The sequence below is a fragment of the Bradyrhizobium sp. Ken01 genome, from assembly GCF_055807355.1.
Genome location: NZ_JBVVPC010000003.1, coordinates 1 through 114,020, shown reverse-complemented (window position 1 = coordinate 114,020; position 114,020 = coordinate 1). Strand labels below are relative to the sequence as shown.

Sequence of the window (114,020 nt, the reverse complement as noted above, 5' to 3'; positions counted from 1 at the left end):
CCGCGTCGATGCATCCGACGCCCCGGCCGCGAAATATCGTGCGTTCCAGCTCGCGCGCGAGGCCGGTTATCGCGGCGACTTCATCGCTTTCGTTGAGCGAGGCGTCACAGTGCGGGCCGATCGCCGCACGATCCGCTATGGATCGACGTCGCCGGAGCTTGGGCTATGAGCGTCACCGCCGCCCTCGCCCGCGACGAGGCGATTGCAGACGCCTTGCGCGTTGCCACGGCAGTCATCGGCGACGACGTTGCGACGCCCCAGGCGCTTGCCATCATCGCCGCGATTAAACGCTTGCGCGCAGCCGACCCGATCAAGGTCGCGCAGCTCCGCGCCGTCAACTACCTCGCCCAGCTCCAGGCGACGGCGCAATCCATGTGGAACGGGCACTATGACGACGGCGCGACGGGACCGGCCCATGACGTCATTGCCGGGATCGACACGCCGATAGGCCGCTTTCGGTGCACGACATGGCGACGCCGCTGGACCAACGGCAAGATCGCATGGGCCAGCGAATACTATCTCAACGACCAGCCAATCACGATCGCCGAGATCGAGGCGGCCGGCTTGGCGCAACGGCCGACAACCCGGCAGAGGCGAAGGCAAGCAGAACTCGCCGATCCGAACCGCCGACCGGGCTCACGCAATCCGAGAACTGTCAAGTCAACAAACGGCTAGGCGAGTGGCTGTGGACGTCTGCAACTCTGAGGGTTCTCGCCGAGGGGTTGCGGTGATAAAGGGCAAATACCTTTGGGGTGGAACTGGGAATGCAACTAAAAACTTTGACCGGGCTCCGGGGCGTTGCCGCCCTGTGGGTCATGGCTTTTCACTACACTGTTGGGGCGGGATGGACTGGAACCGGCTTTTGGTTCGATCTAGTCGCGATCGGGAACGCAGGGGTGATCATCTTTTTCATCCTGTCCGGCTACATCATGAGCCACGTCTACAGCGGAACATTCGCGACGAGCCCGACCCCGAGCTATGCGCAGTTCATGTGGGCGAGGTTCGCCCGCGTGTACCCGTTGCATGTCGCCACGCTGATCGCGTTCGGCTTCATCGCCACGCACTACGAGCAAATGCGACCGACCGATGGGCCTTACACCTTTTTCCTCAACCTCGCCCTCGTCCAAGCCTGGGGCTTTGTGCCGGACCTATCTTGGAACGCCCCGGCCTGGACGATCAGCGCCGAATTTTTCTGCTACCTGCTGTTCCCATTCGTCGCCTTCGCACTGGTGCGCGCGCCTGTTGCGATCAACGCCGTCGTTCTCGCGGCCAGCATGTACTTTGTCGCGTCGCCGCCCTGGGACGCGGTCCTTCACCTCTTGGGCCTGACGCGGGAAAGCCCGTATGACTATGGCTTTTACCTCGTGCATTTCGGGTTCATGTTCTTGGCCGGCATGGCATTGAGGCGCGTTGTTCATGCCCTCCAGTCCATCGCCAAGCCTCATCAGATTGTCTTTGATGGGCTGTTTGTCGCCGGGCTCTGCGGCGTCCTCTGGTATGCACAGCCGCCGCTCTGGGATTGGCACATCGCAATCCCCACGGTGCTCGTCATCGCCGGCCTCTCTACCGATAAGGGCATTGGCCGGCTGCTGCTCGGAAACCCGGTCGTGTTCCTGCTAGGGGAAATCTCCTATGCGCTGTACCTCACGCATGGGATGTTTCACATGGCGTTCACGCGCGAGTTCCCAACCGCCTCGACGCCGACGATCGCCGCTTTCGCGCTGATGTTCTCCGTTGCCGTCTATTACCTGTTCGAGCGGCCGGCGCGCACCATGCTGCGAAAACTTTCCAGCCGGCGCGATATCACCAAGTCAGGTCAGCTTGACGCCGCTCAAGTTCTTCCTCGGTGAGCCTTCGATAGTAGATGCGATCACCGATCGCTCTAGCGCAAACGATATCGCCCCACGCGGACTTTGTGCCATCTGCGAACGTCACGCGTTGCCACGGCAAGAGAGATACCAGCTCATCATCCGAGGCAGCATTGTTCATTTCGGCCTTCTCCGCGCTGTAGAGAACTCCAACTCTAGCAACCCCCAACAAAATTGTAACTCCCCGCTTGACAGTCTTTTAAACACGTCCATAGTGTTGTGATATTCACAACGTCACAACAGGACGCAACGATGAGCGCAACGCCGACCGATCCGGCCGACTACGCTTTCCACCACTGGCGCAAATTCGAGAGCCAACAAGAGCACGCCGAGCGCGTCGAGGCGGCCGAGGCAACAGCCGGCCGCTACTTCGCCAGCGCGACTAAGCCGCAGCTCGCGGCCTTCAACGCTACCATGGAGTTCCTGCGGCCGTTCAGCGGCCCCGTCTGGGATCGCCGCCGCACCTTTGCGCGGGCCGTCTGGAACGACGCCACGGCCGGCGCTCGCGACCTGTTCAATATCACCGCCGACGAGATCATGCGCGACGGCGAGGTTTCCGAGGCGACGTCACTGGCATGGGACATCCTCGCCGATCAGGCCGAGCAGCAGCCGGCACCCTTCACCCCCGCCACCCACCAACTCCAGGCATCACTATGACCAAGTTCGTTATCGTCGAAGGCCGCGCCCTCAAGCAGGCAATGAAGCTCCTCACCGCCGTCATCGAGCGGCGGAACACCATTCCGATCCTCAACCATGCCAGGATCACCCACAGCGACGCGGGCCTGCGCATCAGCGGGACTGACCTCGACCTTGAGGCGAGCGTTGACCTGGACGTGATCGACGGCGCGGGCGGCGAATGGTCCGCCTGCATCAACGCGTCGGTCCTCGCCGGCATCGCCCGCGTCGCCGGCACGATGAACGTCCGGATCGAGCGCGCCGACAATGACCTCAAGGCGGCGATCACCCTTGGCGACGGCGCGGCATTCTACGAGATCGAGACCCTGTCCGAGACCGACTATCCCGAGATCGGCGGCGAGCGCGGCGACCTGATCGAGGCGTTCACCAACGGCATGTTCGCCGCGACGCTGGACAAGGTGAAATGGTGCATCTCGACCGAGGAGACCCGCTATTACCTCAACGGCGTTGCGTGGCACGTCACCGCGAAGGACCGCCGCTTTGTCGCAACGGACGGCCACCGCATGGCAATCTGCAAGTATGCCAGCGAAGGCGGCCCGGAAGGAACGCGGATCATCCCGCGCAAGACGGTGCGGATCGTCACCGAACACCTTGCCGGCAAGGACGTGAAGTTGTTCGCCGTCGAGCCCGGCAAGATCGACATCGTCGCGCCCGGCGTCACGCTCCGCGCCAAGCTGATCGACGGCACCTATCCCGACTATTCCCGCGTCCTGCCGAACCGCCACGATTTCACGTTCGACTTGAAGCGGGACGAGATCGTTGCCGCCATCGATCAGGCGACGGCAATCGGAGGCGACAGGACGACGGCGATCAAATTCAGCAACGCTGAAGGCCGCGCGATGATCGAGCGTCGTAGCGCTGACTTTGGAAGCGCCAAGGTCAAGACCTCGACCGCATGGCCGACCGGGAAAGATCAGCCGGCCGCGTTCGCCTTCAACAGCCGATATCTGCGCGAGGTAGCGAGCGCCTGCCAGGGCGCGATCACCCTGCGAATGGTCGATCAATCGTCGCCGTTCTCCATCCACGACGAGGACGCCACCATGACCCGCGTTCTGATGCCGATGCGGGCCTGATGCCGATCAGCCCCGAAAAAATGAGCCGCTATCCGGGCGGCTCGATCACGTCGAAGGTCTGGCGATGCTTCCGGGCCTTCATCCTCTTCCGCGCAGCGAACCGTTGCGAGGGAACGCCCGATCGTCCGTACTGCCGCGCCAGGAATGGCGCGGCTCACCCCGAGACCGGCAGCAGGGTTGTGCTGACGATCGCCCACATGGACCACGACGAGAGCCACGCCGATCCCGAGCGGTGCCGCGCTCTCTGCCAGCGCTGTCACAACCGATGGGACGCCGGCTATCGCCGCAGGAACCAAGCCGACACATGGCGCGGCAAGTATGCCGTCGCCGACCTTTTTGCGGAGCTATGCGAATGACCCCGTTTGCATCCGTCGCGCTGTTCCGCCGCAACGGCGGGATCGTATTCAAGGCCCCGCGCAAGGAGCCGAGCGACCACAAGACCCAGGCGCGGAAATCCGCGTCGCGCTTCTGGAGCGGCAACATCGCCGCCCCGGACATGCTCACCAAGATCATCCTGGTACAGCACGACGGGCGGACGGTGTACGTCGCCGAGCGCGCCATCGTAAACGGTCAAGATCGCCCTTGGGTGGAATACCGCCTTGACGCTGACGACGCGCTCAAGACCGCGCACGTCGCGGCCTGCCTGTCAGAGCTTGGAATTGATCCGGCATCAGTCCCGCCGCCGATGCCCGACGTCCTCGAAATCAACGGCGTGATCTACAGGCGAGAGATATGACCCCGGAACCCTGCCCGCTGACCGCGCGGGAACTTGAGATTGCGCGGCACCTATCGAATGGCGAAACCGCCGCGTCCATCTCAGGCAAGATCGGATGCACGACGCACTCGGTGAACATGCAGATCAAGATCGCCCGCCGCGTCGTCGGCGCGCGGAACAGCTCGCACCTCGCCGCCACGGCCCTGCGCAAGGGATGGATCGAATGAACACCGCTTTCCTGCTAATGGCGCAGTACAACGCCGCCGTGATCCCCCTGGAGGCAGTTTGCAAGGACTACTTCCAGCACTTGACCCCCAACGAGTTCGCGCGGAAAGCTACGAAAGGCGACCTCGACATGCCGGTGATCCGGATCGAGGGCAGCGCGAAGGCCACGCGCGGCGTCCATCTCGCCGACCTCGCCGCCTGGATCGACAAGCAGCGCGAGGCGGCCCGCAAGGAATGCGACCAGCTACAGGGGCGGCGATAATGAGCGAGATGGTCGAGCGTGTCGCAAGGTCAATCACCGAGGCATTCGAGCGCGAGGGCCGAGTGTTCGACCACGATCAGGCCAACACCCTCGCCCGCGCCGCTATCGAGACGATGCGAGAGCCGACCGAGGCGATGGATGACGCTGGCTTTAAGCATACGGGAAATCCAGAGACTGTCTGGCAGGCCATGATCGACGCCGCTCTTAGGCCGCCGTCATAAGCCATGGCCACCAACGTCAGCATCCGAAAGCACGAGGCAGTCAAGGACTGCGGAAGCTTTGAGGTCCGGTATTCTGACGGGCGAGCCTCGGTGTACTTCTATTGGGACGACATCCCGAGCCGGCGCTTGAGGCCAGATCAGGTGGACAGGAAAACGGCCCTCGAAGCAGCCAAGGCGTTCGCCAGAACCGAGCGGAAAAGGCTGGCATAACTAGCGCCGGGCACCTATCTCCCGGCCATGCTCAAATCGCCATTCCAGCCCTGCCTGCCGAAGCGCGGGAAGAATGTTCCCGATCGGCCGGAATGGATTCACGAGATCAAGCACGACGGCTATCGGCTCATCGTCCAACGCGAGGGCAAACGCGTCCGGCTGTTCACTCGAAACGGCCACGACTGGACCGATCGATATCCGCTCATCGTTCAGGCCGCCTTGCGAAACCGATCGACGTCGTTCGTCCTGGACGGCGAAGCCGTCCTTCTCCGGATCGATGGGGTGTCTGATTTCGACGGGCTGCATTCGCACCGGCATGACGACGAGGTTCAGCTATACGCCTTCGACATCCTCGTGAGCGACGGCGACGACTTGCGAGGGGTGCCCCTCAGCATGCGCAAGGCCAATCTCTCCAGGCTGCTCGCGCGGCGCGTGGAGGGCATCCACGTCGCGCCCTATGAGACGGGCGAGATCGGCCCGGACCTGTTTCGGCATGCCTGCCTGATGGGCCTAGAGGGCATGGTTTCCAAGCACGGGGAACGCGCCTATCGCCCCGGCCCGTGCGATCACTGGATCAAGGTGAAGAACCCGGCGCACCCGGCCATGACCCGCGTGCAGGATGCCCATAAACGCCGTTCGTGATTGGACCGACAAGCATTAGATGGGCCGGATCACAATTGTATCACATGGCTGGCGACGGTCCCCGTAACTGCCAGCAACGGCTTGGCTTTTTTCGTTAGTCAGTCCAATCCATCATGGGTGCCACGGAAAAGCGATAGTCTTGATATTTCAACAGCTTAGCTTACTCTTCAATGGGATGAATAGCGAACGTGTGCACTCCAAACTAGACGAAATTGCACACGTTTGTACCCGTTTTGACCTCTCAGTGCACACATAGTGCACACGAAAGTCGGAGTGCACACGCGTGGCGACCTTCACACAAATGGCATCTGGGAACTGGCGCGTCCAGGTCCGCCGGAAGACCCGCTATGTGGCCGAGACATTCCGACGGCGTAAGGACGGCGAAGAATGGGCGCTCGAGATGGAGCGCAATATCGACCGCAACGGATCGTCCAAGCCACGCGTGGCGCGGAACGTTCGCACGTTTGGCGATCTGATCGACCTGCACGATGAAGACATGCATGAAGTTGGAAAACCCCCTCGCCGGTCAAAAGCTGCTGTGATGGCGTCGCTCAAGACTGAGCTCGGCAGCGTGAAGCTTCCCGCGCTCGATCGAGAACGGCTGATCGAATTCGGAAGAAAGCGCGCCAAGGAAGGCGCTGGCCCTGCAACGTTGGCCATCGATTTGTCTTTCATCCGGACAATCATAACTCATGCCGCCGCGGTGCACGGTATCGAGGTTTAAGCCGAGGAAGCCCGCCTCGCACGCGTCGCGTTAAGTCACCTCAATTTGGTTGGAAAGAGCAAAGAGCGCGACCGACGGCCCACACAAGACGAACTCAACGAACTAATCGAATAAAGCAGATGTCGGCCAGGCTCACCCCCTCGCCGACCAGGGCTTGGCGCGCAGGCCGCAGGGCCCGGTCGATCCCGGCCATGTAGGTCGTGAAAGCTTCGTCGGCGCGAGCGTGGACATCCGCGGCAAGTTCGGAGCCTTGCATGGCGAGCAGGTAGATCTGCGCATCGCGGCCGAACACCAGACTGACATCCAGAAAGCTGTCAATCCGCGAGGCCTCGAATGGATCGTGGCCATATAGACCGCTCCGCTCCGCCTGGCGGGCGACCGCGCGCATGATGCTGTTGGACTCGAAAATGCCGACTTGTCCGTCCCCGCTGAAACCCGCGGGGACCGTCCCGAACGGCTGGGCCGCAAGGAAGGCGTCGGTCTTGTAGAGCTTGCGGCCCTTGAACCCGATGCGGCCCACCCGCTCCGCGGCTGAGCGTTCCTCTGCGGGCACTTCGCTCAGCGGGCGAGCGTCAAAATCCCAAAGCCAGTCCACGAGTTCTGCGCCCGCGGCGCCCCGCACCTCCAACGCGACGCCGCCGATGCGCGCGGCGATGACCGCCTTCCAAACACGAGGATTGGGCAAGTAGGAAAAGATCCGCACCTCGGCCATAGTGCTGTCTCCGTGGCGCGCCGCTAAGCCGGTAGCGCAGTTATTCGTGCATTGGGCCGTGGAGCTGGACATGCTTGAGCCCTTATTCGACATGTTGAGGGGGACCAGCATGCGCGGAACGCCTGCTCGACGAAGAGGGCCGAAGCGGCCAAGGTCTCATACGACCGTGAAAGGAACGCGATAGAGAGCATTTCTCTTTCCGTCGTCCGGCTGACTCTCGCCGGAACGGGAGGTCGCGCGGGAAACGATGCTTTGTTGTCCCGCCGCCGCCTCGAAGTCGCACATGAATTGCGTCCACGAATGGCCGGTAGGCTTTTCGACGGCGCAGGCCTTCCAGGAAAGCCCCTCATCCAGGCTGATCTTCACGCCGGCCACGCCGCCATCCGCCCACGCCCAACCTGATGCCCGAACGACGGCCTCCCGCTCGAGCGAAGTCCCGGGCACAGGCCACACGATCACCGATTGCGGAGCGATGTTCCAGACCGGGCGCGTCACGCCCTCGGCGACGACATCGTTGTACCAACGTGTCGTAAAGGGACCAGGAGCGCGCTCTTTGCGAAGCTCGATCCTCCGGAGCCATTTCACGCTGTTGGTCCCATAGAATCCCGGTACGACCAGCCGCAGCGGATGGCCGTGCTCCGGTAACAGAGGCTCGCCGTTCATTTCGTAGGCCAGGAGGACCTCGGCCCCCACGCGCGAGCGAGGGAGATCCTTCGTGTAGTGCCCGCAATCCGCGCCGCCGAACTCACCCGCGTCCGCACCGACGGACCAGACAAAGGTAGCCTCCGGGTCCGGTTCGACGCGTTGGAGGACATCGTCCAGACGCACGCCGCCCCATATCACGTTGCAAACACGCTGCGTCGGCTTGTCCGGAGCCAACGGGCTTCCCGCGCATTGGTGCACTGAGGCGACGGTTACCTTCGGCATCCGCTTGAGATCCCGCACGGTGACGCGCATTGGGCGGCCGATCATGCCGGCGATCTCGATCTCCCACGCATCACCGTCGCTCACCTCCAAGACGCCCAGGTGGCAGAGAACGATACAATCCTTCGTCGGCGTCGTCCGCTCGATCAGCTTGTGGGGCTCGGACGGGATCCGCGCGAAGAAGCCTTTGACCTTATATTCGAACGCTTCAGACATCCAATGTTTCCGTAGCAACTGCGCGATGGAGCCGACGCCGGCCGATGACCAACCGAGAAGGAGCGGTCGCATAGACGAGAAAACTAGAACTCGTTGAGGTAGGCGTTGTCCCGCTCGAAGATGCGCGATAGGTGACGGCTCACGGTCCGAACGCGCGCCAGGAACTGCAGGTCCTCGTGAACCGAGTGGAAGACATCCCGATAGACCTTCACCTGATCGGGAAGCACCGGGATCAGCCTGGGATCGGTCTTCGCAGAGAACAAGGGCAGCAAACCGATGCCGGCTCCCGCAGCGATGGCCTGCTGCTGCGCGTGCATGCTCGACGATCTGAAAACCACGTTGGTCGGATCCAGCACGTCGAGCAACCAGTGAACGGGCTGGATCGCGATCAGATCCTCCACGTAGTCCACGAAGGTATGGGCCGCCAGTTCGTCCCGGTCCCTCGGCGCGCCGCGCTGGGCGAGGTAGGCTTGACTGGCGTAGAGCGCTAGACGGAACGATCCGAGCTTCTTGACCTCGAGTTTCGCTCCCGCGGGATGCACGAAGCTGATAAAGATGTCCGCTTCGCGCTTGGTGAGGCTGATGATGTGCCGTTCGGTCACCAGTTCGACAGTAATGCCGGGACTTTGAACCGCGAGCTCGGCGAAGCGCTGAGCAAGAAAAAAGGCTCCGATACCCTCCATCGTCACGACACGGACCCGGCCCGCTGCAGTCGCACTGTCCGCTCCCATCGCCGGCTCGACGGCCGAGGCCTCCTGTTCGATGCGTTCGGCGATGTCGAACAGACGATGTCCCCGCTCCGTCAGCACGAAGCCGTCCCGGTTGCGATCGAAGAGCTTGACGGCAAGATCCTTTTCGAGCTCCGCGATCCGGCGGCTTACCGTCGTATGATCGACCTTCAACCGGCGGGCGACCGGCGCCAGCCGCCCCTGTCGGGCAAGTTCCAGAAAGAATACGAGATCATTCCAGTCGAACAATGCGGCCGCCCGTGCCTCGATCCACTCGAATAGGCGCCCCGACAAAATGCGGGCCAGCCGACGATATCGACATCCTAGCCTCCCGTCACCCGGCGGCCAACAGCGCCAAGGCAGCTTCGGAGACCGTCGTTTCGGCAATCTCCGCGTTCAAAATGCCTTCTTGAAGCGTTCTGCTGTCCTTCGCGAATGGCCTTAAACTCATGTCTTCTGCAGCGTCGCCAGATATTCCTCCGGCTTCGCGGAGTCGAACTCGCGACCGAAAATCCGCTCCTTGCCGAACACGATCGGCGGAGGCTCGACACCGTCCTCCTTGAGGATCCGCGCCGCGTCGATCGCCAGCATCACCTTCTCCGCGAGAGCCTTGTAGTCGATGTCCTCCTTGAGCATCTTCCATCGCTTCAACTGCGTCATCAGCCAGACGGCGGCCGAGTATTGCGGAAATGGCCGATAATCGACGCGCTTCGGATCCTCCTTGATCGCTCCCAACCCGTCCGCGTACCGCCCCGTGATGACCTGGTCGATGACGACTTCGGGCGCGTTCAGGTACTGCGGCTGCGACAGGACCTTCGCCATTCCAACCCGGTTTCGGTCGTCGGAGACGTGAAGGCTGGCCGCAACAATCGCCCGGTAGAAGGCCATGAAGGTGTTCGGGTTCTGCGTTATCCAGCTTTCCGCCGCCGATACCGCGCAGCACGGGTGCCCGTCCCATATTTCGCGCGAAATGAGGTGGATGAAGCCTGCCCCCTCGAACACGGCCCGCTGCCCGCCCGGCTCGCCGCCGAAGAAACCATCGATGCTGCCGACCCGCAGATTCGAAACGTATTCCGTGGGCGGCACCACTCGATATTTGACGTCGTTGTCGGGATCCAGTCCGTGGGCGGCGAGATAATTGCGCAACTGCAAGGCCTGATGGCTCTGGTCGAAGGGAATGGCAAACGTCATTCCTTTCCAATTCTTCGGATCGCGATTGTCCCGGTGTTTCATCGCGAGGACGAGCGAGTTGCCGTTCTGGTTCAGAATGGTCAGGATCTTGATGGATTGCTGGTTGCCACCGAGACCTGCCGTCATCGTCAATGGCACCGGCATGACCTGTTGCGAGACATCGAGCTCGCCGTTCAACATCTTGTCCCTGATCAGGGCGATGCCGGCGATCTTTTGCAGCGAGACCGCGAGACCCTCCTTGGCGTAGAAGCCGATCTGTTCGCCGTAGATCAGCGGCGCAGCGCACGTGATGGCCAGGAAGCCGACGTTGAGTTTGGTCTTTTCGAGCGGCTTCTTCTCCTGCGCGATGGCCTGCAGGGTCGACACCGGGAGGATGGTGCCCAGGGCCCCCAAAAGGGTCGCGGCCCCGACCGATTTCAGAAGCTGCCGTCGCAGAACCGGTTCCGGGAACAAGCCGTGCAGGAGCGCCTCCTCGATACCGTTCGCCACCGCCTGTTCAACCGTCGTCCGGGACGCTTGGGCCGGGGCACAGCAGAAGCAGCCCCGGAACCGGCTTAGTCGATCGCGAAATTCATTGCGCAATGCGGCCTCCTCTCGTTGTGACCTGTCGGATCGACGGATCAGCTTGCTGGCTGGATATCGGGGGATGTCTGGAGACGTTCACCCATCTCGATCGCGCCCATCTCGGTTGGCGTATCGACGAAGGTCGCCGGCATCAGACGCTTTCGGCTGACGGTCAGATCGAAGACGTCGAACCGGTTGTAGTAGCCGACCACGTCGTGGAACTGCTTGGGTTCGATGCAGCGGCGCAGATCGAACTCGGCGTATGCGATGCCCTCCTCGTCCTGCAGCGTGTCGCCCAGGGTTTCGCCAGTCGGATCGACGAAGAAGCTCACCGCGCGGGGCGTCGCGTCGATCACGTCTGCGACGGTTGAATCCCGTTCTATGAGGAAGTCGCGCAACGCCTTGTCCATGTAGCCGGCGGTGACGATGCCGAACGCCTTCGCCTCGAACGAGTGCGCGCTGGCACGGATGCGATTGGCGGCGACGTTGTTGAAGTTTCCTCCGCCTTTGGGCCGTCGGGTCGGCCACATGGGTGGCCAACTCGAAATGTGGACCTGCTCGGCCTGAGCCATCAGGGTGTACCTGGCGAGAGGGTTGGTGTTTTCCCCACAGATGAGGTTTCCGACGCGCCCGACCGGGGTATCGACGACCCGTAGACCTTCGCCGTCGCCGGCGGCCCATACGAGCTTTTCGTAGAAGGTCGGCACCAGCTTCCGGTGATGATTGAGCACGTTTCCGTCGGGGCCGATCATGATGTTGCTGTTCCAGATCAGCCCCACGCTGACCGGCGAGCTCTCGCTGATCCCGATCGAGACGGTGACTCCGAGCGTGCGTGCCTCGTTCCGGATGGCGGCAATCTCGGGACCGTTTGCGGCGACGGACTGCTCGGCCATGCGCACGAACAGATCGTGGTTGTCGATCGGCGCCCAGAGAGCGGCCCAGACAGGGAAAGCGGGAATGTAGGTTTCCGGGAACGCGATCAGTTGCGCTCCGGCCTTCGCGGCTTCGCGGATGATCGAAACGGCTTTCGCCGTAGTGGCCGCCCTATCGAGAAACACGGGAGCGGCGTGGACCGCGGCGACCTTGACCGGTGAAGACATGACTTTTTCTCATTTCAATTGGTATGTCGTGAATGTCAGGCGGACAGCTTCTCGCCATCGAAGTAGCTCGAGAGACCCGTCCCCGGCGTGCAGTTCACGTACTCGAAGACGTTCCCCTGCTTCGGAATGACGAACACCTCGTGCCACGTCCGCAACTGATTGGCCTTACCGTACTTGCGGTAGCGCGCGATCGCCGCCGAAAAGATCGCTTCGTGCGACGCGTGATGCTCGGCCCAGTTCTCCATGTGCTTGAGCGACAGGAAGTAGCCGAGCGCGTGCGTCTCGAGCACGGCTTGCCCGGCGACGTCGCAGGTCTGCTGAAAACGTAGCGAAGCGCACCCCGTGGCCGTGGGGCTCTCCTTGAGGAAATCCATACCGCGCAGAAGAGGAGCGCGCAGTTCGCGCATATAGTCGTCCGTCTGGGACGGATCGCAGCGCCCCCAGAAGGCCGCCGACCGGATGATGGCGAGATTTTCCGGGGTGACGATGCGCCAGCGAGCCCCCTTCGTCGCCCTCGCCTGCGGAGCCGGCAGATCGGGCATCGGCGACTCCAGCTTGTCGGCCGCAGCCAGCGGTATTCGGTCCCGCATCGCGCCGTAATAGCCGCAATAAGGCGTCGGATAGATCGCGACTTCCTTGGAGAGCATCAGCCCGGCGGGATAGTCCTGCCAGTAGATACTCTCCTGCCGGTCGACGGGAACGGTGATGCTTTCGCGGAAATAGCCGGTCGGCTCGGCCAGGCGCGCCTCGTCGCCCCACCAGGATTTCACATGGGGGTCGGCCAACCAGTCGTCGCGCTTCTGCCGGTCGACCCAATATGCGGCCACGATATGGGTGTACAGGCCGTTCTGATCGACGAACCACGCGTGATCGTGGACGGTCGGGCCGTTGCGCAGGACGAGGGCCGCTTCGATCCACCGGAAGAACGGCGATGCATGCACGTCCTCCGCCGACCTTCCCTGAACGCCATGGAAAGCGACGCAGATTTCGTCGCAGCCGTTCACGAACGCGGTCGACCAGCGCTGAACGACCGGTTCAAACCCCTTTGGCTTTCGCAGCGGATTGACCCGCTCGTAGATCTGGATGGTCATGTCCCTGCTCTCTCCCTTAATGGACGCCGAAATACGCTCTGTGCAGTTCTGGGTTCTGCATCAGCGTTTCGGCATCTCCCTCGGCCATTACCTGGCCTTGAACGAGTACGTAGCCGTAGTCCGCCACCCGTAGCGTCTGCCGGACGTTCTGCTCGACCAGCAGGATCGAAAGCCCAGCGGTCTTGAGCCTCTTCACGATCGCGAACACCTCCGACACGAACAGCGGCGAGAGACCGAGCGACGGCTCGTCGAAGACAACCAGTTCCGGATCCGTCATCAGGCCGCGAGCGATCGACAGCATCGAGCGCTCTCCGCCGGACAACGTTCCGGCGAGCTGCCTGGATCTTTCCTTGAGCCTCGGAAACGTCTCGAAGAGCTCCTCCATCCGGGCCGCGACGCGGGCATTGTCCCGAATGAGCAGGCCGCCCACCTTGAGATTTTCCGCCACCGTCATCTTCGGAAGGACGCGGTTGCCCTCCGGCACGGTCGCGATTCCGAGGGCGGCGATCCGATGCGTGGGCATGCGCACTATCGCGTCGCCTCCGAAGTAGATCTCGCCCTTCTGCGCCCGGTTGAGTCCAAGGATGGTCCGGATCAGTGTGCTCTTGCCGGCGCCGTTGGCCCCGAGGATGCACGTGACCTGGCCGGGCTTCGCCTCCACGGTCACGTTCCTCAGGACATCGGCCTTGTCGTAACCTGCCGTGACGCCAATGACCGATAGCTTGCGGGAGCTCTCGGAAGCGGTCCTCATGCGTCTTCTCCCAGATAGGCCGTCTGCACGTCACGGTCCGCCATCAGCGCGTCGAACGCCCCTTCGAATATCTTGCGGCCGAAATTCAGCACGACGCAGCGGTCGGATACCCTGCGGATCACGTCCATCTCGTGCTCGACCAGAACCACGGCGAGTTCCGGAAGCTCGGCGCGGAACGCCAGAAGATCGCCCATCAGTTGCCGGGTCTCGTCGTGGGTCATGCCGGCCGACGGTTCGTCCAGCAACAGCACGCGCGGCTTGGCTATCAGAGCCCTGCATATCTCGATGCGCCGCCGGTCGATCATCGTGAACGAGCCGGCGGGCTGGAACAGACGGTCGGCGATCACAGGATTGAAGCGGTGAGCGAGCGACCGGACCTCGCGGATCGAGGCGTCGACTTCGGCCCGCCAGCGTCCACGGCGGAAGATGTTCGTCGTCAGACCGAGATCGAGAGACGTGAGTTTGCCGACCACGATGTTGTCGAACGCGCTCTGTTCGAGCATGAGGCGGGACCGCTGGAATGTCCGGACGATGCCCGCCTGCCCGATCGTCTGGGGCGATTTGGCGAAGAGATCGAGGTATCCCAGACGGACGGTTCCGGCAGTCGGGCGATAGAGACCCGTGACGACGTTGAAGAACGTCGTCTTTCCGGAGCCGTTGGGTCCGACGAGACCTACGGTTTCGCCGCAGTCGAGTGTAAAATCGAGACGGTCCAGCGCGACGAGGCCGTCGAAACGCATCGTCAGGCCCGTGCAGGCGAGCAGAGCTCCGGTCACAGCCCCTCCTCCCGCCCCGCGGAAAAGCGGGAAAAGTCGCGGAGCGGCCGCGGGAGAATGCCGAACGGTCTGAAGAGCAGGATGCAGAGCACCAGCACGGCAAAAATGAGCAGGCGATACTCCTGGATCGCCTGCAGCTTCTCGGGCAGGACGATGATGATGCAGGCGGCGACGACCGCGCCCCACATGTTTCCCAACCCGCCGAGCACGACGATCGACAGCATCAGGAGCGATTCGCCCAGACCCGCTCCGTTCGGGGTGACGAAGCCGTTCATCATGCCGTAGACGGCACCGGCGACGCCCACGATGGCGTTGCCCAGGATGAACGCGACGGCCTTCCAGCGCACGATCGAAAGCCCGAACACCGATGCGGCCGTTTCGTCGCTGCGGACGGCGTCCAGCGCGACCCCGATCCAGGAGGCCTCGAGGCGCTTGGCAAAAGTGAACGCAAGCGCGAACAGGACGATCGCGAGAATCGCATAAGGGAAGTAGAACGACACCTCCCACGAGCCGATCGATGTTGTCCGGCTGAAGTCGAAGCCCCAGACCGAAAAGCCCTCGATCTTCATTCCCTGCGGTCCCCCGAGGGTGTCGTTCACTTCGAGGAAGGTGCGGAGGAGAAGCCCGAACGCCATGGTCACCAGCGCCGCGTAGTGTCCGCGCGTGCGAAGGACGGGAAGCAGCAGGACGAGGCCCAGCGCGCCGGTGACCAGACCGCTGATCGCCAGGATCGCCAGATGAGGCAGGCCTGGATATGTCGTGAGCACCGCGGCCGCGTACGATCCGATCACGAAGAAGGCGGCCCCAGCGAAATTGACGATGCCGGCGAACGCGAGCTGGATGTTCAGACCAACGCATGCCGTCGCGAACAGGGCGACCGTCGACAGCATCAATAGCGTATAGTGCTCTCCTCTGAAGACAACGGCGATCGTCAAGGCGCCGATCATCGCGGCCGTATTGCCGAACCCGCTGAAATCGCCGCAGATCGCCGCGATCTCCCTGCCCGCCGCCGATTTGTCGGCGAGCACGAAAACGACCAGGAATGCGGCCAGCATACCGAGCACCTGCGCCTGCGATTCCGAATGGATCACAAGCGCTCCACCTCCGAGAAGAAGCAGCACGGTGAAGGCCGCGACCGCGCGCGGGAAACGCTGAAGCCGCATCATCAGGGACAGGGAGGGCGCGGGCGCCGGAATGCTGCTCATCCTACACCCGCTCGCTTCTGCGCTCGGCGATCAGGCCGGTAGGAAACAGCCCGATCAGCACAATCACGGCGGCGAAGGCGATTACATCCTTGTAGGCACTCGAGAACGGCAGCGCCACGACAACCAGCGTCTGCACGCCGGCGAACAGGAAGCCGCCGATGATCGGTCCGAGCAGACTTCCGAGTCCCCCAACGACGGCGGAAGCGAATCCGATCACACCGAGAAGAAGTCCCATGTTGAAGTTGATCTCCCGGTAGTAGAGCCCGAGCATGCAGCCAGCGAAGGCCGCAAGCGCGGAACCGAGGGCGAACGTGCCGAGGACGACCCGCTGGAAATCGACGCCCGCGAGCCGGGCCACTTCGCCGTCCTGCGCCACGGCGCGGATGGCCAATCCCATCCGGGACCGCGAAATCAGAAGGTGCGTCGCGAATACCAGCGCCAGCCCCGCACACAGGATGATGACGCTGTCGAAACCAACGCTGAAGGAGCCGAGCCGGATCGATCCGGCAGGCAGCAACGCCGGGAATGGCTTCGGATTGCCGCCGTTGGGAACGCCCAGTCGGATCGCCTCGCGAAGCACGGTACCCGCCATGAGCGTCGCGAGCAGCACGTTGACCGCGGGTGCCTGGCGCAGCGGCAGGATGAGGAAGCGGCCGATCGACGCTCCGACCAGACTACCGATGGCGATGGCCGCGGCGATGCCCGTCCCCAGCGCGACGAGCGGGGGAAGTGCGACCAGTCCGCCGACGAGCCCGATAGCGCCGAGGCTGGAAAACGCCCCGACCGTTACGACGTCGCCGTGGGAAAACTTGATGACGTCGAGCACGCCGAAGAACAGCGAGAAGCCGACGGCGATCATCGCGTAGATGACGCCCAGCATCACGCCGTTGAACAGCTGCTGCGCCAGTATTCCGAAGTCCATCGCACGATTCCGATGTTCGTGAGGGCGATGGCCTCCGCGCAGCCTGTGCGCGCGGCGGCCGTCCGATCGTCAGTCTTTTGCGAGCTTCTTTTTGCCGGCCGCGTAGTCGCTATCCGGCCAATAGACCCACTTCCCGCCCTGCGCGACGTAGACGTTCGCGCTCATGATGTTCTGACGGTGGTCGTCGAAGTTGATCTCACCGACGAGCGCCTTGTAGCCCTTCGTTCCGTTCAGTTCGGCCTTCACCTTCTTGCGGTCCGGGCCGACCTTTTCGATCGCGTCCATGATCAGGTTCGCGGCCGAGTAGGCAAACGGCCCGTAGGCATCCGGATCTTCGCGGAAACCAGCTTTGGTGTACGCCTCCTGGAAGGCCTGCCCCTCGGCATACTTGCTCAGCGGTGCACCATTGTGGAAGGAGATCGTCCCTTCGCTCGCCGCACCGGCGCCCTCAATGTAGCCTGCCGTCATGATGCCGGAGACGCCTGCGAACTGGGCCTGAACGCCCACGCGATCCATCTGCGACCGCAGGCGGACACCGAGCGGCGTCAAGCCGCCAACCAAGATCACATCGGGCTTCAGTTCCTTGATCTTGGTGAGTTCTGCGGTGAAGTCTTGCTGGTCCGGGCTCACAGGAAAGGTCGCCAGGTTCTCGCCGCCCGTCGGCTTCAGATACTCGGAGAAATACTTGAACTGGCCTTTACCGTAGTCCGTGGTGTCGTGAATCATGACGAACTTCTTGTAGCCCTGCTTGGTCAGGAATTCCGCGGCCAGCTTGCCCTCGTTGATCATCGTGCCGTTGACACGATGGACCTCCTTGTAATCGTTGCCGTAGGTGATCTCGGGCAGGATCGCTCCCCAGACGACCACCGGCAGACCGAAGCGCGCATAGGTGTCGACGGTCGCGATGCCGACGGCGGAGCAGTAATGGGTCACGCCGGCGACGATCGAATTGTCGGACGCCGCCTTGGTCGCTACTTGGATGCCGACATTGGGCTTGCACTCGTCGTCGTAAGTAACGAGTTCGTAGGTGTACTTCGCGTTCGCGTCCGCATTCCTCTGCTGCACCGCCAAGGTCGCGGAATTCCGTCCGCCGAGGCCCGGTGCAGAATTGCCGCCCGACAACGGGCCGATGAAGGCGATCTTGACGGTATCCTTTGCCGCTGCCGGGACGGATGCCCAACCGCTCAGTAAGACCGCGCTGCCCAGAACAGAAAGAATTCTTCGCTTTGTGATCATGTTGCCTCGCTCCGTCCTCGATATGACAGGAGCGTAACTGCATCCGGATTTCCGCCACCATTGGGAATCTTCGCAAGGCGTCGTGCGGAGACGAACCCGCCTGCCCGTTTAATGCGCCTTGGCTGCATCCATGCGATGCATCGTGCCGACTACTTGGGCCAACGCGCCGGGTTTGAGGTGGCCCGGGGGAAGAAGCGGGCTTTTTTGCAAGGCGCCGCTTCGGCGAACCGGTCGAGCCGGCCTATCGCCTCTCCGCGCGGGATCGCGAACCACGTCCCGCAGCCGCGAAACCACGGCCGGCCGCGAGGCGATCGCGCGTGCGTTCAGGACTTTAGGCTGATGTCATTCTTAAATTCATAGTCACCCACCGGCTCGCGCGACATATACCTCGCCGGCGTCCTAAACATCAGCGAGACCAATCGCCCCATCAGTGCCGGTTTCGCAGCGAGATCGAACCGCTCCAGTGGGAAGTTTGTGATGTAACTAGGCAGCCGCTTGTGGAAGAACGCGCCGCTATCAAAGGGGCGCGAAAGCGCCCCCCTAAAGGATTGATAAATTTGCGTATTCGACGGATTTGGCGCCCGAGAGCCGATCGACGCGGTTCGCGCGGATCGTGTGGCCTGCGCAAGCTCGCCATATCGGCGAGACCTTGTCTCGATCATCTGAACGCGTCCCAAAGATCTGGGCAGAACCGCTCGGTTGGCTCCGCCTCGCCTCTTGCAGCCGGCCGCCGGCCTTAAATCCGGTCGATCGCTGGACTTGGACAAGCATGCTCCAATCCGTGCAGCGTGGGCCAGGCAGCCCTGCACCGTACACTCGCTGGTATGGAGATGCTGCGCCATCTCGCGGGTGGCGCGTTCGGGCCGCGATGCAAGCGGATCTTGAAGCGATTGAAGCCTACTCGGCGGGCCGTGCGACCGCGGCACCAGAGCTCTCCGGGAGGTCGAGCGCAGCAAACGCCTTCGGTTTCCGCAAGCGCACGTAGATCTGCGCTGCCAGAAGCACCACGCACAGGAGCAAAAAGAACGCGCTGATCGGCCGCTCGACGAAGATCATGGCGTCGCCCCGCGAGACCAGCAGCGAACGGCGGAAGTTCTCCTCCAGGCGCGGCCCCAAGACGAAACCGAGCAGGATCGAGGCCGGGTGGAAATCAAGCAGCAGCAGCAGATAGCCGACCAACCCGACGACGACAGTCTCGCCGACCTGGAACATGTCGTTGTTGGTCGAGTAGACGCCGATCGCGACGAAGAACAGCGCGCTCGGATACAGATATTTGTAGGGAATCATCAGGAGCTTCACCCACAGCCCGATTAGCGGGACGTTGAGAAGCACCAGCATGACGTTGCCGATCCAGAAGCTTGCGATCAGGCCCCAGAAGATGTCCGGATGCTCCTTGATCAGCTGGGGGCCGGGCACGATGCCCTGGATCATCAGCGCACCAAGGATCAGGGCCATGACAGCGTCGCCGGGAATGCCGAGACTCATTGTCGGGATGAAGTCGCCCTGCACCGACGAATGCGTAGACGCCTCTGGACAGGCGACGCCTTCGATCATCCCGGTACCGAACTTCTCTGGCGTTTTCGAGACCTTTTTCTCCGCAGCGTAGGAGATGAAGGAGGCGATCGTCGGTCCCGTTCCCGGAATGAGCGAGCAAAGACTTCCGATGATAGTGCCCCGCAACATCGCCGGAATAGAGCGGCGGAGTTCGTCGCGTGATGGACGCAGATCGCGCAGACCGACGTTCGAATAGCGCGTATTCACGTCGGAATATTGATTCACGCTCTTCATGAACTCGGCGATGCCAAATAGACCGAGTGCGAGTCCGACGAGTTCGATGCCGTCAAGAAGGTTCGGAATGCCGAACGTGAAGCGCTCCGTGCCAGTCTCGACATCCGTTCCCACGATTCCCAGGAAGAGGCCCAGCAAGGTCATGGCAATACCCTTGAGAGGTGAGCCCTTCGCCAACGTCGAACCGGCGAGCAGGCCCAGAAGCATCAGTGAACAAATCTCGGTCGGACCGAACTCCAGTGCGACCTTCACCAGCACCGGCGCCAGAAAGATCATCTCCACTATGCCCCAAGAGGCGCCTACGAACGACGACAGTACCGTGATGCCGAGTGCAGCGCCGCCTCGACCCTGCTTCGTCAGCGGAAATCCGTCGAGGCACGTCACCGCGTGCGGTGGATGGCACGGTAGGTTGAGCAGGATGGAACAAATCGCGCCGCCGTATTGCGCTCCATAGAAGACGCCTGACAGCATCAAGATCGCGCCGACCGGGGGAATGCCGAACGTTAGCGGGAGCAGCACGGATATCGTGGCGAGAGGCCCCATTCCCGGCAGGACCCCGACCATGTTGCCAACCAGAACACCGACGAAACACCACATGAAATTCTGTGGCTCGAAGGCGACCCCGAAGCCGTACCAGAGATCGGAAAGCGCGCTCGCCAACATCTAGAACCCCCAACGGTAGAGCGGGAAAGGAACTCTCAGCACGTAGGAAAAGAGGAAACAGCCGGCGACGGTGACGACCGCGGCCAGAACGGCGGAACCTCTGACGGTAGCGGTCCGGTCGCCGAGCGCGGAGACGAAGACGCACATGAAGGTGGCCGCAGCCATGCCGAAATAGACGCCGAATAGGACGAACATCAGCGGACCCGCGAGGATGCAGGCCCAGCCTCGCCATTCCATCGCGGCCGGCAAGATGCGCTCTCCCTCTTCAAGAGGCGTCGCCAATCCCGTGACGAAGATCAACGCTCCAACGATCACCATCATGACACCGAGCATGAACGGAAACATGCCCGGTCCCATGTGCGCGAAGGTCCCGAGCGAATAGGTCGTAGAGTTGAGACCGATCCCGGCGCCCAGCAGCACCATGAGTAGCCCGGCGTAGAAATCCTTCTTTCGCAACGTGATCGGCATTCTCGGCACCTCTATGCGGTTTTGGTCGCTATCACGACGAGCGCCGATGCCGGTTCGGAAGACACCTGGATCAGCTTGTGCGGGATCGTGGAATCGAACTGAATGCAGTCGCCCGGATTGAGCGTTTCCTTGCGCTTCCCGATGACGAGTTCGATCCGGCCCGTGAGGATGAACAAGATCTCCTCACCTTCGTGGTGGCTCATGATGCGACCGCGTTTGGCCGTTTTGGTCGGCCTCACGACGAAGGCGCGCATCGTGCGTTCGGGAGCGAGTCCAGCGACGAGCGACAGGTGCGTGTCGACATCGCCCGCCTTCCCGTTCTTCGCGCGGACAATCGTGATCGGATCGTGGTCGTCGGGCTGGCCGTAGAAGTGGTCCAAAGTCGTTCCGAGAGCCTCGGCGATCTTGATCGCGGAGCCTATCGATGGAGAAGAGAGCCCGCGTTCCAGCTTGGAAAGATAGCTGCGGGTCAGACCGGAATCGGCCGCAAGCTGCTCCAGCGTCATGCCGCTCTGCACGCGGAGGAATTTGAGGTTGAGTGTCATTGCGCTCGGATCTTTCCGAAATGATTGCCTGCATCGATCTCGCACCAAACCATCGACAATTCAAACCGTAGAATGGGTTCTCCAAACGATCACAGATCAAGCACCAGTCGCTGCCCCGCGCAGTCGCCCACACAGACGATGAGCTCATTCTGTCGTTCGGCGGGCGACAGCACGCGATCGCGATGGATGGGCGGCCCCTCGGTCCAGCGCGTGCGGCAGGCGCCACAGATGCCTCCGCCGCAGGACACGGGGACGTCGACGCCGAGCGCATCCAGCGTCCCGAGAAGACCGACATCCGGCGTGACGGTTGCCAACTTCTTGCTCGCCGACAGATAGAGTTCGTAGGGAGGCACGTCGCTTTTGGCGGAGACTTTCGGCGGCGTGAACATCTCAATGTGCTTTCGCTCTTCCGGCCAGGCCGAAACGGCATCTTCGAAGGCCTGCAGCATCAGGGCAGGTCCGCAGCAGGCCGCCAGACCAGACCCGACGAACTCCCCCACGATCGCGGCGATGACGGGCTTGGCCTGGGTGGTCGTGTCGTACAGGCGAACACGGCCCGCTTCGATCGCTTGCACAATCATGTCGGGCAGGACCGGCTGCCCGCGACTGGTCCAATGCAGCACGTAATTCGAACGCCCCCGACGCTCGAGATGCCGGATCGCGGAGATGAACGGGGTCACGCCGATGCCTCCCGCAACGAACACGTTCGTTGCCTCCGGATGCAGCGCGATCCCGCCGCGCGGCAGCGAGACGGAAAGCGGCTGTCCCACCTCCACGCGTTCGTGCAGGAAATTCGAGCCGCCGCGGCCCTCGCGTTCCCGCTTCACCGCTATCACGTAGCGCCGATTGTCGTCCGGCTCGTTGCAGAGGGAGTAGGTCCGGACGAGACCCTGCCCAAGATGGACGTCGATATGCGCCCCGGGCCGAAACGGAGGCAGCTCCCAATCGTCCTGATCGACCAGCGTAAAGCGCTTAGCGTCGTTGCCGAGATCCTCGACCTTAGAGACAACGGTGGAGACCGTCTTGATCGCCTTCGCCATCTATATCGGCCTCACTGCGTCACCGACACGCAGCGTGCCTCCGGCGACGATCTTGCAGTTCAGCCCCGACCGGTTGATGAGCGGATCGAAGACCGGCTTGCCGAGTATCTCTTCGATGTGCCGGCACGGCGTCGAAAGACGGGTCGCCTCTACGATCGTCTCTCCCAGCCGGAAGCGACGGCCGACGAGATGATTCAGCGGGACGCCTTCGACGGTCACGTTGCGGCGATGTTCCTCGGGCAGCAACTCGATCTTGTGGTCGCGTCGCAGCGCCTCGAGCGTCTCCACCTCGAACAGGGTGACCTGCCGTCCCTCCTCCGGCTTGTGGGAGTAGAATCCGGTTTCGTGACCGACGAAATATCGATCACCCTCGATCCCGCGTCCGGCGACGAGCTCGAGCGAAGGAAACGAGCGCATCGGCAGAAAGGCTCGCGGGGTCTTGTGCAGGAAGCGCACGACGCCCTGCCAGGACGTCGCGACCTGGGACTTCTCGATTGCGATGGCGTCCATCTTGGTTCTCCTAGGCCTTGATCCGAACGATTTCAGCGTGAAACGGCGAGCGATTTGTCCAGCGTCTGACGCACATCGGATCGCACCTCGATGACGACCGGTCCTTTGGCCGTCATGGCCTCAGCGACCGTCGACGGAGCGCTCTCCGCGTCCTCGACGACGAATCCCTTCGCGCCGAAGGCACGTGCCAAGGCGGCGAAGTCGGGGTTCGAAAGATCAGTGCCGTACGGACGATCGGGGAAGGCCCGCTCCTGATGGGATCGGATCGTCCCGTAGGACCAGTTGTTCGATACGACGATCTTGAGGTCCGCCCCTCTGGCGACGGCCGTCGCCAGTTCGTTGCCCGTCATCAGGAAGCCTCCGTCTCCGCAAAAGGCTACGACCTGCCGCCCCGGAAAGCGAAGGCTCGCGGCGAGCCCGGACGGGACCCCGCTGCCCATCGCGCCGCAAGCCGAGCCGAGTAGTCGTGCGGTCGGCTCGAAGCTGAAGATGCGATGGACCCATCCGGCGAAATTGCCGGAGTCCGTTGTGACGACGCCGTCGGGCTTGAAGTGTATGGCGATGGCCGCCACGGCGTGACCGAAGACGTCTGCGGACGGTACGCCGAAACGAGGCCAACCGTGCGTGGCCGTCCGCACCGCGGCGGCTGCTCGGAGCCACTCGGTCCGGTCCGGCGCTGCCGTGGAAACGGCCAGCATGGCCGACACGAACGCATGCGATCCGGAAACGACCGCGACGTCGGTCTGGACGCGCTTTCCGATCGCATCGGGATCCGGATAGACGTGGACCAACGGCTGGCGCGGCTCGGCCTGTCTCGGAAACGCAAAGCCGAGCGAGGACAGGTCGCCCAGACGCGTTCCGACGGCAACGACGAGGTCGGCTCGTTCGAGCAGTTTGGCGTGAGGTTGGGAGGGAAAGAACCCAAACTGACCGCCCCACAGCGGGTGAGCGTTCGGAAATTGGTCCTGCATCTTGTTCATGGTGACGACTGGGACGTTCCACTTCTCGGAGAACGCGACCAGATCTTCGCGGAACGATGCCGTCCGGCATTCGCCGCCGACCAGCAGGATCGGCCGCTCCGCTGCCGTCAACGCCGCCGCCGCTTTTTCGATGGCCGCACTGCCTGGCTCCGGGCGCGCGAGTCCATTAGTCCTGATGGCAAGTCCCTCTGCCGCTTCCTCTAGGAGATCCTCAGGCAGCTCGACGGCGACCGGGCCGGGCGTTCCCGCATGGGCCACCGCGAACGCGCGGGCCATCATCTCAGGAACGAGATCCGCCGAGTTCAGACGCACGGACCATTTCAGCACGCCATCGAACGAACGGCCACAGTCGATCTCCTGCACAGCGTCCCGCGCAAGGTTCGGACGGTCGACCTGACCGACCAGCATCACCAGCGGAATCGCTTCCTGCGCGGCGACATGCAGTCCAAGCGCGGCGTTGAAGGCGCCTGGGCCACGGCTCGCCATCACGACTCCGGCGCGACCCGTGAGCTTGGCGTCGGCGACGGCCGCAAGGCTTGCACTTCCTTCGTGCCGACAGGTCACCAGATCGAAATCGCTGCGGTCGCGCAGCGCATCCAGCAGCGCCAGAAAGCTTTCTCCCGGCACGCCGAAGGCCCGGTCGATCCCATGGGCGACGAGACTATCTGCGACCAGTTCGGCGACGCAATAGGTCATGCGACGCTCCCGTCCTGCTTGATGGTCCGGACCTCGCCGGCGACGTGCAGCGGCGCCTCCGTCCGATCGCGCAGCGCCTGAATCGTGAGGCCGTCGAGCAGCGCCCAGACCGCCAGCCCTCCCTCCGTCACGTCGATGATGGCGAGGCTGGTGAATATCCGGGTCACCACTCTACGCGCGGTGAGTGGATACCCGCATCGCTCCACGATGCGGGAACGACCATCCTTCGTGGTGTGATCCATCATCACCCAGATCGACTTCGCGCCGACGGCTAGATCGATTGCTCCACCGATGCCGGGCGGAGACCCATTGTCTCCGGTCGTCCAGTTGGCAAGGTCGCCGTCCTTGGAGACCTGGAACGCGCCCAGCACGGCGACGTCGAGATGGCCGCCCCGCATCATCGCGAATGAGAGGCTGGAGTCGAAGTAGGAGCCACCTGTCCGAAGCGAGATCGGCATTTTCCCGGCGTTGATGAGATCCCAGTCCTCTTCGCCTGCCGCTGGCTTTGGGCCTACGTTGAGGATGCCGTTCTCGCTGTGAAGGATTACGCCCGAACCGGCCGGCAAGTAGTCGGCCACGTGCGTAGGAGCGCCGATCCCGAGATTCACGAAGCCCTCCGCCGGCAGATGAAGCGCGACCATGCGCGCCAATGCGTCGCGTGAAAGCGGGGTCATCGAAGGCTCCTTGCGAAAACGCGGTCGACGAAGATGCAGGGCGTGACAATGGCCTCCGGATCCAGATCGCCGGCTTCAACCACGCGGTCGACCTCCACGGCCACCGTCCGGCCGGCGGTCGCCATGACCGCGCAATGATTGCGCGCCGTCTTGTTGTAGGTGACGTTGCCGAGCGTGTCGGCGAGATGCCCCTTGACGAAAACAAAATCTGCCCGAAGCGGAAGCTCTAGAATGAACTCTCGTCCTTCGACGACGATCTTCTCTTTGCCCTCCGCAAACACCGTTCCGACGCCGACGGGAGAAAGGAAGCCGCCAAGACCGGCGCCACCCGCTCGGATGCGTTCCACCAACGTGCCCTGCGGAACGAGCTCGAGTTCGACGGTACCGGCACGATATTGCTCAGCGAATTGCTTGGCACTGCGCGGGTAGGAGCAGACGATCTTACGGACGATCTTGGCCTCGAACCACAACGACAGATCGTCCTCTGTGGAGCCCGCGTTGTTCGATACCAGCGTCAAGTCGCGGACCCCCCTGTCGAGCACCGCCTTGACCACTCCGAGCGGAAGACCCGCTCCGCCGAACCCGCCCATCATGACAGTGTCGCCGTCCTTGATGCCTTCCACGGCCGCTGCCGCATTCTCAACCACTACGTTGCGCATCGTTTCGTTCGCCGTGTTTGCTACGGGATTGACTTGGGGTACGTCGTCGACAGGCCGCGACCGACCCGATCGAGCAGCATCTCGTTGGTGCCGTCGGCGTAGGCCGCCATCCGGACCTCGGCGAAATGCATGTTCAGACGGTGGGCCGCGCTGGCGCCGGTCGCGCCCACGATCCGGACACACTGATCGATGCCCCACAGCGCCGTATCGACCGCGAACTTCTTGGCTTGCGCGGCGAGCGCGACCGGATTCCCGCCGATCTGTATCTGCTCGGCGGCGCGGAAGACGAGCGCGTTGGCGGCCTCGAGCCGAACCGACACCTCCGCGAGCTCCCAGCGCAGGCCCTGATGTCCGGTCAGCGGCTTTCCGAAGGCCTGCCGGCCCTCGCAGTAGTCGACCGCCTCGCACAGCGCCGCATGCAGCGTCGCGACGCACATGGCGGCCACGTGGACGCGAGCCGCGTTGACGGAAGCCATCGATGCCTTGAGAGCAGCGCCCGGCGCTGCGATCAGACACCACTCGGGAATGAAGTGAGCGTCGAAGGCTACCTCGGCCAGGCGGAAGGAACGCGCTCCCGGAACGACGATCTCGCTTCGCCGGACCGTATTGGCCTCACCGAACGGCACGTAGAAACTGGCGATGTCCCCTGCCCCCGCCGCATCGCCCACGCGGGCCAGGACGATCAAGCCTCCGACCAGCAGGCCGTCCGTCATCCAGGCCTTGGTGCCGCTCAGAGCCCAGCCACCGTCGACCGGAACGGCCGTCGTGGTAAGCGCGGAGACATCGCTCCCGCCCGCAGGCTCGGTCATGGCCGTCGTCAGGAGAAGCTCCCCGCGCAGCGCGGGCTGCAACAATCGCTCGATCTGGATCGGCGCACCTGTCTGGGAAAGGCGCGTCGCTCCGCCCTGGTGATGGTTCAGGCAGAACGCCGCCGCGAAGCCGTGGCGCGCCATTTCCTGCGCGACCCGGATTTTGCAGATGTAGGACGCTTCCAGACCACCGTGAACTCGCTTCGCCTGAAGCCCCAGCATGCCGAGCTCTGCCCACTCGGCAATCCACTTTTCCGGAAACGCCTCGCCCGCCATGTGCGCGGCCAAGACGCTCTCGGAAAAGGCACCGGCACAAAATGCCCGTGCCGTCGCCACGTGATCGCGCTCGTCGGCGGAAAGATGAGCGTCGTACTGCTGATAGAAGTCCATGGGTTATCCTTCGGCGGGCTACTTCTGCAGAGGCGCCCCGATATCCTTGGCCCACTTATTCCAGTAGGCCTCTTCCTTTCCGACATCGGACGTGAAGCTCTCCACCGTCGAACCGGTGATCAGGGTGGCGCCGATCGTTTCCAGTTGCTTCAGGAACTCTGGATCACTCGAAGCCTTGTCGAGGGCAGCGCCAACCTTGGCGACGACGTCGGCGGGGAGGCCCGGCGGACCCGCGACCCCGAACCACGGGGAGATATCGATAGGCTTGCCACCCGCCTGTTCGATCGTCGGCAGATCCGGGAAGGCCGGCGACCGCTCGGCTGACGTCACCGCGAGCGCCTTGAGGGTGCCGGCCTTGACCTGCTGACCGATCGTGGCTTCGGTAAAGAAGCCCACCTGTAAAATCCCCGACATGCAATCGACTATCGGTTGATTGCCGCCCGAATAGTTGATGAACGACATTTTCGTGTCGTAGGCCATATCGAACAGCGTGCCACCAATGTGGGATGTCGCCCCGAACGTACCGCCGAAGTTCACTTCTCCCGGGTGCGCCTTCAGATAAGCGACGAGCTCCGGTACGCTGGACACGGGAAAAGTCGGGTTCACGACGAGCAGATTCCGCTGCTTCGCGACCTTCCGGATGTAGGTGAAGCCCTTCTGCTGATCATAGCGCACAGACGCATAGAGCGCCTTGGCGCGAGTATTCGAGGACTCCACCGCGACGAGGAGCGTGTACCCGTCGGGCTTCGCGCGGGAAACGTTTGACGCGGCGATCATTCCGCCGGCACCGCCGTTGTTCTCGATGATGACGGTCTGGTTCAACTCCTTCGAGAGAAGGCGGCCGATCACGCGGCCAATGATGTCCGTCGGACCTCCAGGCGGGAAACCGACGACCAGCTTGATCGTGGTGGAGGGATAAACATCGGCCGCCTCGGCCGGATCGGCGATATGTCCGACGCAAAGAACAGCCACGCCGACGACGATGGACGCGGCTTTTCGGAACAAGCGAAACATGCGACACCTCTCTCGAAGAATGGCCAACCTTCGAACCAAGGACACTTTGTGTCAAGTATGAAACTGACGTAACGCGACGCATAACCGCACAACGACTCGGCAAAAACTGCGAAAAAAGCTTTCACTTGCAGCATTTTTCGGCATTTTCAGCGCTATTTCGGTCTCCAGTTCGTCAGGTATTGCGGTTCCATGCTTGCTCAAATTCGGCTTTTGTGTTCTAGACGATCGGTCTATTGAGGACACAAATGGCAAAATCTTCAGATAATCGCCGCCAACCGGCCGAGGCGCGGCGACACGACATCGGATACTCGCCGACACGCGACGTTCTGATCCGTTGCGGAATGGAAGTGATGACTCAACAGGGATTTGCCGCCACGGGCCTGGACGCACTGCTGCGCCGCGCCACCGTGCCGAAGGGCTCGTTCTACCATTACTTCGAGAGCAAGGCGGAATACGGTCGCGAAATCATGAAGGAGTACGATTCCTTTTTCCGGCACAAGCTGGACCGCGCCCTCAACGACGAGAGGCTCGCGCCGCTGGCACGCATGCGAGCCTTCGTCGAAGACGCCAAGGCAGGTATGGCGAAATACAGCTACACGCGCGGCTGCCTCGTCGGAAATCTCAGCCAGGAAGTCGAGGCGCTACCCGACGATTACAGGTCCGCTTTGGACGAAATCATCAAGGGCTGGCAGCGGAAGGTGGCGCATTGCCTGGAACTCGCGCGCGACGCCGGCGAGATCGGAGATGCCGCGGACTGCGATGCCTTGGCCGAGTTCTTCTGGATCGGCTGGGAGGGGGCGGTGATGCGGGCGCGCCTCGTCAGGAACGGCGTGCCGCTCGATACCTTCATCTCCGGCTTCGTCGCCGGTCTCCCGCGCCCGGACGGGGCGAAGCCGCGGTCCAAAAGAAACGTGAAATAGGAGTTCAAATTGTTCAAAGCCGTTTTGATCGAAAAGGACGAGCAAGGATACCGCGCCGGGGTGGCCGAGTTGCCCGAGGCTCGCCTTCCCGAAGGAAACGTGACCGTCGACGTGGAGTACAGCACCCTGAACTACAAGGACGGCCTTGCGATCACCGGCAAGGGTCCGATCATCAGATCCTTCCCGCTGGTGCCGGGGATCGACTTCGCGGGTCTGGTCTCGTCGAGTTCCGACTCGACCTTCTCGCCGGGAGACCGGGTCGTTCTCAACGGCTGGGGGGTCGGCGAACAACACTGGGGCGGCCTGGCCCAGCGAGCCAGCGTCAAGGCCGACTGGTTGATCAAGCTGCCGGATTCGATGCCTTCCCGCCGGGCGATGATCATCGGCACCGCCGGCTACACGGCGATGCTATCGGTCATCGCCCTCGAGAAGTTTGGCATCCGCCCTGGCACGGGCGACGTGCTGGTGACCGGTGCCGGCGGGGGCGTCGGCAGCATCGCGATCATGCTGTTGCACAAGCTCGGATTTCGCGTCGTGGCTTCGACTGGAAGACCCGACGAAGAGCCGTACCTCAAGAGCCTGGGCGCAAACGAGATCATCGACCGGTCCCAATTGTCGCAACCAGGCAAGCCGCTGCAGAAGGAACGGTGGATCGCCGCGATCGACTCGGTAGGCAGCCACACCCTCGCCAACGTGTGCGCCGGCATCAAAGCGGACGGAGCCGTCGCAGCTTGTGGCATGGCGCAAGGTTTGGACTTTCCCGCAAGCGTTGCCCCCTTCATCCTGCGCGGAATCGCCCTGTTCGGCATCAACAGCGTGACGCGCCCGAAGGCGGAACGCGTCGAAGCCTGGGACCGTCTTGCCGCCTTGCTCACCGAGGCCGATCTGGAGACATCAGCGGTCGAAATCGGTCTGAGTGACGTCGTCGCCTCCGCGGAGCGCCTCATGAGTGGCCAAGTGCGCGGGCGCACGGTCGTCGACGTCAATAGGTGACTTCGACCCCGAAAAACTGCGATGCGACTGTAGCGGGCCGGGCGTCGAAACCAGACGACGACTACGGCCCACCCAAACGGGAGATTTCGAAACGATGGCCGCTTCGGAACGAACTGCAAGCGAGGAACCCCTGCTCGGGTTCTCGACGCGAGCGATCCACCATGAGTACGACCCTGCCGTCACTCCCGCGCGGTATCCCCTCCCATTTACACGACCTCAACCTTTGCCTTCGACAGCGTCGCCGAACTGATGCGGCGGCCGCACTAGGAGGTAAGCTGTATGCGCGGGAGTTCAATCCGACGACCGCGCTGCTGGAATCCCGCTTGGCGAGCCTGGAAGGCGCCGAAGACGCAGTCGTATTCGCATCGGGGATGGCTGCCTTCGGAGCGTTGATCCTTTCGCTACTGTCTCAGGGTGACGAACTCATCGTTCATCGCCCGCTGTATTCGAATACGACGACCATGACCGAGTAGGGTTTACCCCGGTTCGGTATCAAGACCGTGGCATGATCGCCTCCAATCCGTACGAAGGACCGCGCATCCCCGGCTCCGTGGGCCGCTCCCTGTCCGCCGTTGAAGTTCGCATCACGGATCCCGATACTGGCTCCCAGGCAAGCTCTCCGGCCTTTTCTGAAAGCTGATATCCTCTTTCCAGCTCAGCTCGAGGATAATTGCCGATCATCGAGGCCGTGGCGAATGGTTGTCGCTGCATCATCGTCACCGATCGCGCCAGCGATATGCCGGCCGGCAATATAGCCGAAGGTCACTGCCGGACCGAGATTGATGCCACCCGAAGGGTAGTAACCGCCCATCACGCTCGCCATGTCGGCGCCGACCGCGTGCAGTCGCGGTATTGGTCGGCCTTCACAGTCGAGAACCCGGGTGTGTTCGTCCGTCTTCAGGCCGGCAAACGTGCCGAAGCTACCGGGCAGCACCTTCACAGCGTAGAACGGTCCGATTTCGATCGGTGCGACGCAGGGATTGGGTTTCACGTTCGCATCGCCCCCCTTGCGGTTGAAGGGCGTCGAGCCGCGTCCGAAGGCGGGATCCTCGCCCAGTCGCGCGTGATGATTGTATCCGTCGAGCGTCCGGCACAGGCCTTCCGGATCGATGCCGCAGGCGCGCGCCAATTCTTCCGGCGTTCGGCCGACCTTGATGTATCCGGATCGAATATAGGGCGAGACGGGCAAGGGAGCCGGCCGCGAGATGCCGAGACCGTACCGTCGCTGGAAGCTGCGGGTGCAGACTAGCCACGAGGCGACCTCCCGACCCGGCGGCGTTTCACGGATCATGGCGCTGACGTAATCGTAGTAGCCGTCGGCCTCGTTCACGAACCGGCGACCGTCGGCCAAGACCGCAATAATGCCGGGCTTCGCCCGTTCGATGATATGGGGAAAGCGCCCCACCTTCCCATCCGGATAAGGGACCAGCGAGACCGGGCACCAAGCGCCCGAGGAAGCGAGGGATCTATCTACTTCACCGCCTGCCCCTTCACCGAGACGCAGACCGTCGCCGGAGACAGAGTCCGGCGTGACCGACCAATGTTCTTCTCCCGAGGGCGTGTAGCCGAACAGCTCGCGTCGGCGCTCCAGATCATGCGGAAAGCCGCCACTCGCCAGAATCGTCCCACGACGCGCGCGGATAGCGTAATCGGCGTTCGGACCACCGACAATCGCACCTGTCACCACACCAGCCTCGACGATGAGACGCCTTGCGGGCGCCGACACGCGGATTTCGACGCCGAGGTCCGCGGCTGAGAGGCCGAGCCGCGCGGCCAATGCATTGCCGTTCACGAGTTGAGTCGCCCGGCCAAACAGTGCAAGGTCGAGGAGGTGGCGACCAACCCGTCTCGCGACATGGAGCATCGAGCGAACCGAGCGCGTGACGCTCATGAAGGCTGCGAGATCCGCGCCCGCCATGATCGGCAATCCCAGAAAGGACGTTTCGCGCAGCGGCCGCCTGAGCTTGCCGAATAGAGCACCGAGCTTCCGTCCGTCAAAAGGCGCCGCGCAGACCTGGTGGCCGCCTGTTGCGGCCCCTAGCGTCGCGCCATGCATATCCGGGATGGCGTTGCCATCCACAAACTGAAGTTTGGTGTGACGCTCAAAGAACGCGACCATGCGTGGTGCTGCATCGAGAAACGCATCTACCTTGGCCGGGACGTATCGATTGCCGAGTTCGTTGCGGAGATAAGTGCGTGGAGCCTCTGGGTCTTCGTGGATGCCGGCACGGCGGGCAAGCGGATTACCTGGCACCCACATCCAGCCGCCTGACCACGCCGTTGCGCCGCCGAACACAGCTTCCTTCTCGACGACGATCACCTTCAGGCCGTGCCATGCCGCGGTGACAGCCGCTGACAAGCCGCCGGCGCCTGAGCCGATCACAAGCACATCACACTCATCCGGTTGGCTTTCCTCTGACCTGATGGGCATGGCGGCATCCTTCTCATCGCGCATTTGCGTTGGCTTGTGATGAATTCAAGAGCACGCACGCCCGCCCTGGGACGTGTTACCTCGCGGCATGCCGTTCGAAGAACCTTCTGGACGAACCGGCGACGGACTGAATGCGCCGGATGGTCGACCAATTCGCTTCTGCCGCAATCGGCGTCTCGATTACGAGCTGCGTCGCTTTTGGAAGCGCGTCCACTAGTTCATGAAGCGGCATGCTCCCCGCTCCAAGATGCAGCCGCGAACCGCGGGCTTCGGTCGGCAGATCTTTCAGTTCGGGAGAGACTTGAACTGCATCGGAGAGCTGCGCATAGGCGATACGGTTGGCGGAAATGCCCGCGACGTCTTGCGGCGTGCCACCCGCGCGATATAGATGCAGGGTGTCGATAATCAGCCCAGCATTCGAACGGCCCGCAGCCTCGACTAAATCGAGCGCGTCCTTCCAGGTGGCAATATCGCGGTAAAGCATGAACTCGACCCCGACATGCAGGCCGAACCGGGCCGCCTCGTCGCAGAGGCGCCCGAACAGATCGATACGCTGTGCCGGTTCGAGATATGCGCTATTGCCAATCACCTCTGTGCCAATCGATGAAATGTGAGTGGCACCCAGTTCCGCTCCAACTTCAAGCGCAGGACGAAACTTTTCAAAATCGCTGGCCGGCGAGAGAATGAACGCTTCGACGTCGAATACGCGCATGTTGTGGGCCTTCAAGGCAGATTTGACTTTGCGAACGACCTCAGGCCGTCCGACAACCTCGTGCTGGAGCGGATGCGCGGTGGCGCTCATTAGCAGGAGCCCCACCGCACCGAAGCCACTGTTTGCGGCGCCTTCAATGAATTCGACTGGATCAACGCGACCGGCAGTAAGGTTCGCGACCGAGACCCGATCGAGTGTAACTTCGTTCTTCATATTCAATTCCGTCAGCGGCTCGATGATTTCGGTTGCCGGTTGCCCTGCTGCCCGCCCCTAGCGATAGCTAAAGCCAGTGCTTGCCGCCCACCAGTTCAAGATGGTGTCACGGTCCTTGAGTGCCTTTTCAAGATCCAGGTTCAGCAGCTTGACCTCGGCCAGGACCGGCAGCCCCTTTGGCGGCGTAACGCGATTGCGCACCGGATAAACACCGGCTTCGGCGAAGATCGTCTGCATCTCGTGACTCAGTGCGAAATCGGCCAGCAGACGGGCGGCATTTGGATGTGGTGCGTTTTTGCTGAGGCCAATTGCGTTGAACTGAGCGACGCCGCCGGACACCGGCACTGCCATCGTGACCGGAGCTCCCTTGGCGATGATGCCTGAGATCGCGGTCGTGATGTTGAAGAAGTCAAGCGGCCTTTCGCCGGTTTGCAGTTTCGTGGCCATCACGCCCATGGACGGGTTCAATTCACCCTTGGCGCTGCGGAAGCCTTTTAGGATGGCGCTGCCTTTTTCAGGGCCGAATGTCTGATAGATCGCTGCGACGGTCGCGAACGTCGCCGAGGACGAGCCCGGATTCGACATGGCGCCGAGGCCATCCCATTCAGTCGGTGGGCTGATGTAATCCGTCCAATCCTTCGGCACTTGCTTGTTAGCCATGGATTCGTGATTGTAGGCAAACAGAATGAGGTTTCCATTGCCGCGAACATAGCCGCCGCCTGGTGGAAGTCCCAGCTTGCTTAAGCTTCCGGCTTCATCGCTGGTAAAGTCCGCCAGGTACCCCGAAGTTTTCGCCGTGATGACGGTATCCTCGGCCTGATACATCACATCCAACAACGGCTTTCCAGCTGCGTTCTCGGCGACAAAGCGGTTGTATATCTGCCACGCATCACCGGTGGCGGACGTTACTTTAATCTTCGGGTATCTGGCGCCAAACGCCTTGAGCAACAACGGGACGGTGAATGGATCGCCGTAGACGACCAATTGGCCTTCCTTTTCCGCTGCCGCGGCAAGCGCCGCATCTGCTGCGGAGGCCAACTTAGCAGTGGACAATCCACCCAGTGCGCTGAGGACACCTGCGACTGCCAAACTGTGAAGTACCTTGTAGCCGGCCCTTTTCATTCCCATTGATCTTCTCCCTTTAAGTTTTCGTATGATCAATTGTTGTCTTGTCCGCTCCGCTTGATACTTACGGCGCCCGGACGCGGAGCACTCCAAAGCCACGTCGCGCTTACACCTCGCTGCCGAACAGATGGATATGCTCGGGAGCGATAGAGAGCGAGAGCTGATCGTTGATGGCGAACCGTTCGTATCCGTGAGTCACAACCAATTGCGGTCCTATCGGCGTGTCGACGCGTAGCTCGCGCCGGTCGCCGACAAACGTGACTTCTTGAACGTTGGCCGGGAGCCCGGAACCGGCGCCCTTCGCCACGCGCCAGGATTCTGGCCGCACCATGCACAAGGCATCGCGCTGCGAGGACGCATTCGCCATCGGACCTTTTGAAATGATTTCACCGGAGGGCAATGCGGCGACACTCGCCCCATCGTTATTCGGGCGTACTGCTACTCGAAACAGATTCGCCTTGCCCAGGAATTCTGCGACATAGCGAGCCGTTGGTCGGAAATATAGCTCCTCCGGCGGTCCCTTCTGGACCACTTTGCCTTTGCTGAAGAGGAAGATCTCGTCACCCAGTGACATCGCCTCTTCCTGATCGTGCGTGACGAACAGGATCGTGGCGCCGATCCGTTGCTGCAGTTGTCGAATCTCATGGCGCATCTCGACACGAAGCCGCGCATCGAGATTGCTCAAAGGCTCATCCATCAGGATAAGCCTAGGATTGCCGACGAGGCACCGGGCAATCGAGACCCGTTGCTGCTGGCCGCCCGATAATTTCATAGCGCTCTTTTCGGCCTGATCGCTCAAGCCGACGATCCGGAGCGTGTCTTGCACACGCCGTTCAATTTCGCCCTTGCCCAGCTTTTGAGCTCGCAGCGGCATGGCGACGTTGCCGGCAACTGTCAGGTGCGGCCAGATCGCATATGATTGAAACACCATACCAAGACGCCGCTTCTCCGGCTGGACATCAACGGCGCGGTCGGAATTGAAAACCGTATCGTCGTCGATGATGATTGAACCGCCGTTCGGCCGCTCCAGCCCGGCGATGCAGCGGAGTGTCGTCGTCTTGCCGCAACCACTGGCTCCCAGCAACACCGAGATCTTTCCGGTTTGAAAACCTACGCTCAGATCGTCGATCGCGCGTAATGGACCAAATGTTTTCGTCAGTCCTTCCACTCGAACGCTCATGTCGTACCTCTCTCGTGGAGCATCACGGTCAAACCGCCGCGACCTGCCGCTGCTTTGTTACGAGTGTCACGGTCCACATGACGCCCACGCCCATGACGAGTTGCAGCAATGAAAGTGCCGCAACCATAGAGAATTCACCGACGGCCCAGGTATCGAAGCTGAGGATGGATAACGTTCGCGTTTCCGCCGTATAAAGAGGAAGCACCATCGACAGCTCAGAGATGAAAATGCTGTAGACCATGACCCAACTCGAAATGATTGCCGGCATCACCAGAGGCAATGTCACGCGGAACATCGTATTGCCCCAACCGAATCCGGAGATGCGGGCGCTCTCCTCAAGTTCCGGATGGATTTGGATCAGGCTGCTGGTGATGGTGCGAACGGAATAGCTCACATAGCGACCGATGAGGCCTACGATGATGATCCACATCGTCCCGTAGATGCTCAACGGCATCCACAGCCAAAAGAAACTGACTCCAAGCGCGAACGCAAGGCTTGGAACGGACATCGGCAATAGCACCACGTGTTCAACGAGCCGACGTCCCCACATCCGGGTCCGCGTCGTGATCCAGGCAACCGCCAGCCCTAGCACCGTTGCCGCTGTTGCGGCGATGACCGTGATCAGCAGGCTGTTGACGATTGTCGCCCGTACATCTTCTGACTGCCACAGATACGCAATGTTGGCCGATGTGAACCGGCCCGACCACGTAAAAGTCGACAAAGCTGCCGCGGTGATTATGACGATTGGTCCAATGACGGTAAGCGTGAGGTAGAACCAAATGATCGCTGCCACGACATAGCGACCGCCAGCGAGCTCAATTATTTTGGGGCGAAACCCCTTGCCAGTTACGGTGACGAAGGAACGCCCACGCAGTGCAATGCTTTGCAATATGTTCGCGACCGTCGACATGAACATCAAGTAAATCGCGAGCACCGCAACGATCCCGAAGCTCGGAGGAAAATGCTGTAATTCCAGGTAAATCCGCGACGTGATCAGATAGATCTCTTTCGTCATGCCGAGGAGCACCGGCGTGCCAAACAACCCGATGCTGATGACGAAGGCGAGAACGGCTCCGGAAAGGATCGACGGGGCAACCACCGGGAGCGTGACGCTCAGCATAGTGCGTACGCGACTGAGCCCGCACACCTGTGCTGCCTCTTCCAGGCTCGGATCCATGTTTCTTAGCGCCGCCGCCACGATCATCATGACATAGGGTGCGATGTAGATGCCTGTGGTCCAGATGATGCCGGCGTAGGTATATATATCGATTGGCTCGCCGAGCCCGAGACCGCGTACGGGCAGATTGAACAGCCCCACCCGCGGCGCGCCGATCAAGACCCAGGCAAAGGCACCAATGAACGGCGGAATGAAGATTGGCAGCGTTGCCAACTGCTCGAGCGTGCGCGCGAACGGAACATTGGTTCGCACCAGACACCACGCTAGAACGACACCAATCACCGTTGCGAGCACCATCGCGCCAAGAGAGATCACGACGGTATTCCACGTCGCCATCCAATAGCCTGGCTCTCTCAGGACGGCGTGCAGCGCTTCGAATGAAAGAACTGTGCGTCCATCCTGCGACTCTAAGAAGCCGCGGAGCACGAGGGCGACGAGCGGCATCAGCGCAAAAATGGCAAGAATCGCGCAGAACAGCGTCAGCCAACCTCTCTGCACGAGGACGCGCGATGGTGTCGGGGCGAAGACGTTTCGGACCCTCCCTGGGGCCGATCGCTGTGCTATCGTGGAGGTGGAAAGCATCATATGTTCGGCCTCACGAGAAACATCACATTGCAGGGTCGCGAAGTTCGATCTGCCTGCTCTTAATTGCTCCGCGCCGGCTGAAGCTGCGGCTCAGCAAATCCACAGTCATGTCTAATAAGTCGCGCGACCGCCGGTCAGGTCGAATGTAAAGCCGGTGGTGAAGCTGCAATCAGGACCTACGGCAAACGCAACCATCGCGGCCACTTCGGGAGCCGTTATGAAGCGCCCCATCGGAATCTTTGCCTTGATCGTGGAGATAAATTCGGGGGTCATCTCGCGAAGCAACTCGGTCTCCGCCATAGTCGGCGCGACGCAATTCACCAGCACGCCAGATTTCGCGAGCTCCTTCGAAATCGACTTCGTATAGGCAATCACGCCGCCTTTCGCAGCGGCGTAAGCACTGCCGCCGGGATTGCCTTCCTTGCCCGCAATCGAAGCGACGTTAACAATACGGCCGTAAGCCCGTTCACGCATGTGAGGGACCACCGTACGACAACAATAGAACACGCCCGTCAGATCGATGGCGAGGACGCGATCCCAACTTTCAATCGGGTACTCCCAGGCGGCAGCGATCGGACCATTGATCCCTGCATTGTTGACCAAAATCTCAACTGAGCCCGCAGCAGCCAGCGCATCCTGAAAAGCAAGCTGAACCGCGGCCAGATCCGCGACATTGACCGTTTGCTGGAGCACCGGCGTGAAGCCGGCTGTCGATCCATCGAAGGCTGGGATATCCAAGTCCCAAAGGATGATCCGGCATCCCTCGGCCGATAGTCGCTGCGCAATGGCCAGACCAAGGCCGCGGGCACCGCCAGTGACAATGGCGGTTTGCCCCTCAAGATTCCTACGCGTGGCAGTGACCGTCATGATTTCATTTCTTCCCTTAAGCCGCCAGCTGGCGCCTTTCCTGCGCTATTCTCTACGGTGGAAGCGCTTCCATAATGACTATTTGGCTTATTTCTCGGAGTCAAGCCTTTTTGGAAGCGCTTCCATACCCTACCGTGCGGATTCGGTGGAAGCCGGTTTCCGCCGGGATTGAAGGTGTCAAGTTTGAGCCAGGAGATCGTCAAAGGCGCCATTCGCATCGCCGATGTTGCCCGCCACGCCAAAGTCGGGGCCGGAACCGTATCCCGGGTCCTCAACGGCTCCCAAAACGTCGCCCCGGAAACACGCGACCGGGTTTTGGCGACGATCAGCAAACTCGGGTACGTGCCCAATCTCGTGGCCCGCGGCCTCGCCGCCAACCGCACTGGCGTCATCGCGGCGATCATTCCGGTGATTGGATATTCCCAACACTCCGAGGTCATTCAGGGAATGACGGAAGTTCTCCATGAGCACGGAGTGACCGTCATGATTGGCTCATCGGGCTACTCGCAGGAGATGGAGGAAAAGATCGTCGCGACGTTCCTCGCGCGGCGTCCCGACGCTTTCTACGTGACCGGCACATGGCATTCCCAGAAAACCCGTAAGTTGCTGAGCGCGAGCAGCATACCGGTCATCGAAGGGAGCAATCTGACCGACGATCCGATCGACACAGTCGTTGGTTATTCGAACTTTGCAGCGGCCAGGGAGCTGACCCTGATGCTTGCATCGCGCGGCCATCGGCGTATCGCGCACGTGACCGTCAAGCGTGATCTAAATGATCGCATCGGAGATCGATTGACAGGTTATCGTGCTGCGTGCAACGACCGAGAGAATACTCAGCCTGCACTGGTGATCGAATGTGAGAACAGCTTTTCAGGCGGAGCGGATGCCGTCGCCTGGGCGCTGGAATCCTCCGATGCGATCGATGCACTGTTTTTTGCGACCGACGTGATGGCGGTCGGAGGTCTTCTCGAATGTCAGCGGCGCGGCATCGCAGTACCCAAGCAATTGGCGATTGCAGGATTCGACGATCTGCCGATCGCATCATCCGTTATCCCCACTCTAACCACCGTGCAGGTCGATCGCGTCGGCATGGGGCGAAAGATTGCGAACGTTCTATTGCAACGAATCAATGGAGAGCCTTCTCCATCAAACAGGATAGACGTTGGGTTCCAGATTAGGGAGCGCGACAGCACCCTCAAGCCGAGGCTTGTATAAGGTCGTCGTATCATAGGCGATGCCTGCCTAAGAACGGTCGCCAGTCCGCGCGGGCCGCTGACATGCACAGGTCAGATCCAAGCTTCGCAATCAGCGATGCTGACGTTCCCTCGATTAAATGTAGCGCAGCTCTCAGGCAGGAGCTCCGAAGCAGACTTCAGCTAACGAATTGAAGCTTTGATGTCGGTTAGAACGCCGACGCCAGCGTTACGCGCCAGGCTCGCGGTTCGGCCGGATGCACATGACGGTCGGCGATGCCGCCGATCGGCTCACCCGGTAGCCGCGATAGATAGTAATATTCGATCTGGTTGGTCTGGGCGTCGAACAGGTTGAGCACGTCCAGCTGCAATCGCGCACCATTGTCAAATCGGTAGCCTGCGCGCGCATTGAAGATCAGCGAGGAAGCCGAACGAACGCTATCGTCCTCAATCAATGGACGGGGGCCGAAATAGCGCGCCTTCAGCGCGCCGAACCAGCCTATTTCACGACCGACGATGATGCTGCCGCTGGCGATCCAGGCCGGGGCACCAGGAATGCGGTCGCCCGTGGGATCGAGATCGCTGAAGCGCGCGCGGGTATAGGCAAGATCAAGGTCGAAGGTCAGCCAGGGCGCGGGCTTGTAGCTATTGGTCCACTCCACTCCGACACGTCGGCTTGGCCGGCTGGGTTCGGTCGTTCCGGCATCGCCGACGAACAGGAGTTCAGAGTCGAAGTCGAGCACAAACACTGCGACCGAGCTGGTAAGGCCATCGATGGCCCTGGTGCGGATACCCAGCTCGGCGCCACGCGAGCGCACCAGGAGCGGAACACGATCGAGCGAGGTTACCTTATCGCGGGGATCAACGCTGATGGTGGCGCCGCGGATATCATTGCTGTGCAGGCCGTAGCCGGCATTGCCGTAGAATTCGGTCTTGAACCAGGGTCCAAACACGATGCCAGCTTTCGGACTCATCATCGACGCTTGGGCGTTACCAGAATTCTGCGGCGTGTCGCTGAGAACGCGTCCGGCAAAGATGTCCTCGCGAATTCCAACAGTGGTCCGCAACCAGTCGGCCCAGCGCGTGGTGCTATCCATCCAGATGCCGACGCTTCCTTCCTCCACGCGGTCCGCGCGTACGGTGGAAAGCCATGCGCGCTGCTCGGTCCCAAATAGGCCGACCTGGATATGGTCGTGGCGGCCCTGCCCGCCAAAACGGGTCTGTGTTTCGAACCCACCGAAACGCCAGTCGAATGCATGCCGCGCATCGAAGCCGCCGAGTGTGCGACGATCGAGTTGGCTGAATTGGTCGCCGTTCAGCGGATCATCGAGGACATAGGTGAAGTTGTTGAAGAGCTGTAGCTCAGAACGGACGACATAGGCGCTGATATTGCTTTGACCGTACTCGCCTGAACGAGCCCAACTGCCGGAGAGACTGAAGCGGCTGGAGGTGCCGCCGTCGGTCGGATCGAGCGAGCCGAAGCGGCCGATGACACCCAGATCGACGGCGCGCTGCGCGATCTGATCAGTCGAATTCCAGCCGTTGGAGTAGGCCATTCCAGTGAACGTGAATCCGTCGGTCGCGATACCCTGACTATAGCGCAAGACGCTGTTGATCTTCCGCACCTTGTCCGGCGCGTCCCAGGGACCGCCGTATTTGCTGCTCTCGGCAGCGGCGAGCAGTGTACCGTCGCCCACCGCGGTGGAACCCGCCACCAGCGCTCGGCGATACCCAAAATCACCAAAGGTCATCTCCGCGATGTTTTTCGGCAGCTTGCTCATGTAGTCGACGCTGACCGCGCCAGCGGACGCGAAATCGCCGACGTCCGCGAAGTATGGACCTTTGCGGATGCCAACCGACTGGATCAGCTCGGGGATCAGGAAATTGATGTCGGCGTAGCCCTGCCCGTGTCCGTGCGTTGGCATGTTGACAGGCATGCCGTCGACACTGATCGCGAGGTCCGTACCGTGATCCAGATTGAAGCCCCGCAGAAAATATTGATTGGCTTTGCCTTCGCCGGAATGCTGCGTGACGATCAGTCCAGGAACGACCTCCAGCGCCTCGCCTGGCCGCGAGAACGGAATGGCATTCACCTGCTCACCGCTCACAAGCAAGGCGCTCGCGGCGGCGGACTGAAGAGCTCCCACGGGGCTTGACGATGCACCCCGCATGCCCCCGCGAGTGCCTTCACTGCCTGTTTGCGGCTGATTCGGCGGCACAATATTCCTGGTTCGCGATGCCCTATTTTGCGCCGCTTTTGCCCCGACAGTCCGCCTGCGCGGCGCGACATCCGGCGACGTCACCGTGACCGGAGGAAGCTGCATTGGCTGAGCCACCGCAAGCTCTTGCGCCGCCGAGGGCACTGCCGGACCGGTTAGGGCAACGAAAGCTGCCGAGCAGACCAATCGCCGCAGGAATTGCTTCGTCCGGTCACTTCTCACAATGCCACTCTGACGCACCTCTAGAACAGCAGTGCATAGAGACCGACAGAGCTCGCAAACACGAATAGCTCCACTCATGCCGGGCCAAAGCGGATGCCGCCTAGGTTGTCGCGTAATTGTAAGCGATTGCCGTGGTATAGACAGTCAGAGCCCCCAGACCGATTGTAACAGCGCCAACGACACCTTGGATCGCGCGGTTGGTCCACGTCAGCCACCGGGCCGAGATTGCCAGCGGCACGGCGATGATGATCGAAAGGCAGCCCATTCCAAACATCGACCCGATGCCGAACAGCCCGACGTACAGCATTCCGTAAACGGGATTGCTGATTTGCGATACCGCGAGCACCAGCAACGCGGCCGAACCGGCAATCCCATGGACAAGCCCCACCAGCAACGAACGCCAGCGAAACCCGTGGTCATGGGTATGCGCGCGTTGCTGATCTATCGATCTTTCATTCCGATGGCTATGAACGTGAGTGTGCTTTGTTCCGTCGAAATGTCCGTGGCGATGAAAATGAACGCGATCACGCCATAGCTTCCAGAGAACATTGATGCCCAGACCGATCAACATCACGCCAACGGCAGTTTCGAGCGGTAGCGCAAGGCTTTCGGGGATCGCGTGGCCTAGCAGGATGGCGACACCAGCGAAGACGAAAAGGGCGAGCGTATGTCCGAATCCCCAGGTCAGCCCATGCCTGACGATATCGCCGACATTGGTACGCCGGGCTGCGATGCTGGAGACTGCAGCGATATGATCCGCTTCCAGCGCATGTTGCATGCCGAGCAGGAATCCCAGCCCCAAAATCCCGAACATCTGCGCCTCCGCGGTCTGTGGCAGACATACCCCGTTGCATATCGGGGAACAGCCGGCCGTTCGCACAACAATCAACGTTCGCGCAGATCGCGTATATCCATCTGCGATAGAGAAGCGTCAGAGCAGAACATTGAAGCGAGGACCTAGTCGGCGCAATCAATGCTCTAGGCGAACACAGCCTCGCCTGCCTTGCTCAATTCACGGCGCAACCAGTCGTACCAATCGCCAAGTCCCTCGCCGGTTCGCGCTGAAAGCTGAAACACCGCGATGTCCGGGTTAACAGTCCGCGCATTAGTCACCGCCCGCGAGACATCAAAGTCGACATGCGGCAGCAGATCGAGTTTATTCAAAATCATGATCTCTGCAGCACGGAACATGTGGGGATATTTCAGCGGCTTGTCTTCGCCCTCGGTCACCGAGAGGATCACAACCTTCGCGCGCTCTCCGAGGTCGAACATCGAAGGACACACCAGATTGCCGACATTCTCGATCATCACCACTGATCCCGCCCCGGGTTGCAGCTCGCGCAACCCGCGGGCAACCATGTCGGCCTCGAGATGGCACCCCGTGCCGGTGTTGACTTGCACCGCCGGTGCTCCTGCGGCCCGAATTCGCTCACCGTCATTGGCGGTCGCTTGATCGCCCTCGACCACGTAGATCTTTAGCTCGGCAGACAGGTCGCGAATCGTGTGCTCCAGCAGCGTCGTTTTGCCCGAACCCGGCGAGCTGACCAGATTGAGCGCGAGGATTTCGCGACCCGCAAACCATGCCCGGTTTTTGGCCGCCAGCGCATCATTCCTTGCGAGGATCCGTGTCTCCAGCTCGATCACGCTGCCCCCAGCGTGATCGTGTCGATGCTCCACGCTGTGATCATCGTGGGCTGCATGACTATGGCTATGACGTGTGCCATCGGCGTGAACATGATCGTGGAGATGATGATGGTCGTGGAGACCGTCATGGGGGTGGTGGTGATCGTGACTATGCATGACACCATCGCCCAGCAAATGTTCATGTTTCAGGTGCTGCGCATGCTCATGGCTATGATCATCGTGATGGGAATGGCCGCTCATATCGATTTCCTTCCCGGTCTGAAGATTTAGGACTGTGGCGCCTCGCTTGTCTCCGCATCCGCAATGACCACACATCAAGCGACCTCCTCTTCCAGTTCCATGCTCTTGATGTTCAATTCTTCGCCCTGCAATCGCGTCAGCCGACGCGAACCGCAGCTACACGCGCTGAACAGAGTCCGGGTGACGAACTCCAGTCCACAAGAATCGCAGCGGGCGCGTCCCTCGATCCTCCTGATCTCCAGCGTTGCGCCTTCCAGCATCGTCCCCCGGGCAACCGTCTCGAAGCAGAAGGCGATCGCGTCCGGCATCACGCCGGACAATTCGCCAACATCAAGATTGACGCGGCGAACCCGACGGCCCTTGGCGGCGTCGCCAACGATCGCGATAACGTTGCGAGTAATACCTAGTTCGTGCATGAGCAGCCTCAGCAAATCCGCGGCAATTGCTCGCCCACCAACATGTCGACGATCCGCTGTCCGCCAAACACGGTGCGCATGGTGACACGCCCTGGCTCTCCCCGTTTGACCCTGCCGACGACTGCGGCCCCCGCGCCCAGCGGGTGAGCCCGCATGGCTGAGAGTGCGGCATCGGCCTGTTCGGGAGGCGTGATCACCACAATCTTCCCCTCATTTGCGAGATAAAGCGGATCAAGGCCAAGTATTTCGCAAAAGGCCTTCACCTCCTCGCGAATAGGAGTGGCGCGTTCGTCGATCTCAATCGCAACCTGGGAGGCTTCGGCGATCTCGTTGAGTACTGTCGCCAATCCACCGCGCGTCGCATCGCGCATGAATCTAACTTCGGGTGCCGCCTCTAAAAGTCTTTCGATCAGGCCATGAAGGCAGGCGCAATCGCTTTCGATCGTCGAATCAAGCGCCATGTCCCCGCGCGCGCACAAAATCGCTGCGCCGTGGTCACCGAGCAAACCATTGACCATCACCACATCGCCTGGCCTGGCGTTGCCGACTTCGAGTTCGAGGTTTCTGCGGATCACGCCGATCCCCGTGGTGGTGATGAACAGCTTGTCGCACGCGCCACGTTGCACCACCTTGGTGTCGCCGGTGGAGATGACAACGCCGGCTGCTTGGGCGGTCATTGCCATCGAGCGCGCAACTTGGCGCAAGAGCTCGATGCTCGTCCCCTCCTCGATGATCACTGCACACGATAAATATAGCGGCTTCGCTCCCCCGACCGCGAGGTCGTTGACCGTTCCGCAAACCGCAAGTTCTCCAATATCGCCGCCGGGGAAGAATAACGGATCAACTACAAAGGAGTCCGTCGTGAAAGCGAGCCGGTCTCCATAGCCAGCCAGTTCGGCCAGGCTGAACCGAGCCTGGTCTTCTAGGGGCGCGAGCGAACGATTGTCGAAAGCCGCGACGAACACGTCGTCGATCAGATCCTTCATTGCCTTGCCTCCACCACCGTGGGCAAGCGTGACCTTATCGACACTGACTTTGCCGAGCTTCCGAGCGTGAATGAACGGCGCGACGTTCATACTGCCTCCTTGTAGCTCTTCTGGCCGCCATATTGGTAATAGGCTGCACAGGCGCCCTCGGACGAAACCATCAACGACCCGAGCGGCATCTCCGGCGTACACGCCGAGCCGAATACCTTGCACTGCCACGGCTTGATAACGCCCTTGAGCACCTCGCCGCACTGGCACGACTTCGGATCGGCGATCTTTAAGTTGGGGATGGCGAACTTTCGCTCAGCGTCGTAGCCAGCATACTTTTCGCGTAGCTTAACACCGGAGTGGTCGATGGAGCCAAGCCCGCGCCATTCGAAGAACTCACGCAGTTCGTAGACGCGTGAGACCGCTTGCAGCGCGGCTGCATTTCCGCCATTCGGAACGATGCGGGCATACTGATTTTCAACCTCGCTGCGGCCATCCTTGATCTGCTTCAACACCATCCAGATGGACTGAAGGATATCGAGCGGCTCAAAACCGGCCACCACCATCGGCTTTCGGTAGAAATTGGCGATGAATTCGTAGGGAGTTGTGCCGATCACCATTGAGACGTGACCGGGTCCAAGGAAGCCATCGAGCTGGAGGCCCGGGCTGTCCAGGATGGCCTTGATTGTGGGAACAATGGTGATGTGATTGCAGAACACCGAGAAGTTGGTAATTTCCTCGGCTTCTGCCTGCAGGACGGTCAACGCCGTCGATGGCATCGTGGTCTCGAACCCGAGCCCGAAGAAAACGACCTCGCGATCCCTGTTCTTGCGGGCAAGCGCCAGCGCATCCATCGGCGAATAGACCATCCGAACGTCGGCACCATCGGCCTTCGCCTGCAGCAGGCTCTTCTTCGAACCCGGAACCCGCATGGCGTCGCCGAAAGTTGCAAAGATGACGCCAGGGTTCTCTGCAATCGACACGCAATCATCCACGCGTCCCATAGGCAACACGCAAACCGGGCAGCCCGGTCCATGGATCAGTTCGATCTCCTTGGGCAACATGCCCTCGAGGCCGTAGCGGAAGATTGAATGCGTGTGACCGCCACAGACCTCCATGATATAAATTGGCCTGTCGGGCGGCAGCGTCATGGTTGAGACCAGCGCTTCGATTTCCCGGACCAGAAAGCCAGCCTTTTCAGAATCGCGAAATTCATCGACATATTTCATGCTGCCGCCCCTTTCGTGGTGGCTGATCCGCGGTCGTCCGCCAGTAGCGTGTGCACGAGATCCCACAAGATATGATAGGCCGCCACGTGACATTCCTGGACGCGGTGGATGGATGTCGTTGGCACCACTAGGCAGAAGTCGACCAGACCTGACGATTTCATCTTGCCGCCGTCGCCGCCCGCAAGGCCGATCGTGACGATGCCAATCTCCCTGGCTTTGGCGAACGCGGCCATCAGATTGGTAGAATTGCCGCTGGTGGAAATGCCAACCAACGCGTCACCGGCTTTTCCCTGCGCCAACAGCTGACGGACAAAGACGTGCTCGAAGCCGAGATCGTTGCCAACGGCGGAGATCATTGCGAGGTCCGCAACGAGATTGGTCGCGGCGAGCGCCGGCCGCCCTGCAGTGATGGGATGAACAAATTCCACGGCCACATGGGAAGCATCGCAGCTTGACCCGCCATTGCCCATCGAGAACAGCCGGCCGCCCCGCCGGTAGACGTGGGCTAGAGCCTTGGCGGCGGCAACCAGAACCGGCCCCTGCTCGTCGAAGAAGCGGGAGTTGGTCTCGCGGGAGTCGCGAGCTTTCTCATTGACCGAATGCAGGAGCGCCGCGTCTAACCGCGCCGGTGACTGAGGTTGTCCGTGCAAAAACGGGTAAAGTGCCGTGAGATCGCTCTCGTTGGACATGGTGAGACCCTCCTTACTGGGCCGCCGACAGCTTCATTGCCTCAATCTCGGCCTGGGCTTCGCCGAGTTCGATCAGTATTTTCAAGGTCTGGGCCGCCTCTTCCTCGTTGATCCGACTCATCGCGAAACCGACGTGAACCAGCACCCAGTCGCCGACGCACGACTCGACCGGATGGTCGTCGTTCACGATGCAGGCGATGTTGATTTGTCGCTTGACGCCACCAACGTCGACCGTTGCGAGGCGCTTGGTCACATCGTCGATCTTCACGATGCGTCCGGGAATGCCGAGACACATGACCTGCTTCCTTCTGTTGACGGCCTTTGTTTATCGATCAGATGCGCCGCAGCGATGGCCGCTTGCCCCAGTGCAAGTCCACCGTCGTTGGCGGGAACCTGAGCATGCGAGAGCACCGAAAACTTCGCCTGTTCAAGGCGACGGCTGACTTCCTGGAATAGAACCCTGTTCTGGAAGCAGCCGCCCGACAAGGCGACCGTCGAGAAACGCGGCTGCGTCGCATCGTCCTCACCGCCGGCGAGCTTTCTCGTCATAGCGACTATCGATATCGCCAAGCCCTTATGGAAGCGTGCGGCCATGACTGGCGCCGGCGTGTTCAGGATGAGATCACCGAGCACTGCGGCCCACATGGCTCGCGGCTCGATATAAGGCAGTCCTGACCCGGGCAAGTTCGGAATTGTCAGGGGATAGCCGAGCTCATCCCCCTCATTCAGCATCGTATCAGGATCGACAAGGGCTTCCAGTCGCGCCGCGGCCTCACCCTCGTAAGCCTGCCGCTCACGGCAGACATCCAGCGCCGCGGCAACGGCGTCGAACAGCCGACCACATGACGACGCCGGCAGCGCGTTGATGCCCTTCTTGATCATGGCATCGAGGGTGCCGCGCGGCTTGCCTGACAAATAGCCATGCAGTGGGAGCTGGTCGAAATTCATGGAGAATTCCGGCCACTTCATCTCGGCCATCAGGTGCGCGTACAGGTTTCGCCAAGGCTCGCGGGCTGCAGTAGCCCCACCGATCATCGCGACCGGCTTGAACGTGCCAAGCCGTTGGTAGCGCCGGTAGTCGGCGAGCAAGAATTCACCGCCCCACAGCGTACCGTCGCCGCCCCAACCCAGACCGTCGAGCACGATACCGAGCACGGCGGGGGCATCCAGCGGATAATTGTTCTCGGCCAGGCAGGAGGCGATATGGGCGTGGTGGTGCTGAACTTCAACAAGCGGCAGCCGATCGGCGACGGCACGCTCATGGGCGAACTTCGAGGACAGATATTCGGGATGCAAGTCGACGGCCAGAGCGGCCGGTGCGTGATCGAACAAGCGAGCATAGAGCGCGAGATTCTTCCGGTAATCATCGAAACATCTCGCATCCTCCAGATCGCCCTGATGCTGCGACAGGATAGCGGCACCATCCTTGAGGAGGCAGAAAGTCGATTTCAACTCGCCGCCCATGGCCAGCACATCTGGCGCTGCCTCGAATCCCCTGGGCAGGACTATCCACTCCGGTGCGTAGCCGCGGGCTCGGCGCAGCAGCCTCACGCGGCCGCCGACGACGCGCACGACAGAATCGTCAATTCGGTTCGCGATTTCACGACCGTGGATCAGCGCATAGGAAGCGATCCCGCCAAGCCGTTCGCGCGCTTCCTCGTCTAACACAACCTGCGGCTCGTCCGAGAGGTTGCCGCTGGTCATCACCACCGGCCGGGCCATCCTACGCAACATGAGAAGATGCATCGGGGTCGTCGGCAGCATGAACCCCAGCGTTGCAAGAGCCGGCGCAATTGAGTCCGGCAGTCTTTCCGGGCCATTGGCCTCGAGCAGCACGATCGGCCCTGAGGGCGCCGCCAACAATGCTTCTTCCTGGGCGCTCACGCTGCAATAGCGACGAATCACGTCGAGATCACGGGCCATTAGGGCGAACGGCTTGGCGTCACGATGCTTCGTTCGGCGCAGCCTTGCTACGGCGGCGGCGTTCGTGGCATCGCAGGCCAACTGATAGCCTCCGAGACCCTTGATCGCGACAATCTCGCCATTCTTTATCAGGCCACACGCGGCATCAACATCATCCATCATCGAGAACTGGTCGAAGCTAAACGCCCGGCCGTCGAAACGAACCAACCTCGCCCTCGGCCCGCAGGCATGACAGGCGATTGCTTCGGCATGGAAGCGGCGATCGGCGGGGTCTTCGTACTCGAGCCGGCAGTCTGCGCACATCACAAATGGCGCCATCGTGGTACTGGCGCGGTCATAGGGGATAGCGCTGACGATGCCGAGCCGTGGTCCGCAATTGGTGCAGTTGGTGAACGGATAGCGATAGCGGCGGCCGAACGGGCTGGTGATCTCCTCGGCACATTCGGCGCAAATCGCGGCGTCAGGTGCAACTTGGGTGTTTGCGCCACCGGTAAGGCTCCCGGCGATGACGAATTGCCCTGGCAGACCACCACGAGCGGGCCCTGTCTCGACTGCATCGATACGGGCCAGTGGTGGCGAGTCAGTGTGGATGCGGGCGATGAGCGCAGCTATGGTGCGCTCGCTGCCGTAAAGGCGGATCAGCACGCCGTCCGCGTCATTTCGAACGTCGCCTGACAAACCAAGCTCACGCGCGAAACGCCAGACCGCCGGCCGAAAGCCAACTCCTTGCACGCGGCCGCGCACTCGAATCTCCGCTCCGACATTAGCGTCCGGTTGCGCGATGCTGCTACGATCGGTCACGAAACCGTCTCCCAGAGGAGCACGCGATTATTGCCAGCGTCAGCCACGACCAGCAGATCATCGCTGGCCGAAGCAGCGTAGGGCCAGCACAGGCTATCGCGCGTGGCAGAACGCCACCTATTGTCTCCTCTGGCCGAGAACATGGGCTGCCCAGCAAGCGCTATGGCAGGAGAATCCATTGATAGCCCGTCTAGTCCGAATCCAAGCAACCGCGAATTGGCGGTATCGGTCACGATCAGCATTCCGCCTTGCAGGGTGAGTCCGTACGGCATGTTCATCGCGCTGGATGTCGGGTAATAGGAGGCGCGGTTGTGATCAAGGTTTGCGAAATCGCACTGGCCGAGCACGAAATCGCAGGGCTGTCCGATAGAACGCGGAAACGTTCTCCATGCCATTACGCGATTATTGCCAGCGTCAGACACGAATAGCATTCCGTTGCAGGCCGTAATGCCGTGGGGCCAGCGCATGCCGACCGCGCCGCCGGCCTGCCCAGCATTGTCATCGCGGGTCACAAAGTCGAGCTGCCCCAAGACCAGATCGGCCGGCGTGCCGTTCGAGATTGGAATACGATCCCAAACCAGTACACGGCGATTGCCCGTGTCGCAGACGATCAATTTCCCGTCCACGATCGCCACCCCGTAACACCAGTTCAATGTGTCCGCTTGGGGCGCGTTCGCGCTGCGATTGGCAAACCCACTGGAAAAATCTGTCTGCCCAAGCACCACATCTGGGGGCTGGTTGGATGTTTCGGGGTAGCTATGCCAGATCAGAATGCGGTGGTTCCATGCATCGGCTACGGCTAGGACGCCATTAGACGCTGCGATTCCAGTCGGCATGTTGAGCGTCGCCGGTCCCACGTCGCCTTTGGCGTTGCGCCCTTCCCGCGAAAAGTCCGGTTGACCGATCACCAGATCAGCCGGTGCCTGATCGGCCAATGGCAAAGATCGCCAGATCATGAGCCGATGATGGCCTGTGTCACAGACAAACAGCGGCCCTTGCGCGCCGGCAAGGCATGCCCCACGCGGGCCGAACAGGGTTGTCGGGCCTGGCACGATTGATTGCGCCAGACCATTCGGCAGCGCCTCGCCCCCAAGGACAGCGCGCGCGCCGCCATGAGCCAAGAGCGGCCGCGCGACATGGTTATCTCCGGCCCTGGCAAGAGCCTGATGCAATCGGTGCGGGGCAAAGGAAACCTGCATGGCTACACCGAAATCCTGACCTCGACCCGAGCGCCTATAACGCGAACAGCATGGGATTGGAGCGCCACCTCCGGAGCGGTGAGGCATTCGCCGCTTGAAAGGTCATACTGAAAGCCATGATGCGGACAGGTGATAATGCCGCTTTCCACCTCGCCGTCGTGCATCGGAAAGCCGAGATGGGCACAAGCATTCTGGAAGCAAGTGACACTCGCACCCGCACGCGACAACAATAGCTTCTCTCCCCCAATGGTGATCGCGCGAACCCCACCTTCCGGAATGTCGGCCAAAAGACCAGCCGAGAGCCAGTTCCCTTGTGCGTCAAGCGCGAACGGACTGACAAAGCGAACTCCGTTGTCCGTGGAGCTGCCCAGTCCTTTCACCTGTACAATCTCTGTAATTTCTGGACATGCCTCCTCGACTGCCTTCTTCACGCCGGCGTGGAACGTCAATGCGGACGCGGGGCAGCCGTCGCACGCCCCAATGAAACGCACCTCCACCTTGGGTGGGTTCACCTGGACGAGCTCCACGTTGCCGCCATGCGAACCCAACATGGGGCGGACGCCCTCAAGCGCCGCTTCGACTCGTTCGTTGAGACTGGGTTTGACGATCTGATGCCGGCGCAAGACCGCGTAGACGACCTCGTCGGCGACCGCATTCTTCATCGCCGCAAGCGCGGCAGGATCAGTCTTGAGCGCGCGGATCAACCGGCGCAACGCCTCTCCATCCAGCGCCTCGATGGCCAGTTTGTAGGCGCCGACGGCCGCCCGCTGGGTATCGTCCCATGTCGCAAATATGGCCTCCAGTTGCTCGATGTCGCCGACCAAGCCGGCAAGATCGTCGCGCGTGGTCGAGATCATATCGTGGGCGTTCATATCGTTCTCACATGCGGATTCCCGCAGCATCACCGATAGCGGAGGTTCCGAAAGAGATAGGGCTGCAACCCACCGCCGACGAACGCCGCGACGGGCGCCGCCATCCACACCGGGGCACCCAGCTTTGCGATCATGACCAGCAACGATGCAGTCACAAGCACGCCTACAAAAATCATGAGGAATGCTTTGCGCGGTTCGGCAAACAACTTGCCGCGGAAGAACAAAACGATTGAATTCTGAGCCATTGCCCACATGATATCGTTCTCCTCAGCCGACAATTGTAAGGATGGCGAGCCCAAGAAAGGTCCCGGCAACGCCGGCCAGGGGCCCATAGAAGCCCCCCAGTAGCGCGGCCAGTTCATTCCCCAACATCTTGCCGCCGACGACTACGCCTCCGATGACGCCGCCGCCAATCGAGGCAACGACGCCCAGGATAAACGAAACAACCAACATTTCTGGAGAAGACGGTAGGGTCATAGATCGGAAGCTCCGGTTTCGTTCGGTTGACGATTGCTGGGATGAGAACGCACGACCTGGCCATCGGCCGAATTCGACGCCAGCAACTCGCGCTGAATCTGGTCGATCGCTTCGGCAACAACCTTTCCCTTCTCCAAGTCGCCATGCGCCATGAAGATCTCCCGCGCTTCGCCGTAGTAGGCGCGCGCTTGTAAAAGATTGGATCGATTGCCACCGTCTGGATCGGAGGGATCGTCGGGCAGATTCCACAGACAGTTGGCTTTGTTGCAAATAGTGTTCGCGTATTCGAGCGGGGTCGTCTCGGGCGTCCGCACCTTCAGCGCTTCGTCGTAGGCTTCAAGTGCGCGTATGTTGTTTGCGATCGTGTGGCTCGAGGACACATATTGCAGGGCGTTGCCGAGATTGTTCTGCAGCATCGCATATTCAGTTGGATTGTCGATCAGCGTGATGACTTTGAGACCTTCTTCGAAAGCCTGCACTGCAAGTGCTTCACGCATTTTTCCGCGTTCGTCCGTCATGGGGATCGAGAGAAACGCCGTGGCAAGGTTGTTCTGCAGGATCACGAATTCCTGCGGAAACTCAGATCGCGTGAAAGTCCGCAGCGCACGTTGATAAGCGGAAATGGCGTCTGTGATGCGGGCCTTGTTCACGCCTGCAAGATTCTGCAATACTAGCCCGAAATTCATCTCTGCTTCGGCAAGCTCTTCAGGCCTGCCGAGCTCGGTCATGGTCCGGATTGCCTGCTCAAAGGCCGAGCGCGCCTGCTCAAGCGCCGCTGTACCTTCCTCCGGTATGGCCTGTAGCGCAGTGCCTTTGCGCGCCAGAATTCGAGCCGATAGAAGCCGCATGTCCCCAGGACAAATCGCCAGCGCCTTGTCATAGAGGACAACCGCAGCATGAAGCTGATCCGGCGATTTGGGCTGCCGCTGCAGACCCATCGCAATCTCCATCAGCATCTCGGCCCGCTCGGACGGGCTCGCCTCGGCGTCATCAGCAGCCGCGAGGGCCGCACGCACTTCATCGCCGAGAAGTCCTGTAATCACTGCTTCCTCCGACCAGCGCATTTTTGGCTGCACGCTTGGTACGAGAGCTACTCTAGCAGCACGAAATCCGAACTGTCTATCTATTATGCGTTATGCAAACTTAGTTTGCAGGAAAGCGCCAGCGGCGATGAGCGCACCAGCTTCCGGCGACCACGCGACCGGCAGCTGCGAGGCGACGTATTCATCGACGGCGTGCTCGCGCAGGAAATCTGGCGCATGCACCACTCGGTCTCCTCGGCTGTTGCGAAGCTTGAGGAGATAGCCCCCGGCGGCGGCGTGACGGACTGGCATGATCCAGAGGTCATCCGCGCGGCGTAACAGGATGACCGCCTCCAACCCTGCAAAATAGCAGTCGTATGTTTCGCGGCTCAGATAAAGTGCCCCGCGCGCTATTCTGACAAAAAAGACAGCGGTCACGACGATCCCTCTGGGCCAAGACGTGCATCGATGAGCGTGGCAATGCGGTCGGTCACTTTCGCGACAGCGGCTGATGCGGCATCTGAGAGGCCGATTCCCAATTCGACTGTCTGCGCTTCAATCAAAAGCACGACGACGTCAGAGGGAAAGTCGTCGCGAAAGATCTTCCGGCCTGCGAAAAGTGCGTGATCCCACCGGAAATCGTGCAGGTTAAGCGATGGCTCGTAGCGCTGCTCCAGCTCGCTCCCTGGCACTTCGAAAACCGCCCCTGGCGAAGAGCCCGAGCGACACGCATCCACAACAATCAGCGTCCGGCACCCACGCGCCGCAAACATGGTCGCCATGCCGTCAGTTCCTGCAGCCAGCAGGCGGACGCTTTGTGGGCCCGCTCCAACACCGCGCGCTTCCAGCAGGCGCAGGACTTCAAGACCTGCACCGTCATCGAGGCGATTTGGATTTCCACATCCTATGACCACGATCATCGGGAGCCCGCTACGCTATTCGTCACCATCTGCGATCCCGCACCAGGCGACGATGTCTCATCGTGACATGATGCGCCGGGAACGACGCGGCGTATAGATCTGGTATCGGTCGCCTTCCGGCGCAGCATCGACACCTAAATGCGCCAAAGGCGGCAGGACCATTGGGGCTCAACGGGCACATCCAGCTCAGGCAGCTCGCAATAGCGGCGGTGGACCTTGTAATACATGCACGTTTCACACAGTTGCACGAGACCCTCGTGTTCGACCGGTTCGAGGGTAAATCCGCCGAGCACGAGCTTCCTCTTCAGCTCGTTTCCTGCGGCTTTCAGCCGGGAAACGATGGCCTGGACGTCTTCATGGGAATCGGCCCGTGGCAGTACCTCCGTTTTGAGGCCACCCGCCAGAAGAGCGCGAATCTCGTCCCGGATCTTTCCGTGGCACACGGCGTCATCTCTCCTGAGGTTCGCTCTCGCGGCTGTCAGTCAAGACATCAGATTCGCCACAATCGGCACCACCACTCTGGCTCGACAGGGACCGCAAGCTCCGGCAGGTCGCACCATCTTCGATGCACCAGATAGTACATGCACTCCAGGCATCGCTGGTTATCCGGGCCGTACGGATGGTTTACAAAGCCTCCGACCACCAGCTTGCCTTCAAGATCCTTCGGATCCAGCCGGCGAAGCTGGAGCAAAATATCGCCAAACTCCTTGTCGGTTTCGGGAAAAGGCTCAACTTCCGTTTTGAGCCCATTCTCGAGCATCTCGGCGATCGCCTTGAGCACAACCTCTTTGTCAGACGCCATGCGCGACCGCCTTTCGCTCGAAAAATTCAGCATATGACGTTACAACCGGCAATTTAAGCACCAGCGTCCCGATACCCACAGCGTGCCCGATGAGCGAACCTCAGGCCGTTCGGAAGCGCGCCAATTCCTCGCCTGTCTTTGCGTCATGTGCGTGGACGGTGCAAACCAGACAAGAATCGTACGAGCGGCAAACGTGACCGACCTCGACTGGGTCGTGCGGGTCCCTGATCGGAGAACCGATCAAGGCCTGCTCCATCGGACCGCGAACGCCATCGGCCGACCTTGGGCCAACATTCCAGGTCGTCGGGGCAATGATCTGGTAATTTTTGATCTTGCCATCCTTGACCTCGATCCAGTGGCAGAGTGCGCCACGAATGGCCTCTGTAGCTCCCCAGCCGCGTCCATCCCGTTCGGTGGGCTTGATATACCAGGGGTCGTTGAGCCGAAATTCACGCAACGCGCGTTCGGCCTGGCGATAAAGCTTAACGCCTTCATGCATGCGGGCGAAGTGCCGCAACATGACGTTTGCCCCACCCAACTTCCTGTACATGTCGAGTACCAGTGGATCGAAGTGCTGCCAGGCCTCCCCATGCGTGCCGCCGGCGATCAGCTGACGAGACAGCGGTCCAGCTTCCAGGCGTCCTGATTCGTCGTGGCGCACGGCCGTCGACCAGGAATATTGGCCGTCCATATTGATTGTGTTCTTCTGCGTAGGCACCGTCTTGCGATCGAAAGGATGCACCCCACCCGGCTCATCGTACCAGGAACGCATCGTATCTTCGCGCGTGTGCTTCTGATCCATCAGCTTAAAGCTGTTGGCGTTACCGTCATAAACACCGCTCTTCATAATCAAAGCAGCGTTACGCCCATCGATCGTCGGCTTCTGATATTTGTCTTCATGCGGCAAGTACCCCCACGAGACGAACTTTTCGTGGCCCTTCCCGAACTTGTCCATCCCACAGTCAACGCTCATCCGCCAGAACATTCCTAGGTCGGAATTTGCGTGCTCGGGCTTCTCGTCGAGCCAGGCCATGAAGTCGTCATAGGATTTAATCTCTTCGTAGCGCTCCAATGAACATCCGAGCCAGATTTTCTCCATCCAGTCACGGCGGAAATATTCCAGGATCGACCACGCTCTCGTGACGTCGGTCAAGGTCGGTGCGCACATCACGCCGCCCGGGACCATGTAGCTTGAGTGCGGCCACTGGCCGCCCAAAAGCGCGTAAATTTCCACTGGCTTGCCAGAGATCGTGACGCCGATTTCGTAATTGCTTCCGGTGAACGGTGCCCAGCGTTTGACGGCTTCTTCGTAGTATTTCGATTTCGAGTAGTTCTTATGCGTGTAATCGATCATGAACAGACCGTAGTGATGACGCGGCAGGCTCTGAAGGCTTTCGACAAGCTGACCGAGATTCCGTGCCAGAATCGCATTGCGGGGCACTTCCGTTTGCCACGCGGTATCGAGCGCCCAGGCCGCGCACGTCAGATGCGAAGCACCGCAAATTCCGCAGGCCCGAGGTGTGACCACAAGGCCTGCCTGGGGGTCCTTGTCACGCAAGATCACCTCGAAGCCGCGGAACAACTCGGCCTGGGTCCAGGCGTCGACGACGACTCCATCCTGAATGTTGACGCGGACATCAAGGTCGCCTTCGACGCGCCCGACGGGAGAAATATCAAGTGTTTGAACGGCTGAGGGCATAGGAATGCATCCTGATTTTACAAGGTGAAATGTCTGCGCGGTTGTTGGGTGAGCTGGCAGCTCAAACGACGAAGATGTCTTCCTCGGCCCAGGCCGGAGACGCCGCCTTGGCTGCTGCCGTGAGCTTGATGTACCCGGCCTTGTCGACGCCGAGCGGCATGTCCTTTGGAACACCCATCATCGTTTGCGTCTTGAAAACCGTGCCCGGCATCAAATCGAAGAATGGGAATTCCGGCTCCGTGCACCCCATGCAGGGCATGCCAGCTCGCGTCTTCGACGACTGGCGATTCCACAGGATACGATTGCAAGGCGAGTGCGTCATCGGGCCGCGACATCCAAGGTCATAGAACAGGCAACCCTTGCGCTGCCCGTATTCGGTCGCGGACACCTTGTAGGCGAAGTGCATGTTGCGGGTGCAGCCCGTTTGCGTGAAACTCGTAAAAAACGTTTTCGGACGCTGGAATTCGTCTAGCGTCAGGTCGCCGCCGCGTCCCGTAGCGACCGCAACAACGATTTGCGTTATCCAATCGGGATGCGCGGGGCAGCCTGGGACATTGATGACGGGCAGCCCGGCCTTGGATTTATAGGACGGCCCGAGAAATCCGCCGTGCTTGCGCTTCAGGAATTGCAGACCTTCGCTCTCCGACGGGTTCGGTGCCGTTGCAGGAATCCCGCCCCAAGTCGCGCAGTCGCCGATTGCGACGGTATAGCCCGCCACTTTCGCAAGATCGGCGACCCAATCCTTCATCGGACGGCCCGCAAACCGATTCCATTCGCCCGTGCCGTTCGGTGCGTTGACCACCGAGCCTTCGAAGACGAAAATATCCAGTGGCATGGCACCAGACACAAGCGCATTCAGCATTTTTCTGAGATTCTCACCGAGCTCCATGCCGAGCGAGGGGTGCCAGAGAACATTGATGCCAAAATCAGTGACCAGGTCGCAGGCGCTCGGCTCCTCCGCATTGAGGAACGACATCGTATTTCCCGAACATGCGCCGCCTTGGAGCCAAAGAAGATTCGCCATCAATTTCCTCCACTATGTTCTATCGCCAACCAATACGGCGCTTGAACAATAGTACAGCAAGACCTGTGCCGGATTGGGCGACCCTGAAAAGACCTTGTAAAGACAGATGCTTAGTGTGAAGTCGCCCAAGACGCCGAGGTGTTTCTTCTCGTGCATTGGCTGCAAAGAACGTTAGCTATGCAAAGTTAGTTTTCAAATTCGCTGACCGACGTAACGCGATAATGCGCGTCAACGAGCAGGTGCTCACGAGGGAATGACGCTCCAGGAAGAACATATTGCAGGTGGCCAACGCGGAGGGCTCGCTGCGCACACCTTTGGCCTCTTCAGAATTCGCCGCGCGCTTGGCACGCTTTCAACGCACCGGATGTTCTCTAAAATCCTGGCGTCTAGGTGCCGCGTAGTGAATTGTGTATTGAGCTCCGCGCGTTGACCGCAGCGAACCGCCATCAGACCGGCAGGCTCAGCGCACGGCGGCTTGCGGCTATCCGTGACGGTTGCCACATGCCGGGCATGTCACTTCCAGCAAGTATCCATACCAGATGCCGCGACACCGGCTGCACCAATGGCCGGTAGCCTGACGCTCGGGCAAGCCAAGAGCTTTCGAAAGCTGACTAGTGCCAAGCTCCCTGAAAGGTTCGGAGCTTCCTGCCGGGTTTACTCGCGATTGCGGGAAGCGCACAATTCGCGCTAAGGGATCGCTGCCGTTTGCATCCTTATTGTCGGGCATCGCAAACTTTCACTTAGCTTCGTCGAGACCATATCGCTTGATCTTGTTGGCTAAGCCAACGCGCGACAGACCGAGTTCGTTCGCAGCCCGGCTTTGGTTCCACCGATGGCGGCTCAGCGCTTCGTTCAGAACCTGCTTTTCGAGGCTCTCGACCTTATCCTTCAGTGTCGTTCCCTGCGGCACAAATGCAAGCGCTGCGGTTAATCGCGGACGTGGTGGCGCTGCGAGAATGGAGGGCGACATATACTTTGTTGTCAAATACTCACCATCTTCCGCCAAGGAGACCATTCTGCGGATTTCGTTTTCGAGCTCGCGGACGTTTCCCGGAAACTCGAACGCTGCCAGCTTTTCAAGGGTCCCAGCGGAAATGCCAAGAATTTTGCGGCCCATCGCATCGGCATGTTTGGCTGCGAAAAACTCCGCAAGGGCCGGAATATCGACAGGGCGTTCACGAAGCGGGGGCACCTCGAGTTCGAAGCCCTTGAGACGAAAATAGAGGTCCTGCCGATATTTTCCCGCGGCAACGAGCGCCTGCAACGGCCGATTTGACGCAGCGATGATGCGAACGTTGCAGGTCTGCGTTTTGTCGGAACCGAGTGGTTTGACTTCGCCCTCCTGAAGAAACCGTAGCAGGCTCACCTGAAAGGATGGCGACACTTCCGATATTTCGTCCAGGAAGACCGTTCCGCCGTCGCCGGCGCGAAACAAACCGAGACGATCGGAGATGGCGCCCGTAAACGCACCGCGCTTGTGGCCAAACAATTCCGAATGAAGCAACTCATCGGACATACCGCCGCAGTTCTGGACCATCAACGGACTGGTCTTACGTGTCGAATTGTAGTGAATTGCGCGAGCCAACAATTCCTTGCCTGTGCCGGTCTCTCCTTGGATCAGAATAGGTAATTCTGTTCGCGCCGCCTTCCTCGCAAGATCGCACAGCTCGCTGAGCTTTTCGCTCACATAGACCAATTTTTCAAAACGCTGGCTCTCGACATGCAACGAAGCGCCATTTCGTTGATGAACTCCTACCGTATCGCCTCGAATCTTGAACTCTCGCGACAGCATGCGATGCCGGCGTGAAAGCTCCCGCGACTCCAGCCCGCGCTCGACAACCAAGCCGATTTGCTTTGCATCCAACGGTTTTCGCACAAATTGATAGATCGCCGCCGGCGAAATCGCTTGTTGGCTCAGCTCCGTTTTAGCCTCAAGCGCGAGGACACGAACGATGTCCGGATGGCTGACACGCAAGCCGACGAGGAATGTCAAACCTTCTCCGCCTGATCCGTGTTCTGCCAGAACGAGATCTACGTGAGCGTCCGACAACGCGCTCGTCGCCTCTTCCGCCGAGCGGACGACCAGGACGCGATAGCCATATTCTTCCGATAAAACCACCTCGGCCGCCGACCATTGCGGTCCGCCTCGGGCAACGATGAGGACTGTTCCCTGCGTTTCCATGCAATGCTTCTTGGCTAATTGAAAACCTTCTTAGCAGCAGCGAGCGGAACCTTCAATGGGCATTCCGGGTGGCTTTGAGTGCTTAAAAAAGGCTGGCCGACACTGCTTGCCGCTGAAGGCGGAGAGTGCGGCCTTCACGGATTGCGATCAGACAACGGCCGCGATGAATGTTGAACGTCGGATAACCAGCTCATACAGCCTCACTCAAGCGCGGCTGCTTCTGAAGGACCCTCCGCCCGGGACGCTAACGTTTAGAGGTGGCGGCGTCATTGTCTCGCGCAACTGACCACACACGATCGGCGGCGCGTCGAACCGCACGCGCAGCAATCATACATAGTCGTACGCACCGATTTCCATACGGCCAATGAAGTATAATGAGTTCTGCTGCTGCATAGTCGGAGGCGCTTCTGAGTTGTCATCGCTCGTCGCTGACGTGCTTTCGGCGGATTCTCCGAACGATGGACCAAATCATGATTGCGGCAAGCGGAACAAATCCCGCAATCATGTAGTTCGGCTCAATCGGTACCCGTCCACTGTCATGAGCAGCTTTGACAACATATGCAAATAGCCCCACGACGTAATAAGTTATGGCCGCGACGGATAACCCCTCGACCGTTGTCTGCAGACGCAATTGCAGGCGAGTCCGGGCGTTCATTGATTGCAGGAGTTCCTGGTTCTGTTGCTCGAGCTCAACATCGACACGCGTTCGCAGGAGGTCTGCAGCGCGCGAAAGTTTGACCGAGAGATTGCCTTGCCGCGCATCGAGAGTGATGCAAGTGCGCATAGCAGGAGCCATTCGGCGCGCCAGGAAGGATGACCAAGTCGGAAACCCGCTCAGCTTTCTCTCACCAATCGTCTGCAGCCGCTGCGCAACTATCTCTTCATAAGCACGACTGGCTCCAAAGCGAAAACCGCTGGCGGCTGCGCCTGCCTCGACCTTCGCCGCCATCTCCGTTAGTTCATTCAACAACTGCCTGTTGCTGGCAATGTCGTTCGCCCTGCGCATTTCGTCCATTACTTCAGCTAACCGCTTTTCGACAAGACCTACGGTGGGCGCGAGCCGATGAGCTTCGGGCAAGCCAAGAAGGGCGAATGTGCGATAGGTCTCAACCTCAATGACGCGCTGAACGAGTGCTCCCGCGCGCTCTCGGTCTAGTCCTCGGTCGACAACGAGAATGCGAACAAATCCGCAGGAATCTGGCTGGAAATCGGTGGCATAAACGGCCTTCCCATCCGAGTTCTCTGCCATTGCCAGACTTGCGCGATCAAACAGAAGCTGCGGTGCTGGCCGATCTTGCTGTTCAGGGAGCAGATGCAAATCGAGAGCAACTAACAAGGGGCCTGGCTGGGGAACAAGCCCCATTACAGCTGCGAGCGACGTCGCTCCTGGGCTGAATGGCTCGACGTCGACATCTGATGGAATTTCCCAGGTATAAGTCGTGAACTCGGAATGCTGCTCCCATCGCAGAGCCGTCGTGCCGAGTTGCATGCGATGGTACCTTTCCTCCAGCGACGGTACCACCGGCCCATGTTTGCTGCATAGCTCTGCGAGATTGGCACGATCTATCCGCGCGCGTCCTTCCGAGGTATCGAAAGCGAAGTGCAGGATTCGGCTGGGAATGGAGATTGGCGTAAATGGACGAGCATGCAACTCGCCCAAGACCGCCGAACGCAATTCATGGGTTGATAGACTGCGCGCCTCATTATCAACGAGCAAAACGACATCATTCATTTGCAATTCCCGTGATCTTTAAAAGATGGACACTTCATCAAACGACCGGTACGCAAACTCCAGTGTACGGATGGGCTTCACCACGGCTGCGTTGTAACATCGCACATCCCAGATCCCACACCCCACATCCGAATTCACAAAGGGACGACTGTTCAAGGTTACTCGCCGCAAGCCGACGCCGTTCTGGCTGAACTATGTCGACATTGCCATGATAGTCGGGGGCTTGCCGGCATGGTCCTCGACGGCGCAATTCGCGGAAATCCGTGGCCGCACTTCTCCCGTGTACGCGCGCGGCGTCACCCATCGTGGTCCATATGCCCGTGAACGCGGGCGACATTATTGTAGGCGACTAGGACGGCCTCCTCGCATTCTGCCGTCCCTGGCCGCAACGGTCATCGAGAAAGCATTGGCGCAGGAGCAAAATGAACACGGCACTATCGACGCGGTCCCTGAGGGGCGATGGGATCGCGCCTTCGTCGATACGCTCGGGGCGCGTTGCGCGAACTGAGCGGCAAACGATGACATTCTGATCGCGCAGCCGTCCTATTTGCTCGTCCCACTATCCAAATCTACGACGCGCAAATGGTCGACCTGTACCATTGGGTCTGCGCACGGTGTTTCGGTGGCGTAAGGGCTGCGGAGAGAGTGGCACTCACACACGCAATTTTTTGATCATTCCACCTAGAATGACTGGGACTGCTAGTGGGCACTCACCCGCGCCGGCCCCGGCAAATTCAGAGCCTGCACATGGGCCACAAGCCGGCTGACGTTGGCCGTGACAGGATTTTCCCGGTGCATACGTCGTGCACACGACAGCTTTTAACCGGTTGAAACAATTGAACTCTCGGTCCAATCCATCAGCAAGTTTGAGCTAGCTCCAGCAATGGATATCCGACTGGAGCCAATCAAAGGAAACGTTCGTCCACTCCTTGCCCGCCATAGGTTCAAATCGTGGAGCTACCGCCGCTTCGACCGCGAACGGCTTGGACTTCGCGCGCCGCGCGAGATCTGTCCTACGGTTTGAGTGGACAAGCAGTGGGCGGAAGGGGTGTCTGGTCAACCTTCTTGAAGTTGCTCCACTTTTTCGAGCTCCGCGCGAGCAATCTACGGTCCTATCCACGGCGAGTTTCGCAGCCTCACGGCCGTAGTTTTCAGCCCTCTCGCAGCGCGCCAGCCTCGGCGGACACCCTGCTCTCCTCCCCCAGCCCCCGACACAGTCGCTCCATGCGCGCAAGTTCGTCGATGTCGTGCTGATGGCGCCCATGCAGGCGATCAGACTCCGGATCGCGACCACCCGTCAAGGAGCGTCCTTATTCGCAGGGGACTTCCTTTTTAATTCCGCGAAGGAAATGCCATTCCCAGTCGTCTGCGGCGTTGACCATCGGCAGCCTGGTTCTGCGTAGGGAAATGCTGAGCCCAATCGTCCGGGAAGTATACGTTCCTTTCAAGTGTAAATGGGCGCGTTGCCATAGCTAAGACCTCCATCACTTCGGAGCGCCGCAAGAGAATACCCAGATCATGACGATCTCCCAATCCTGCAGAGATCGCATGAACGAGGTAGGTCGCGTTTTCCGGTTGGGGGTAAGATTAGCGAAGAGTAAGGAGACTCTCCAGCTTCTCCGCCACGTCGCCCGCAGAGACGGACCTATTTTTGCTTCCGACCATTGAAAGAAGCTCTTCGATCCTCTCGTTAAGTCCTTCCGTTTCGTATTCAAGAGGATCGCCTCTGACTATCCTCGCCTGTCGCCTGGCTAGTGGCTCAAGATGGAAGCTCCTGATAGCTCGTCGACCGACATCGGTAATCAAGGCCCATAAAGCACTCTGACGCGTGGGGACAGGCTGCACATTGCAAAACTGCAGTTCACAAGCGCAACCGACAGCTTGGCTGAGCGTTACCAGAAAATGAGCCAGTTTGATTATCCATTTGTTCTCACGGTGCGCATTATACGGTGACGTCATTTGCAAGCGATTTGCGGATTAAGTGTTCTGGAATATCGAGAGAATGAGCCAGCAAGGTATTTTTGTTCTTCATCGAGCTTTCAAATGGGATCGCGCCGCTCGTGGCGGCACGTTGCCGAAAGATGACCGAAACGTTGGGCGATGGTCAGGTGCGTGATGACGGCATCACGTAGCGTGCCATCGATTGGTCTGGTCCGGCATGCGAACTCAAACCCTCTCGGAGACATCCGCGCCGCTGACGCCAATGAGCGTTCAGAACACCGCTAGCATTGGTTGTTGCTGGATTTTCTTTGATCTCCCGGTGCACACACCGTGCACATGGGCGCCACGGAAAAGCTATAGTGCTGCGATTTCAACGGCCTACCTTATCGCCTCAATAGGAACGTGCGCATTCTAACCTAGCCGAAATTGCACACGTTTGTACCCGATTTGAGCTCTCGGTGCGCACGCCGGGCCCTAGGGAGTGGAACTGGCGCGTCCAGGTCCGTCGCAAGAACCGCTATGTGTCAGAGACTTTCCGCCGTCGCAAGGACTGTGACGATTGATATGACCGGCATGATCTGCGGACTTGAGACGGTCATCGCCGCCGCGCACGGCCGGCACAGTTGCGCAGCAACGTGTTGAGCCCGATCAGATCAGGCTCGACCTGCCGCGGCTGAGAACGTCGCCGGCGCCTTTGTCGCCCACGATCCTGCCGTGCTCGTACACAACCCGGCCACGGGCGATCGTCGTTACCGGCCATCCCGTGACGTCGAACCCTTCCCATGGCGTGTAGTCCGAGCCGTGATGCAGATCCGCCTGCCGAATCGGTTTCTTCAATTTGGGGTCCCACAGCACGATATCCGCATCGAAGCCGATGCCGATCGAGCCCTTGCGCGGATAGAGGCCGTAGATGCGTGCATGGTTGGTCGCGGTCAGCTCGACGAATTTTTGCAGGCTGATCCGTCCCTTCGACACGCCTTCCGAGAACAGGATCGGCAGCCGGGTCTCGACGCCGGGAATGCCGTTGGGCACCCAGCGGAAGGAGGTGCGGCCGTTCGGCGTCAGCTTGCCCTTGGGATCGTCGTAGCGGAACGGGCAGTGATCGGACGAGAAGGTCTGGAACACACCCGTGGTGATGCCTTCCCAGATCGCCTGCTGGCTTTCCGCGTCCCGCGGTGGCGGCGAGCAGACGTATTTCGCGCCTGACATGTCCATGTTCAGGCTCTTCATGTCGTCGGCCGTCAGCGTGATGTATTGCGGGCAGGTCTCGGCATGAACGGGCAATCCGCGCTGCTGGGCCCAGCGCACCTGCTCCATCGCCTCACGGCCGGAGACATGCACGATCATGATGGGAACGCCGATCACCTCGGCATGACTGATGGCGCGATGCGTGGCTTCGCGCTCGACGGCCTGCGGCCGCGACACGCCATGGAAATATGGGGCGATATGCCCCTCTCGCTCGAGTTTTGAGGTGAGAAAACGGATGGCGTCGTAACCCTCGCAATGGACCATCACCAGCGCTTCTTCGCGGCGCGCGACCTCGAAGACCTCGAGCAGCTGCTTGTCGCTCAGCACGAGGTCGTCATAGGTCATGAATACCTTGAACGAGGTGTAGCCGTCCTTGACCAGCGCCGGCAGCTCCTGCCCGAGCACGACCGCGGTCGGATCGGAGATGATGAGATGGAACGCGGTGTCGATATAGCACTCGCCTTCGGCGAGCTTGCGGTAGCTCTCGACGCACGCCCGCAGCGAGGTCCCCTTCTCCTGCAGCGCAAAGGGCAGCACCATGGTGTTGCCGCCGGCGGCTGCCGAACGGGTCGCTGAGGCGAAGTCGTCGGCCATCACCACGTCGGGGCCGGAGGCCTGCGAGATGTGGACGTGGCTGTCGATCCCGCCTGGCAGGGCCAGCAGCCCGGTCGCATCGATCTCGCGGGCAGCACCCTCCAGATGATCCGCAATGCTGACGATGCGGCCGTCGCGAATGCCGATATCGGCGCGGAACTCGTCGCTGGCCGTCACGATGGTGCCGCCGCGAATAGCGAGATCGAGCTGCGTCACAGGAGTCTCCGTCACTTGATGACCGTCGATGTCTGGAAGATCCGCCCCCAATCGGCAAGAGCCCCGGCGTCGCCGCCCGCGAGCTCCAGGGTTCGCCACAGCGTGACCGCGACCGAATCGAGCACCGCGACATTCAATTCCCGTTCGAGCGAGGCCGTCAGCGCGGCGCCTTCGAGGTTGGTGCAGAGGATGACGACAGCATCGGCGCCGTCAGCCGCCACTGCGCGGATCATGTCCGCGATCGTCGCGGGCGCGACCTCGCCGAAGGAGAAATTGTCGCGCAGTCCGAGGTGCCGCTCCGCATGCGGGGCGATCCCCTCCTCTGCCCAGACGTCACCGATCCGCCGCTGCACGTCATCGGTATAGGGCGAGACCAGGCCGACATGTTTGGCGCCGAGCGCACGCGCGGCATCGATGCAGGCAAGCGTTGACGTTGTCGCGGGCACGCCTGTGCGCAACGTGATTGCCTCGCAAAGGCTCCAGTCTCGACCGATGCCGAGCCAGCTTGCGGACGTACCGTTCCAGGCGATGGCATCGACCTTCGCATCGGCGAGCAGGTCCGCCGCGGGCAGCATCACCGAGGCGTCGAACTGGTTCAGCGCGGCAGCGTCGAGTGCGATCTCGGTGACGCGAAAGCGCGAGAAGTGCGCGGTGACGCCGTCAACGCCATCCAGCATGGCACTGGTGACAGGCTCCAGCACCGAATTAGAGGACGGCGTGATCATGCCGAGGCGTTTGCGTACAATTGGCATCGATCGCAGTCGCTCCGTTGCGGCGAAAGCGCTCCTCCGCTTCCTCAAAAGATCATCCGCGTCCGCATCCGTCCACGCAACCCGCAATCTGCATGCTGCATACAATTTATTCGATATGCATTTGTTTTTAGCCACATACGTCTCCTATTTGGGCACCTCACATGAAGGAAATTGGCTACGATCGCACGTCAGCAGGAAGGCCGGCGTGCCGCAAAAATCCGAACCGAACCCGGGCCGAAAGTCCCCCAAACTCAAGCGGATGGGCCTGCACGAGCGCGCCGCCGCGCGGATGCGGACGATGATCATTCGCGGCGAGCTGCCGCCGGGATCGCAGACCCGGGAAACCAGACTGTCGAAGGAGCTCGGAGTGTCGCGCACGCCGCTGCGCGAGGCGATGAAGGTGCTGGCAGCCGAAGGATTGATCGAGCTGCGCCCCAACCGCAGCCCGCGCATCGCCGACATCGCCGTGGGCGGCATCTCCGAATTGTTCGAGGCGCTGGCCGGCATCGAGCGGCTGGCTGCCGAGCTTGCCGCGGAGCGCGCCACCGAGCGCGACCTCGCCCGCCTGCGCACGCTTCAGACCCGCATGGAAGGCCATCATCGCAACGGCAAGCTCGACGAGTACTTCGCCATCAACGGCGAGATCCACAACACCATCGTCCGCATGGCCCGCAACGCGCCGCTGCGGGAGGCGCACGAGACGCTGATCTCCCGCGCCGAACGCGCACGTTACCTCGCGCTCGGCGCCGACCGCCGCTGGAGCAATTCGGTCGACGAGCACGCCGGTATCCTGGCGGCGCTGGAGGCGCGCGACAGCGAAACCGCGGGCCGTCTGCTCGGTACTCATGTCCGGCGCACCGGCACGGCGCTGCTCGAAGTCATCGCGGCCTCTCAAGCCAAGCAGACGGCGGCGTAATCATGAAGCTGCTGCTGCTCAACCCGAACACCAGCACCGCAGTCACGCAGCTGATGACGGGAGTCGCTCAGCGCGCGGCCGCGCCCGGCACCGAGCTGATCCCCTGCACCGCCATCCGCGGCGTGCCCTACATCTCGACGCGCACCGAGGCACAGATCGGCGGTGCCATTGCGCTGGAGATGCTGGCCGGGCAGCATCGCAAGGTCGACGCAGCGATCATCGCCGCCTTCGGCGACCCCGGCCTGTTCGCCGCGCGCGAAACTTTCGACATTCCCGTGGTCGGCATGGCGGAAGCGGCGATGCTGACCGCCTGCATGGCCGGACGGCGCTTCGCCATCGTCACCTTCGCCCAGGCGCTCGGCCCCTGGTACGAGGAATGCGTCCGCGCCCACGGCCTGTGGGAGCGCTGCGCCGGTATCCGTATGCTCGACACGCCGTTCCAGGCGATCTCCGAAGTCGGCACCGAGAAGGAGGATGTGCTGGTCGATCTCGCCCGGCGCGCGATCGTGGAGGACGACGCCGACGTGCTGATCTTTGCGGGTGCGCCGCTCTCGGGCCTCGCCGAGCGCGTCGCCGACCGGATCCCCGTCCCCGTCGTCGATCAAGTCATCGCCTCGGTGAAGCAGGCTGAGGCGCTGGTGGCGCTACGCCTCCGCAAGGCAACTGCAGGCACGTACCGCCGCCCCGCCGCCAAACCCACACTTGGCCTTGCCGAGGCGCTCGCCGCCCGGCTCGAGCATCGCGACAGCTAGGGAAGCTTCGGCCAACGATGGGAAAAACCGAGTTCGTTCTCGATGGCACGGCCGAAGCCAAACAGGCGGGATTCGCATCCCGGTGGTGCGATGATCTGGATGCCGAACGGCAGCTCGCTCTCCCCTCGCGGCGCCGGCAGCGTCAGCACCGGGAAGCCGACCAGCGACACGATGAAGGTGACGGCGAGATAATCGATCGGCGTCTCCAGCGCAGCGCCATCGATCGCGGCGACGTCGCTGATTTCATTGGGCCAGGGCAAAACGGACGCCGCCGGCGCCACCAGGAAATCGGTGTGGCTGAACAGCTCGCGAAAGCTGCGGTAGATGCCGGTGCGGCACCGCTCGGCGTTGAGATAGTCCTCCGCGGAGAGCTTTGCGCCCGCCTCGATATTCCAGATCACGGCGGGCGTGAGCTCGGCGCGGCGCGCCTTCAGCAGCTCTCCATAGCTGTTGGCGATGTGCGCGCCGCGCAGCGTCCGAAATGTCTCGATCGCACCGCCGCAATAGGGCGCGGACGGTACCACATCGGCAACGACCGCGAGTGCCTCGCAGGCCGCGGCGAACCGCGCACGGACATCGCGCGCCACGGGCGCGACACCGAAATCGGGCGTCACTGCGATCCGGGGACGGATTACAACCGGCCGCTCGTCATTGACGACGCCCATCGAGAGCGGGTCGTGCGCATCGCCCCCCGCACAGACCGACAGCGCCAGTTCGAGATCGTCGACGCCGCGGGCCAGAAAACCTTGGGTGGCGAGCATGTCCCAGCCGAGCGGGCGGCGCGGCGACGGAATCCGGCCGGGCGTCGGCCGGATCGAGGCGACATCACAAAAACTTGCGGGGGTGCGCACGGAGCCGCCGAAATCGGTGCCATGGGCCAGCGGCACCATGCCGGCCGCGACCGCAACCGCGGAGCCGCCGGAGGATCCGCCCGAGGTCAGCGCGGGATTGAAGGGATTGCGGGTCGGCCCACGCAATTTGTTGGTGCAGACCGCGCCGAAGCCGAATTCGGGCGTGTTGGTCTTTCCCAGAATGATCGCGCCGGCGCGCCGCAGCCGCGCGACCACGAGATCGTCTTCGGCCGGAACGTGATCGCGAAACAGAGCCGATCCGTACGTGGTCGCGAGTCCCGCGGTGTCAGTGAGGTCCTTGATCCCTATTGGCACGCCATGCAGCGCGCCGATCGGCGCGGGCGCGGCGTCGCAGACATCAGCGGCACGGCGGGCCCCCTCCGCATCGACAGTCACGAATGCCGCCAATTGCACGTCACTGTGCGCAATCCGCGCCAGATGCGCCTCGACGACCTCACGCGAGGACAGCTGGCCCTTCGCGATGGCGCGCGCGAGGATTGTGGCGGTGAGATCGCAGATCGATGTCATCGCCCCACCATGCCAAACCTCGAATCGAAAAGCGACCAGCCCGGGCACGAGACTTGCTTTCTTCCTCGGGAGAACGGGAGGCAACATCATGGCTGAAGCGCAAGGCGGCCGATCGCTCGTCGTCGACGCCGTCACCCACCGCTATCCGAGCGGCGCGCTCGCGGTCGAGAACATCAATCTCGACATCAAAGGGGGCGAGATCATCGCCCTGCTCGGCCCCTCCGGCTGCGGCAAGACAACGCTGCTGCGCATCATCGCCGGCTTCATCGCGCAGACGCAAGGGCGGATCATCATCGGCGACGACATCGTCGACGCGCTGCCGCCGAACCGTCGCGCGGTCGGCATCGTGTTCCAGAACTACGCACTATTCCCCCATCTCAGCATCAGCGAGAACGTCGCTTACGGGCTTGCCGCGCGCGGCATCGACAAGGCGACCCGCCAACGCGAAGCGCAGCGCCTGCTGGATTTGGTGCAGCTGCCGACCATGTCGGAACGGTTGCCACGGCAGCTCTCCGGCGGCCAGCAGCAGCGCGTGGCGCTCGCTCGCGCGCTGGCGATCAAGCCGTCGATCCTGCTGCTCGACGAGCCCTTTGCCGCGCTCGACAAGAATTTGCGGCTGGACATGCAGATCGAGGTCAAGCGGCTGCAACGCGTCTCCGGCATCACCACGCTGATCGTGACCCATGACCAGGAAGAGGCGCTGTCGATGGCCGATCGCGTCGCCGTGCTGAGCCACGGCAAGCTCGAGCAGTTCGGATCGCCATCGGACGTCTATGACCGGCCGCAGACGCTGTTCGTCAACACGTTTGTCGGAGCCAGCAACCGCATGACTGGCGTCGTCGTCTCGGCGGATCGGACGGCAGCAAAAGTCCGTCTCGATGCCGGCGCGGAAATTATCGCGCGCCCCGCCGGCGGCGCTCTCACCGAAGGCGGCCGCGTCACCGTGTGCATCCGCCCCGAGCATCTGCAATTCGTCGGTGACGAGACCGGCTTTGCCGGCGTAGTCGGCATGTCGCTGCCGTTAGGAGCCACCGTGGTCCACGAGGTCAGGACCGCCGACGGCTCCGGCGTCAAGATTTCCCAGGCGCGCATCGGCGAGACGCGCACGCTGGAGAGCGGCGCCGCGGTACGCCTTGCCCCGCTCGCCCCATCGCTCGCCAACGCTTTTCCAGCAACGCTTTAGATCCAGTCTCTGTCCAGAGGGAGTTCGACATGATTATGAACCGCCGAAGCCTGATGACGACCGCACTCACACTCGGCGCCATGAAGGCGTTTCCCGGCCTTAGCTTTGCTCAAGCCCGCCCGCTGGTGTTTGCGACCTTTACCGGAAGCTGGGAGGAGGCGCACAAGGCCGTGCTGGTCCCGGCCTTTCGCAAGGCCAACGCGGACGCCGCGATGGTGCTCGACCCCATGCTCTCTGTCGACCAGATCGCCAAGGTGAACGCCGCCAAGGCCAATCCGCCGATCGACGTCATGCTGCATGATCCCGGCCCAGCCCTGGTCGCGATCGGCCAGGATCTCGTCGAGCCATACCCCGTCGAGAAGAGCGCCTATTACAAGGACCTGATCGCCGAGGCCCAGGAGCCGATGGGCCCTGCCCCCTTCTTTCAGGTCGTCGGCCTCACCTACAATCCGGAAGCCGTCAAGACGCCGCCGACCTCCTGGGCCGATCTGTGGAAGCCCGAGTTCAAAGGCCGCGTCGGCATCACCAACCTCAACTCGACGCTCGGCACCGGCTGGCTGGTCGAGATCGCCAAGATGCGCGGCGGCTCGGAGGCCAATGTCGATCCCGGCTTCAAGGCGATCGAGGAGCTGAAGCCCAACCTCGCCGCGGTGGCCGCCAATCCCGGCGCGCTCGCCACCCTATTCCAGCAGGGCCAGATCGACATCTCGCCCGGCAATTTCAACGCCATCCAGATCCTGAAGGCGCGCGGCGTGCCGGTCGAGTTCGTGGCGCCGAAGGAAGGTGCCATTGCCTTCAAGACCACGATCCACATCGTCAAGAACTCGCCCAACCGCGAGCTCGCCTTCAAGCTGATCGAGGCGTCGTTGACGCCGGAAGTGCAGACCACGCTGATGAATCCGCCCTACTTGATCGTTCCGACCAATTCCAAGGTCACCATGGGCGGCGAGATCGCGCGCGTGCTCGCCAAGGACACCGCGGAGCTGAAGCAGAAGTTCGTATTCCAGGACTGGAAGAAGATCAACGAGCAGCGCTCGGCCTGGATCGAGCGCTTCAACCGCGAGATCAAGATCTAGCGCCATGGGCACAGCGCCGGCGTCACGAGACGTCACGTCCTACGGAATGGGATTGGCAGCGCCGCTGGCGCTGTTCTTCCTGGTGTTCTTCGTGGCGCCGCTGCTCCAATTGCTGTGGCTCTCGCTGCACAACGACACCGCCGCGCTCCATTGGGGGCTCAGCCAGTATCAGCAGTTCCTCACAGATCCCTTCAGCCTCAGCGTGCTCGGCTCGACGCTGCTGCTGGGGGCGGAGGTGACGGCCGTCTGCCTCGTGCTCGGCTTTCCCATCGCATGGCTCTACCAGCGGGTCGGGCCGCGGCTTCAGACCATCATCATCCTGATCGTGCTGCTACCGCTTTTGACCAGCGTCGTGGTCCGGACCTTCGCGTGGATCGTCATTCTCGGCCGCCAGGGCATCATCAACGCGACGCTGCAATCCCTCGGCATCATCGATACGCCGTTGAAGCTGCTCTACACCCAGTTCGGCGTGGTGCTCGCGCTGGCGCAGGTGCAGATGCCGCTGATGACGTTGCCCCTGATCACCGCGCTCGGCCGCATCGATTCCAATCTCGACGATGCCTCCTGCTCGCTCGGCGCCGGAAGCTGGCGCACCTTCTTCAAGATCGTGCTGCCGCTGTCGCTGCCCGGCGTGATCGCCGGATGCACGCTGACCTATGCCGCCGCGATCACGGCCTTCATCACCCAGTCTCTGATCGGCGGCGGGCAGATGTTGTTCATGCCGATGTATCTCTACCAGCAGGCTTCGACGCTGCAGAACTGGCCGTTTGCCTCCGCAATCTCGATCATCTTTCTGCTCGCCGTGCTCGCGGTCGTCTCGCTCTTCACCACGCTCGGCCGCCTGTCGCGCGGCTACGGAGGCGCATCATGAGCGGGCGCAAACGTACCCTGGAGGCGTTCAGCTTCGAGCTGGTCATGACCGTGGTCGCCGTGATCGCGCTGATCGTCATCATCGCGCCGTCGCTGGTGGTGCTGATCGTCTCCTTCACCAGCGGCTTCTCTCTGCGTTTCCCGCCGCCGGGCTATTCGCTGCGCTGGTACGCCGAATTGTGGAACGCCTGGCAGCTGCACTTCGCCGCCAAGAACAGCCTCATGGTGGCGCTGTGGGCGACGGGCCTGTCCGTCGTGCTCGGCGTTGCCGCCGCGCTCGCGATCTCGCGCTCGCCGACGCTCTCGGCGCGGCTGCTCGATTCCCTGTTCATGTCGCCGCTGGTGCTGCCGGCGCTGGCCTTCGGCCTTGCCGCATTGATGCTGTTCTCGCTGGTGGGACTTCCGGTGTCGCCGCTGACATTGGTGATCGGCCACACCGTGGTCTGCGTGCCCTATGTCGTGCGCAACACGATTGCGGCGCTTGCCCAGCTGGAGCCGACCCTGCTGGAAAGTTCGGCCGTGCTGGGCGCCAGCCGCATCTACACGTTCCGCCGCATCGTGCTGCCGCTGATCCGGCCGGGCATCATCGCGGGCGCCTTCATCGCCTTCATGTCGTCGTTCGACAATGTGCCGGTGTCGCTGTTCCTGCGCGACGCCGCCACCGACATGCTGCCGATCCGGATGTGGCAGGACCTCGAGGGCAAGCTCGACGTCACCATCGCCGCGCTCTCGGGCGTGCTGATCATTGCGACGGTCGCGCTGGTCGCGATCATGGAGCGCGTCACGGGATTGTCGAGGCGGCTGACCAACTGATCAGGCGCCGCGGAACAGCGAGTAGCCCCAGCGCGTGAATTTCAGCGGCAGATGAAAATGCTCGTCAACAGCCTTGATGCGGAAACGGAACGGCGTCACCGTGAGAAAACCGTCGCGCTCGCCAAAGAACTCGCCGAGATGAAACAGGACCTCGTACTCGCCTGCCGTCACGCCCGCGCCCTCGGAAATGGGATGATCGAGCACGCCATTCGCGCCGAGCCTGCCGTCGGCGACGCGCGAGGAGTCCGGACCGATCCGCCAGATCTCGACGCGCAGGCCCTGCGCCGGGCGTCCGCTCGCCACATCGACCGCGTGAATGGAAATGCCGCCTGCCACAATGTTCCTCCAATGAACGCAGCGCCATGGTAGACGCAAACACGGCCGTTCGGCCAGCGCCCGCATTGTTGCCGGCGCTTGGCGCCATGACCTCGCTTCAGGCGCTGGTGGCGCTGGCTCTGTTCGCGCCGGGCGTGGTGGCACCGCGCGCCCATATCGAGGTCTGGCAGCTCTCGATATTCTCCTGCGCCGTGTTCGCGGTCGGCATTCCCGCCTCGTTCTGGGGCGGCGGGTTCATCGCTCGCCTCGGGTCGCTGCGGATCGCGAGCCTCTGCGCGGCGGTGATCGTCGCCAGCATGGCGCTGGCTTCGCTCGGCTCGACGGCGGCCCTGTTCGCAGCCGGCCTCTGTCTTGGCCTCGCCTTCGGACCGGAGACGCCCGCAAGCGCGGCGCTGCTGGCGCGGCTCGTGACGGCCGAGCGGCGCGCACTCGTGTTCTCGGTTCGCCAGACCGGAAACCAGATCGGCGCCATCTGCGGCTCGCTGGTTCTGCCCGCGATCGCAATCTCGCTTGGACCCGCCTGGTGCTATGCCGCCGTGAGCGCGTGTGCGCTGCTGGCGATGGCGTGGTTCGAGCGCCTGCGTCCGGCGTACGCCGCCAAGGTCATTCCACAGCCGGAGCTTGGCCTTCGCATGCGGCTGGCACTGGTGACCGCGGACCGGCGCATCGCAATGCTGGCGCTGGCCTCGATGCCGTTCAGCGCGATGCAGGTGTCGCTCAATACGGTCTTCGTCACGCTCGGCACCCGCGAGCTCGGCCTCAGCCATGTCGAGGCCGGCATGGCGCTTGCTTGCGCCCAAGCCGGCGGCCTGATCGGCCGGCTCGGCTGGGGCCTCGTCGCAACGCGCCTCAATGCCTCGCGCGGAGTTCTCGTCGTCATCGGCCTCGGCATGACTTTCTGCGCCGCGCTGCTGAGTCTCGATGGCGCATCGCTCGGACGGACCGGCCAGTTCGCGATTGCAGCTCTGTTCGGCCTGACGGCATCGGGCTGGAACGGTGTCTTCGTGGCCGAGATCGCACGTCTCGCTCCGCAGGACAGGATTGGCGAGACCACCGGCGCGGTGCTGACAGCATCCTATGCCGGCCTCTTGGCAGCACCGGCGCTGGTGTCGCTCCTGGACGGCGCAGCCAGTCTTGGTGCCGCCTTCTTCGCCTTGGCGTGCCTCGCCCTCTGCGGCACATTGGCACTGATCTGGGGAGGCCATGACAAAGGGAAGAAGTAGCGCGTGCGAGATTGCGGCCGACGTCTCCGCCGGACGAACGAGTGCGGTCGAGACCGCCAAGGCCGCGCTTGCGCGCATCGAGGCCGCCAAGGCGCTGAACGCAGTGGTGACGACCGCTCCCGCGCGTACGCTTGCCGACGCCGCAGCGGTCGATGATCGCCTGCGCGCCGGCGTGACGATGCCGCTCGCCGGCGTCCCCGTCGTCATCAAGGACAACATCTGGGTCGGCGACTGGCGTGTGACACAGGGCTCGCGCCTGTTCGCCGAATTCGTCGCGCCGCGGGATGCGATTGCGATCGAGCGGCTGCGCAAGGCCGGCGCCGTCGTCGTCGGCATCGGCGCAACGTCGGAATTCGCCTGCAAGGGCGTGACCACCTCGCCGCTGTATGGGCCAACGCGGCATCCGCTCGATCTCACGTTGACGCCCGGTGGCTCGTCGGGCGGCCCTGCCGCCGCGGTTGCGGCCGGCCTCGTGCCGCTAGCGATCGGCACCGATGCGGGCGGCTCGAGCCGCAGGCCGCCGGCTCATGTCGGCGTCGCCGGGTTCAAACCGTCCTATGGCGCGATCCCCTATGGGCCCGGCTTCGCCGAACCGTTCTTCAGCCTCTCCGTCATCGCGCCGATCGCCACTGACATTGCCGATATCGCGCTAGCGTTCGAGGCCATGGCCGGCGTCGATCCGCGCGACCCGGATTCAGCGGGCATCGCTCAAGAGGCCAAAAACATCGCCGGTCTGCGCATCGCGTTTTCGCCGCGCCTGGGGCTCGACGTCGCCGTCGATGATGTTGTCGCTGACGGGCTCGTTTTCGCCATCGCGCGTCTCTCCGCCGCAGGCCTCGGCATCGCGCAGCGCGATCCCGTCTGGCCGGCGGGCGCTACGGAAGAGGCCATCATGCCGCTTCAGCACGCCGGCCTCGCCGCACTCTATCGAGACGCCTTCCGCGAGGATCCGACCGTCTTCGATCCTGACATCGCCAGACAGATCGAGCGAGGACTGACGTGGTCGGGCGCCGATGTTGCCGGTGCGCTGCTGGCAAGCGCCGCGATCGCCAATGCTTTCGCGGCATTCTTCGCCGAGGTCGATCTGCTGTTGGCGCCGACCGTCCCCTGTGTCGCGTGGCCATTCACCCAGCTCGGACCCGAGACGATCGGTGGCCGCGCGGCGAGCCCGCGCGCGCACGCGGTGTTCACGCCCTTTGTCAATCATGCCCGCCTGCCGGCGATTTCGATACCGTGCGGAACGGATCGGCGCGGACTTCCATTCGGCCTTCAGGTCATCGCCGCGCGCGGACAAGACCGCACGCTGCTTGAAGCAGCGCAAGAGATCGAGGCCATGTTGCGAACGTAGTCCCGAGAGGCGCTCGGTGCGTTAATTGCCCGCTCAGTCTCCCAGCGGCCCTTTGGCGTCCCCGCCGCTCCCCTTCAGCAACTCGTATTTGATCCGCCGCATGCGTGCCTGGGCTTCGAGCGGCTTGCAATAGGCAGTTGACGCTGCGAGCAGGTCGATGGTGGCGAGAAATGCATAGCGCGACGCCGTCGGCTTGAGCGCGTCGGGCGCTTCGGGCACGTGTACGCCAAGCGCAATATCGGCGATCGAGGCCAGCCTGCTTTGCGGCTTGGTAATTGCGACGACCAAGGCGCCGTATTGTTTGGCGATACTGGCTGCTTCGATCACCTCGTTCGCTGCACCGGTGGTCGAGATGGCAACGACGACATCATCCCGTCCGAAGGTCGCGGCAATCATGCGCATCAAGCTCGGATCGGAGGCATGCGAGACGGCAATCCCAAGACGAAAAAACCGGTTCTGAACCTCCGCCGCCACAAGAGTGGAACCGCCCCCTACCCCGAACGCTGCAAGCTTCGAACAGCGGGAGATAGCTTCGGCAGCCCTCTCGATGTCCTCCTTGCGAAGTCCTTCCTCGGCAGCGGCGATCGCACGACGAATTTCCTGAAACACCGACCGCCAGAGTGCGGGGCGCGCCAGATCGGTTCCGACATGCGGGGGAAGCTCAACGTAAATCCGCCCGACCGCCATTGCTTGAGCCAGCCTCACCTTGAGGTCGCGGACGCCCCGGCAACCGACGGAGCGACTGAACCGAGTTACCGTCGGCTCGCTGACGCGCGCCCGAAGAGCCAACTCGGAATTGCTGGCGTGAACGGCAAACTCCATATCGGCCAGCAGCACCGTGGCAACGCGTTGCTCGGACGGGCTGAGGCTTGGAGCGCTCTGCCTGATGAGGGAGATGATGTCGCCGGCCACGACATTGTCGTCGCCGGGCGGCTTCGAGACTGCTGCACCAACGGCTCTCGCCGGGTGATTTCGCTTTGCACGCGCCATTGCCCGCCCTCCCCCAGGTCAGATCAACCTGCGCCCTTGGCAAGAAGCTGCCGTAAGAAACCTTCAGTATCGACCAAACGTATATCGCCATGCCTCATCAAGAATAGCATTTTTCGCTTGATAATCGTCGAATTGTGTATGTAACTTTCAAACAAGCAATAGCGTGCCATCGGCCCAACAGCTGAAAGGCACATCCCCTGCACCGGGAAGCAGGCGGTCCAACAAGGCGGGAGGGCGATCATGAGATACGGTCCAAGTGTCTTGATGCGTAGCGTCGTGGGGCTGGCCACCGCGTCGTTCTTGATTGCGCAGGCCAATGCCGCCACCCTGCTGCGCGAAGCCACAATCGGAGAACCGCCGCCGCTCGATGTCATGCTGACGACAGCCGACGTCGCATCGGTCATCGGCCGCCACATCTTCGAGACCCTGTATGCCCTGGACTCGACCTACACGCCGCGTCCGATGCTGGCCGAGAGCGATCGCACGGAAGACGGCGGTCGGACCATCGTCATCAAGCTCCGCGAAGGTGTCCTCTTCCACAACGGCAAGGAGATGACCGCCAAGGACGTGGTCGCCTCGATGACGCGATGGGGCAGTTTCGGTGCGCGCGGCAAGCTCCTGATGGCGGCGGCTACGTCGGTCGAGGCGACCGGAAAGTATGAAGTCACGCTGAAATTATCCGCGCCGAACGGCGCCTGGAAGGCTCTCATTGCGGACGTAAATGGGGGTCTTGCGATCTATCCGGAAGACATTGCCGCCAAAGCGGGAAACCGGCCGATCGAGCAAAAGGACTATATCGGCACCGGGCCTTACAAGTTCGTGGAGTGGCGGCCGAACCGCTATGTCGAGGTGGAGAGGTTCGAGGGCTACAAGCCGGTGAAGGAAAAGGGCGACGGTTTCGCCGGCGCCCGCGTTGCAAGCTTCGACAAGATCCGGTTCATTCCGGTGCCTGACGTCGGCACGCGCGTGAGCGGCGTGCAGGCGGGTGACTACGACTACGCGGAAATGATCTCCGGCGATCTGTACGAGTCCCTGAGGAAAGATCCATCGGTTCAGGTGCAGCGTACCAACGCGCCGATCTTCGGCCTGTTCTTCATGAACTCGAAGCAAGGAATCCTGAAGGACAATTACAAGCTCCGCCGCGCCATCCAGACCGCGCTGGACAAGTCGCAGGCGCTGCGCGTCGCCTTCGGTCCCAAGGACCTGTGGAATGCCGAGGGATCGATCTTTCCCAACGGCACACCCTGGTACTCAACCGAAGGCGTCTCCAATTACAGTGCGCACGATCCGAAGAAGGCCAAGGAGCTCGCAAAGGAGGCGGACTACACGGGGACGCCGATCCGCCTGCTGGTCTCGACGAACTATCAGGCACACTATGACGAGGCCTCCGTCTTCACCCGCCAGCTAGCCGATGCCGGCATCAATGTTCAGATGATGGTCGTCGATTGGGCGACCCTTCTGAAGATGCGGGGCCAGCCGGAACAGTGGGACATCTTTGTCACCCACCATTCCTTCGCACCTGATCCGTTGCTGCTCACGTTCCTCAATGCGAGCTATCCCGGCTGGTGGGACAGCCCCGAGATCGGCTCGCTTAGGACTGAGTTGATCAACACGACCGATCCAGCCGCGCGCAGGTCGACATGGGACAAGATCCAGTCGCTGATCTACGAGCAGGTACCCGTGATGAAAGTAGGCGATGCCTACACCTATGACATTGCTTCTCCCAAGCTCAAGGGGCTCAACCCAAACGGTCCCGTGTTCTGGAATGTGTCCACGAGGTAAGGACAGGCAATGAGGCCGCGAAGACTGTCGAGCGCCGGCGCCGGCGCGCATCGCTGCCGCTGATCAGGCGCTCAATCACATGTGGTCTTACGCATTCAAGCGCGCAGGAACGACGGCGGTGACGCTGCTGGCAGCGTCCATCATCATCTTCGCGTTCATCCATATCGTGCCGGGTGACCCGATTTACGTTCTGCTCGGTGATACCGCGACTCCCGACCAGATCGACGCCTTGCGACACCAACTCGGTCTCGACCAACCGATCATCCTGCAATATCTCACTTGGGCCGGCCATGTTCTCGAGGGCGACCTCGGGCGGTCGATCTTCTTCCAGGCGCCCGTGCTGTCGGTGATTGCCGATGGCGCCGAGACCAGCACCTTACTCGCCACCATGACGATGATCTGGGTTGCGGTCATCGGGGTGCCGATCGGCATGATTGCGGCGGTCCGGCACGGCACGTGGCTCGATCAGGGATTGTCCGGTGGGGCGATGCTGATGGCCTCGATACCCACGTTCTGGGTCGGGCTCTATCTGATCCTGATCTTTGCCGCCTGGCTCGGCTGGTTTCCGAGCTCCGGTTATCCATCGATCTTCGAAGGCGGTGTCATCAATCTCCGCTATCTCGTTCTCCCCAGCCTGGCGCTTGCGGCTCCGAATGCCGCTTTGATCCTGCGGCTGACGCGCGCCAGCATGCTCGACGTCTCCCGCGAGGACTACGTGCGCACGGCGCGCGCAAAGGGAATCCGGCCGTGGCAGGTCGTGCGCCGCCACATCTGGCGCAATGCACTCCTGGCGGTCGTCTCGGCATTTGGCTTCACCTTCGCCGCGCTGCTGTCCGAAGCGGTGGTGACCGAAACCGTGTTTGCCCTGCCCGGCATCGGCCGGCTCGTCGTTCAGTCGATCCTTCGCCGAGACTACCCTGTGATCCAGGGCGTCATCCTGGTCATCGTGGTGGTTTATCTCCTGATCAATTTGATCGTCGATCTGAGCTATCGTCTGCTCGATCCGCGGGTTGAACTTCAATGAGCAGCAACAGCGTGATCTTGTGGCTCAAGCCGTTCATCGCCCGCCCGATCGCGCTGGCCGGACTCGGGGTCCTTCTGGCGACCGTGCTCGCCGCGGTCTTCGCACCCTGGCTGTCGCCTTACGATCCGTATGCCATCGATCCCCTGATCCGCCTGACGCCCCCGAACGTGACCCACTGGTTCGGCACCGACCAATTCGGCCGGGATACCCTGTCGCGTACCATTCATTCAGCACGCATGGCACTTCTGATCGGTTCGGGCGTGGTCGTCTTCGCTCTCGCGACCGGCGTTCCGGCCGGCGTACTTTCCGCTCTGTTCCCGCGGCTGGGTCACCTGCTGATGCGCATGGTCGACGTGCTGATGGCCTTTCCGACTCTGCTTCTCGCACTTGGCCTGATTGTCATCTTGAGCCCGAGTGTGGCCACCGTCATTCTGGCCATCGGGATCGGCTACATGACGACGACCACCCGCATCGTCTACGGACTGACACTGCGCTTGCGCGCGGAAACCTATGTCGAGGCGTCCCGCAGCATGGGCGCCGGAGCGGCATGGCTCATCAGTCGGCACATCTTGCCGAACCTCGTCTCGCCACTTCTCGTGCAGGCCAGCTTCGTCTTCGCGTTCGCGCAGCTCGGCGCGGCTTCACTCGATTTCCTGGGCCTCGGCGCCCCGCCGGACATTCCGAGCTGGGGCAATATGCTGGCGGAATCACGGACCTTCATCACCCGCGCTCCGTGGCTGCTGTTCTTCCCGGGCATGATGATCGTGGCGACGGCATTTTCTCTGAACTTGGTCGGCGATGCATTGCGCGATCGACTCGATCCGCGGTTCCGTCAAGTCTTCGGTGAGAAGGGTTAGGCCGTGCTGACAGTTTGCGACCTTACGGTGTCAGTGGGGCCGGAAACCGCGCCGGTCGACATCGTCGCGGGCGTGTCCTTCGGCTTGGCCAAGGGCGAGATCCTCGGCCTCGTCGGCGAGTCCGGTTGTGGAAAGAGCATGACCTCGCTTGCGGTCATGGGATTGCTGCCGCAGCCCGGTCCCCGGGTCCGGGCCGGGCGGGTCCTGTTAGAGGGCTGCGACGTAACGCAGCTGCAGCCCTGGCAACGTGTCGAAGCCGGCCACGGCCGCATGGCAATGATCTTTCAGGAGCCGATGACCTCACTCAACCCTGTACGTCGGATCGGCGATCAGATCGCGGAAGCCGTGCGCGTACATGAGGGGATTTCGGGCGCAGCGGCGCTCATCCGTGCCCGCGAACTGCTCGAGCTGGTGCGTATGCCGGACCCCAAAATGCAGCTGTCCGCGTACCCGCATCAGTTGTCCGGAGGACAACGCCAGCGGGTCATGATCGCGATTGCGCTGGCCTGCAGGCCACAGGTGCTGGTCGCCGATGAACCGACCACCGCGCTGGATGTCACCATACAGGTTCAGATTCTCGGGCTCTTGCGCGAGCTCTGCAATCGGTTGGATATGGCGATATTGTTCATCACCCATGACATGGGAGTCATTGCGCAGCTCGCCGATCGCGTCGCCGTCATGTATGCCGGCCGGATCGTGGAAACCGCTGCAGTCGATGCGCTGTTCGGCGCACCGCGTCACCATTACACCCGCGGACTGATGGATTGCATGCCGTCGCGAAATTCCGGCGCGCGCCGGCTGCCAACCATTTCCGGTCAGCCGCCGCTGCCAGGTTCGGTCGCTGCTGGCTGCGTGTTTGCCTTGCGTTGCGCAGCGGTACGCGATGAGTGCCGCGTGGCGACCCCGCCTCGCCTGGAGGCCTCCCAAGGGCACGCGGTGCTTTGTGCGTTTCCGCTGGCCGGCGGGGAGCTGCCATGAGCTGCAATGCCATCCTCGACGTCCGGGACATGATGGTCTCGTTTAGTGCCAGGCGAGCCGGTCGGAAATACCGGGTGCAGGCGGTGGACGGTGTATCGCTGTCGTTGGCCGAAGGCGAGGTCCTCGGGATTGTCGGCGAGTCCGGCTGCGGCAAGACCACGCTGGGCCGCACCCTCGTCGGACTGGTTCAGCCCGACGGCGGCAACATCAAATTGAAGGGAACCGAAATGATCGGAGCCGGCGGCTCCGGCGTCCGCGAGATGCGCCTCAGCGTCCGAATGGTTTTCCAGGATCCCAACGCATCCCTCAACCCACGACGTGCAATTGGAGATTCGGTGGCGGAGGCGGCCGACATCAGCGGCTTCTTCAAGAGCCGCGCCGAGCGCAGCGCGGCCATAGCTGCCACCTTGACGGCCGTCGGGTTGAACCCGTCTTTCGCCGCTCGCTATCCCTACGAGCTGAGTGGCGGGCAGCGGCAGCGGGTCGGAATCGCACGCGCCATTCTTCCCACCCCGTCCATCATCGTCGCCGACGAGCCGGTCTCGGCCCTCGACGTTTCGGTGCAGGCGCAGGTGCTCAATCTGATGATGGATCTGCGTGACCAGTTGAGACTGTCGATGCTCTTCATCTCGCACGACCTTGGCGTGATCGGACAAATCAGCAGCCGCGTTGCTGTCATGTATATGGGCCGGATCGTGGAGCAGGCCGGGACTCGGACGGTGCTGGATCATCCGCTCCACCCCTATACGCGCGCATTGGTGGCAGCAATTCCGAAGCCGGATCCATCGAGGCGGATCCTGGGCGCGATCGAAATGGGTGAACCGCCAAGTCTCTTCACGCGACCGCGCGGCTGTGCATATGCGCCCCGCTGTCCAATGGCCAGCGATCGCTGCCTCGTCGAAGTGCCACAACTTCGATCTGCCGGTGCGGTCGGTAGGACAATCGCCTGCCACAACGCATAACCAGCGAGTGCCGCGCGCGGCGAAATCACGCAACGCCTGATTGATTTCTCCTCTTTTCGAGCGATCCCATCGACGCGGCGGCAGTCCGCGACCGCCAGGCGCATGCAAATTCAGGAAGCCGGACGCCTGTTGCAACGCGATGTTAATCGCGACGCAACATTCAAAATGAGACTGCCCGTTAAGCCGCGTACGGCTCCGGCACGTGCGCTGCATGCGAGTTCGGTTAGCCTCCATTTCAAGAACCGTTGGCCTTGCCCGAATGCCGCACCGCGCGGCGGACGCGTCAGGGCGCGGTGAAAAACAGCGACAAGAGCGCCCAGGGAGGAGAGCAATGTTGAAAGGCAGTCTAGGACTGATCGCGTTGAGCAGCCTGTTACTTTCGGGCACCGCCTTCGCACAGGAGAAGATCAAGGTCGGCGTCACCGCGACGCTCGAAGGCACCTACACCGTGCTCGGCGAGGACGGCATCCGCGGCTTCCAGACGGCCCTCAACGTGCTCGGCAAGAAGGTCGGCGACAAGGAACTCGAATTTGTCATCGCCTCGACCGACGCAACACCGGACTCCGCCGTACGAGCCGTGCGCAAGCTGATCGAACAGGACAAGGTGCAGATCCTGCTGTCACCGCTGTCCGGAGACGAAGGCATCGCGGTCAAAAATTTTGCAAAGACCCATCCCGAACTGACCTTCATCAACGCCGCATCGGGTGCCCAGGAAACGACCTATGTCGATCCCGCTCCGAACTTTTTCCGCTACAACATGGACGGCGCGCAGTGGCAGGTGGGCCTCGGCAAATACGCTTATGACCAAAAGAAGTATCGCAAGATCGCGACCGTCGGCGAAGACTACTCGTTCATCTATACGCAGGTGTTCGGCCTCGTGCTCGAGTTCTGCGGTGCTGGCGGACAGGTCACCAACCGGCAATGGGTGCCGCTCGGCACCAAGGACTTCGCCTCGGTTATCGCCGCACTGCCCGACGACGTCGACGCAATCTATCTCGGCCTCGGCGGCGCCGACGCCGTCAACTTCCTGAATCAGTACCAGCAGGCCGGCGGCAAGGCGCATCTGATGGGCGGCTCGATCATGATCGACCAGACCATCCTGTCGTCCAAGGGAAACGCCAAGAATGCCCTGATCGGCACGCTGGCCGCGAGCGGCCAGGCCGACACCTGGGAGAACCCCAGTTGGCAGAAGTTCGTGAAGGACTATCAGGACGCCTTCCCGCCCAACAAGCGCTTCCCGAGCCCATCTCTGCTCGCTACCAACTACTATGGCTCGACCATGGCGCTGATCCTGGCGCTGCGTCAGGTCAATGGAGATCTCTCCAACAATCAAGCCAAGTACAAGGAGGCCCTTGCCAAGATCGAACTCGACGCACCCAATGGAAAGATCAAGCTGGACTCCAACCGCCAAGCGATCGGCACTAACTTCGTTACCGAGGTTGTCGACGATGGCAAGGGCGCGCTGTTCTCAAAGGTTGTGAACGTAATCCCGAACGTCAACCAAACGCTGGGCTACGATCCCGCGGTGTTCGCCAAAATCGGTTTGCCGAGCCGCACAGTACCGGAATGTAAGAAATACTGACCTAGTCTCGTTCGCGAACGATGACCGGCCGGGGAGAGATTTGCCAGAAGCGCGACACGTGCGCCCTTGCATTCTCTCCCCGGTTGTTGAACGCTAGCAAAAAACACCAAGAGCTTCTGGGAGGAGAGGCATGAGCCGGGCGCTCGCCGTCTTCCACGGCCGCTTTGGTCGGGCGACGGTCTATCAGTTGAACCGCCCTTTCAACATTCACGCACATCGCGAAGGTCATTTGATCTTCCATGTCGGCGGGCGTTCCGCATGCATCGATGTCAGCGATGGACGCTACGAGCTCACCGAAGGTTCCGTCGTCGCGGTCAATCCGTGGGAGCCGCATAATTTCCTGCCGTCCGATCTCGAAGGCGGCGCCGTTTTCTTCGTGCTCTACGTCAATGCGGAGTGGTTTGCGCCCGATGCGCCCGGCGCCGACCGCCTGCGCTTCGGCCGCACCCAGTTCACGCGGTCCGTTGCGCTGGACAAGCATATCAGGCACGCAGCCGCCCTCGTGTGCGGCGCTCCCTCGCTCAACAGCCTCGATGGCGAGCTGAGAGGCCTGATCGACATCTGTTACGACGAAAGCTGGCAACAGGCGGCGACCGCGCGCGATCCGCGCGCAAACGGTTCCGTCACGGATTTTCGTGTGCGCAAGTGCATCAAGATGATGTCGGAGAGTCCTGGCGCCGAGATCGAGCTCGACACCATCGCGCGCGAATCCGGCCTGTCCCGGCCGCATTTCTACCGGCTCTTCCGCACCCAGACCGGCGTTACGCCACACCTCTATCTCAACACGCTGATGATGGAGCAGGCGCTGGAGGCGCTGGTAGCAAGCGAAGCGCCGATCGCCGATATCGGCTTCGATCTCGGTTTCTCGTCGCAGAGCGGATTCACCCGCTTCTTCGCCGCCAATGTCGGCATGGCGCCGACCGATTATCGCCGTGCGGCCAAGGTTTTGCGCGCCTGAGGCCACGCGAAAAGATACTCACGATCAAGCGCCTCCCTTACAGCCGCATTAGGATGCGACAAACGCGGTCCCGAAACGAGGATCGCGCGCGATAGGGAGCGCACGTTCATGGCAGGGCTTGCGGCCGGCAACGGTCTGCGTGCCCCTCCGCCCCGCTTGCTGGGTGAGAGATGGGGTGACGTGAAGACGGAGCGGCGATCATGACCCGCTTTGTCGAACGCCATCCCGCCTGGGCACTGATCGTCATCATCGTGATCGCGGTAGCACTCTGGCTGATTTTCGCGGTGTGGCCGCAGGGCGTCGAAGATGCGTTCGGCCGCAAGCGGGTCTTCCTCAACGCGCTCTTCAACGGCATCACGCTCGGCGGCCTCTATTTCCTCGTTGCCAGCGGCTTTACGCTAATCTTCGGCCTGATGCGCAACGTCAACCTCGCGCACGGCTCGCTCTATTTGTTCGGCGGCTATGTCGGCTATGCCATCAGCGCCGCGACCGGCTCATGGATCCTCAGCTTCATCGTCGCTTTCATCCTGACGGCACTGGTCGGCGTCCTGCTCCAGGTCCTCGTCTTCCGCCGCATGGAAGGCCAGGACCTGCGCCAGACCATGGTGACGATCGGACTCTCGATCGTGTTCGCCGATCTGATGCTGTGGGCCTGCGGCGGCGATTTCTATCAGATCCAGACCCCGAACTGGCTGATCGGACCTGTCGAGCTGCCTCTGGTCACCGCGATCAAATCCTCAGGCGAGCCGGTCTATCTCCGCTATCCCCTGGTTCGACTCGTGATCTTCGCCGCCTCCGTCGTGATCGGCGTGGCGATGTGGCTGGCGCTCAACCGCACGCGCATCGGCATGATCATCCGCGCCGGCGTCGACGATCGCGACATCCTGGCTGCGACCGGGGTACGGATCCAACTCGTTTTCGTGGTGGTGTTTGCGCTCGGCGCCGGCCTCGCCGGAATCGCCGGCGTCGTTGGCGGAACCTTCCAATCGCTCTCGCCAGGCGAAGATATCCGCTTCCTGCTCGCCTCCCTCGTCGTCGTGATCGTCGGCGGGATGGGCTCGATTCCTGGGGCTGCGCTGGGCGCGCTCATCATTGGCCTCGCCGAACAGCTCGGCTCGGTCTACATCCCGACCTACGCCATCGTCGTAACCTTCCTGATCATGGTTCTGGTGCTGGCAATTCGGCCGCAGGGCCTGTTGGCGAGGCGCTGACATGTCCCTCGCTCACGACGCCCGCGTCACGGTTCGTCCCACCGCTGCGGTACAGCGCTCGAAACTGCGCGGATGGCCGGAGATCGACAATCCGGCGGCCTGGACCGTCGCGGCCATTCTCCTGATCATGCCGCTGATCGCCAACGGCTTCTTCCTGATCGAGATCTTTGCAACCACGCTGATCCTCGGACTCATGGCGCTGAGTCTGATGTTTCTTGCCGGCTATGGCGGCATGGTCAGCCTGATGCAGCTCACCATCGCTGGCTTCTCCGCCTATATGGTCGCGGTGTTTGGCGTCAGCGGCAACGCCAATATCAGCCTGGGCTGGCCGTGGTGGCTTGCGGTCCCGATGGCGCTTGCGCTCGCGACCATCTTCGGCACGCTCGGCGGCGCGCTGGCGGTGCGCACCGAGGGCATCTACACCATCATGATCACGCTCGCGATCGGCGCGGCGTTTTATTATTTCACCAACCAGAACTGGGCGATTTTCAACGGCCATACTGGCATCAATACTGTTGCCACGCCACATTTCTGGGGCGTCAACTGGCGCGCCGACATTCCTTTCTATTATATCGTCCTCGCCGTAGCCGCGCTGTGTTACTTCGCCGTCGACTACATCTCCCGCGCGCCGTTCGGCCTCGCGTTGCAAGGTGTCCGCGACAATCCCCGCCGCATGGCGGCGCTCGGCTTCAACGTCAATGCGCATCGCGTCGCGGCCTACGTCTTCGCGTCCTTCGTCGCGGCACTGGCAGGGGTACTCCAGGTCTGGAATTACCGGCAGATTTCGCCGGGATCCGTGAGCGTCGGGGCCTGCATCGATATCCTCATCATCGCAGTCGTCGGCGGCATCACGCGCCCCATCGGACCCTTTATCGGCGCGCTGATCTTCGTGCTGCTGCGCACTTTCGCACTCGACTTCCTGGTCAAGCTGGGGCTCGACGGCAACCGCTTTCGGCTGCTGATCGGTCTCGGCTTCCTCGCGATCGTGTTCTGGTCCTCGGACGGCGTGATCGGGCTCTGGCAGAGCTGGCGCCGCCGCCAACGCTTCAGCGCGGCGAGTTCAAGCGGACGACCAGGTCGAGAATCTGGCCATGGATCCAACCAAGGATCCAACCATGGATAGCGTCGCGCAACGCCTCTCTATGGTGGGCGCCGGCGCGGCGCTGGAGCTGCGCGGCGTGACGCGTCTGTTCGGCGCGCTCGCGGCACTCACCGACATCACCATTACCGTCCGCCCAGGCGAACGGCGCGCCGTGCTTGGCTCCAACGGCGCCGGCAAGACCACGCTATTCAACTGCATCACCGGCGACTTCCTACCTTCTAGTGGCACCATCCGCTTCTTCGGCGAGGACGTCACGCACTTCCCGCCCTATGAGCGCATCCGCCGCGGCCTGCGCCGGACTTACCAGATCTCCGCGCTGTTTCCCGGCCTCACGGTCCAGGACAATGTCTATCTCGCCTGCCGTGGCGTCTCACGTGGGCGCTTCTCGTTTCTCCGCCCCGGCCAGAACGATGCGTTGATGCACGCGGCCGAAAATCTCGTGCAGGCCGTCCATCTCTCGGGCGTGAAGGATCAGCGCGTTGCCGAGCTCGCGCATGGCCAGCAGCGCCAGCTCGAGATCGCACTTGCGCTTGCCGGCGCGCCACGATTCGTCCTGTTCGATGAACCCGCCGCGGGACTGTCGCCGACCGAGCGCGCCGAGCTGATCGAAATATTGACCTCCCTGCCCGCGCATATCGGCTACATCATCATCGAGCACGACATGGACGTCGCCCTGCGCGTCGTCGAGAGCGTCACGATGATGCACAACGGGCGGATCTTCAAGGAAGGTCGTCCGCAGGAGATCGAGTCCGATCCCGAAGTGCAGGAGCTTTACCTCGGAGGCGGCCATGAATGAGGTCCGCCGTACGGCCGCCGCCCTCGAAGTGCGCGGCTTGGACGTCTATTATGGCCATTCGCATGCGCTGCAGGGCGTGGATCTGACGCTCGAGGCCGGCGTGTTCTCGGTTGTCGGCCGCAACGGCATGGGCAAGACCACGCTATGCAAGGCCATCATGGGGCTGGTGCCGGTCAGCGGCGGCTCGATCCGCATCCGCGGGGATGAGATCACTCGACAGCCGCCTGCCCACATAGCCCGACTCGGCGTCGGCTACGTTCCGCAGGGACGGCGGCTGTGGCGATCACTCAGCGTCGAAGAGCATCTGCAGCTTGCCGCCGGCTTGCGCCGCGGCGCCTGGACGGTCGAGCGCATCTACAAGACGTTTCCGCGGTTGGCCGAGCGCAAAGATCACGGCGGCGGCCAGCTCTCCGGCGGCGAGCAACAGATGCTTGCGATCTCGCGCGCGTTGCTCACCAACCCGCGGCTTCTGATCATGGACGAGCCCACCGAGGGGCTCGCTCCCGTCATCGTGGCCCAGGTGGAGGAGATGCTGCTACGGCTCGGCGAGGACGGCGACATGTCCGTGCTCGTGATCGAGCAGAATATCGGCGTGGCGACCGCCGTGTCGCGCAACGTCGCGATCATGGTCAACGGTCGCGTCAACCGCATCATCGATTCGGTGCGGCTTGCCGCCGATCGCGAACTGCAGCAGCGCCTGCTCGGTGTCGGAATCCACGCCGGACTCGAGCTCGATCTCGACGTGCCACCGGCGGATACGGAAGCGAAGCCTCCTCCGCAGCAGACGCGGCCAGGCGGCGCGATCCGCATCTACATGTCAAACCCGACGCCGCCGACACGGTGGTCGCAGCCTGTGCCGATCGCCCGCATCGAGGCTGCCGCCCGCACGTTCTCGACACAGGTGATGCGTCTCGACGAGACGGCACGGCGACGGCGCGAACCCGTTGCCACCCAAACGCAGGGCCCTCCGGTCGTGCTCGTCGTCGGTACGCTCGACACCAAGGGCGCGGAGCTCCGCTTCATCCGCGACATCATCGCCGGGACCGGCCTGCGAACGCGATTGGTCGATGTCTCGACCAGCGGCAGGCACGCGGCCAGCGACGTCTCCGCCCAGGAGATCGCCTTGAACCATGGTCGCGGCGGATCGGCGGTATTCGGACCCGACCGCGGCGCCGCCGTCACCGCGATGGCCGAGGCCTTCGCCAGCTGGTTGCGGCGCCAGAACAATGTTGCCGGCGTGATTTCGGCGGGCGGCTCGGGCGCAGCGTCGCTGGTCGCGCCCGGTATGCGGATGCTTCCTGTCGGGGTGCCGAAGCTCATCGTCTCGTCCGTCGCCTCCGGCGACGTCGGGCCCTATGTCGGCCCCGCGGACATCACCATGATGCATTCGGTCGCCGACGTGCAGGGCCTCAACTCGATCTCGCGCGCCGTGCTGGCCAACGGCGCCAACGCGCTGGCCGGCATGGTAAAGGCGCGCCTAGATCAGCACGCACGGAAGGATCGCGACGACAGCGGATTGCCGTCGGTCGGAATCACCATGTTCGGTGTGACCACGCCGGCGGTGCAGAAGATCGCGGCCGACCTGCGCGATGATTTCGAGTGCCTGGTCTTCCACGCCACCGGCGTCGGCGGGCGCTCAATGGAGAAGCTCGTCGATTCCGGGCAGCTCGCAGGCGTCATCGACCTCACGACCACGGAGGTCGGGGACCTCCTGATGAGTGGCGTGTTCCCGGCCACCGACGACCGCTTTGGCGCCATCATCCGCAGCCGAGTGCCTTATATCGGCTCGGCGGGCGCGCTGGACATGGTGAATTTCGGCGCCCCCGAGACCATCCCGGAGCGCTACCGCGGCAGGAAATTCCACGTCCACAACCCGCAGGTTACCTTGATGCGGACCACGGCGGAGGAGAACGAGCGCATGGGGCACTGGATCGCCGATCGGCTCAACCGGATGGACGGCCCGGTGCGCTTCTTCCTGCCCGAGGGCGGCGTCTCCGCGCTCGACGCGCGAGGACAGCCGTTCTGGGATCCGGACGCCGATGCGGCGCTGTTCCGCACGCTGGAGCGCAATGTACGGCAGACCGCCAACCGTCAGCTCATCCGCGTTCCCAAGAACATCAATGACCCCGAGTTCGCCTCCATTATTGTCAGCGCGTTCCGAACATTGTTCGGCCGCATTGGGGCGCGTCGGAGACTAGCGAGGTGACCGATGGCCCGGTTTGAACGCGCTGCACTGTTGAAGCGCTTCCGCGACATGGCAAGGCGCGGCGAGCCGATCGTCGGCGGCGGCGCCGGCACCGGCCTTTCGGCCAAGTGCGAGGAGGCCGGCGGTGTCGACCTCATCGTCATCTACAATTCCGGCCGCTACCGCATGGCCGGCCGAGGCTCGCTCGCGGGATTGATGGCTTACGGCGACGCCAACGCCATCGTGCTGGAGATGGCCGGCGAAGTGCTGCCCGTCGTGACCAGGACGCCAGTGCTCGCAGGCGTCAACGGCACGGATCCGTTCCGCGACATGGATCTTTTCCTGGACCAATTGAAGGCGCTCGGCTTCGCCGGTGTGCAGAACTTTCCGACCGTCGGCCTTATCGACGGCGTATTCCGCGCCAATCTCGAAGAGACCGGCATGTCCTACGCGCTAGAGATCGACATGATCGCAAAGGCGCGCGAGAAGGACCTGCTGACGACGCCCTACGTCTTTAGCGAGAAGGAAGCCGCCGCGATGGCCATCGCGGGCGCGGATATCATCGTCTGTCACTTGGGCCTGACGACCGGGGGCAGCATCGGCGCGCAGACGGCACTCAAGCTGACGGATTGCCCAGCGCACATCGACACCTGGGCCTCCGCTGCGCTCGGCGTCAATCCGGACATTCTGGTGCTCGCGCACGGCGGACCGATCTCCGATCCGGACGATGCCGATTTCATCATGAGGAACACACGCAATTGCCACGGCTTCTACGGCGCCTCCTCGATGGAACGGCTGCCGGTCGAGCGGGCGCTGACGGATCAGGTTCGCAAATTCAAGGCGATCGGCGCGCGATAACGCCGAAAGGTCGAGGGAGAGAAACATGTCAGGGACTCTGGTCGGTGAATTGATCCTCTGGCTGATCGTCGCCGTCGTGGTGATCGTGGTCGGCGTCTACATCGTGAACTGGCTCTATCACCGCTCGTCCAAGGAGACCTCATTCGTTCGGACGGGCCTGCTCGGCGAGCGCGTCGTGATCAACGGCGGCGCCTTCGTGCTGCCGTTCATCCACGACTACACGCCAGTCAACATGAACGTGCAGCCGATGGGCATCGTTCGCTCCCGCCAGGACGCCGTGATCACCCGTGACCGCATGCGCGTCGACATCGAGGCCGATTTCTATGTCCGGGTGCAGGCAACCCGCGAAGCCGTGTCTATCGCGGCTGCCACGCTCGGCCGCCGCACCATGGAGCCCGAACAGCTCCACGCCCTTCTCGCCGGAAAATTCATCTCGGCCATTCGGTCCGTTGCCTCGGAGATGACCCTCGAGCAGATGCACGAGCAGCGCGGTGAGTACGTCGCCCGCCTCAAGGCGAACGCGGCAGAGGCACTTGCCCAGAACGGACTCGAGTTGGAATCCGTGGCGATCACCGATCTCGACCAGACCGATCTCGAATTCTTCAACCCCTCGAACCGCTTCGACGCCGAAGGTCTGACCCGTCTGATGGAGGACATCGAGGCCAAGCGAAAACTGCGCAACGACATCGAGCAGGATTCGATGATCAAGATCCGCTCCCGCAACCTGGAGGCCGAGCGGCAGGCTCTCGAGATCGAACGCGAAAGCGAGACGGCGCGCCTCGAACAGGAGCGTGACATCGAGATGCGCCGGGCCCTGCAACGCACCGAGGTCGCACGCGAGCGGGCCCTGCGCGAGACCGAAGCCGAGCAGGCGCAGATTTCCGCCCGTGAAACTATCGAGAAAGCACGAATCGCCAACGACCAGGCAATCGCCGAAGCCCGCATCGCCTCGGAGCGTGAGACCCGCCAGCGGGAGATCGAGCGCACCCGGACCATCGAGGAGAAGGAGCTGCTCGCACGCGAGGAGATAGAGAAGACCCGGATCGCCAACCAGCGCTCGATCGACACCAGCCGCATCGCTTCCGAACGCGAGGTCCGCCAGCGCGAAATCGAGCGGATGCAGACCATCGAGGAAGCCGAGATCACCGCCCGCGAGGCGATCGAGAAAGCGCGTATCCAGCAAGACCGCGTCGTGACCGACGCCCGCATCGCCAACGAAGAGGAGACCCGGCGCCGCGAGATCGACCGGACCCGCGCTGTGGACGAAGCCGAGATCGCTGCCCGCGAGACGACCGAGAAGGCCCGCATCGCCCAGACCATGATCGTCAATGTCGAGCGCATCGCGTCTGACGAGCGCACACGCGCGCTGGAGATCCAGCAGGTGCGTAACATCCAGGAAGCCGAAATTGAGGCGCAGCGCGCGGTCGAGGCGGCGCGCATCGCCCGCGAGCACAGGCTCGCCGTCGAGCGCATCGCGGTCGAGCAGAATACCCGGCAGTTGGAGATCGAACGCAATCAGACGCTCGAGGTCGCAGAAGTCACGGCGCGCGAAGCCACGGAAGCTGCCCGCATCACCCAGCAAGAACGCGTGCGCTCCCTGGAAATCGCCCGCAACCGCGCCGTCGAGGAAGCCGACATTGCCTCACGCGAAGCCATCGAAGCCGCCCGGATCGCGCAGGAGAAGTCCGTTGCAGCCGAGCGTATTCAGGCCGAGCGTGACACACGCGCGCTCGAGATCGAGCGCACCGCCGTGCTCGAGGCGGCCGAGTTGAAGCGACGCGACGCCATCGAGCGCCAGCGCATCGGCGTCGATCTCGCGCTCGAAGTCGAGCGGATCACGTCCTCCAAGAACCGCGAAGTCCTCAACATCGAGCACAAGAAGGCGATCGAGATCGCGGATGAGGACCGCGTCATTGCGCTCTCGACCAAGAAATCCGAGCGCATCGACGCCGACCGCCAGGTCAGGCAGGCTGAGATTGTCGCGCGCAAGGAGGTCGAGACCACCGATGTCTCGCGCGAGCATGCGCTGGAGGCGGCGCGGATCGAACGCCGCCGTTCGATCGAACAGCTCGAAGTCGCTCGCGTCCAGTCGCTCCAGGAAGCGGAAATCGCCGCGCGCGAAGAGGTCGAGCGCTCCCGCATCGCCTCCGATCGCGGCCTCGACGAGGCCCGTATCGGCCGCGAGCGCGAGCTGCGCAAGCTTGAAATTAATCGCGAGAAGGAGGTCGAGACCGTTCTCATGGAGAAGGCGATTGCCATCCACCTCAAGTCGTTGGAAGAATCCGCGGCCAAAGCCTCGGCCGAGGAGGCGCGGGTGCATGCCACTGAAGCCACCGAGCGCGTCATCACCGCGCGCGAGAGCGAGATCGCGAAGCGTCGCAAGACCGTGGAAATCCTGATCGCCGAGAAACAGGCCGAGGAAACGCGAATTGCCGCGGAAGCCGAACGGATCCGCGCTGCAGTCGAGGCCGAGGCCCAGCGTATGCTCAACGAGGCCGAGAACGTGCTAACCGACCAGGCGCGGTACTCGCTGTTCCGTAGAAAGCTGCTCGACCGCATCGAAGGCATCGTCCGCGAGAGCGTCAAGCCGATGGAGAAGATCGAGGGCATCCGCATCCTTCAGGTCGATGGCCTCAACGGCAACGGCCATGGCGGCAATGGCGGCCGTAGCGCGACCGACGAGGTGATCGACTCGGCGCTGCGCTACCGCGTCCAGGCGCCGCTGATCGACTCGCTTCTGGCGGACATCGGCGTCGAAGGCGGCAGCCTCGCCAAGATGCCAGGCCTGATCCGGGAGGCTCGCGACATGCAGGGCATCAAGGACTCCGCACGCAAGGGCGGCGGCGGTGGCGAGAAGCCAGCCGCTGCGCCCTCGCCTTCGGCCGACGGCGAGCCGCCCGCCGAGCGCAGCCCTCGGAAGAAGAGCTGAGGTCGCACCATGGCCCGCGTCTACGTCTCAACCGTCGTCAACGCGCGCAACGATCGCGTCTGGGCGCGGGTACGCGACTTCAACGGTCTGCCGAACTGGCATCCCGCGATCGCGGAAAGCCGCATCGAGGGCGGTGAACCCTCCGACAAGATCGGCTGCGTCAGGGATTTTCGCCTGCGCAACGGCGATCGTATCCGGGAAAAGCTGCTCGGCCTGTCCGATTACGACATGTTTTGCACCTACTCGATCCTCGAATCCCCGATGGGGGTCGAGGACTACGTCGCGACGCTTCGGCTGACGCCGGTCACGGACGGCGACCAGACCTTCATGGAATGGACCGCCGAGTTCGACTGCGCACCCGAGCGGGAGGCGGAACTCGTCGCGAATATCGGCGGCGGCGTGTTCCAGGGCGGCTTCGACGCCCTCAAACGCCAGTTCGGAGGCTGAGCGCGGTGCCGCATATCGTCAAGAGCACGATCCTGGATGCGCCGACCGACTCCGTGTGGGCCGTGCTGCGCGACTTCAACGGGCACGATCGCTGGCATCCGGCGGTCGCGACCTCCACGATCGAGCGTGCGCAGGCCTCAGACAAGATCGGCTGCGTCAGGCGCTTCAAGCTGCAGGACGGCTCGGAGCTGCGCGAGCAATTGCTGACGCTGTCGGATCTGGAGCAGACCTTCAGCTATTGCCTGCTCGATACGCCGGTCCCGATGTTCAACTACGTGGCCCACGTCCGCCTGCTGCCCGTGACCGACGGCGACCGCACCTTCTGGCACTGGGAATCCCGCTTCTCGACGCGGCCAGAGGACAAGGACCGCCTCACTCAAATGGTCGCGGAAGACATCTACCAGGCGGGATTCGACGCGATCCGCCGGCACCTCAAGGAGGCCGTGTCAACATGACTGTGACCGTGAAGACCTTCACGAGCTCGAGCGAGGCCGCCGCCGCGCTGTCGTCCGATCGCAACGCGCGCTATCTCGGCGGCGGCACGCTGGTGATGCGCGCACTGAACGAAGGCGACATCTCGATCTCGACCGTCGTGCGCGCAAATGACCATGCCTTGACGCGCATCGACCCCTCCGGCCCGCGGATCACACTGGGTGCGAGCGTAACTTTCGCCCGGATTCTGGGCGAGCGCGACCTCGCTTTCCTGCACGCCCCTGCCCGCTCGATTGGTGGCCCGGCGGTGCGCAACATGGGTACGGTGGGCGGCAATCTGTTCGCGCCCAATCCCTATGGCGATTTCACCGTCGCCCTGCTTGCGCTCGATGCCACCGTGGCTCTGCAAGGCGGTTTTGGATCGCGCGACATTCCAATTGAGGAGTTTTTGCAGTCGCGTGAAAGGCAGGCGGGCACGCTCGTGCTGTCGGTGTCGTGCACACGACCAACAAGCGCGGAGGCTTTCCGCTACCGCAAGATCGCACGGATCAAGCCCAAAGGCGGCTCGGTCATCACGCTCGCCGCACATCTGCCAATCAGTGGCGGACGGATCGCCGGAGCACGAATTGCATTGGGATCGATGGCGCCGACGCAAATACGTGCACGGGCGGCCGAACGCGCTCTGGAAGGCCGCTCGCTCGATGCCGCGACCGTTGCGGCCGCCGCCTCCGCAGCCGCGGAAGGAACATCGCCGTCCGACAATGCGCTCGGCAGCGCCTGGTATCGCCGCGAGATCGTCGGCGTACACCTGCGTCGTCTTCTTTTGGATCAGGAATAGATCGTATGGCCAAGACTGCCCTGCAATTTCGTCACAACGGCAGCGATGTCGCCATTTTCGTCGATGGCGGCACCAACCTGCTCGTCGCGCTTCGCGAATTGATCGGCGATATGACGCCGAAATTCGGCTGCGGCCAGGGCGGCTGCGGCACGTGCAGCGTCCTGATCGACGGCGAGCTCCATCTCTCCTGTCTGACACTGGCCGAGACCGTCGCCGGCCGCTCCGTCGAGACGCTGGATAGCCTGAAGCAAGGACCCAACCTCCACCCGCTGCAACACGCTTTTGCCGAGAACTTTGCTGCCCAGTGCGGCTATTGCACGCCGGGCATGCTGATGGCTGCCAAGGCACTGCTTGATCGCAATCCCTCCCCGAGCCGCGCCGAGATCGTCGAGGCGATCTCCGGCAACATCTGCCGGTGCACCGGTTACGAGCCGATCATCAACGCCATCCTCGCCGCCTCCGGCGGCCGGGTGAGCGCCTGAAGGACCACATCATGCTGGAACTGCGCAAGGATATTTTCGCCGACGAGCGCGACGACAATCTCAACGAGATCGGCAAGGGAACGCAGCGCCAGGACATGCTCGGCCATGTCACGGGCACATCGAGCTATTTCAACGACCACAAGCTCCAGGGCATGCTGCACCTGAAAGTCGTCCGCTCGACCCATTCGCATGCAAGGATCCGACGGATCGACACCGCGGACGCCGAGCGCTCAGCCGGCGTGCGCCGGATCATCCGCGGCTCCGACGTGCCCCGTAACCTCAACACACTTTTGAGCCTGATCAATTTCGGCAAGGACGACGAGCCGTCGCTGGCTGTCAACAAGGTCCGCTACAAGGGGGAGCCGATCCTGGCCATCGTCGCCGACAGCGAGCGCGAGGCGTTCGAGGCAATCGCAAAGGTGCGGATCGACTATGAGCCGCTGCCGACCGTGTTCGACGTTGAAGATGCTCTGAAGGCCGGCGCGCCCGTCGTCAACGATACGTATCCGAAGAATGCCTTCATTTATCACGACGCATACGACCACCAGAAACTCCGCTTTGGTGACGCCGATGCCGCACTCGCGACCGCCGATCACGTGCTCGAACAGCGTTACCAGATGTCGCCTATCGAGCACGCGCCGACCGAGACCAATGGGGCGATCGCAGCGCCCGACACCAACGGCCGCTATGTCGTCTATACGTCGACGCAGGCGCTGTTCTTCTCGGTTGACACCTGCGCCAAGATCCTCGACGTCCCCTCCAACACCTTCCATTTCATCGGCGGCACGGTCGGCGGCGGCTTTGGCGGCAAGGTGGACACGCTGACCGAACCTTTATGCATCCTGGGTGCGATGCTGACGGGACGTCCCGTGCGTTACGTGTTCGGACGCGAAGAAGAGATGCAATACGGCCCGCCGCGCGGCGCCGAGCGCATCTACATCAAGGACGGCGTGATGCGCGACGGCCGGGTCGTCGCGCGAAAGGTCCGCGCATATTTCGACAGCGGCGCATATACGCGGCTATCGAGCTATGCCGCGGTGAAATGCGCAGCCCATCTGCCGGGCCCCTACACCATCCCGAACGTTTATGGCGACGTCTACTGCGTCTTCACCAACCGTACGCCGGCAACCGCGATGCGCGGCTTTGGCGTCACGGCAATGGATTTTGCGATCGAGTGCCAGATGGACAAGCTCGCGAATCTCGTCGGCATGGATCCGATGGAGTTCCGGATCCTCAATGCCTATCGCGACGGCGACATGAAGGCGCATCGGCGCGAGGCCAAGAACACGGCGCTGATCGAGTGTGTCCAGGTCGCAGCGGAGAAAGCCAAATGGCCGATCCGCGACGAGTTCAAGCGCGCCTCCTCCCGCAAGGACGGTGGCGGCAGCCGCGCCGCCATCCCGCGGACGCCTGCCGATACCAAAGCGCGGACAGCTGCGCCGGCGCAGCAGCGCACGAGCTATGATCGCCTGCCGACGGCCGGGTTACGGGAACCACCGCGCGAGCCCCCACCACCGACTCCGCCCTCGCCGCAGCCACCGCGGCCGGCATCGCCGGCGCATGGGGCGGGCCGCTTCTCATCCGTGTTCGGCACCAGGAGACGTTGAGATGACCCGACATCGCGGACGCGGCATCGCTTCGGTCAATTATCCCATCGGCATGAACCTCGGCGGCGATCCCAGCCAAGCCCTGGTTCATTCCAATCCAAGCGGCAAGTTCACCGTGGCGCTATCCTCGATCGACCTCGGTCAGGGCATGAAGTCGGTAACGCGACAGATTTGCGCAGAGACACTCGGCGTACCCGTCGAGGACGTCTATGTCGACACCGCCGATTCCGACACCGGCCCGCATTGCATGGGCTCGTTTGCCTCGCGCGGCACCCACCGCGTCGGCAATGCCGTGATGGCGGCGGCGCGCGAGGCGCGCGGCGTGATGATGGAGGCGGCCGCAGAGGAACTCGAGGTCAATGCCGCCGATCTCGAAACCGACGGACGGGGCAACATCCACGTCAAGGGTGCGCCGCACCGCTCGATCTCCACCAAGGACGTCGCCATCGCGGCGCAGTTCAAACAGGGCAAGACCATCTCGGGCCGTGGCATCTTCCTGGTGCCGCTCTCGAACGTCGATCCGGAAACTGGCGAGATGTCGCCGGCGACCTGCTATGCCCATGCCTGTCTCGTCGCCGAGGTCGAGGTCGACGACGAGACCGGCGAGGTCACGATGATCCGCATGGACTCTGCCTATGAGCTCGGCCGTGCGCTCAACCCGCGTCTGGTCGAGCAACAGCTCGTCGGCGGCGCCTGGATGGGCGTCAGTCACGCGCTCTACGAGACGCCTGAACCCTATTATCCAGACCCTGTCCACGGCCCTTGCGACTTCGTCGAATATGTCATGCCCGGTCCTGGCGACATCTGCCCGCACGACATCGCCGTGTTGGAACGCCCCGCGCCCGATGGCCCTTTCGGCGCCAAAGGCCCCGGCGAAATGTGCGCGAATCCCGTATTGCCGGCCGTTGCGAACGCCATCTTCAACGCCGTCGGCGTCCGCATCGACGATCTGCCGATTACGCCGGAGAAGGTGCTGCGCGCGATCAAGGCTGAGGGCGGCGCGCGCCCTCAGGCGCGGCGCTGAGGGCGCGATGGCCGTCCGCAGCAACATCGTCGGCATCGATAGCCCCGAAGCACTGGAGAAGGCGCTTCGGGCGGCCTATTACCTCGCCGACGAGGGGCTGGCGACCGCAGCCTATCTCGCTCTCGCACTCGGCAAGCCATTGCTGCTGGAAGGCGCGCCGGGCGTCGGCAAGACCGAGGCCGCCAAAGCCATTGCCGCCGTCCTCGGCCGCCGCCTGATCCGCCTGCAATGCTACGAAGGCATCGACGCATCCGCCGCACTTTACGAATGGAACTATCCGCGCCAGATGCTCGCAATCCGCCAGGCCGGCGATGAGAGCATCGACATCTACGGCGAAACGTTTCTGATCGAGCGACCGATGTTGGCGACGCTCCGCGCGCCTGACTCAACTGTGCTGCTGATCGACGAAATCGATCGCGCCGACCAGGAGTTCGAAGCCTTCCTGCTCGAGTTTCTGTCCGACTTCCAGATCTCGATCCCGGAGCGCGGTACGGTGCGTGCCTCGGAGCGTCCGGTCGTCGTCCTGACCTCAAACCGCACGCGGGATCTTCATGAAGCGTTGCGGAGGCGCTGCGTCTATCACTGGATCGACTATCCCTCGGCGGAGCGCGAAGCCCGCATCGTGATGATGCGGGCCTCCAGCGTTGCGGAGGGGACCGCGCGCGCCGTCGTCGCGGCCGTCGAGAAGCTGCGGCGCGAGCCGCTCAGCAAGGCGCCAGGGATTGCCGAGGCCGTCGACTGGGCTGAGGCCGCCACGCTGTTGCACAAGGGCGGCGCGCGGTGGCCCGATGCCTTCAGGCGCTCGATCGGCGTTGCCCTGAAAGACGAGGAGGATCTGCACTTCATTTCGCCGCGGCTGGACGCCCTGCTGGCGGAGGCCTCTGCATGAGCGCCGAACCCGAACTGCCGCGCGCTGCGCGTGTTTTCATCTCGTTCGTGGGGCTCCTGCGAACGAACGGGTTTGCCGTCGCACCGGAACAGACGACCTCGTTCCTGGCCGCGATCCAGTTGCTCGGTCCCCGCAGCCTGGAGGACATTCGGCAGGCAGCCCTCGCGACACTGGCCCCTCCACCGGAGCGTCGCGCAACGTTCGACCGGCTGTTCGATCTGCACTTTCGCGGAAACGAGGCCATCGAGCGCGTCGATGATGGCGAGGACGAGGAGACGGTTCGGCTGCAGGAGGAGGCCCGTGGAAACGACGAGCCGCTGTTGTCGGACGAGGCCAACGAGTCCGGTCTCGCAGCTGCGCGCACCGAAGCTCTGGTCGAGCGCCGCTTTGCGCAGCTCTCGACCACCGATGCGCTGCGCCGGCTGTCCCGCGAGGCGTCCAGGCGCCTGCCGAAGCGGCGCGGCCATCGCCGCATGCGGGCACGCAGCGGTCCCTACGCGGATTTGCGCCGCACCCTGCGCGACTCCGTGCGCAGCGACGGCGAAATCCTCCGGCTGGGACGTTTGAAGCGGCGGCAGCGTCCACGCAAGGTGTTGCTTCTGATTGACGTCTCCGGCTCGATGAAGACCCGCACCGAAGAGAACATGAAGTTCGCGCACACGCTAGTGCAGGCGGCGCCCACCGTCGAGGTCTTCACCTTCGGCACGCGGCTGACCCGCATCACCCGCCCGTTGCGTCTCAAACGCCGTGAGCAGGCGCTCAACGCCGCAGCCTATGCGGTCAGCGACTGGGACGGCGGCACCCGGATCGGCGACGCGCTCCAGGCCTTTCTCGCCGTGCCCCGCTTCAGCGGATACGCGCGGGGCGCTGCCGTGATCATCGTTTCCGACGGCCTGGAGCGCGGCGAACCCGATGTGCTGCGCGATGCGGTCGCGAAACTATCGCGCCGTGCGTGGCGCGTGAGCTGGCTGACGCCGCTCGCGGCTGGTCCCGGCTTTCGCCCGCAGACCGAAGCGCTGGTCGCGATCGAACGCTTCGTCGACGACCTCGTCGATGGAGGATCGAGCGCGTCGATCGTCGCGCATGTGCTGGCGCTGGGACAAAGGAGAGTTGCGTGACGGACATCGTCGATGGGCACCATCATATCTGGCGCCAAGCCGACCTGCCCTGGTTGGTCGGTCCGATGCAGCCGCGCATCTTCGGGCCGTACGAGCCGATCCGGCGCGATTACCCGATCGAGGAATATCTCGGCGACCTCGAGGGCAGCGGCGTCACCCGCTCTGTCTATGTCCAGACCAACTGGGCCAACGACCGCTTCGAGGACGAGGCGGCCTGGGTGCAGCAGACCGCCGAGGAGCACGGCTGGCCGCATGCCATCGTAGCTTACGCGGACTTTTCAGTGGACGACGTGCGTCCACAGCTCGACCGCCTGAAGCGCTACGCCCTCGTACGCGGCGTCCGCATGCAACTGCATTGGCACGAGAACCCGCTTTATCGCTTCGCCGCGCGACCGGATCTCTGCACCGATCCCGTGATCCAGCGCAACGTGGCCCGCCTTGCAGACTATGGCTGGAGCTTTGACCTTCAGGTGTTCACGCCGCAGATGCCTGACGCCGCGCACCTTGCGGAAGCCTGCCCCAAGGTGACCTTCATCCTCCAGCACGCCGGCATGCTGGAGGATCTTGCACCCTCGAGCCGCGCCGCGTGGCGCGCCGGGATGGCCCGCCTCGCCGCATGCCCGAACATCGTGTCGAAACTGTCGGGGCTCGGAACCTTCATCCACCGCAACGACCCCGCGCATATCGCATCCGTGCTGACCGACACGATCGCGATCTTCGGCGCCGAGCGCTGCCTGTTCGGCTCTAATTTTCCCATCGAGAAATTGTGGACCAGTTACCGCGAGTTGATCGACGCGTTCCGTGCCGCCGCGGCGCCGCTACGAGATGATCAGCGCGAAGCCATTTTCAGAACCACTGCCATGCGCGTCTATCGGCTCTGAGCGCCGAGGAATCAACGAGAACGGACACAGGGAGGGACGGAATGCCGCTGGAGATCAAGATTCTGGACTATGGCGATATTGAGCTGGAATCGAGCTTTCTGGTTCTCGGCCGTGATTGCGGCCGCACCCGCCGCGTCCTCACCCTCGGCTTCCTGATCCTCGGCGGCAAATATCCTGTCGTGGTCGATACGGGTTACCGCTCCAACCAGATCATGGAAACGCTGGGGATGCGCGGCCTGCAGTATCACGAGCACATGATAGAGAACCAGCTTGCGCGGCACGGCGTGCGGATGGGCGATGTTCGCTTCGTCTGCCACACCCATCTGCACATCGACCACGCCGGCAAGGACGATCTGTTTCCGATGAACACGACCGTCGTCCTCAACCGTCGGGAGCTTGAATATTCCGTGTCCGGGCTGATGCATCCGCAATATCCGGCGCCAGATATCAAGCATCTGATCGACCGTCTGCACACCAAGAGCGCGCTGCGCTTTCTCGATCTCGAGATCACGGGTCCGATCGAGCTGATGCCAGGCGTCTACTGCGACGCCGCGAATGCGCATACCGAGGGCTCGATGAACATCATCGTCGAAACCGCCGACGGCATCGCCACCATCTGCGGTGACGTCATCTATGATTTCAACGACCAGATCGTGACGCCCTTCAACGAGATCCACGACTGGGAGCCGCGCACCACCGGCAATCACGGCACCACCAAGCGCGCCGAGAAGGCCGCGATCAAGAAGCTGCTCAGTAGTTCGCGCTATCTGCTGCCGGTCCACGACCGTCCCGCCAGGATCGAAGGCGGCAACGTCGTCGGCCGGCTGCACGACCAGGTCCCCGGACCGATCGTGCAGTCCCTGCCCCAGCGCAACTGGTTTCCCGCCTAGACGCCAGAGGATGGACGATGACGCACGTCACCTTGCGCTCCGAATTCGAGACCCTGATCGATCCTTACGCACCGGTCGCGCAGATCGGCACCGGTTTTGACTTCACCGAGGGACCGATCTGGCATCCGGTCGATCATTATCTGCTGTTCTCAGACATGCCGGGCGACGTGCGCCGGCGCTGGGATGCGCGGCGCGGCGTCGCCGAGGTCAAACGCCCGTCGAACAAATGCAACGGCATGACCTATGATGCCGAGCTCAATCTGATCGTTTGCGAGCACGCGACATCGTCGTTGATCCGCGAGCGGCCGGATGGGCGGCGCGAGGTGCTGGCCTCGCACTTTGGGGGGCAGGAGCTCAACAGCCCGAACGACGTCTGCGTGCACTCCTCCGGCGCGATCTATTTCTCGGATCCCTGGTATGGCCGCATGCCGGTCTATGGCGTCGAGCGGCCAAGGCAGCTCGGTTTCCAGGGCGTTTATCGCGTGGTGCCCGGCGCCGAGCCGAAACTGGTAATTGACCGCAATCTGTTCGACCAGCCGAACGGGCTGTGCTTTTCGCCCGACGAGAAACTGCTCTATGTCAACGACACCGCGCAGGCGCTGATCCGCGTATTCGACGTCAACGGCGACGGCTCGCTGTCGAGTTCGCGTGTGTTCGCGAGCGGCATCCGCTCCGAGCTCGAGCCCGGTCTGCCCGACGGCATGAAGTGCGACCAGCACGGCAACATCTGGGTCACGGCACCCGGCGGGGTCTGGGTCTATTCGCCGCGGAGCGAACTGCTCGGCAAGCTCCGCCTGCCCGAGCTCGTCGCCAACCTTACCTGGGGTGGGCCGGATTTCCGCACGCTGTACCTGACTTCGACGCACTCGGTCTATGCCATTCCCACCAAGGTCGGGCCGCGCCACGAGCCCTATATGAGCGGCAAGCGAGGCGGCGGCACAGCGGCCGCCGGCTCTGCTTCCGCTGCCCCCATCCTCGCCGATGGTGAGATGCAGCTCGACGCGCGACGCTGCGCCATGATCATCCAGGATCTCCAGAATGACGTCATCATGGACGGTGGCGCCTTTGCCGATTCCGGCGCGCCCGGACATGCGCGCCAGCAGCATGTCGTCGAGAATGTCCGCCGCCTCGCGGAATCCGCGCGGGCGCGCGGCGTCGCCGTCATCCATGTCTGGTTCGTCGTCGAGCCCGGCGCGCCCGGCGTGACGCTGAATGCGCCGCTGTTCGAGGGTCTCGTCGACAGCAAGGCAATGGTGCGCGGAAGCTGGGGGGCGGCACCGGTGTCGGGTCTCGAGCCGAGGCCCGGCGATTTCGTGGTCGAGAAGGTGCGAATGAGTGCTTGGGAAGGCACCAGGCTCGAAACGATCCTGAAAGCAACCGGTCGCGACATGATCATCAACACCGGCGCCTGGACCAACATGTCGGTCGAGCACACGGCGCGGACCGGTGCCGACAAGGGCTACTTCATGATCGTTCCTGAGGATTGCTGCTCGACCATGAATGCCGATTGGCACGCTGCGTCGATCAACTTCGCCATGCAGAACGTCGCCGTCGTGACCAAGGCCGATGCGGTCATCAAAGCGCTGGGATGAGCGGTGGCGAAGCTCCTGCACCTGTCCTGCTCGCCCGGCGACGACTCCTGGTCAAGCGCCGGCGCCCGCGTTTTTCTTGACGGCTTTCGGCGAACTCGGCCCGATTGGGACGTGGACGTCATGGATCTCTGGCGCGAGCGCCTGCCGGAGTTTTCGGGCCCCATTGTCGAGGCCAAATATGCACGGATGAAGGCGCAGGCCTTTAGCGACGCGCAGCGGGACAGCTTCGCGGAGGCCGAGCGGATGGCGGTGCGCTTGGCGCTTGCCGAGCGGGTGCTGATTTCGACGCCGATGTGGAACTTCGGCATTCCCTATAAGCTCAAGCAATGGTTCGACATTATCGTCCAGCCCGGGCTCACCTTTCGGTTCGACCCGTCCCTGGGGTATCTCCCGCTGCTCAAGGACCGACCGACCATCGTCATCATTGCCAGCGGCAGCGATTTCGCCACTGGAATGAACCGCGGGCGCATCGACATGGCAACGCCTTACCTGCGCGAAATTTTGCGTTTTGTCGGTATCAGCAATGTCCGTTTCATTCCGATCGGACCAACCATCGGACCACAACAGCCCATTGAGGCGGCCCGCGAACGCGCCCATCAACGCCTGGCAGCAATGGCCGCGAGCTTCTGATGGACTCCGCAAGCGACTCGAAGTTACGGCAGATTGTCCCGCAGAAAAATGTCGATGCGGATGCGCTCCTGGTCGGGGCTGATGGGCTCACCCGAACAATGCGCGAGCAGGACTCGCGCCGCAGACCGTGCCTCGTGGCCGGGATCCTGGTTGATGATGGCATCGAGCATGCCGCGGACCAGGAAACGCCGCGTGTATTGGGTCAGCTCATGGGCAATCCAGACCACTTCGCGCGCGCGTCCCGAAGCCTCGAGCGCGTCGGCGATGCCACGGTTCCCGGCGCCGCAGCAGTATATGCCGCGCAGATCGGGCTGGCGCGCGAGCAGTGCCGCCGTGAGCTCCCGCGTGCGCTCGCTATCATCGCGGCCCTCGATCACTGGCAGCGCGAGCAGGTTCGGATACTCGCTGGACAGGATCTGGTGGAAGCCGAATTGCCGTTCGGTGTGATCGCGCAGCGACAACGATCCCGCAATTACGGCAACCGTCCCCTTGCGACCATTGAGGAATCGCCCCATCAGCGTTGCAGCGGTGCGGCCCGCCGCGGGGTTGTCGATCCCGACATAGTGCAGGCGGCGCGAGCTCGGCGCGTCCGACACAAGGGTCACCACAGCGACCCCGCGCGCGGTGAGTTCGTCGATCGCGGCACGCACCCTGGGATGATCGAGCGCGATCACGGCGACGCCCTGATACGCCGGCGAGAGACTTTCCAGCGCGGCGGCGAGTACGTCCGGATCGAACACGTCAACACGGAGGATATCAATGAAGCCGCGCTGGCCGGCTAGCCAGTCCGCGGTGCGCTGGACCTGCTCGGTCAGGTTGGTCATGAAGCTGTTGCTACCGGTCGGCAGCACGAAGGCAAAGCGGAACGTCTGCCCCCGGGCAAGCCGAGCGGCCGCGACGTCGGCACGGTAGCCGAGCTTTGCCACCGCGGCCTCGACCCGCGCGACGGTCTTGGCGCGCACGCCCTCGCGCCGGTTGACGACGCGGTCGACGGTAGCGAGCGAAACACCCGCCGTGCGCGCGACGTCCTCGAGCGTGGCACGAAGCGCCGGCTGGGTCGCACCAGCATTCATTCGCGCGCCGCCCACAACATGCCACGGGTCATCAACGTCCGGATCTCCGGTACGTCGAGCTCGTAAGCGCGGTGGCCGAGCGAGGAATAGAACACCCTGCCCGCGCCGTATCGCTTCTTCCAGACCACGGGCATCACCACGCCCTCGATCCAGGGCGCGTGCTCGCCGGTGAAGGTCGTCGTCGCCAACACCTCGTTGGCGGGGTCGACATGCATGTAGTACTGCTCGGAACGATGCTCGAAACTCTTCAGGCCCTTCATGATGGCATCGTCCGGTTTCGTCAAGTCGACCTTGTAGTCGATGATGTTGCCGGGATGTGCAACCCACTGCCCACCGCACAGGAACTGGTAGTCGACGGACTCGCGGAACGCGTCGCCCATGCCGCCATGATGGCCGGCGAGCCCGACGCCGCTACGGACCGCAGCGCAGAGATTGAGCGCTTCCGCCTTCTCGATCTTGGACATGGTGTAGATCGGGATGATCAGTGACAGGTCGTGAATCGCGGGATCGGCGAACGCGGCGGTGGTGGTTTCGATCCGCACCTCGAAGCCTTCAGCCTTCAGCCAGCCGCGGATCATCGAAGCACAAAGATCGGGATCGTGCCCCGGCCAACCGCCCCATACAATCATTGCCTTGCGCATGTTTATGTCCTTAGTCGATCTGTCCGGTTTCACGCCCGGCCGGCAGCATCGCCGGCCGCTCGACGCGACTCTCGATCTTGATGCGTCGCCCTTCGTCGGCGGAGGTCTGGAACGCTTCCATCACCTCCAGCACGTGGAACGCGAGCGCGCCGCTGGCACGATGCGGCCGGCTGTTCAGTATCGCGGAGGCCATATCGGCGACGCCGATGGAACGGAACTCGCCATCGACATGACCGTGGGTCAGCGGCACCGGCTCCCAGTCGCCGCCGGTCTTGGCGATCTGCACCTCGCCGCCGAAGCGGTTCGGGTCCGGCACCAGCATGCTGCCTTTGTCGCCATAGATCTCGATCGGCGCATGCCGGTGCTTCGGCACATCAAAGCTCATCGCGATCGAGACGACCGCCCCGCTCTCGAATTCGAGCGTGCCGGCGACATGGGTCGAAACTTCGACCGGGATCAGCGTTCCGTTCATCGGCTGGCTGGTGACCAGCCGCTCGGATTTCGGACGCGCCGTCGAGCCCATCACGCTCGCCACCGGCCCGAGCAGCTGCACGAGATCGGTGATGTAGTACGGGCCCATGTCAAGCATGGGCCCGCCGCCGCGCAAATAGTAGAAACCCGGCGCCGGATGCCAGCGCTCGTGGCCGGGGCAGCCGAAGAACGCGCTCCCGGCCACAGGCGTTCCGATCGCGCCATCGTCGATCAGCTTGCGCGCGGTCTGGTGCCCACCGCCAAGGAACGTATCGGGCGCGCAGCCGACGCGAAGACCCTTTTGCGCGGCGAGATCCATCACCTTGCGGGCTTCCGTGACATTGATGCCGAGCGGCTTCTCGGAATGAACGTGCTTGCCGGCGTTCAACACTGCGAGGCTGACGTCGGTGTGGGCGAGTGGCACGGTGAGATTGATGACGACCTCGACGTCGTCTCGCTTAAGCAGTTGATCAACCCGCATCGCCGGCAACCCGAAGGCGGCGCCCTGCCGCTCGGCTGCATCGCTGCGCATATCGGCGAGCGCCTTGATTTCCATAACGGGGAAACGCTGCGCCGCCTTCAGATAAGCGGTGCTGATATTGCCGCAGCCGATAATGCCGATGCCGACTTTTCTCATTGTGATCTCCGTGAGGTGCCGTTCATCCCTTGACCGCGCCGGCGGTGAGGCCTGCGACGATGTGTTTCTGTGCCAGAAGAAAGAGAATGATCGTCGGCAGGATGGTCAACGTGATGAAGGCCAGGATCAGATGCCACTCGGACGAATACTCGCCCTGATAAACCATGATGCCGAGCGGCCAGGGATAGAGCGCGTCGGTGTTGAGCATCACCAACGGCAGCAGATAGGCGTTCCAGCTGTTGACGAAGGTGATGGTGCCGACGGTCGCCAGGATCGGCCGGGACAAAGGCAAGGTCACATAGCGGAAGAATTTGATATAGCTGCAGCCATCGACCAGCGCGGCTTCCAGCAGTTCGTACGGGATGTCCTTGAAGAAACGCCGCAGCAGCAACACGCTCATCGCAAGACCGAAGGCCGCTTGCGGCAGCGCAACGCCAAAATATGTATCGAGCAATCCGAGATCGCGCACCTTGATGAAGAGCGGCAGCACCGCTGTCGCGGCCGGAAACAGCAGGCCCAGCGTCAGGTAGCTCAGCAGCATCGAGCTGCCATAGAACCTGATATGGGCAAAGGTGAACGCCGCCATCGAGGCGACGATCAGGCTCAGGGCCACCGTGAGGGTCGAGATGATCAGCGAGTTGCGCAAGAGCTGCCAGTAACGTGCAGAGAACAGGATGTCGGCATAGTTCTGCCACTCCCAGTGACGTGGCAGGCCGAACGGATTGACGCGCAATTCTCCCAGGGATTTGAAGCCACCGAATAAGGTCGCGAGCAGCGGTACCAGTACGATGATGGCGACGACGGCGAGGAACAGCAGCTTGAACAGCATTGCAGGATCGAACGGCGCGCGAATGATCCTGGCGTTACTCATCGCGCATGAACCATCGCTTGTACGTGAAGGCAAAGGTCACGCAGATCGCGAACAGAATGACACCGATGGCGCTACCGTAGCCGACCCGCATGCGCGAGATGCCGTTGTTATAGAGAAAGCTCACCATCGTGTTCGAGGAGTCCGCAGGCCCGCCGCGCGTCAGCGGCATGACGAGATCGAACAGCTGCAGCGAGCCGACGATGGCGAAGAACACGGAGAGCCTTATCGTTGGATAGAGCAAGGGGATGACCACATGCCGCAAGGCTTGCGATCGGGTCGCGCCGTCGATGCGCGCCGCCTCGACCAGGCTCTTGTCGAGGCTCTGTAACGCGGCGATGAACAGCATCATGTGAAAGCCAAAGTATTTCCAGACGATCACGATCAGCACCGCCGGCATGGCCGTATCCGTCGATGCAAGCAGATGCGGAGGCTCGGCGCCGAAGCTGCGCCAGATCGAAGCCACAAGGCCGTAGTCGCCATCATAGACGAAGCTGAAGATCAGTCCGGTTGCGATCTCCGCCAGGATATAGGGCATGAAGAACAGCATGCGAAGCGCCACCGCCCCGCGAAAGCGCTCGGCGAGCATCACGGCCAGCGTGAGCGCAAGCGGCAGCTGGATGGCGAGCGAAACAGCGATGATCAGCCCGTTATTGCGCAGCGCGAGCCAGAAGGCGCGGGTCTCCAGCACAAAGCGGTAATTGTCCAGGCCAATCCAGTTGGTCGGCCTGCCGAACCCGTTCCAATTGAAGCCCGAATACCAGGCTGCTTCGCCGATCGGCAGCACAACGAACAGCGTGAACAACAGCAGCGCCGGCGGAAGGAACAGGACGAGCACCGTCAGCCTGCCGTCCCAACTCGGGCCACGGACCGCGACCTGCGGGACCATCTCGCCAGCGGCGCCGATCGCCGACACGCTCGCGGTCCGCCGCGCCACCCTCAGTTGCCCTGCTTCCACGCCGCCTCGATCGCCTTGGCAGCCTCTTGCGGGCTCATGCTGCCGCCGGCGATCTCGGCGGTGACGTCGTTGACGACGCGGCCGACCGACGGACCCAGGCTCTGGTCATAGAAGTTCTGGTGGTAGTCCGATTTCGCCAGATTGGCTGCGATCAGCTTCATGAAGGCGTTGTTGAAGCCAACGTCCGCGCCCTGCACCACCGGGATGATGAAGTTGCCGGCGGCAAGCCGCGTCTGCACCTCTTTGGAGACGAAGTATTTCAGGAAATCGACAGCCTCCTTCGGCGAGCCTTTCGTAACCAGCCAACCGGTGATGCCTCCGAGCGTATCGGTTGGCGCGCCCTTGCCGCCGGTCACGACCGGGAAGTCGAACCAGCAGATCTTGTCTTCGGTCATTCCGACCTTGTCGGCGGCGAGAGCGCGCTGCAGATGATAGACCGTGCTGATCGCGAGCGTCATCGCCGCCTTGCCGTCCCCGAAATAGCCGACCGCCTGCGGGTTCTTGAAACCAAGGAAGCCATTCTGGAACGGCTGGAGATCGACGAGTTGCTTGAACAGCTCGCCGGATTTCTGGAAGGTTTCCCCGGCGAAGCCGCCGTTCTCGCCGCGCAGCGCCGCATCGAACGCCGCCTTGCCGCCGATGCGCACCGCAAGATGGGTCCAGTAGAAGTGCAGTGGCCATTTGTCGGCGCCGCCGACCACGATTGGGGTCACGCCGGCGGATTTCAACGTCTTTACCGCTGCAAGCAGATCGTCCCAGCTCTTGATCCCGGCAGGATCGACCTTCGCCTTGGCCATCAATTCCTTGTTGCAGAGGAAGCCGACCTGCGAGAGCGCCGTGGGCAGACCATAAACCCGGCCGTTGCTGGTGAAGGCGGCGAGCGCCGCGGGTGTGAGATTGTCGCTGTAGCCCTTCACAGAATCGGTGATGTCGTCGAGCACGCCGGCCTCGATCTGCGTCTTCAGGACACCGCCCGCCCAGCTGTAGATGATGTTGGGCCGGTCTTTGGATTGCAGGATGGTCGGCAGCTTGGCCTTGTAGGCCTCGTTCTCGAGGAACTGCATCTCGACCTTGACGCCCGGATGCGACACCTCGTAAGCGCGCGCCACCTCCTCCCAGATCTTCACCTGGGCCGGGTTGGCCTCGATGTGCAGCCACTTGACCGTCGTTTCGGCCGCAGCGAGTTTCGCTCCGAGCAGGCATGCGACAACGGCCAGTCCCAGTTTCCCGAGCAGTCTCATCACATACCTCCCAACGGCTCTTATTCTTTGGTGCAATCCTGCCTTCGATTTTTGAGGTACGCAACTGAAATTCTGATCTATGCACCTCACGAAGGAGGTCGCTAAGGTGCGCGGGAGAATCGGGCCGCGCGTCGTGCTGCCCCAACACAAATCGAGGGATATCCATGGCTGCCGTTTATTCCGACCTCGCCGGCAAGGTCGTTCTCGTCACTGGCGGCGCATCAGGAATTGGCGCTGCGATCGTGCGGCGTTTCGCACAGCAGAAATCCAATGTCGTGTTCTTCGACATCAATGTTGACGCGGGCCAATCTCTGGCACGCGAGCTGTCGGATCAAGGTCTTAGCGCGCGCTTCATGCGTGTCGACTTGACCGATATCGCCGCGTTGCGTGCCGGTGTCGCGGACGCGCGCAACGTGCACGGCGCGATCAACATCCTCGTCAACAATGCCGCGCATGACGAGCGGCACAGCACCGAGGAAATGACGCCGGAGCATTGGGACAACCGCATCGCGGTCAACTTGAAGCACCAGTTCTTTGCTGCGCAGGCCGTGTTGCCGGACATGAAGGCGGCGAACGCCGGCGCCATCGTCAATTTCGGCTCGGTGTCCTGGATTGCCGGACAAGGCGGCATGGCGGCCTACACCGCCAGCAAATCAGGCGTCATCGGTCTCACGCGCTCTCTGGCGCGCGATTACGGCGCCTACAACATCCGCGTGAACGCGATAGCGCCGGGATGGATCATGACCGAGCGCCAGCTCGATAAATGGATGACGCCACAGGCCGAGGTCGAGCTGATGCAACGACAATGCTTGAAGCGCAAGCTCATGCCGGACGAAGTTGCGAAGTTCACCATCTTCCTCGCTTCCGACGAGGCTTCCGCCTGTACAGCCCAGCACTACATCGTCGATGGCGGCTGGGTCTGAGGCGGACCAGGCTAGATCGTGCATCGGCGCGCCGCTACTTTGCCAGGCGGAACTTCCCGCCTTCGACCTTGATCAGAAAGGCCGAGCGCTCATCATAGCCGTTGTGATCGGCCTTGCTCATGTTCGACAGCCCGTTGTTGAGATAGATGTTCTGCCCTCGCTCGAGTGCGTCCCGCAGGGCCGCGCGAAATTCGGCTGTGCCAGGCTTTGCCATCTTCAGCGCATCCGGTGCGGCTTTTCCGATCAGCGCGACCACATCCCAGAGGTGAGCAGCAAACATGTTGGGCTTTTGCCCGTTCGCCGCTTCATACGCGGTCACGAACTCCTCCGTCGAGCGACGGAACGGATCTCCCGTGGGAAGATCGGCGGCAATGGTAAAAGCCTCGCCCGCAAATACCGCACCTTCGACGTTCGCGCCACCGAGCTTGATGAACTCCTCACTGGCCACGCCATGTGTCTGAAATATTTTCCCGGCGTATCCGCGCTCGCGGAGCGCCTGCTGCGGCAAGACCGCCGGAGTTCCTGCGGACGCAATGAAGACGGCGTCGGGATTGGTCGACATCACCTTCAGCGCCTGACCGGTGACGCTGGTGTCGGCTCGCGCATAGACCTCATGTGTGGTTACGGTCAGCCCCAACGCGGGCGCGAGGCGGCTCACCTCCTTGTAGTAGCCCTCGCCGTATCCATCCGAAACGCCGATATAGCCGAGCGTCTTCACGCCTGATGTCGCGATATGCTTGAGGATGGCGGCAGCCATGAGGTCGTCATTGGGAACGACCTTGAAGGCCCAGGCGCGCTTCTCATCCATCGGTTGGACGATGGCGGTAGCGGCAGCGAGCGACAGCAGCGGCGTCTTCGATTCAAGCGCGACATCCAGCATCGGCATGGTCACCGGCGTCAGAGAGGAGCCGACCAGCACGTCGACCTTGTCCTGGATCACCAGCCGGCGTGCGTTCTGGACCCCTTTGGTCGAATCCGACTCGTCGTCCAGGACGATATAGGTGACCTTCTCTCCACCGATCTCTTTCGGAAGAGCTGCAACCGTCTTGAGCTGCGGCTGCCCCAGTGCGGATCCCGGGCCACTCGCCGAAATCACGATTCCAATCTTGATGTCCGCGTGAGCCGCATGTCCATAAAGGACGCAGGCCACAAGAAGCGAGGCTCGCGCGAAACCGATCTTCATGTCCTGTTCCTCCCTGTCCGCTTTGATGACTCCGGACGCCGCCGTTCGAGCTTGCACCGCTCCCCAGGGCGCACCGTCGCTGCTCAGAAGGCATGTCGCCCGACATAGGCGCTTCCTCCTGCGGTCCCGAGCAACCGGGCGGACCATGCTAAGCGGATCGCAGCAACGTGTCTGTCCCTAGCGTTAGGGACAAGACATAGATGCCGAACCGGAATCTCGAGCTAGGCGGACGCACCGCCGCGTTCTCGCGGCGCAATCGCCCGAGCTTTGCTTGGTCACTCCACCCTCTTGTCCAAGAGGGCGCAGGGAAGGCCGGGTGCTGACCTCGCACCCGCGGTCCGCTGCGCGAAAAGCACACGCAGGA

At 62.3% G+C, this 114,020-nt stretch carries 112 protein-coding genes and 1 pseudogene (1 of these 113 running past the window's edge); 51 read left to right on the top strand and 62 right to left on the bottom strand.

Annotated elements, in window-relative coordinates; translation table 11 throughout:
- The 12 genes from AC0L3S_RS04465 to AC0L3S_RS04410 all read left to right on the top strand — a co-directional run.
- Positions 1-169: the 3' portion of a hypothetical protein gene (locus tag AC0L3S_RS04465; RefSeq protein ID WP_473278216.1), read on the top strand. The gene continues 77 nt to the left of window position 1, outside the view; the window shows 169 of its 246 coding nt (coding positions 78-246); its start codon lies beyond the left edge, outside the window; it ends in the stop codon at positions 167-169.
- Positions 166-675: a hypothetical protein gene (locus AC0L3S_RS04460; RefSeq protein WP_473278215.1), complete on the top strand. Its 510-nt coding sequence runs from the start codon at positions 166-168 to the stop codon at positions 673-675. The genes AC0L3S_RS04465 and AC0L3S_RS04460 overlap by 4 nt, the downstream gene beginning before the upstream one ends.
- Positions 676-764: 89 nt before the next feature.
- Complete coding sequence (locus AC0L3S_RS04455) at positions 765-1,850, top strand: acyltransferase family protein (protein WP_473278214.1); 1,086 nt, start codon at positions 765-767, stop codon at positions 1,848-1,850.
- A 270-nt stretch (positions 1,851-2,120) separates the two neighbouring features.
- On the top strand, positions 2,121-2,525 hold the full coding sequence (locus AC0L3S_RS04450; protein WP_473278213.1) for a hypothetical protein: 405 nt from the start codon (positions 2,121-2,123) through the stop codon (positions 2,523-2,525).
- Entirely contained in the window at positions 2,522-3,637 is a 1,116-nt protein-coding gene (dnaN, locus tag AC0L3S_RS04445; protein ID WP_473278212.1) for a DNA polymerase III subunit beta, read from the top strand. The genes AC0L3S_RS04450 and dnaN overlap by 4 nt, the downstream gene beginning before the upstream one ends.
- Positions 3,637-3,993, top strand: a complete 357-nt coding sequence (locus AC0L3S_RS04440) for a hypothetical protein (RefSeq protein ID WP_473278211.1) — start codon at positions 3,637-3,639, stop codon at positions 3,991-3,993. The genes dnaN and AC0L3S_RS04440 overlap by 1 nt, the downstream gene beginning before the upstream one ends.
- Complete coding sequence (locus tag AC0L3S_RS04435; RefSeq protein WP_473278210.1) at positions 3,990-4,373, top strand: hypothetical protein; 384 nt, start codon at positions 3,990-3,992, stop codon at positions 4,371-4,373. The genes AC0L3S_RS04440 and AC0L3S_RS04435 overlap by 4 nt, the downstream gene beginning before the upstream one ends.
- Positions 4,370-4,579 (top strand): helix-turn-helix transcriptional regulator, encoded by a 210-nt coding sequence (locus AC0L3S_RS04430; RefSeq protein ID WP_473278209.1) that lies wholly within the window; start codon positions 4,370-4,372, stop codon positions 4,577-4,579. The genes AC0L3S_RS04435 and AC0L3S_RS04430 overlap by 4 nt, the downstream gene beginning before the upstream one ends.
- The gene (locus AC0L3S_RS04425; protein WP_473278208.1) at positions 4,576-4,839 is read left to right on the top strand and encodes a pyocin activator PrtN family protein; all 264 of its coding nucleotides are present in this window, start codon (positions 4,576-4,578) and stop codon (positions 4,837-4,839) included. The genes AC0L3S_RS04430 and AC0L3S_RS04425 overlap by 4 nt, the downstream gene beginning before the upstream one ends.
- Positions 4,839-5,060 carry a hypothetical protein gene (locus AC0L3S_RS04420; RefSeq protein ID WP_473278207.1) on the top strand — a complete coding sequence of 74 codons (222 nt, stop codon included), beginning with the start codon at positions 4,839-4,841 and terminating at the stop codon, positions 5,058-5,060. Before AC0L3S_RS04425 ends, AC0L3S_RS04420 begins: the two co-directional genes overlap by 1 nt.
- 237 nt (positions 5,061-5,297) lie before the next feature.
- A complete protein-coding gene (locus AC0L3S_RS04415) occupies positions 5,298-5,912 on the top strand; it encodes an ATP-dependent DNA ligase (protein WP_473278206.1) in 615 nt (204 codons plus the stop codon).
- Between the two features lie 283 nt (positions 5,913-6,195).
- Positions 6,196-6,636, top strand: a complete 441-nt coding sequence (locus tag AC0L3S_RS04410; protein ID WP_473257844.1) for a hypothetical protein — start codon at positions 6,196-6,198, stop codon at positions 6,634-6,636.
- Between the two features lie 94 nt (positions 6,637-6,730).
- On the opposite strand, the gene AC0L3S_RS04405 is transcribed toward AC0L3S_RS04410, so the two are convergent.
- The 22 genes from AC0L3S_RS04405 to AC0L3S_RS04300 form a co-directional block, all read right to left on the bottom strand.
- Positions 6,731-7,348, bottom strand: a complete 618-nt coding sequence (locus AC0L3S_RS04405) for a glutathione S-transferase family protein (RefSeq protein ID WP_473257847.1) — start codon at positions 7,346-7,348, stop codon at positions 6,731-6,733.
- Positions 7,349-7,504: 156 nt separating this feature from the next.
- On the bottom strand, positions 7,505-8,488 hold the full coding sequence (locus AC0L3S_RS04400; RefSeq protein ID WP_473257849.1) for a molybdopterin-dependent oxidoreductase: 984 nt from the start codon (positions 8,486-8,488) through the stop codon (positions 7,505-7,507).
- Between the two features lie 83 nt (positions 8,489-8,571).
- Entirely contained in the window at positions 8,572-9,465 is an 894-nt protein-coding gene (locus tag AC0L3S_RS04395) for a LysR family transcriptional regulator (RefSeq protein ID WP_473278205.1), read from the bottom strand.
- A 198-nt stretch (positions 9,466-9,663) separates the two neighbouring features.
- Positions 9,664-10,896 (bottom strand): CmpA/NrtA family ABC transporter substrate-binding protein, encoded by a 1,233-nt coding sequence (locus AC0L3S_RS04390; RefSeq protein ID WP_473278204.1) that lies wholly within the window; start codon positions 10,894-10,896, stop codon positions 9,664-9,666.
- A gap of 131 nt (positions 10,897-11,027) precedes the next feature.
- Positions 11,028-12,071, bottom strand: coding sequence for a carbon-nitrogen hydrolase family protein (locus tag AC0L3S_RS04385; RefSeq protein WP_473278203.1), 1,044 nt, complete (start codon positions 12,069-12,071; stop codon positions 11,028-11,030).
- A 35-nt stretch (positions 12,072-12,106) separates the two neighbouring features.
- Positions 12,107-13,162: a phenylacetaldoxime dehydratase family protein gene (locus tag AC0L3S_RS04380; protein WP_473257857.1), complete on the bottom strand. Its 1,056-nt coding sequence runs from the start codon at positions 13,160-13,162 to the stop codon at positions 12,107-12,109.
- A 16-nt stretch (positions 13,163-13,178) separates the two neighbouring features.
- Complete coding sequence (locus AC0L3S_RS04375) at positions 13,179-13,913, bottom strand: ABC transporter ATP-binding protein (RefSeq protein WP_473257859.1); 735 nt, start codon at positions 13,911-13,913, stop codon at positions 13,179-13,181.
- Complete coding sequence (locus AC0L3S_RS04370) at positions 13,910-14,689, bottom strand: ABC transporter ATP-binding protein (RefSeq protein ID WP_473278202.1); 780 nt, start codon at positions 14,687-14,689, stop codon at positions 13,910-13,912. The genes AC0L3S_RS04375 and AC0L3S_RS04370 overlap by 4 nt, the downstream gene beginning before the upstream one ends.
- On the bottom strand, positions 14,686-15,894 hold the full coding sequence (locus tag AC0L3S_RS04365) for a branched-chain amino acid ABC transporter permease (RefSeq protein WP_473278201.1): 1,209 nt from the start codon (positions 15,892-15,894) through the stop codon (positions 14,686-14,688). Before AC0L3S_RS04365 ends, AC0L3S_RS04370 begins: the two co-directional genes overlap by 4 nt.
- A gap of 1 nt (position 15,895) precedes the next feature.
- Entirely contained in the window at positions 15,896-16,816 is a 921-nt protein-coding gene (locus tag AC0L3S_RS04360; RefSeq protein WP_473278200.1) for a branched-chain amino acid ABC transporter permease, read from the bottom strand.
- A 69-nt stretch (positions 16,817-16,885) separates the two neighbouring features.
- Positions 16,886-18,052, bottom strand: coding sequence for a branched-chain amino acid ABC transporter substrate-binding protein (locus tag AC0L3S_RS04355; RefSeq protein ID WP_473278199.1), 1,167 nt, complete (start codon positions 18,050-18,052; stop codon positions 16,886-16,888).
- Positions 18,053-18,375: 323 nt separating this feature from the next.
- Positions 18,376-18,714 carry a hypothetical protein gene (locus AC0L3S_RS04350; RefSeq protein WP_473278198.1) on the bottom strand — a complete coding sequence of 113 codons (339 nt, stop codon included), beginning with the start codon at positions 18,712-18,714 and terminating at the stop codon, positions 18,376-18,378.
- A 235-nt stretch (positions 18,715-18,949) separates the two neighbouring features.
- Positions 18,950-20,503, bottom strand: a complete 1,554-nt coding sequence (locus tag AC0L3S_RS04345; protein ID WP_473257875.1) for a tripartite tricarboxylate transporter permease — start codon at positions 20,501-20,503, stop codon at positions 18,950-18,952.
- The gene (locus AC0L3S_RS04340) at positions 20,504-20,971 is read right to left on the bottom strand and encodes a tripartite tricarboxylate transporter TctB family protein (RefSeq protein ID WP_473278197.1); all 468 of its coding nucleotides are present in this window, start codon (positions 20,969-20,971) and stop codon (positions 20,504-20,506) included.
- Between the two features lie 11 nt (positions 20,972-20,982).
- Entirely contained in the window at positions 20,983-21,516 is a 534-nt protein-coding gene (locus AC0L3S_RS04335; protein WP_283843491.1) for a helix-turn-helix domain-containing protein, read from the bottom strand.
- A gap of 89 nt (positions 21,517-21,605) precedes the next feature.
- The gene (locus tag AC0L3S_RS04330) at positions 21,606-22,556 is read right to left on the bottom strand and encodes a PDR/VanB family oxidoreductase (RefSeq protein WP_473257881.1); all 951 of its coding nucleotides are present in this window, start codon (positions 22,554-22,556) and stop codon (positions 21,606-21,608) included.
- Complete coding sequence (locus AC0L3S_RS04325; protein WP_473257883.1) at positions 22,557-23,066, bottom strand: MOSC domain-containing protein; 510 nt, start codon at positions 23,064-23,066, stop codon at positions 22,557-22,559. It abuts the gene before it with no gap.
- A 32-nt stretch (positions 23,067-23,098) separates the two neighbouring features.
- A complete protein-coding gene (locus AC0L3S_RS04320; protein WP_473257885.1) occupies positions 23,099-24,742 on the bottom strand; it encodes a thiamine pyrophosphate-dependent enzyme in 1,644 nt (547 codons plus the stop codon).
- Positions 24,739-25,416, bottom strand: coding sequence for a 3-oxoacid CoA-transferase subunit B (locus tag AC0L3S_RS04315; protein WP_473278196.1), 678 nt, complete (start codon positions 25,414-25,416; stop codon positions 24,739-24,741). The genes AC0L3S_RS04320 and AC0L3S_RS04315 overlap by 4 nt, the downstream gene beginning before the upstream one ends.
- On the bottom strand, positions 25,413-26,075 hold the full coding sequence (locus AC0L3S_RS04310) for a 3-oxoacid CoA-transferase subunit A (RefSeq protein ID WP_473278195.1): 663 nt from the start codon (positions 26,073-26,075) through the stop codon (positions 25,413-25,415). The genes AC0L3S_RS04315 and AC0L3S_RS04310 overlap by 4 nt, the downstream gene beginning before the upstream one ends.
- Before the next feature lie 20 nt (positions 26,076-26,095).
- On the bottom strand, positions 26,096-27,274 hold the full coding sequence (locus AC0L3S_RS04305) for an acyl-CoA dehydrogenase family protein (RefSeq protein WP_473278194.1): 1,179 nt from the start codon (positions 27,272-27,274) through the stop codon (positions 26,096-26,098).
- Between the two features lie 18 nt (positions 27,275-27,292).
- Positions 27,293-28,288 carry a Bug family tripartite tricarboxylate transporter substrate binding protein gene (locus tag AC0L3S_RS04300; protein ID WP_473257898.1) on the bottom strand — a complete coding sequence of 332 codons (996 nt, stop codon included), beginning with the start codon at positions 28,286-28,288 and terminating at the stop codon, positions 27,293-27,295.
- 245 nt (positions 28,289-28,533) lie between these two features.
- Between AC0L3S_RS04300 and acuR the strand changes: the two genes are divergently transcribed.
- From acuR to AC0L3S_RS04285, 3 genes and pseudogenes are all read left to right on the top strand, one after another.
- Positions 28,534-29,208, top strand: coding sequence for an acrylate utilization transcriptional regulator AcuR (gene acuR / locus AC0L3S_RS04295; protein WP_473257901.1), 675 nt, complete (start codon positions 28,534-28,536; stop codon positions 29,206-29,208).
- Positions 29,209-29,217: 9 nt separating this feature from the next.
- Positions 29,218-30,201, top strand: coding sequence for an acrylyl-CoA reductase (NADPH) (acuI, locus tag AC0L3S_RS04290; RefSeq protein WP_473278193.1), 984 nt, complete (start codon positions 29,218-29,220; stop codon positions 30,199-30,201).
- Between the two features lie 94 nt (positions 30,202-30,295).
- A pseudogene (locus AC0L3S_RS04285) lies at positions 30,296-30,671 on the top strand (PLP-dependent transferase); the annotation flags it as partial.
- Positions 30,672-30,856: 185 nt separating this feature from the next.
- Here AC0L3S_RS04285 and AC0L3S_RS04280 read toward each other — a convergent pair.
- The 6 genes from AC0L3S_RS04280 to AC0L3S_RS04255 form a co-directional block, all read right to left on the bottom strand.
- Positions 30,857-32,656: an FAD-dependent oxidoreductase gene (locus tag AC0L3S_RS04280; RefSeq protein ID WP_473278192.1), complete on the bottom strand. Its 1,800-nt coding sequence runs from the start codon at positions 32,654-32,656 to the stop codon at positions 30,857-30,859.
- A gap of 52 nt (positions 32,657-32,708) precedes the next feature.
- Entirely contained in the window at positions 32,709-33,557 is an 849-nt protein-coding gene (locus AC0L3S_RS04275) for a sugar phosphate isomerase/epimerase family protein (RefSeq protein ID WP_473278191.1), read from the bottom strand.
- A gap of 57 nt (positions 33,558-33,614) precedes the next feature.
- A complete protein-coding gene (locus AC0L3S_RS04270) occupies positions 33,615-34,685 on the bottom strand; it encodes an ABC transporter substrate-binding protein (RefSeq protein ID WP_473278190.1) in 1,071 nt (356 codons plus the stop codon).
- Positions 34,686-34,788: 103 nt separating this feature from the next.
- Entirely contained in the window at positions 34,789-35,862 is a 1,074-nt protein-coding gene (locus AC0L3S_RS04265; RefSeq protein WP_473278189.1) for an ABC transporter ATP-binding protein, read from the bottom strand.
- Positions 35,863-35,890: 28 nt separating this feature from the next.
- A complete protein-coding gene (locus AC0L3S_RS04260) occupies positions 35,891-37,624 on the bottom strand; it encodes an ABC transporter permease (RefSeq protein WP_473278188.1) in 1,734 nt (577 codons plus the stop codon).
- A gap of 111 nt (positions 37,625-37,735) precedes the next feature.
- Positions 37,736-38,491: an SDR family NAD(P)-dependent oxidoreductase gene (locus tag AC0L3S_RS04255; RefSeq protein WP_473278187.1), complete on the bottom strand. Its 756-nt coding sequence runs from the start codon at positions 38,489-38,491 to the stop codon at positions 37,736-37,738.
- 174 nt (positions 38,492-38,665) lie between these two features.
- On the opposite strand from AC0L3S_RS04255, the gene AC0L3S_RS04250 reads away from it, so the two are divergent.
- On the top strand, positions 38,666-39,706 hold the full coding sequence (locus AC0L3S_RS04250) for a LacI family DNA-binding transcriptional regulator (RefSeq protein WP_473278186.1): 1,041 nt from the start codon (positions 38,666-38,668) through the stop codon (positions 39,704-39,706).
- 187 nt (positions 39,707-39,893) lie between these two features.
- Here the strand turns inward: AC0L3S_RS04250 and AC0L3S_RS04245 are convergent, their stop codons facing one another.
- The 3 genes from AC0L3S_RS04245 to hypB form a co-directional block, all read right to left on the bottom strand.
- Positions 39,894-42,008 (bottom strand): TonB-dependent receptor, encoded by a 2,115-nt coding sequence (locus AC0L3S_RS04245; protein WP_473278185.1) that lies wholly within the window; start codon positions 42,006-42,008, stop codon positions 39,894-39,896.
- Between the two features lie 217 nt (positions 42,009-42,225).
- Positions 42,226-42,939: a HoxN/HupN/NixA family nickel/cobalt transporter gene (locus AC0L3S_RS04240; protein WP_473257951.1), complete on the bottom strand. Its 714-nt coding sequence runs from the start codon at positions 42,937-42,939 to the stop codon at positions 42,226-42,228.
- A 164-nt stretch (positions 42,940-43,103) separates the two neighbouring features.
- Positions 43,104-43,769, bottom strand: a complete 666-nt coding sequence (hypB, locus tag AC0L3S_RS04235; RefSeq protein ID WP_473278184.1) for a hydrogenase nickel incorporation protein HypB — start codon at positions 43,767-43,769, stop codon at positions 43,104-43,106.
- A gap of 24 nt (positions 43,770-43,793) precedes the next feature.
- Between hypB and AC0L3S_RS04230 the strand changes: the two genes are divergently transcribed.
- On the top strand, positions 43,794-44,039 hold the full coding sequence (locus tag AC0L3S_RS04230) for a hypothetical protein (protein WP_473257955.1): 246 nt from the start codon (positions 43,794-43,796) through the stop codon (positions 44,037-44,039).
- 44 nt (positions 44,040-44,083) lie between these two features.
- On the opposite strand, the gene AC0L3S_RS04225 is transcribed toward AC0L3S_RS04230, so the two are convergent.
- The 21 genes from AC0L3S_RS04225 to AC0L3S_RS04125 all read right to left on the bottom strand — a co-directional run bounded on the left by AC0L3S_RS04225 (position 44,084) and on the right by AC0L3S_RS04125 (position 66,721).
- A complete protein-coding gene (locus AC0L3S_RS04225) occupies positions 44,084-44,440 on the bottom strand; it encodes a hydrogenase maturation nickel metallochaperone HypA/HybF (protein ID WP_473257958.1) in 357 nt (118 codons plus the stop codon).
- A complete protein-coding gene (hypE, locus tag AC0L3S_RS04220; RefSeq protein ID WP_473257961.1) occupies positions 44,434-45,501 on the bottom strand; it encodes a hydrogenase expression/formation protein HypE in 1,068 nt (355 codons plus the stop codon). Before hypE ends, AC0L3S_RS04225 begins: the two co-directional genes overlap by 7 nt.
- A complete protein-coding gene (gene hypD / locus AC0L3S_RS04215) occupies positions 45,498-46,628 on the bottom strand; it encodes a hydrogenase formation protein HypD (protein WP_473278183.1) in 1,131 nt (376 codons plus the stop codon). The genes hypE and hypD overlap by 4 nt, the downstream gene beginning before the upstream one ends.
- Positions 46,625-47,317 carry a D-sedoheptulose-7-phosphate isomerase gene (locus AC0L3S_RS04210; RefSeq protein ID WP_473257967.1) on the bottom strand — a complete coding sequence of 231 codons (693 nt, stop codon included), beginning with the start codon at positions 47,315-47,317 and terminating at the stop codon, positions 46,625-46,627. Before AC0L3S_RS04210 ends, hypD begins: the two co-directional genes overlap by 4 nt.
- Positions 47,318-47,330: 13 nt before the next feature.
- On the bottom strand, positions 47,331-47,612 hold the full coding sequence (locus AC0L3S_RS04205) for a HypC/HybG/HupF family hydrogenase formation chaperone (protein WP_007594357.1): 282 nt from the start codon (positions 47,610-47,612) through the stop codon (positions 47,331-47,333).
- Positions 47,582-50,041 (bottom strand): carbamoyltransferase HypF, encoded by a 2,460-nt coding sequence (gene hypF / locus AC0L3S_RS04200; protein WP_473278182.1) that lies wholly within the window; start codon positions 50,039-50,041, stop codon positions 47,582-47,584. The genes AC0L3S_RS04205 and hypF overlap by 31 nt, the downstream gene beginning before the upstream one ends.
- On the bottom strand, positions 50,038-51,240 hold the full coding sequence (locus AC0L3S_RS04195) for an NHL repeat-containing protein (RefSeq protein WP_473278181.1): 1,203 nt from the start codon (positions 51,238-51,240) through the stop codon (positions 50,038-50,040). Before AC0L3S_RS04195 ends, hypF begins: the two co-directional genes overlap by 4 nt.
- Positions 51,241-51,242: 2 nt before the next feature.
- Positions 51,243-52,112 carry a NifU family protein gene (locus tag AC0L3S_RS04190; RefSeq protein WP_473278180.1) on the bottom strand — a complete coding sequence of 290 codons (870 nt, stop codon included), beginning with the start codon at positions 52,110-52,112 and terminating at the stop codon, positions 51,243-51,245.
- 29 nt (positions 52,113-52,141) lie between these two features.
- Positions 52,142-52,366, bottom strand: a complete 225-nt coding sequence (locus AC0L3S_RS04185; protein WP_473278179.1) for a hypothetical protein — start codon at positions 52,364-52,366, stop codon at positions 52,142-52,144.
- 13 nt (positions 52,367-52,379) lie between these two features.
- The gene (locus tag AC0L3S_RS04180) at positions 52,380-52,589 is read right to left on the bottom strand and encodes a hypothetical protein (RefSeq protein ID WP_473278178.1); all 210 of its coding nucleotides are present in this window, start codon (positions 52,587-52,589) and stop codon (positions 52,380-52,382) included.
- Entirely contained in the window at positions 52,586-53,653 is a 1,068-nt protein-coding gene (locus tag AC0L3S_RS04175) for a hypothetical protein (RefSeq protein ID WP_473257986.1), read from the bottom strand. The genes AC0L3S_RS04180 and AC0L3S_RS04175 overlap by 4 nt, the downstream gene beginning before the upstream one ends.
- Before the next feature lie 69 nt (positions 53,654-53,722).
- Entirely contained in the window at positions 53,723-54,049 is a 327-nt protein-coding gene (locus AC0L3S_RS04170) for a hypothetical protein (protein WP_473278177.1), read from the bottom strand.
- On the bottom strand, positions 54,046-54,531 hold the full coding sequence (locus AC0L3S_RS04165) for a hydrogenase maturation protease (RefSeq protein WP_473257993.1): 486 nt from the start codon (positions 54,529-54,531) through the stop codon (positions 54,046-54,048). The genes AC0L3S_RS04170 and AC0L3S_RS04165 overlap by 4 nt, the downstream gene beginning before the upstream one ends.
- A gap of 134 nt (positions 54,532-54,665) precedes the next feature.
- Positions 54,666-54,974 carry a hypothetical protein gene (locus AC0L3S_RS04160; RefSeq protein WP_473278176.1) on the bottom strand — a complete coding sequence of 103 codons (309 nt, stop codon included), beginning with the start codon at positions 54,972-54,974 and terminating at the stop codon, positions 54,666-54,668.
- A 47-nt stretch (positions 54,975-55,021) separates the two neighbouring features.
- Complete coding sequence (locus AC0L3S_RS04155) at positions 55,022-55,333, bottom strand: hypothetical protein (RefSeq protein WP_473258001.1); 312 nt, start codon at positions 55,331-55,333, stop codon at positions 55,022-55,024.
- Positions 55,334-55,433: 100 nt separating this feature from the next.
- Complete coding sequence (locus tag AC0L3S_RS04150) at positions 55,434-57,032, bottom strand: nickel-dependent hydrogenase large subunit (RefSeq protein WP_007594382.1); 1,599 nt, start codon at positions 57,030-57,032, stop codon at positions 55,434-55,436.
- Positions 57,033-57,093: 61 nt separating this feature from the next.
- On the bottom strand, positions 57,094-58,056 hold the full coding sequence (locus tag AC0L3S_RS04145; protein WP_473258381.1) for an NADH-quinone oxidoreductase subunit B family protein: 963 nt from the start codon (positions 58,054-58,056) through the stop codon (positions 57,094-57,096).
- A gap of 736 nt (positions 58,057-58,792) precedes the next feature.
- On the bottom strand, positions 58,793-60,238 hold the full coding sequence (locus AC0L3S_RS04140) for a sigma-54 dependent transcriptional regulator (RefSeq protein ID WP_473278175.1): 1,446 nt from the start codon (positions 60,236-60,238) through the stop codon (positions 58,793-58,795).
- 415 nt (positions 60,239-60,653) lie between these two features.
- Complete coding sequence (locus tag AC0L3S_RS04135) at positions 60,654-61,970, bottom strand: DUF3422 family protein (RefSeq protein ID WP_473278174.1); 1,317 nt, start codon at positions 61,968-61,970, stop codon at positions 60,654-60,656.
- Between the two features lie 2,589 nt (positions 61,971-64,559).
- The gene (gene hydA / locus AC0L3S_RS04130; RefSeq protein WP_473278173.1) at positions 64,560-65,969 is read right to left on the bottom strand and encodes a dihydropyrimidinase; all 1,410 of its coding nucleotides are present in this window, start codon (positions 65,967-65,969) and stop codon (positions 64,560-64,562) included.
- Between the two features lie 11 nt (positions 65,970-65,980).
- Complete coding sequence (locus AC0L3S_RS04125) at positions 65,981-66,721, bottom strand: maleate cis-trans isomerase family protein (protein WP_473278172.1); 741 nt, start codon at positions 66,719-66,721, stop codon at positions 65,981-65,983.
- A 205-nt stretch (positions 66,722-66,926) separates the two neighbouring features.
- On the opposite strand from AC0L3S_RS04125, the gene AC0L3S_RS04120 reads away from it, so the two are divergent.
- Together AC0L3S_RS04120 and AC0L3S_RS04115 are read left to right on the top strand one after the other, a co-directional pair.
- Positions 66,927-67,637, top strand: coding sequence for a GntR family transcriptional regulator (locus AC0L3S_RS04120; RefSeq protein ID WP_473278171.1), 711 nt, complete (start codon positions 66,927-66,929; stop codon positions 67,635-67,637).
- 2 nt (positions 67,638-67,639) lie between these two features.
- Positions 67,640-68,389 carry an aspartate/glutamate racemase family protein gene (locus AC0L3S_RS04115; RefSeq protein WP_473278170.1) on the top strand — a complete coding sequence of 250 codons (750 nt, stop codon included), beginning with the start codon at positions 67,640-67,642 and terminating at the stop codon, positions 68,387-68,389.
- On the opposite strand, the gene AC0L3S_RS04110 is transcribed toward AC0L3S_RS04115, so the two are convergent.
- Positions 68,386-69,768, bottom strand: coding sequence for an amidase (locus tag AC0L3S_RS04110; protein ID WP_473278169.1), 1,383 nt, complete (start codon positions 69,766-69,768; stop codon positions 68,386-68,388). The genes AC0L3S_RS04115 and AC0L3S_RS04110 overlap by 4 nt on opposite strands.
- An 88-nt stretch (positions 69,769-69,856) precedes the next feature.
- Here AC0L3S_RS04110 and AC0L3S_RS04105 point away from each other — a divergent pair, with 88 nt between their 5' ends.
- Genes AC0L3S_RS04105 through AC0L3S_RS04090 form a run of 4 tightly spaced genes read left to right on the top strand, consistent with a single transcriptional unit; the run spans position 69,857 to position 73,710 of the window.
- Positions 69,857-70,951, top strand: coding sequence for an ABC transporter ATP-binding protein (locus AC0L3S_RS04105; RefSeq protein WP_473278168.1), 1,095 nt, complete (start codon positions 69,857-69,859; stop codon positions 70,949-70,951).
- A 29-nt stretch (positions 70,952-70,980) separates the two neighbouring features.
- A complete protein-coding gene (locus AC0L3S_RS04100; protein WP_473278167.1) occupies positions 70,981-72,027 on the top strand; it encodes an ABC transporter substrate-binding protein in 1,047 nt (348 codons plus the stop codon).
- Positions 72,028-72,031: 4 nt separating this feature from the next.
- Positions 72,032-72,898 carry an ABC transporter permease gene (locus tag AC0L3S_RS04095; RefSeq protein ID WP_473258024.1) on the top strand — a complete coding sequence of 289 codons (867 nt, stop codon included), beginning with the start codon at positions 72,032-72,034 and terminating at the stop codon, positions 72,896-72,898.
- Positions 72,895-73,710, top strand: coding sequence for an ABC transporter permease (locus tag AC0L3S_RS04090; protein WP_473278166.1), 816 nt, complete (start codon positions 72,895-72,897; stop codon positions 73,708-73,710). Before AC0L3S_RS04095 ends, AC0L3S_RS04090 begins: the two co-directional genes overlap by 4 nt.
- Here AC0L3S_RS04090 and AC0L3S_RS04085 read toward each other — a convergent pair whose 3' ends face one another.
- Entirely contained in the window at positions 73,711-74,046 is a 336-nt protein-coding gene (locus AC0L3S_RS04085; RefSeq protein WP_473278165.1) for a hydroxyisourate hydrolase, read from the bottom strand.
- 26 nt (positions 74,047-74,072) lie between these two features.
- Between AC0L3S_RS04085 and AC0L3S_RS04080 the strand changes: the two genes are divergently transcribed.
- Together AC0L3S_RS04080 and AC0L3S_RS04075 are read left to right on the top strand one after the other, a co-directional pair.
- Positions 74,073-75,269, top strand: a complete 1,197-nt coding sequence (locus AC0L3S_RS04080; RefSeq protein WP_473278164.1) for an MFS transporter — start codon at positions 74,073-74,075, stop codon at positions 75,267-75,269.
- Complete coding sequence (locus AC0L3S_RS04075; RefSeq protein ID WP_473278163.1) at positions 75,250-76,617, top strand: amidase; 1,368 nt, start codon at positions 75,250-75,252, stop codon at positions 76,615-76,617. The genes AC0L3S_RS04080 and AC0L3S_RS04075 overlap by 20 nt, the downstream gene beginning before the upstream one ends.
- A 33-nt stretch (positions 76,618-76,650) precedes the next feature.
- On the opposite strand, the gene AC0L3S_RS04070 is transcribed toward AC0L3S_RS04075, so the two are convergent.
- Positions 76,651-77,607: a MurR/RpiR family transcriptional regulator gene (locus AC0L3S_RS04070; RefSeq protein ID WP_473278162.1), complete on the bottom strand. Its 957-nt coding sequence runs from the start codon at positions 77,605-77,607 to the stop codon at positions 76,651-76,653.
- 240 nt (positions 77,608-77,847) lie between these two features.
- Here AC0L3S_RS04070 and AC0L3S_RS04065 point away from each other — a divergent pair, with 240 nt between their 5' ends.
- The 25 genes from AC0L3S_RS04065 (at position 77,848) to AC0L3S_RS03945 (ending at position 105,661) form a co-directional block, all read left to right on the top strand.
- Positions 77,848-79,389, top strand: coding sequence for an ABC transporter substrate-binding protein (locus AC0L3S_RS04065; protein ID WP_473278161.1), 1,542 nt, complete (start codon positions 77,848-77,850; stop codon positions 79,387-79,389).
- 79 nt (positions 79,390-79,468) lie between these two features.
- Complete coding sequence (locus AC0L3S_RS04060; RefSeq protein WP_473258049.1) at positions 79,469-80,413, top strand: ABC transporter permease; 945 nt, start codon at positions 79,469-79,471, stop codon at positions 80,411-80,413.
- Positions 80,410-81,270: an ABC transporter permease gene (locus AC0L3S_RS04055; protein ID WP_473278160.1), complete on the top strand. Its 861-nt coding sequence runs from the start codon at positions 80,410-80,412 to the stop codon at positions 81,268-81,270. The genes AC0L3S_RS04060 and AC0L3S_RS04055 overlap by 4 nt, the downstream gene beginning before the upstream one ends.
- A gap of 3 nt (positions 81,271-81,273) precedes the next feature.
- Complete coding sequence (locus tag AC0L3S_RS04050) at positions 81,274-82,248, top strand: ABC transporter ATP-binding protein (protein WP_473258054.1); 975 nt, start codon at positions 81,274-81,276, stop codon at positions 82,246-82,248.
- Positions 82,245-83,210 (top strand): ABC transporter ATP-binding protein, encoded by a 966-nt coding sequence (locus tag AC0L3S_RS04045; RefSeq protein ID WP_473278159.1) that lies wholly within the window; start codon positions 82,245-82,247, stop codon positions 83,208-83,210. Before AC0L3S_RS04050 ends, AC0L3S_RS04045 begins: the two co-directional genes overlap by 4 nt.
- Positions 83,211-83,541: 331 nt before the next feature.
- Positions 83,542-84,792 carry an ABC transporter substrate-binding protein gene (locus tag AC0L3S_RS04040; RefSeq protein ID WP_007593010.1) on the top strand — a complete coding sequence of 417 codons (1,251 nt, stop codon included), beginning with the start codon at positions 83,542-83,544 and terminating at the stop codon, positions 84,790-84,792.
- Positions 84,793-84,922: 130 nt separating this feature from the next.
- A complete protein-coding gene (locus AC0L3S_RS04035; protein WP_473258059.1) occupies positions 84,923-85,750 on the top strand; it encodes an AraC family transcriptional regulator in 828 nt (275 codons plus the stop codon).
- A 200-nt stretch (positions 85,751-85,950) separates the two neighbouring features.
- Entirely contained in the window at positions 85,951-86,961 is a 1,011-nt protein-coding gene (locus tag AC0L3S_RS04030) for a branched-chain amino acid ABC transporter permease (RefSeq protein WP_473278158.1), read from the top strand.
- Position 86,962: 1 nt separating this feature from the next.
- Positions 86,963-88,084, top strand: coding sequence for a branched-chain amino acid ABC transporter permease (locus tag AC0L3S_RS04025; protein WP_473278157.1), 1,122 nt, complete (start codon positions 86,963-86,965; stop codon positions 88,082-88,084).
- Positions 88,077-88,859 carry an ABC transporter ATP-binding protein gene (locus AC0L3S_RS04020; RefSeq protein ID WP_473278156.1) on the top strand — a complete coding sequence of 261 codons (783 nt, stop codon included), beginning with the start codon at positions 88,077-88,079 and terminating at the stop codon, positions 88,857-88,859. Before AC0L3S_RS04025 ends, AC0L3S_RS04020 begins: the two co-directional genes overlap by 8 nt.
- A complete protein-coding gene (locus AC0L3S_RS04015; RefSeq protein ID WP_473278155.1) occupies positions 88,852-91,065 on the top strand; it encodes a Tm-1-like ATP-binding domain-containing protein in 2,214 nt (737 codons plus the stop codon). The genes AC0L3S_RS04020 and AC0L3S_RS04015 overlap by 8 nt, the downstream gene beginning before the upstream one ends.
- Positions 91,066-91,068: 3 nt before the next feature.
- Positions 91,069-91,902, top strand: a complete 834-nt coding sequence (locus AC0L3S_RS04010; RefSeq protein WP_473278154.1) for a phosphoenolpyruvate hydrolase family protein — start codon at positions 91,069-91,071, stop codon at positions 91,900-91,902.
- Positions 91,903-91,927: 25 nt separating this feature from the next.
- The gene (locus tag AC0L3S_RS04005; protein ID WP_473278153.1) at positions 91,928-94,831 is read left to right on the top strand and encodes a flotillin family protein; all 2,904 of its coding nucleotides are present in this window, start codon (positions 91,928-91,930) and stop codon (positions 94,829-94,831) included.
- Positions 94,832-94,840: 9 nt separating this feature from the next.
- Positions 94,841-95,278, top strand: coding sequence for an SRPBCC family protein (locus tag AC0L3S_RS04000; protein ID WP_007593021.1), 438 nt, complete (start codon positions 94,841-94,843; stop codon positions 95,276-95,278).
- A 5-nt stretch (positions 95,279-95,283) separates the two neighbouring features.
- Positions 95,284-95,733, top strand: coding sequence for an SRPBCC family protein (locus AC0L3S_RS03995; protein ID WP_473278152.1), 450 nt, complete (start codon positions 95,284-95,286; stop codon positions 95,731-95,733).
- A complete protein-coding gene (locus tag AC0L3S_RS03990) occupies positions 95,730-96,548 on the top strand; it encodes an FAD binding domain-containing protein (RefSeq protein WP_473278151.1) in 819 nt (272 codons plus the stop codon). Before AC0L3S_RS03995 ends, AC0L3S_RS03990 begins: the two co-directional genes overlap by 4 nt.
- A gap of 5 nt (positions 96,549-96,553) precedes the next feature.
- Positions 96,554-97,030, top strand: a complete 477-nt coding sequence (locus tag AC0L3S_RS03985) for a (2Fe-2S)-binding protein (protein ID WP_473278150.1) — start codon at positions 96,554-96,556, stop codon at positions 97,028-97,030.
- Positions 97,031-97,041: 11 nt separating this feature from the next.
- Entirely contained in the window at positions 97,042-98,637 is a 1,596-nt protein-coding gene (locus AC0L3S_RS03980; protein ID WP_473278149.1) for a xanthine dehydrogenase family protein molybdopterin-binding subunit, read from the top strand.
- 1 nt (position 98,638) lies between these two features.
- On the top strand, positions 98,639-99,661 hold the full coding sequence (locus tag AC0L3S_RS03975) for a xanthine dehydrogenase family protein molybdopterin-binding subunit (protein WP_473278148.1): 1,023 nt from the start codon (positions 98,639-98,641) through the stop codon (positions 99,659-99,661).
- 7 nt (positions 99,662-99,668) lie between these two features.
- The gene (locus tag AC0L3S_RS03970; RefSeq protein ID WP_473258084.1) at positions 99,669-100,550 is read left to right on the top strand and encodes an AAA family ATPase; all 882 of its coding nucleotides are present in this window, start codon (positions 99,669-99,671) and stop codon (positions 100,548-100,550) included.
- The gene (locus tag AC0L3S_RS03965) at positions 100,547-101,668 is read left to right on the top strand and encodes a vWA domain-containing protein (RefSeq protein ID WP_473258086.1); all 1,122 of its coding nucleotides are present in this window, start codon (positions 100,547-100,549) and stop codon (positions 101,666-101,668) included. The genes AC0L3S_RS03970 and AC0L3S_RS03965 overlap by 4 nt, the downstream gene beginning before the upstream one ends.
- The gene (locus AC0L3S_RS03960) at positions 101,665-102,549 is read left to right on the top strand and encodes an amidohydrolase family protein (protein ID WP_473278147.1); all 885 of its coding nucleotides are present in this window, start codon (positions 101,665-101,667) and stop codon (positions 102,547-102,549) included. Before AC0L3S_RS03965 ends, AC0L3S_RS03960 begins: the two co-directional genes overlap by 4 nt.
- Before the next feature lie 41 nt (positions 102,550-102,590).
- Positions 102,591-103,439, top strand: a complete 849-nt coding sequence (locus AC0L3S_RS03955; protein ID WP_473278146.1) for an MBL fold metallo-hydrolase — start codon at positions 102,591-102,593, stop codon at positions 103,437-103,439.
- Between the two features lie 17 nt (positions 103,440-103,456).
- Positions 103,457-105,031, top strand: a complete 1,575-nt coding sequence (locus AC0L3S_RS03950) for an isochorismatase family protein (RefSeq protein WP_473278145.1) — start codon at positions 103,457-103,459, stop codon at positions 105,029-105,031.
- Positions 105,032-105,034: 3 nt separating this feature from the next.
- Positions 105,035-105,661 (top strand): FMN-dependent NADH-azoreductase, encoded by a 627-nt coding sequence (locus tag AC0L3S_RS03945; protein WP_473278144.1) that lies wholly within the window; start codon positions 105,035-105,037, stop codon positions 105,659-105,661.
- 23 nt (positions 105,662-105,684) lie between these two features.
- Here the strand turns inward: AC0L3S_RS03945 and AC0L3S_RS03940 are convergent, their stop codons facing one another.
- Genes AC0L3S_RS03940 through AC0L3S_RS03915 form a run of 6 tightly spaced genes read right to left on the bottom strand, consistent with a single transcriptional unit; the run spans position 105,685 to position 111,550 of the window.
- On the bottom strand, positions 105,685-106,734 hold the full coding sequence (locus AC0L3S_RS03940; RefSeq protein ID WP_473278143.1) for a LacI family DNA-binding transcriptional regulator: 1,050 nt from the start codon (positions 106,732-106,734) through the stop codon (positions 105,685-105,687).
- Positions 106,731-107,375: a ThuA domain-containing protein gene (locus tag AC0L3S_RS03935; RefSeq protein WP_473278142.1), complete on the bottom strand. Its 645-nt coding sequence runs from the start codon at positions 107,373-107,375 to the stop codon at positions 106,731-106,733. Before AC0L3S_RS03935 ends, AC0L3S_RS03940 begins: the two co-directional genes overlap by 4 nt.
- A gap of 10 nt (positions 107,376-107,385) precedes the next feature.
- Positions 107,386-108,483 (bottom strand): Gfo/Idh/MocA family protein, encoded by a 1,098-nt coding sequence (locus tag AC0L3S_RS03930; RefSeq protein WP_473278141.1) that lies wholly within the window; start codon positions 108,481-108,483, stop codon positions 107,386-107,388.
- Between the two features lie 22 nt (positions 108,484-108,505).
- A complete protein-coding gene (locus AC0L3S_RS03925) occupies positions 108,506-109,312 on the bottom strand; it encodes a carbohydrate ABC transporter permease (protein WP_473278370.1) in 807 nt (268 codons plus the stop codon).
- A 34-nt stretch (positions 109,313-109,346) separates the two neighbouring features.
- Positions 109,347-110,288, bottom strand: a complete 942-nt coding sequence (locus AC0L3S_RS03920) for a carbohydrate ABC transporter permease (protein ID WP_473278369.1) — start codon at positions 110,286-110,288, stop codon at positions 109,347-109,349.
- A gap of 2 nt (positions 110,289-110,290) precedes the next feature.
- Positions 110,291-111,550, bottom strand: a complete 1,260-nt coding sequence (locus AC0L3S_RS03915; RefSeq protein ID WP_473278140.1) for an extracellular solute-binding protein — start codon at positions 111,548-111,550, stop codon at positions 110,291-110,293.
- 164 nt (positions 111,551-111,714) lie between these two features.
- Between AC0L3S_RS03915 and AC0L3S_RS03910 the strand changes: the two genes are divergently transcribed.
- A complete protein-coding gene (locus AC0L3S_RS03910) occupies positions 111,715-112,473 on the top strand; it encodes an SDR family NAD(P)-dependent oxidoreductase (protein ID WP_473278139.1) in 759 nt (252 codons plus the stop codon).
- A 34-nt stretch (positions 112,474-112,507) separates the two neighbouring features.
- Here the strand turns inward: AC0L3S_RS03910 and AC0L3S_RS03905 are convergent, their stop codons facing one another.
- Positions 112,508-113,656: an ABC transporter substrate-binding protein gene (locus AC0L3S_RS03905; RefSeq protein WP_473278368.1), complete on the bottom strand. Its 1,149-nt coding sequence runs from the start codon at positions 113,654-113,656 to the stop codon at positions 112,508-112,510.
- Positions 113,657-114,020 lie beyond the last annotated feature (364 nt).

Bases quoted from the DNA above. Each gene is read 5' to 3' on its own strand.
- AC0L3S_RS04460 (WP_473278215.1), top strand. From the start codon at position 166: ATGAGCGTCACCGCCGCCCTCGCCCGCGACGAGGCGATTGCAGACGCC.
- AC0L3S_RS04455 (WP_473278214.1), top strand. From the start codon at position 765: ATGCAACTAAAAACTTTGACCGGGCTCCGGGGCGTTGCCGCCCTGTGG.
- AC0L3S_RS04450 (WP_473278213.1), top strand. From the start codon at position 2,121: ATGAGCGCAACGCCGACCGATCCGGCCGACTACGCTTTCCACCACTGG.
- dnaN (WP_473278212.1), top strand. From the start codon at position 2,522: ATGACCAAGTTCGTTATCGTCGAAGGCCGCGCCCTCAAGCAGGCAATG.
- AC0L3S_RS04440 (WP_473278211.1), top strand. From the start codon at position 3,637: ATGCCGATCAGCCCCGAAAAAATGAGCCGCTATCCGGGCGGCTCGATC.
- AC0L3S_RS04435 (WP_473278210.1), top strand. From the start codon at position 3,990: ATGACCCCGTTTGCATCCGTCGCGCTGTTCCGCCGCAACGGCGGGATC.
- AC0L3S_RS04430 (WP_473278209.1), top strand. From the start codon at position 4,370: ATGACCCCGGAACCCTGCCCGCTGACCGCGCGGGAACTTGAGATTGCG.
- AC0L3S_RS04425 (WP_473278208.1), top strand. From the start codon at position 4,576: ATGAACACCGCTTTCCTGCTAATGGCGCAGTACAACGCCGCCGTGATC.
- AC0L3S_RS04420 (WP_473278207.1), top strand. From the start codon at position 4,839: ATGAGCGAGATGGTCGAGCGTGTCGCAAGGTCAATCACCGAGGCATTC.
- AC0L3S_RS04415 (WP_473278206.1), top strand. From the start codon at position 5,298: ATGCTCAAATCGCCATTCCAGCCCTGCCTGCCGAAGCGCGGGAAGAAT.
- AC0L3S_RS04405 (WP_473257847.1), bottom strand. From the start codon at position 7,348: ATGGCCGAGGTGCGGATCTTTTCCTACTTGCCCAATCCTCGTGTTTGG.
- AC0L3S_RS04400 (WP_473257849.1), bottom strand. From the start codon at position 8,488: ATGTCTGAAGCGTTCGAATATAAGGTCAAAGGCTTCTTCGCGCGGATC.
- AC0L3S_RS04385 (WP_473278203.1), bottom strand. From the start codon at position 12,071: ATGTCTTCACCGGTCAAGGTCGCCGCGGTCCACGCCGCTCCCGTGTTT.
- AC0L3S_RS04380 (WP_473257857.1), bottom strand. From the start codon at position 13,162: ATGACCATCCAGATCTACGAGCGGGTCAATCCGCTGCGAAAGCCAAAG.
- AC0L3S_RS04375 (WP_473257859.1), bottom strand. From the start codon at position 13,913: ATGAGGACCGCTTCCGAGAGCTCCCGCAAGCTATCGGTCATTGGCGTC.
- AC0L3S_RS04365 (WP_473278201.1), bottom strand. From the start codon at position 15,894: ATGAGCAGCATTCCGGCGCCCGCGCCCTCCCTGTCCCTGATGATGCGG.
- AC0L3S_RS04360 (WP_473278200.1), bottom strand. From the start codon at position 16,816: ATGGACTTCGGAATACTGGCGCAGCAGCTGTTCAACGGCGTGATGCTG.
- AC0L3S_RS04355 (WP_473278199.1), bottom strand. From the start codon at position 18,052: ATGATCACAAAGCGAAGAATTCTTTCTGTTCTGGGCAGCGCGGTCTTA.
- AC0L3S_RS04350 (WP_473278198.1), bottom strand. From the start codon at position 18,714: ATGATCGAGACAAGGTCTCGCCGATATGGCGAGCTTGCGCAGGCCACA.
- AC0L3S_RS04345 (WP_473257875.1), bottom strand. From the start codon at position 20,503: ATGTTGGCGAGCGCGCTTTCCGATCTCTGGTACGGCTTCGGGGTCGCC.
- AC0L3S_RS04340 (WP_473278197.1), bottom strand. From the start codon at position 20,971: ATGCCGATCACGTTGCGAAAGAAGGATTTCTACGCCGGGCTACTCATG.
- AC0L3S_RS04335 (WP_283843491.1), bottom strand. From the start codon at position 21,516: ATGACACTCAACCTCAAATTCCTCCGCGTGCAGAGCGGCATGACGCTG.
- AC0L3S_RS04330 (WP_473257881.1), bottom strand. From the start codon at position 22,556: ATGGCGAAGGCGATCAAGACGGTCTCCACCGTTGTCTCTAAGGTCGAG.
- AC0L3S_RS04325 (WP_473257883.1), bottom strand. From the start codon at position 23,066: ATGGACGCCATCGCAATCGAGAAGTCCCAGGTCGCGACGTCCTGGCAG.
- AC0L3S_RS04320 (WP_473257885.1), bottom strand. From the start codon at position 24,742: ATGACCTATTGCGTCGCCGAACTGGTCGCAGATAGTCTCGTCGCCCAT.
- AC0L3S_RS04315 (WP_473278196.1), bottom strand. From the start codon at position 25,416: ATGACCCCGCTTTCACGCGACGCATTGGCGCGCATGGTCGCGCTTCAT.
- AC0L3S_RS04310 (WP_473278195.1), bottom strand. From the start codon at position 26,075: ATGCGCAACGTAGTGGTTGAGAATGCGGCAGCGGCCGTGGAAGGCATC.
- AC0L3S_RS04305 (WP_473278194.1), bottom strand. From the start codon at position 27,274: ATGGACTTCTATCAGCAGTACGACGCTCATCTTTCCGCCGACGAGCGC.
- AC0L3S_RS04300 (WP_473257898.1), bottom strand. From the start codon at position 28,288: ATGTTTCGCTTGTTCCGAAAAGCCGCGTCCATCGTCGTCGGCGTGGCT.
- acuR (WP_473257901.1), top strand. From the start codon at position 28,534: ATGGCAAAATCTTCAGATAATCGCCGCCAACCGGCCGAGGCGCGGCGA.
- AC0L3S_RS04280 (WP_473278192.1), bottom strand. From the start codon at position 32,656: ATGCGCGATGAGAAGGATGCCGCCATGCCCATCAGGTCAGAGGAAAGC.
- AC0L3S_RS04275 (WP_473278191.1), bottom strand. From the start codon at position 33,557: ATGAAGAACGAAGTTACACTCGATCGGGTCTCGGTCGCGAACCTTACT.
- AC0L3S_RS04270 (WP_473278190.1), bottom strand. From the start codon at position 34,685: ATGGGAATGAAAAGGGCCGGCTACAAGGTACTTCACAGTTTGGCAGTC.
- AC0L3S_RS04265 (WP_473278189.1), bottom strand. From the start codon at position 35,862: ATGAGCGTTCGAGTGGAAGGACTGACGAAAACATTTGGTCCATTACGC.
- AC0L3S_RS04260 (WP_473278188.1), bottom strand. From the start codon at position 37,624: ATGATGCTTTCCACCTCCACGATAGCACAGCGATCGGCCCCAGGGAGG.
- AC0L3S_RS04255 (WP_473278187.1), bottom strand. From the start codon at position 38,491: ATGACGGTCACTGCCACGCGTAGGAATCTTGAGGGGCAAACCGCCATT.
- AC0L3S_RS04245 (WP_473278185.1), bottom strand. From the start codon at position 42,008: ATGCAGCTTCCTCCGGTCACGGTGACGTCGCCGGATGTCGCGCCGCGC.
- AC0L3S_RS04240 (WP_473257951.1), bottom strand. From the start codon at position 42,939: ATGTTCGGGATTTTGGGGCTGGGATTCCTGCTCGGCATGCAACATGCG.
- AC0L3S_RS04230 (WP_473257955.1), top strand. From the start codon at position 43,794: ATGCTCCACGCTGTGATCATCGTGGGCTGCATGACTATGGCTATGACG.
- hypE (WP_473257961.1), bottom strand. From the start codon at position 45,501: ATGAACGTCGCGCCGTTCATTCACGCTCGGAAGCTCGGCAAAGTCAGT.
- hypD (WP_473278183.1), bottom strand. From the start codon at position 46,628: ATGAAATATGTCGATGAATTTCGCGATTCTGAAAAGGCTGGCTTTCTG.
- AC0L3S_RS04210 (WP_473257967.1), bottom strand. From the start codon at position 47,317: ATGTCCAACGAGAGCGATCTCACGGCACTTTACCCGTTTTTGCACGGA.
- AC0L3S_RS04205 (WP_007594357.1), bottom strand. From the start codon at position 47,612: ATGTGTCTCGGCATTCCCGGACGCATCGTGAAGATCGACGATGTGACC.
- AC0L3S_RS04195 (WP_473278181.1), bottom strand. From the start codon at position 51,240: ATGCAGGTTTCCTTTGCCCCGCACCGATTGCATCAGGCTCTTGCCAGG.
- AC0L3S_RS04190 (WP_473278180.1), bottom strand. From the start codon at position 52,112: ATGAACGCCCACGATATGATCTCGACCACGCGCGACGATCTTGCCGGC.
- AC0L3S_RS04185 (WP_473278179.1), bottom strand. From the start codon at position 52,366: ATGTGGGCAATGGCTCAGAATTCAATCGTTTTGTTCTTCCGCGGCAAG.
- AC0L3S_RS04180 (WP_473278178.1), bottom strand. From the start codon at position 52,589: ATGACCCTACCGTCTTCTCCAGAAATGTTGGTTGTTTCGTTTATCCTG.
- AC0L3S_RS04175 (WP_473257986.1), bottom strand. From the start codon at position 53,653: ATGCGCTGGTCGGAGGAAGCAGTGATTACAGGACTTCTCGGCGATGAA.
- AC0L3S_RS04165 (WP_473257993.1), bottom strand. From the start codon at position 54,531: ATGATCGTGGTCATAGGATGTGGAAATCCAAATCGCCTCGATGACGGT.
- AC0L3S_RS04155 (WP_473258001.1), bottom strand. From the start codon at position 55,333: ATGGCGTCTGACAAAGAGGTTGTGCTCAAGGCGATCGCCGAGATGCTC.
- AC0L3S_RS04150 (WP_007594382.1), bottom strand. From the start codon at position 57,032: ATGCCCTCAGCCGTTCAAACACTTGATATTTCTCCCGTCGGGCGCGTC.
- AC0L3S_RS04145 (WP_473258381.1), bottom strand. From the start codon at position 58,056: ATGGCGAATCTTCTTTGGCTCCAAGGCGGCGCATGTTCGGGAAATACG.
- AC0L3S_RS04140 (WP_473278175.1), bottom strand. From the start codon at position 60,238: ATGGAAACGCAGGGAACAGTCCTCATCGTTGCCCGAGGCGGACCGCAA.
- AC0L3S_RS04135 (WP_473278174.1), bottom strand. From the start codon at position 61,970: ATGAATGATGTCGTTTTGCTCGTTGATAATGAGGCGCGCAGTCTATCA.
- AC0L3S_RS04125 (WP_473278172.1), bottom strand. From the start codon at position 66,721: ATGCCAATTGTACGCAAACGCCTCGGCATGATCACGCCGTCCTCTAAT.
- AC0L3S_RS04115 (WP_473278170.1), top strand. From the start codon at position 67,640: ATGAAGCTGCTGCTGCTCAACCCGAACACCAGCACCGCAGTCACGCAG.
- AC0L3S_RS04110 (WP_473278169.1), bottom strand. From the start codon at position 69,768: ATGACATCGATCTGCGATCTCACCGCCACAATCCTCGCGCGCGCCATC.
- AC0L3S_RS04105 (WP_473278168.1), top strand. From the start codon at position 69,857: ATGGCTGAAGCGCAAGGCGGCCGATCGCTCGTCGTCGACGCCGTCACC.
- AC0L3S_RS04100 (WP_473278167.1), top strand. From the start codon at position 70,981: ATGATTATGAACCGCCGAAGCCTGATGACGACCGCACTCACACTCGGC.
- AC0L3S_RS04095 (WP_473258024.1), top strand. From the start codon at position 72,032: ATGGGCACAGCGCCGGCGTCACGAGACGTCACGTCCTACGGAATGGGA.
- AC0L3S_RS04090 (WP_473278166.1), top strand. From the start codon at position 72,895: ATGAGCGGGCGCAAACGTACCCTGGAGGCGTTCAGCTTCGAGCTGGTC.
- AC0L3S_RS04080 (WP_473278164.1), top strand. From the start codon at position 74,073: ATGGTAGACGCAAACACGGCCGTTCGGCCAGCGCCCGCATTGTTGCCG.
- AC0L3S_RS04075 (WP_473278163.1), top strand. From the start codon at position 75,250: ATGACAAAGGGAAGAAGTAGCGCGTGCGAGATTGCGGCCGACGTCTCC.
- AC0L3S_RS04070 (WP_473278162.1), bottom strand. From the start codon at position 77,607: ATGGCGCGTGCAAAGCGAAATCACCCGGCGAGAGCCGTTGGTGCAGCA.
- AC0L3S_RS04065 (WP_473278161.1), top strand. From the start codon at position 77,848: ATGAGATACGGTCCAAGTGTCTTGATGCGTAGCGTCGTGGGGCTGGCC.
- AC0L3S_RS04060 (WP_473258049.1), top strand. From the start codon at position 79,469: ATGTGGTCTTACGCATTCAAGCGCGCAGGAACGACGGCGGTGACGCTG.
- AC0L3S_RS04055 (WP_473278160.1), top strand. From the start codon at position 80,410: ATGAGCAGCAACAGCGTGATCTTGTGGCTCAAGCCGTTCATCGCCCGC.
- AC0L3S_RS04045 (WP_473278159.1), top strand. From the start codon at position 82,245: ATGAGCTGCAATGCCATCCTCGACGTCCGGGACATGATGGTCTCGTTT.
- AC0L3S_RS04040 (WP_007593010.1), top strand. From the start codon at position 83,542: ATGTTGAAAGGCAGTCTAGGACTGATCGCGTTGAGCAGCCTGTTACTT.
- AC0L3S_RS04035 (WP_473258059.1), top strand. From the start codon at position 84,923: ATGAGCCGGGCGCTCGCCGTCTTCCACGGCCGCTTTGGTCGGGCGACG.
- AC0L3S_RS04030 (WP_473278158.1), top strand. From the start codon at position 85,951: ATGACCCGCTTTGTCGAACGCCATCCCGCCTGGGCACTGATCGTCATC.
- AC0L3S_RS04025 (WP_473278157.1), top strand. From the start codon at position 86,963: ATGTCCCTCGCTCACGACGCCCGCGTCACGGTTCGTCCCACCGCTGCG.
- AC0L3S_RS04020 (WP_473278156.1), top strand. From the start codon at position 88,077: ATGGATAGCGTCGCGCAACGCCTCTCTATGGTGGGCGCCGGCGCGGCG.
- AC0L3S_RS04015 (WP_473278155.1), top strand. From the start codon at position 88,852: ATGAATGAGGTCCGCCGTACGGCCGCCGCCCTCGAAGTGCGCGGCTTG.
- AC0L3S_RS04010 (WP_473278154.1), top strand. From the start codon at position 91,069: ATGGCCCGGTTTGAACGCGCTGCACTGTTGAAGCGCTTCCGCGACATG.
- AC0L3S_RS04005 (WP_473278153.1), top strand. From the start codon at position 91,928: ATGTCAGGGACTCTGGTCGGTGAATTGATCCTCTGGCTGATCGTCGCC.
- AC0L3S_RS04000 (WP_007593021.1), top strand. From the start codon at position 94,841: ATGGCCCGCGTCTACGTCTCAACCGTCGTCAACGCGCGCAACGATCGC.
- AC0L3S_RS03990 (WP_473278151.1), top strand. From the start codon at position 95,730: ATGACTGTGACCGTGAAGACCTTCACGAGCTCGAGCGAGGCCGCCGCC.
- AC0L3S_RS03985 (WP_473278150.1), top strand. From the start codon at position 96,554: ATGGCCAAGACTGCCCTGCAATTTCGTCACAACGGCAGCGATGTCGCC.
- AC0L3S_RS03980 (WP_473278149.1), top strand. From the start codon at position 97,042: ATGCTGGAACTGCGCAAGGATATTTTCGCCGACGAGCGCGACGACAAT.
- AC0L3S_RS03975 (WP_473278148.1), top strand. From the start codon at position 98,639: ATGACCCGACATCGCGGACGCGGCATCGCTTCGGTCAATTATCCCATC.
- AC0L3S_RS03970 (WP_473258084.1), top strand. From the start codon at position 99,669: ATGGCCGTCCGCAGCAACATCGTCGGCATCGATAGCCCCGAAGCACTG.
- AC0L3S_RS03965 (WP_473258086.1), top strand. From the start codon at position 100,547: ATGAGCGCCGAACCCGAACTGCCGCGCGCTGCGCGTGTTTTCATCTCG.
- AC0L3S_RS03955 (WP_473278146.1), top strand. From the start codon at position 102,591: ATGCCGCTGGAGATCAAGATTCTGGACTATGGCGATATTGAGCTGGAA.
- AC0L3S_RS03950 (WP_473278145.1), top strand. From the start codon at position 103,457: ATGACGCACGTCACCTTGCGCTCCGAATTCGAGACCCTGATCGATCCT.
- AC0L3S_RS03940 (WP_473278143.1), bottom strand. From the start codon at position 106,734: ATGAATGCTGGTGCGACCCAGCCGGCGCTTCGTGCCACGCTCGAGGAC.
- AC0L3S_RS03935 (WP_473278142.1), bottom strand. From the start codon at position 107,375: ATGCGCAAGGCAATGATTGTATGGGGCGGTTGGCCGGGGCACGATCCC.
- AC0L3S_RS03930 (WP_473278141.1), bottom strand. From the start codon at position 108,483: ATGAGAAAAGTCGGCATCGGCATTATCGGCTGCGGCAATATCAGCACC.
- AC0L3S_RS03925 (WP_473278370.1), bottom strand. From the start codon at position 109,312: ATGCTGTTCAAGCTGCTGTTCCTCGCCGTCGTCGCCATCATCGTACTG.
- AC0L3S_RS03915 (WP_473278140.1), bottom strand. From the start codon at position 111,550: ATGAGACTGCTCGGGAAACTGGGACTGGCCGTTGTCGCATGCCTGCTC.
- AC0L3S_RS03910 (WP_473278139.1), top strand. From the start codon at position 111,715: ATGGCTGCCGTTTATTCCGACCTCGCCGGCAAGGTCGTTCTCGTCACT.
- AC0L3S_RS03905 (WP_473278368.1), bottom strand. From the start codon at position 113,656: ATGAAGATCGGTTTCGCGCGAGCCTCGCTTCTTGTGGCCTGCGTCCTT.